Here is a 114,480-nt window from a genome sequence, read left to right on the forward strand (position 1 = left end):
TGGCGTCCCCTAGGGGATTCGAACCCCTGTACTCACCGTGAAAGGGTGATGTCCTAGGCCTCTAGACGAAGGGGACATGATCTTTTCAGATCTGTCTGACTTTCGCTATTCACTCATCATCAACAGCGAAGGCCGAAATTCTAACTGCTTTAAATCATTTTGTGAAGCATTTATTACTTACTACCGCTGCTTCGCAAATCAATTCGTTCTGCTCTGATGGTGGAGGTAAGCGGGATCGAACCGCTGACCTCTTGCATGCCATGCAAGCGCTCTCCCAGCTGAGCTATACCCCCTTGCAGAACAGAAATGAGATTATATGGACCGAATTTGAACTTGTAAATACCCTTTTTGCGATTCGAGCGAAATTTTTTGCGAAGCCGCCGTGACACCCTGCGCGAGCGGCTTCGCATCCGCTCAAACCTCAGGCCAGCGCGGCCTCGATACGCGACACCACGACGTCACGACCGAACAGCACGAGCACCGCGTCGATCGACGGCGTATGCGTCGTGCCCGCCACCAGCAGGCGCACCGGCATCGCGAGCTGCGGCATCTTCAGCTTGTGCGCGCCGAGCGTCGCCTTCAGCGCGGCGGACACCGCTTCCTTCGTCCAGTCGGCCGCCTTCAGCGCGGCGACGAGATCGGCCAGTGCCGGGCGCACCGCATCGGTCACGTGCTGCGCGAGCGCATCGGCATCCGGCGCCGGCACGCGGTAGAACATCGCGGCGCCTTCGGCGATCTCCTTGACCGTCGTCGCGCGGTCCTTCATCAGGCCGACCACCGCATCGAGCGCGGGGCCCGTCGCGATCGCCGCGTCGTCGATCCCGAGCGCGTCGAGGAACGGCTTCGCCAGCGCGGCGAGGCGCGCGTTGTCCGCTTCCTTGATGTAATGGGCGTTCAGCCAGCTCAGCTTGCTGTGGTCGTACTGCGCGGGCGACTTGCCGAGATGCTCGAGGTCGAACCATTCGACGAACTGCTCGCGCGAGAAGATCTCCGCGTCGCCGTGCGACCAGCCGAGGCGCGCCAGGTAGTTGACGACGGCCTCCGGCAGGAAGCCGGCGTCGCGGTACGCCATCACGCTCATCGCACCATGCCGCTTGCTCATCTTCTCGCCCTGCTCGTTCAGCACGGTCGGCAGGTGCGCGTAGACGGGCGGCTCGCCGCCGAGCGCGCGCAGGATGTTGATCTGGCGCGGCGTGTTGTTCACGTGGTCGTCGCCACGGATCACGTGCGTGATGTTCATGTCCATGTCGTCCACGACCACGCAGAAGTTGTAGATCGGCGTGCCGTCCGGACGCGCGATCACGAGGTCGTCGAGCTCCTCGTTCGAGATCTCGACCCGGCCCTTCACCGCGTCGTCCCACACGACCGTGCCGGTCAGCGGGTTGCGGAACCGCAGCACCGGCTTCACGCCGGCCGGCGGCTCGGGCAGCACCTTGCCCGGCTCCGGACGCCACGTGCCGTCGTAGCGCGGCTTGAGGCCGGCCTCGCGCTGGCGTTCGCGCAGCGCGTCGAGCTCCTCGGCCGACATGTAGCACGGGTACGCGAGGCCCTGCTCGAGCATCTGCGCGAGCACCGCGCGGTAGCGGTCCATCCGCTGCATCTGGTAGATCGGGCCTTCGTCGAAATCCAGGCCGAGCCACTGCATCCCCTCGAGGATCGCGTCGACGGCTTCCTGCGACGAACGCTCGACGTCGGTATCCTCGATACGCAGCACGAACGTGCCTTTCATCTTGCGCGCGAACGCCCACGGATAGAGCGCGGAGCGGATGTTGCCGAGGTGGATGAAGCCGGTGGGACTCGGCGCGAAGCGGGTACGGACAGGACGGGTCATAAACGGTAACTCGAACGCCTGGGGCGCATGAATGATTCGACGCGGGATCGACGGCGACAGCCCGGACAGCACTGGGGCCGGCCGCGCCCGGAACGGGAAAGAAGCCGGAATTATACTCGCGCCGCCCTTCGCGCCAAGCGCGCCGCTTGCTTTATGATGTGCGCGCCGCGGCCGCCAGCCGGCGCCGCGCCGGCCGCGCGGTTTGTGCCGCGCGGCCGCTCGGAACCTATCGCCGCCGCGGGCCGCACGGCCCGCCGCCAAGCCGCCGGAGAACCATTCGATGTCGTCCCCTCGCCTGTCGCGCCGTCACTTCACGATCGCTTGCGCATCCGCCAGCCTCGCCGCCTGCACGTCGTTCGGCGACAAGTCCCGCCCCGACAACGCCGCGAATCCCGCGCAGTCGCGCGAGAAACCCGTGAAGATCGGCATCGCGCTCGGCGGCGGCGCCGCCCGCGGCTTTTCGCACATCGGCGTGCTGAAGGCGCTCGAGGCGCGCGGCATCCCGGTCGAGATCGTCGCGGGCACGAGCGCGGGCTCGGTGGTCGGGGCGCTCTATGCCGCCGGGATGAGCGGGCTGCAGATCAACAAGATCGCACTCGACATGGATCAGGCGGCGATCAGCGACTGGGCGCTGCCGTTCCGCTCGCGCGGGCTGCTGCAGGGCGTGGCGCTGCAGAACTTCCTGAACAAGACGCTCAACAACCGGCCGATCGAAAAGATGGCGAAGCCGCTCGGCATCGTCGCGACGGACCTGCAGAACGGCCAGCCGATCCTGTTCCAGCAGGGCAATACGGGGCTCGCGGTGCGCGCGTCGTGCAGCGTGCCGTCGGTGTTCGAGCCCGTGAAGATCGGCAACCGCGAATATGTCGACGGCGGCCTCGTGAGCCCGGTGCCCGCGTCGTTCGCGCGCAAGATGGGCGCGAGCTTCGTGATCGCGGTCGACATCTCGTCGCGGCCGGACGGCGCGGCGACCAACAACCCGATCGAGATGCTGCTGCAGACCTTCACGATCATGGGCCAGACGATCAAGACCTACGAGCTCGACAAATACGCGGATGTCGTGATCCGCCCGAACCTCGCAGCGATGGGCGGCAGCGACTTCAACCAGCGCAACGCGGCGATCCTCGCGGGCGAGGAAGCCGTCGCGCGCGTCATGCCCGAGCTGCAGCGCAAGCTCGCGGCGGCCCGCGGCGTCGCGGCGGCATAAGCGGCGCATCGCGGCGCGCGGCGCACGACAGCGAGCGCGCCACCGACGATGGCACCGCCACCAGCCGCTTGCGCACGCCCCAAAACAAAAAACCCTGCCGCCTTCCAGTGACAGGGTTTTTTGGATCCGGCGGTTCGCCGGCGAGCGTCGGTCAGTTGCTGCCGTTCGCCGCGTCGTCGCCGATCGTGGCACGCACGCGCTGGCGCAGGTCGTCGGCCTTCATCGGGAACTCCGACTCGAGCCGGCGCGCACCGGTGAAACGCTTTTCCCAGTAGCCGCTATCGAGATCGTCGACGCGAATCGTGCTGCCCGTCGACGGCGAATGCACGAACTTGTTGTCGCCGATATAGATGCCGACGTGCGAGAACGTACGGCGCATCGTGTTGAAGAACACGAGGTCGCCCGGCTTCAGGTTGCTCATGCTGACCTTCTCGCCGACGCGGCTCATCTCTTCGGCGCGACGCGGCAGCGACATGCCGAGCGTGTCCTGGAACACGTAGCGCACGAACCCGCTGCAGTCGAGGCCGGAATCCGGCGAGTTGCCGCCCCAGCGGTAACGCACGCCGATCATGTTCAGCGCACCGACGACGACGTCGCCTGCCTTGCCCGCCATGCCGGCAAGAAACGACTTCGCGCCGCCGCTCGACGACTGGGCACTGGTCTGCTGGAGGGAGGAGCTCGACCCGATTTGAGTCGAATTCGTGACATTCTGGTTAAAACTGCTGACTTCGTCGGCGAACGCGCCGGGAGCTGCTGCGAACAGGGCGCCGATGAACAGCCCGGCGAGGGTACGCGCGCATGCCTGGGTCAGGGATCGATGCTGCATTGGTCGATGGAATGTGCTTAAAAATCAGCTGATTGGCGGAAAATTTCGGTCGATACTAGCCAGCGCGTAATCGTTTGTCAAAACAAATTAAAAAATACAATCGAGATAGTCAGACCATTGGACGCCTATCACGCTTTCCAGACCGCTTTCAACAGCTTTTGTGTGTAAGGATGTGACGGTTTCGTGAAGATATCGGCCACGTCGCCGGACTCGACGATCGCCCCGTCCTGCATCACCGCGACCCGGTGCGCCATCGCGCCGATCACCTCCAGGTCGTGGCTGATGAATACATAGCCGAGGTTGTATTTCTGTTGCAAATTCGCGAGCAGCTTCAGCACCTGCTGCTGGATCGACACGTCGAGCGCGGACGTCGGTTCGTCGAGGATCAGGATGCGCGGCTCCAGCACGAGCGCACGCGCGATCGCGATCCGCTGGCGCTGCCCGCCCGAGAATTCGTGCGGATAGCGATGCAGCACCGTGCGGTCGAGGCCGACTTCGCGCAGCACGGCCAGCGACTTCGCGCGCCGCGCGTCCGGTGTGAGTTCCGGGCGATGCAGTTCGAGCCCCTCGCCGACGATCCGCTCGATCGTGTGACGCGGCGACAGTGAACTGAAGGGATCCTGAAAGACGACCTGCATGTTCGAGCGCAGCGCGGTCTGTTCGCGGCCGCGATAGGTCGAGAGCGCACGCCCCTGGAATTCGATCTCGCCGTGGGCCGTCCTTTGCAGCCCGAGCAGCGCCATCGCGAGGGTCGACTTCCCGGAGCCGGATTCGCCGACGATCCCGAGCGTCTCGCCCTGCCGCACCGACACGGACACGTCCGCGACCGCCGTCACGGGCGTCGTGCCGAACCAGCCTGCGAAGCCCGGCCGCTTGCGCGCGAACTGCACGCTGACGTGGCGCGCATCGAGCACGACGGGCGCGATCGGCATCACCGGCGCGACCGCGCGCTGCGGCCGGCTGTTCAGCAGCCGCTGCGTATACGGATGCTCCGGCTCCGCGAAGATCCGCTCGACCGGCCCGCTTTCGACCAGCTTGCCGCGCTCCATCACCGCGACCCGCTCGGCGAAGTGCCGTACGAGGTTCAGGTCGTGCGTGATCAGCAGGATCGCCATCCCGCGCTTTTCCGCCTCCTCGCGCTGCAGCTCGAGCAGCAGGTCGACGATCTGCGCGCGGATCGTCACGTCGAGCGCCGTGGTCGGTTCGTCCGCGAGCAGGAGGCGCGGCCGGCAGGCGAGCGCCATCGCGATCATCGCGCGCTGCCGCTGGCCGCCCGACAACTGGTGCGGGTAACTGTCGACGCGCCGCTCCGGCTCCGCGATGCCGGTACGCGCAAGCAGCGCGATCGCGCGCTTGCGCGCCTCCACCGCCGTCACGCCGTCGTGCAGCACGATCGTCTCGCCGATCTGCGTGCCGATCGTGTACAGCGGGTTGAGCGCCGTCATCGGCTCCTGGAAGATCATCGCGATGTCCGAGCCGCGCAGCCCGCGCATCTCGCGTTCGCTCTTGCCGGCGAGGTCATGCCCGGCGAAGCGGATCGTGCCGCTCACGTCGGCGTCGCGCAGCAGCCGCAGGATCGACAGCGCGGTCACGCTCTTGCCCGATCCCGACTCCCCGACGAGCGCGACGCGCTCGCCGCGGCCGATCGCGAGCGTCACGTCGTCGACGGCCACCGTGTCGCCGAAGCGCACCTGCAGATGTTCGAGCGACAGCAGCGGCTCGCCCGCGTTCGATACGACCGTGCTGCTCATCGCTGGCCTCCTGCCGCGCGCACCGAGTCGGCGATCCGCGTGTCGAGCGCGTTGCGCAGCGCGTCGCCCATGAAGGTCAGCAGCAGCAGCGTCGCGACCAGCACGCCGAACGTCGACAGCGAGATCCACCATGCGTCGAGGTTGCCCTTGCCCTGCGCGAGCAGCTCGCCGAGGCTCGGCGTCGGCGGCGGCACGCCGAGCCCGAGGAAGTCGAGGCTCGTGAGCGCGAGGATCGCGCCGCTCATCCGGAACGGCAGGAACGTGATCACGGGCGTCATGCTGTTCGGCAGCACGTGGCGCCAGATGATCTGCCAGTTCGTGAGCCCCATCGCGCGGGCCGCGCGCACGTAGTCCTGCGTGCGGTTGCGCAGGAATTCGGCACGCACGTAGTCGGCCAGGCCGATCCAGCCGAACAGCGACAGCAGCACGATCAGCAGCAGGAAGCTCGGCTCGAAGATCGACGCGAAGATGATCAGCAGGTACAGCTCGGGCAGCGAACTCCAGATCTCGATCAGCCGCTGCCCGACGATGTCGATGCGCCCGCCGAAGAAGCCCTGCACGGCGCCCGCGGCGATCCCGAGCAGCGTGCCGATCGCGGTCAGGACCAGCCCGAACTCGACCGACACGCGGAACCCGTACACGAGCCGCGCGAGCAGGTCGCGCCCCTGCGCGTCGGTGCCGAGCCAGTTCGCACGCGACGGCGGCGCCGGGTTCGGCACGCTCGAGAAATAGTTCAGCGTGTCGTAGTAATAGCGGTTCGGCGGATACACGACGAAGTTGCCCGGCGCCTCGAGCCGCTTGCGGACGTACGGATCGAGATAGTCGGCCGGCGTCGGGAAGTCGCCGCCGAAGGTCGTCTCCGGATACGCATGGAACATCGGGAAATAGGTCTGGCCGTCGTAGCGCACGACGAGCGGCTTGTCGTTCGACCACAGCGGCGCCGCGAGGCTCGCGGCGAACGCGACGACGAAGATCACGAAGCTCCAGTAGCCGAGGCGCTGCTGGCGAAAGCGCTGCCAGACGCGGCGCGCGGGCGACGGCGACACGCGCGCACGGGCCGCGTCGATGCGGGACGACACGACGGCCCGGTTCATCGCGCACCTCGCCCGGCGAGCGCGGGCAGGCGGACAGGCGCGCCGGCGAGCGGCGTGCTGGCGGACGGTTTCATGTCAGCGCTCCAGGTTGTCGAATTGAATGCGCGGGTCGACCCACACATAGCAGAGGTCCGAGATCAGCTTGGTCGCGAGCCCGATCAGCGTGAACAGGTACAGCGTGCCGAGCACGACCGGATAGTCGCGCCGCACGACCGACTCGTACGACAAGAGCCCGAGGCCGTCGAGCGAGAACAGCGTCTCGATCAGCAGGCTGCCCGTGAAGAACGCGCCGATGAACGCGGCCGGAAACCCGACGATCAGCGGCAGCATCGCGTTGCGGAACACGTGCTTCCACAGCACGGTGCGCTCGGCGAGCCCTTTCGCGCGCGCGGTCAGCACGTATTGCTTGCGGATTTCGTCGAGGAACGCGTTCTTCGTGAGCATCGTGATGACCGCGAAGCTGCCGACGACCGACGCCGTGATCGGCAGCGCGATGTGCCACAGATAATCGAGCACCTTGCCGGCGAGCGACAGCTGGGAAAAGTTGTCCGACGTGAGCCCGCGCAGCGGGAACAGCTGCCAGAACGAGCCGCCGCCGAACAGCACGAGCAGCAGCACGCCGAGCACGAAGCCCGGAATCGCATAGCCGACCAGCACGACGAGGCTCGTCGCGACATCGAACGGCGAGCCGTTGCGCACGGCCTTCGCGATGCCGAGCGGCACGGAGATCAGGTAGGTGACGAAGAACGTCCACAGCCCGATGCTGATCGACACCGGCAGCTTCTGCACGACCAGCGACCACACGCTCTGGTGGCGGAAGTAGCTGTCGCCGAGATCGAAGCGCGCGAAACGCTTCAGCATCAGCCAGTAACGCTCGAGCGGCGGCTTGTCGAAGCCGTACAGCGCCTTGAGCTGTGCGAGCTGCTGTGCGTCGACGCCGGTGTGCGCGCGCATTCCGAACGGCGCCGCGCCCTGCTCCGTCGCGCCCTTGCGCAGTTCCTGCACGGCCTGTTCGACCGGGCCGCCCGGCACGAACTGGATCACCGCGAACGTGAGCGTGAGCACGCCGACGAGCGTCGGGATCATCAGCAGCAGGCGTTTGAGGATGTAGCTCCACATAGGGCGTCGACTCGCGATCGATAGGCTGGGTTGAACGAAGGGCCGGCAGGCTTCAGTGATCGGGCTTGGCCCACCAGGTCGATACGACCCAGCCCTCGGCCGAATAGTACAGCGGCAGCGTTTGCGGATAGCCGAGCGTGCGCTTGTATGCGATCCGGTGCGTGGTGCTGTACCACTGCGGAACGGCGTAATAGCCGTGCATCAGCACGCGGTCGAGCGCATGCGTCGCGTCGAGCAGGTCCTCGCGCGTCTGCGCGGCGCCGAGCGCATGCAGCAGCGCGTCGACGGCCGGCGACTTCAGGCCGATGATGTTGTCGGAGCCCGGCTCGTCCGCGAACTTGCTGCCGTAACGCGAGAACTGCTCGGCGCCCGGTACCTGCACACCCGGCAGGCGAACCGTCGTCATGTCGTAGTCGAACGCGTCGAGGCGCTTCTGCAGCAGCGCGTAATCGGCCGTGCGAAAACGCGCGTCGATGCCGAGCTTCGCGAGATTGCGCTGGTAGGCTGTCACGACGCCTTCCATCGCCGCGCCCGAATCGTCGAGGATCTCGAACGTGAACGGCTCGCCCTGCGCGTTGCGCAACGCGCCGTCGCGGTAGGTCCAGCCGGCCTGCGCGAGCAGCGCGCGCGCCTTCAGCAGGTTCGCGCGCAGCGAGCCCGGCGGGTTCGTGTTCGGCTGCGTGACCATCGGGCCGAACACGGCCGGGTCGAGTTGCGTGCGCAACGGCTCCAGCAGCTTCAGTTCGCCCGGGCCCGGCGTACCGGTCGCCTGCAGGTCGGTATCGGCGAAATAGCTGTCGAGGCGCGTGTACGCGCTATAGAACAACTGGCGGTTCAGCCATTCGAAGTCGAACGCGAGATCGAGCGCCTGGCGCACGCGCACGTCGCGAAACAGCGGCCGGCGCAGGTTCATGAAGAAGCCCTGCATGCCCGCGCCGTTGTGCTGGCGGAACTCGCGCTTGACGAGCTCGCCGCTGTCGAAGCGCTTGCCGACGTCGCGCCGCGTCCAGTTGCGCGCGATGTATTCGACCAGCACGTCGTACTCGCCGGCCTTGAACGCCTCGAGCCGCGCGACGCCGTCGCCATAGAGCTTGTAGACGATCCGCTCGAAGTTGTCGGTGCCGACCCGCACCGGCAGGTCGGCGCCCCAGTACGCGGGATTGCGCCGATAGGTAATCGTGCGGCCGTTGTCGTAGCGCTCGATCAGGTACGGGCCGCTGCCGATCGGCTGCTCGAACGCGAGTTGGTCGAACGGAATCCGCGAACCGTCCGCGCGCAGCCCCCACTTGCGCGAGAACACCGGCACGCCGCCGGCGATCAGCGGCAGCTCGCGGTTCGTGCTGCGGAACTCGAAACGCACGGTCGCGGGATCGACCACCACCGCCTTCGCGATCTCGGCGAAATACGCGCCGAACTGCGGTGCGGCCTGCTTGCTCTTCAGCGTGTCGAACGAAAACCTGACGTCGTCGGCCGTGACCGGATCGCCGTTCGAAAAGCGCGCGCGCGGGTTCAGGTGAAACGTGACCGAGCGGCGGTCCGGCGCGATCGCGATGTCGTCGGCGAGCAGCCCGTAGGCGGATGCCGGTTCGTCCATGCTGCCGGTCGCGAGGCTCTCGAACAGCAGGTCGATGCCCGGTGCGGGGTTGCCGCGCATCGTGAACGGATTGAACTTGTCGAACGACGTGAGCCGGCTCGGGTTCGCGAGCACGAGCGTGCCGCCCTTCGGCGCGTCGGGGTTCACATAGTCGAAATGCCTGAAGCCCGGCGGATATTTCGGCTCGCCGTACTGCGCGATTGCATAGGCCGCGTGCGCGGCGCTTGCAGCCAGTACCGCCTGTAGCGTCCATACTGCCGCCGTGCGGCCGGCGGCCCGTGCCGCATGCGCGGCGCCGAAGCGGATGCGGGTGGCGGCGGTCCGGGGCGAACCCTTCGTCATAGAGGCCCTGTCGGTCGATTGAGGGATGGAACGTGGGTCGATTCTACCCATTCAATTCGACGTCGAGCCAACTTGCGGGTTTTCGCGCATGGCACCGGCACGTTGCGGCTGCCGCGTGCGACTCGCACAGGCAAAGAAAAACCGCCCGGTGTTCAGTTCACACGGGCGGTTTTCCTTCGAGGGCGCGCACGCATCGCGCGTGCGCCGCAGATCGATCAGCGCCAGCCGTTGTGACGGCCGTTGTCCCAGTGACCGCGATCGCCGTGCCAGCCGCGGCCATGATGGCGATACCACTCGTCGCGGCCCCAGTAGCGGCGGCCGTCCCAGTAGCGATCGCCGTGCCAGCCGATCACGATCGCCGGGGCCGGCGCGTAGACGGGCGCCGGCGCATACACGGGCGCCGGCTGGTAGACGACCGGCGGAGGCGGCGGCGCATACACGGGCGCGGGTGCGACGTAGACCGGAGCCGGCACGCCGACGTTGATCCCGACATTGACTCCCGCCATTGCTGCGCCCGACACGAGCAAGGCCGTCATACCGGTCAAGAGCGAGGCAATACGCAAAGTCTTCATGGATTCCTCTTCGAGTTGTTTCATGTGTGATTCGACTATAACGGCACGCACAGTCTCCGCATATTTCAAGTTTGTAAGAACTGATGCGCTGCATCGCACGTGGAGGCGTCCGCTAACGTCTTGTAACAATTGACGCGCTGCCGCGATGTCCGTTCCGCCGTTTCCTGAAACATCTTTCATCCTGGCCCGCGTCCGCGCCGAGCGACGCCACGCACACCGCGCGGCCACAATGACAAAGGCGGCACTCGCGTGCCGCCTTTGATGCATGAATGCGCATGGAGATCGTCCGCTGCGCCGCGATGCCGCTCAGCCGCTCTGGGCTCAGCGCGACATCATGTTCATGCTGACGTTGTGCATCACCCACAGCGTGCCGACGATCAGGATCGCCGCCGTCAGCACGGTGTAGCTGAACGCCATCACGTTCCAGCGTTGGCCGGACGAACCGTTCATGTGCAGGAAGTACACGAGGTGCACGACGATCTGCACGAATGCGAGCACGGCGAGCGCGATCAGCGATGCGTGCGGCGACAGCACGCCGCCCATCACGAGGCCGAACGACGCGGCCGTGAGCAGCACCGACAGGATGAAACCGGCGACATAGCCGCCGACGCTGCCGTGCCCTTCTTCGAGTTGCGACGAATGCGAATGGGCCATTTAGATCACGCTCGCGAGATAGACAAAGGAAAACACGCAGATCCACACGATGTCGAGGAAATGCCAGAAGAGGCTCAGGCACGTCAGACGCCGCAGGTCGCGATCGGTCAGGTCGCCGCCGCGCAGCACGACCTGCCCGGCGAGCACGATCATCCACACGAGGCCGGCCGTCACGTGCAGCCCGTGCGTGCCGACCAGCGTGAAGAACGCCGACAGGAACGCGCTGCGCTGCGGGCCCGCGCCTTCCGCGATCAGGTGCGAGAACTCGCGCAGCTCCATCGCGAGGAACGCCGCGCCGAGCACGAATGTCACCGCGAGCCACGCGAGCAGCGCGCCGCGCCGCTGCTTGTACGCGGCCAGCATCGCGAAGCCGTAGGTGATGCTCGACAGCAGCAGCGCGGCGGTTTCCACCGCGACGCCCGGAATGTCGAACAGGTCCTTCGCGGTCGGACCGCCCGCGTACTGGTTGCCGAGCACCGCGAACGTCGCGAACAGCGCCGCGAAGATCACGCAGTCGGTCATCAGGTACAGCCAGAAGCCGAACACCGAGTGCGACGGCGGATGGTCGTCGTGCTCGAGCAGGGTTGCGCTCAGGGTTTTCTGCAACATCAGTTGGCCTCCAGTTCCACGTCGTCGACACGCGTGGCCACGCGCGCCGCCGGTTGCTTCTCTTCGATCCTGCGCACCTTCGACGCCGGGATGTAGTAGCCGTCGTTGTCACGCGAGCTGTAGACCACGAGCGTCGCGACGATGCCGACCAGGCCGCCGATCGCCATCCACCAGATGTGCCACACCAGCGCGAAGCCCAGCACCAGGCTGAAGACCGCGACCACGAGACCCGCGCACGTATTCGACGGCATGTGGATGTCGCGGATCGCCGCCGGGTTCGGCCGGCCGTCGCCGCGTGCCTTCATGTCGGCGTACGCGTCGAGCGTGCGCACCTGCGGGATCACCGCGAAGTTGTACTCGGCCGGCGGCGACGAGGTCGCCCATTCCAGCGTGCGGCCGCCCCACGGGTCGCCCGTGGTGTCGCGATATGCCGGCAGGTTGCGGTTGCGGATGCTGACCACCAGTTGCAGCAGCTGGCACGCGATGCCGATCGCGATCAGCACGGCGCCGAACGCGGCGACCAGCAGCCACGGATGCCACGCCGGATTGTCGTAGTGGTTCAGGCGCCGCGTCATGCCCATGAAGCCGAGCACGTAGAGCGGCACGAACGCGACGTAGAAGCCGACCTGCCAGAACCAGAACGCAGCCTTGCCGAGCTTCTCGTTCAGCTTGAAGCCGAACGCCTTCGGGAACCAGTAGTTGAAGCCCGCGAGATAGCCGAACAGCACGCCGCCGATGATCACGTTGTGGAAGTGCGCGATCAGGAACAGGCTGTTGTGCAGCACGAAGTCCGCGCCCGGGATCGCCATCATCACGCCGGTCATGCCGCCGAGCGTGAACGTGACCATGAAGCCGATCGTCCACAGCACCGGCGTCGTGAATTCGATCCGGCCGCGGTACATCGTAAACAGCCAGTTGAACACCTTCACGCCGGTCGGGATCGCGATGATCATCGTCATGATGCCGAAGAACGCGTTCACGTTCGCACCGGAGCCCATCGTGAAGAAGTGATGCAGCCACACGAGGAACGACAGCACCATGATCGCGCAGGTCGCATACACCATCGTCTTGTAGCCGAACAGCGGCTTCTTCGAGAACGTCGCGATGACTTCCGAGAAGATGCCGAACGCCGGCAGGATCAGGATGTACACCTCCGGATGGCCCCACGCCCAGATCAGGTTCAGGTACAGCATCGCGTTGCCGCCGGCTTCGTTCGTGAAGAAGTGCATGCCGAGGTAGCGGTCGAGGCCGAGCAGCGCGAGCGTCGCGGTCAGGATCGGGAACGACGCCATGATCAGCACGTTCGTGCAGAGGGCCGTCCACGTGAACACCGGCATCTTCATCAGCGTCATGCCCGGCGCGCGCATCTTGATGATCGTCACGAAGAAGTTCACGCCGGTCAGCAGCGTGCCGACACCCGAAATCTGCAGCGCCCACAGGTAATAGTCGACCCCTACCCCCGGGCTGAACTGCAGCTCCGACAGCGGCGGATACGCGAGCCAGCCGGTCTGCGCGAACTCGCCGATCACGAGCGAGATGTTGATCAGGATCGCGCTGACCGCCGTCATCCAGAACGAGAGCGAGTTGATGAACGGGAACGCGACGTCGCGCGCGCCGATCTGCAGCGGCACGACGAGGTTCATCAGGCCGACCATGAACACCATCGCCATGAAGAAGATCATGATCACGCCGTGTGCCGTGAAGATCTGGTCATAGTGGTGCGGCGGCAAGTAGCCGGGCGCGTTGTACGCGAGCGCAAGCTGCATGCGCATCATGATCGCGTCGGCGAAGCCGCGCAGCAGCATGATCAGCGCGACGATGATGTACATCACGCCGAGTTTCTTGTGGTCGACCGTCGTCAGCCATTCCGTCCACAGCCACTTCCAGCGGCCGGTGATCGTCAGTGCGGCGAGAATGCCCAGCACGACCAGCCCCATGAAGGCGCCTGCCACCATGATGATGGGCTGATCGAACGGGATCGCCGCCAGTGTGAGTTTGCCGAACATGCGTTACCCCTTCGTGCCGCAGGCGGCGTCCTTCAGATCGAGGACGTGGCCATCGTTGTATTTCGCGATGATGTTGTGGAAGAGCCGCGGATCGACCGACGAGAAGTAGCGCACGGGCGCCTTCTCGCTCGGCTGCGCGACGGTGCCGTACACGGTCGCATCGAGCCGGTCGGGCGAGGCCTTGACCTTCTGCACCCACGCGTCGAACTGTTCGCGCGGCTCGGCGAGCGTGCGGAACTTCATGTCGGAGAAGCCGCGGCCGCTGAAGTTGGCGGACGTGCCCGCGTAGTCGCCGGCTTCATCGGCGATCAGGTGCAGGCGCGTCTGCATGCCGGCCATCGCATAGACCTGGCCGCCGAGCTGCGGAATGAAGAACGAGTTCATCACCGAATCCGACGTGATGCGGAAATTCACCGGCGTGCCGACCGGAATCGCGAGCTGGTTCACCGACGCGATGCCGAGTTCCGGATAGATGAACAGCCACTTCCAGTCGAGCGCGACGACCTCGACGTCGATCGGCTTCACCGACGACTCGAGCGGCTTGTACGGATCGAGCTCGTGCGTGGTTTTCCACGTGAGCACGCCGAGGAACAGGATGATCAGCGTCGGCACCGTCCAGATCACGACCTCGATCGCGGTCGAGTGCGACCAGTTCGGCGCATAGGCGGCGTTGCGGTTCGATGCGCGGTAACGCCACGCGAACCACAGCGTGAGCAGGATCACCGGCACGACGACGATCAGCATCGCCCATGTCGAGGTCGCGATCAGCGCCTTTTCGGCGGCCCCGACGCTTCCTTTCGGATTTAGTACATCTAAATTACAGCCTGACAGGCTCAGCGCCGCGCCGATCGATATCAGCGCCGTCCAGCCTTTTGAAGCTCTTCTTTTCATCACACAGCCCGAGGGTCATTGAATCCGTTGCGTTTGCCCGATGCGCATTCGATCCACGAAAGTGGCCGAATCATACGTCGCGCGGGCGCGGCGAAAAACCGGTGGGTGCGACAAATCATCATTGCAGAATCCGCAGTGAGACAGATTGTCGCGGGGCAATTTCACGCAGCCGGGAGGCGGCCGCGGGCCTCGGGTCTCACGCCGAGGGCCTTGAGACGGCCGAAATCGGCGAAAAACCGCGGGCTCGTGTCCGCCCTGCCCCGATGAATGCGCGCGCAACGATGTCCGCATCGGCACGCGATGCGGACATCGTGCGCGGCGTCACGCGCTCAGCCGTGCGCCGCGGCCATGTACGCCGGCTGCGCCGGTGCGCCGCCGTCCCCGGCCGGCAGCTTCGAACGGCTCGCTTCCTCGATCAGCCGTGCGACGGTCGGATCGATCGCGTCGGTGAACGGCTTCGGATCGACGCCCACCATCAACACGATCAGCGCGAGCGACGCGAACATCACGATCTCGCGACGACTCAGGTCGGCGAGCTTCGCGATACGCGGACCCGCGATCTTGCCGAACACGACGCGCTTGACCATCCACAGCGTGTACGACGCGCTGAGGATCAGCGTGAGTGCCGCGATCGCGCCGATCCAGAAGTTGACGCGGATCGCGCCCATGATGACCATGAACTCGCCGACGAAGCCCGACGTGCCCGGCAGGCCGACGTTGGCCATCGCGAACAGCAGCGCGAACGTCGCGAAGCGCGGCATCACGCCCGCCACGCCGCCGTACGCGGCGATCTCGCGCTGCTTCGTGCGATCGACCAGCACGCTCACGCACAGCAGCATCGCGCCCGCGACGAAGCCGTACGACACGAGCTGCACGATCGCGCCTTCGACGCCGATCTGGTTGAACAGGAACAGCCCGAGCGTGACGATCCCCATGTGCGCAACCGTCGAATACGCGAGCAGCTTGCCGAGATCGGTCTGGGCGAGCGCGATCAGGCTCGCGTAGACGATCGCGAACAGCGACAGCGCGATCACGGCCGGCGCGAAGAAGTGGCTCGCGTCCGGCGTGATCGGCAGCGCGAAGCGCAGGAAGCCGTAGCCGCCGAGCTTGAGCATCGCGAGCATCAGCGCGGCACCCGTCGGGCCGTCGGTGTAGACGTCGCGCAGCCACGTATGAACCGGCCACATCGGCACCTTGACCGCGAACGCGGCGAAGAAACCGAGGAACACCAGGAGCTGCGGCGCGAAGCCGAGCTGCAGCGTGCGCCATGCGTTCATGTCGAACGTATGCGACTTCGCGTACAGGTACAGCATCGCCATCAACAGCAGCAGCGAACCCGCGAACGAGATGAAGAAGAACTTCACGGCCGCGTAGACGCGATGCTCCCTGCCCCACGTGCCGATCAGCAGGTACAGCGGAATCAGCGTCGCCTCGAAGAAGATGAAGAACAGCAGCCCGTCCTGCGCGACGAACACGCCGACCATCAGCCCCGACAGGATCAGGAACGACGCGTAGTACTGCGCGACCCGCACCGTCACCGCTTCCCACGACGCGATCACGACGACGAGCGTCGTGAAGGCGGTCAGCACGACGAGCCACAGCGACGCGCCGTCGATCCCGACACGCCAGCCGGCGTTGAAAGCCGCCAGCCAGTTGCGGGTTTCGGCGAACTGCATCGCGGCCGAGTGCGAATCGAAACCGGTGACGAGCGGCACGACGGCGGCCAGCCCCGCGAGTGCGCCGACCAGCGCGATCAGCCTCGTGCGATGCGGATGACGGTCGGAACCGGCGCGCAGCAGGCACGCGCCGAACAGGATCGGAACCCAGATCGCCAGGCTCAGAAAGGGGAAATCATGCATGTCAACAGGCCTTGAGAGGGTCGCGCGCTGCATCGGAAACAGGCGTGACGAAGGAAACGAAATCAAATCGACAGATAGATTTCGCGGACCGCCAATGTTGGCAAAATGTAAAGCGGAATCAGGGCAAAGCTTGACGCCGCTCAAGCGCAATCGGGTTAACCAGCATAAGGCGAATGATTATTTTTTGCATCGCAGCAGAGGAGCTTTTCACGACGCCCGGATAGATCGCTGATTTTTATGTGTAATTTTTCGTATTGTGATGCGACGCCGATCGCACGAATCGGTGCGATGCCGCATTTTTGGCCGGAAGACCGATTCTTCGGGGCGCAAGCGTGGAATGCGGGGAAGGATGAATGAGAGCGATTCAAACCTTACACGGATACTTTCATTTTTATTTCACCGGCCGCCGATCGCCGCGATCCGGAACACCGGAAATCGCGGCGCATTCCGTCAGCGCTGATGGCTCAGCCTGTCCCATACGCGCATCGTCACCGCGCGATAGTGGTTGTGTTGCGCGGGGAAATGGACGAAGCGGCTGTCGCGCGTCGCATAGACCGGCGATGACGCGAGCGACATCGCATCGACGATGTAGCGCGCGTCGATCATGCCCGCCTCCAGCAGTTCGACATAGATCGCCTGCTGGTCGCCGCCGCTCGCATAGACCGACGACCGATCGCCGATGCGCTCGATCCGCGCACATATGCGTTCGACCAGTTCGCGCATTGGCGCGACGTTACGCACGCCGATCATGCACGAGTTGATCGCCCAGGCCGTGTGGTCGGTGCCGATCACGAAATCGCGGCCGTCGACCACGCCGTCGACCGTCTGGCGCTGGTCGATCGCGAGGATGTCGGCGTCGACCCAGAACACGAACGCGTGATCCGGCAGATGTTCGCGAATCAGGTGCAGCTTCGCCCAGTTCGCATCGACGCCGGCCGGCAGGAGCGCGGGCGGTTCGCGATACGCGTGGTACGCATAGCCGTGTCGCGTGCAGTAGCGAACGAAGTTCTCTTCGTGAAGATCGCCGTAACCGGCGATGTGCGACGTGTGCAGGCTCACGAACGCAATGCTTGCATGCGGGTTCAGGTGTCGCGCCGGTTCGCGCGGGCGTTGCTGCGCGGTGCGCCAGTCGTCCATCGCGCTCGGCTGCTCGCCCCGCTGGACACGCGCCGCGTCGTCGACGAGCGCGAGCACGTAGCGAAAGTCGTAGTCGGGCGTCGGCGCCCATACGCCATCGATCTGCTGCCATTCGGGCGCCTGGTGCGCCACGAGCGGATGCGCGCCGACGACCGCGTCGATCGCTAGCCCGTCGCGCCATACCGTCTGGGCCGACGCGAAATGGCCGGTCGCGAGCGGCTGATCGAACGGCAGCGGCGGGAAGTGCTCGGCAAGCAGCGTCGCCTCGCATGCGTGTTGCCGCTCGGGCAGGCGCATCGCCCACTTGCCGAGCTCGACCACCAGCTTGCGCAAGCACTCGCGCACGTCGGGCACGTTGCGAAAGATCATGCCGCTCGCGGCGGGCAACGACGACTTCGAGGTCTGCGTCGTGACGATCGCGTCATAACCGTCCGCGACGGCCGGCAACGCATGCTGGCCGAACACGACCGAGAACGAATCGAGCACGAGCAGCAACGCGCCCTGCTCCATCGCGACGAGCTGCGCGATGATCGCGTGGTACTTGTGCAGCACCTGCTGGCGCTCGCCGTACACGTGCGTGCCGTCGACGATCGCGTGCCGGTAGCCGTGGGCCCGCGCGTAACGTTCGTGATTGTCGACGAGCCCGTCGACGGGACGGTGCGAAAGGATGGTCAGTACGGAATGCATGCGTGCCGGAACTCCCGATTGAGCCGCGCGAGGCGATACGCCTATTTAGCGCATGAGCGCCGCTCGAGTCGAGCATTGATTGGCTGTCCGGACGAAGCGTGGCGCCGGGCGGTGCGTGCGGAAACGACGCCGGAAAAGAAAAAGCCCCGCAAGTCCGAGAACTTGCGGGGCTTTGTCACCGCTTTTGGCGGAGACGGAGGGATTCGAACCCTCGATCCAGGTTTTGGCCCAGATGCTCCCTTAGCAGGGGAGTGCCTTCGACCTCTCGGCCACGTCTCCCAAACTTTCGCTCGCACCAGGGAGGCAGTGCGACGAGAACGAGATAATATAGGGTTTCGAACCGTGCGTCAATTTCCGTGATGCATTTTCTTCAATGCATCACGAAAAAATTCACGCGGCCTGGTCGAGTTCGAATGCCTTGTGCAGCGCGCGGACGGCCAGCTCCATGTATTTCTCGTCGATCAGCACCGAAATCTTGATTTCGGACGTCGAGATCATCTGGATGTTGATGCCCTCTTCCGACAGCGTGCGGAACATCTTGCTCGCGACGCCCACGTGCGAACGCATGCCGACGCCGACGACCGACACCTTCGACACCTTCGGGTCGCCCTGCACGCGCTCGGCGCTCACATGGCCCTGCACCTGGTTGGTGAGGATGTCCATCGCCTTCTGGTAGTCGCCGCGGCCGACCGTGAACGTGAAGTCCGTCTTCCCTTCGACGCTCTGGTTCTGGATGATCATGTCGACGTCGACGTTCGCGTCGGCGACCGGGCCGAGGATCTGATACGCGATGCCCGGCTTGTCGGGCACGCCCATCACCGCAATGCGTGCTTCGTCGCGCTGGAACGCGATGCCGGAAATGACTGCCTTTTCCATGGTCTCGTCTTCTTCAAAAGTAATCAGGGTGCCCGAGCGCATTTCTTCGTCGAGCGCAATCAGCGGATCGGTCAGGCTCGACAGCACGCGCGTCTTCACCTGGTATTTGCCGGCGAATTCGACCGAGCGGATCTGCAGGACCTTCGAGCCGAGGCTGGCCATTTCCAGCATTTCCTCGAACGTCACGCGATCGAGGCGTCGCGCCTCTTCGACCACGCGCGGGTCGGTCGTGTAGACGCCGTCGACGTCCGTATAGATCAGGCACTCTTCGGCATCCAGCGCGGCCGCGACCGCCACCGCCGACGTGTCCGAGCCGCCGCGGCCCAGCGTCGTGATGTGGCCGTCCGGATCGACGCCCTGGAAGCCCGTGATGATCACGACCTTGCCGGCGTTCAGATCGGCCTTCACGCGCTCGTCGTCGATCGAGTGGATGCGCGCCTTCGTGAACGCGCTGTCCGTCTTGATCGGCACTTGCCAGCCGGCATAGCTCACGGCCTCGACGCCGATTTCCTGCAGCGCGATCGACAGCAGGCCGACGCTGACCTGCTCGCCGGTCGACGCGATCATGTCGAGCTCACGCGGGCTCGGCTGGCTCGAAATCTCTTTCGCGAGACCGAGCAGACGGTTGGTTTCGCCGGACATCGCGGACGGCACGACCACCATCTGGTGCCCGGCCTGATGCCATTTTGCGACGCGTTTCGCGACGTTCTTGATGCGCTCGACCGAGCCCATCGAAGTGCCGCCGTATTTGTGTACGATGAGTGCCATTGTCGTTCTGAACTGGAGGAGAAGCCGCACGGGCGCGCTGGGCAGGCCGCGTTGCCGTTCGGTCACGCGGCTTGTGGCTGTGGACGGACGACGAGGGGGACGGCTGGGACGCAACACGCAAGCGTGACGGATTTTGCCCGGAAGGCCGATCAGGCCGCGCAAACCGGGTACGTCACGCGGAAAACCTGCACAAATCGCTCAAAAATCGAGCCGAGCAAACGACCGAGCGTACCCGATAGAGGCCCGCTTGACAAGCCGCTCGCCGGTTCGGCAAGCGTTCCGGCGCTGTTTACCAAATGGTGAAAACCGGCGCGCGATCGCGCGGCGGCAAGCGTGTCGCCGCTATGCGATCAGCAGGTCGGGACGCCATTCGATCCGGCGCCACGCGCCGGCATCGGCCAGCCCGTCGCCGTGATTCACGCCGAGCCGCGGCACGTAGACGAGCCGCTCGCCCGCAAACAACAGCGGCACGTCGCGCTGCCAGGCCGGCACGCCGCGCTCCTGGAACAGATTCTTCAGCGTGCGGCCCGGGCCGCCGGGCGACGTACGCAGCCGCTCGCCGCCCGCGCGGGCGCGCGCGGCGAGCGTCGCGCCGCGCAGCAGCGCCTCCGGCACCGCGCCGTCGCTGCCGGCCTCGGCCGGCGCGAACACGAACGTGCCGCGCCATGCCGGCACGCGCCAGACTTCCTGGCCGTCCCACGCGAGCGAGGATTCGGGATGCGGCGTTCCGGTGCCGTCGTCGGCCGGCTCGGCGCTGTCGCCCGCCTCCCAGTACACGGTGTCGCGATAGAGCCGCAGGCACTGCCCCGCGTGATCGACCCGCAGCGCATGCGCGTCGTGCGCGGCGCGCAGCTGCCGCATCATGTTCGCCAGCCGCCCCGCCGACGCACCGGGCAGCCCGAGCCGGCGCATCCAGAAACGCAGCAGGTTGGCGCCGCGCGTATCGTCGAACGCGACCAGCGCATCGCGCGACAGCGCGCGGCCGTCGTCGCGCGCGGCGCCGGCGAAATCCAGTTCAGCGAGATCGTCGAGCAGCCGCTGCGCGGCGGCCGCATGCTGGGCCGCGCGGCCCAGCGCATCGCGAAAACCCGGGAAATGCACGGCGAGCGCCGGCAGCACGTCGATGCGCAGCGCATTGCGCGCGTAGCGCGTGTCGCCGTTCGATTCGTCGTCGATCCACGTCAGCGCGCGCTGCGCCGCATAGCGCTCCAGTTGCGCGCGCAACAATCGCAACAGCGGCCGCACGCGCTCGACGCTTGCGCCGTCAGGCCGATAACGCGGTGCCATCGCGGCCAGGCCCGCGATCCCCGCGCCGCGCAACAGCTGAAGCAGCACGGTCTCCGCCTGGTCGTCCGCATGCTGCGCGACCCAGAGCGCGGCCACGCCGTGGCGCTCGCACATCGCGTCGAGCGCCGCATAGCGGCGCTCGCGCGCGGTCGCCTCGATGCCGAGGCCGCTGTCGCGCGGCACATCGACACGCTCCGACTCGAACGCGACGCCAAGTTGCCCGGCCGTCGCCTGCGCATGCGCGACCCATGCGTCAGCGTTCGCGCTAAGGCCGTGGTGCACGTGCAGCGCGACGCAACGCGCGGCGCCCGCCACACGCACGGCCGCGTCGAGCAGCACCGTCGAGTCGAGGCCGCCGCTGTACGCGATCGCGATGCGCGCATCGGCCGGCAGATCGGCAAGCGCAACGCCGACCGCGTCGAGGACGACACGGTCGGCGGAGAATTCGGTCGGGGGGATCACGAGCGAGACGCGCGCCGGACGGCGCGCGATGCGAACACGCCGGTCATGCGCCGGGCGTGGTTTCCTTGAACTTGCCGTAGGCCATCAGGCGCTCGAAGCGGCGCTCGCGCAGCGCATCGATGCTCATGCCCTGGAACTGGCGCAGCGAATCGGCGAGCGCACGGCGCAGCAACGCTGCCATGCCCTTCGGATCGCGGTGCGCGCCGCCGAGCGGCTCGTTGATGATCTTGTCGATCAGGCCCAGCGCCTTCAGGCGATGCGCGGTCAGGCCCAGCGCTTCCGCGGCCTCGGGCGCCTTCGCGGCGCTCTTCCACAGGATCGACGCGCAGCCTTCCGGCGAGATCACCGAGTAGGTCGAGAACTGCAGCATCATCACGGTGTCGGCCACGGCGATCGCGAGCGCACCGCCCGAACCGCCCTCGCCGATCACGGTCGTGATGATCGGCGTCTTCAGTTCGGCCATCACGTACAGGTTGCGGCCGATCGCCTCCGACTGGCCGCGCTCTTCCGCGCCGATGCCCGGGTATGCGCCCGGCGTGTCGACGAACGTGAAGATCGGCAGCCCGAATTTCTCGGCGAGACGCATCAGCCGTTCGGCCTTGCGATAGCCTTCCGGACGCGGCATCCCGAAGTTGCGCGCGGCGCGCTCCTTCGTGTCGCGGCCCTTCTGATGGCCGATCACCATGCACGGATGGCCGCCGAAGCGCGCGAGGCCGCCGACGATCGACAGGTCGTCCGCGAACGCGCGGTCGCCATGCAGTTCGTGAAAATCGGTAAACAGTTCCGCAACGTAATCGAGCGTGTACGGACGCTGCGGATGCCGCGCGATCTGCGAGACCTGCCACGGCGACAGGTTCGCGTAGAGGTCCTTCGTCAGTTGCTGGCTTTTCTTCGACAGCCGCTCGATTTCTTCCGAAATATCGACAGCCGAGTCGTCCTGCACGAATCGCAGCTCTTCGATCTTGGCCTCGAGTTCGGCGATCGGCTGTTCGAAATCCAGAAACGTGGTCTTCATGTGTTCGAATCCTTGGGTCTTGCGGCAGCGCGTATTCTACCCGCGCGGGCGACGTGCAAAACCGGCTCTCAACTATTGATGTTTAAAACCCGATAGCCGTCAATCGGCGTCGGCGTCCGGTGCGTCGAGGCTGCGCCACATGTACCAGGTCGCGACGGTACGCCACGGCTCCCAGTTGGCGGCCACTTCACGCGCCTCGCTGCGCGTTACGGGCTCCCCGCTGAAGTAATTGACGCTGATCGCGCGGATCAGACCCGGATCGTCGAGCGGCAGCACGTCCGGCCGCGACAGGTTGAAGATCAGGAACATCTCGGCCGTCCAGCGGCTGATGCCGCGGATCTGCGTGAGTTCCGCGATCACGTCCTCGTCGTCCATCGACGTCCATTTGTCGACGTGCAGCGCGCCCGACACGAAGTGTTGCGCGAGATCGAGAATATATTCCGTCTTGCGCTTCGACAGCCCGCACGCGATCAGCTTGTCCGCGCCGAGCCGGATGACCGGCTGCGGTGCGAGTTTCGGACACGCATCCTCGATGCGCGCCCACAGCGCCTGCGCGGACGGAACCGAGATCTGCTGGCCGACGACCGAACGCGCGAGCGTGACGAACGGGTCGCCGCGCTTCACGAGATGCGCGGGGCCGAACTTCGGGATCAGCTTCTTCAGGATGCGGTCGCGCTTGACGAGATCGGCGCTCGCTTTATCCCAGTACGCGGGACGCACGACGCCATCGGCGCCGTCGACTGCCGCATCGGCTGCCCGCACCTTGCGGGCCGCGTCGGCGGCCGCCATCGCGACCTCCGGCTGCGCCGCGTCCACGCCCTTCGCGCGCGCGGGCTTTGCATGACCGTTGAGCGCGCCGTTCGGCACGGCGCGCGTCGCGTCCGCCTTCGCCGCTGGCGCGCGCTTGGCTGCCGGACGCGCGGCGAGCGGAGTCGCACGCCTGACCGGCGCTTTTCTGGCCGTTGCCATCCTGCCTCCTACCTGACGGATCGGTCAGTGGAACGCATCGCGCTCATACGCGACGCCATTCGGTCGATCCGCCCGGTTTGTCTTCAAGTGCGATACCGGCGTCGAGCAGTTCCGCCCGAATCCGGTCCGCTTCGGCATAGTCCTTCGCTTGCTTCGCCGCGACACGCGCGGCGATCTTCGCTTCGATTTCGTCGGCTGCGAGCCCGCCCGCCTGCGCGGCACCGGTGCCCTGCTGCAGGAACGCGCGCGGTTCGCGGCCGAGCAGGCCCAGGAGGCCCGCCAGTTGTTTCAGTTGCCGCGCGAGCGATGCATCGCGCGTGCGATTGACTTCACCCGCCAGTTCGAACAGCGTCGCCACCGCGACCGGCGTGTTGATGTCGTCGTTCATCGCAGCCGCGAAACGCTGCGCGTGCGGCTCGTTCCAGTCGAGCGCGAGCGTGTCGGGCTCGACATCCTTCAGCGCCGTGTACAGGCGCGTGAGCGACGCGCGCGCGTCGTCGAGATGCACGTCGCTGTAGTTGAGCGGCGACCGGTAGTGCGTGCGCACGATGAAGAAGCGCATGACCTCGGCGTCGTACCGTTCGAGCACTTCGCGGATCGTGAAGAAGTTGCCGAGCGATTTCGACATCTTCTCGTTGTCGACCTGCACGAAGCCGTTGTGCATCCAGTAGTTGACGAACGTCTGGCCGGTCGCGCCTTCGCTCTGCGCGATCTCGTTCTCGTGGTGCGGGAATTGCAGATCCTGCCCGCCGCCGTGGATGTCGAAATGCTCGCCGAGCAGCGTGCAGCCCATCGCCGAGCATTCGATGTGCCAGCCCGGCCGGCCCATCCCGTACTTCGATGCCCACGACGCACCGTCGGGCTCGTCCTCCTTCGCGCGCTTCCACAGCACGAAGTCGAGCGGATCCTGCTTCGCATCGTTTGCGGCAACGCGCTCGCCCGCGCGCAGGTCGTCGAGCGACTTGCCCGACAGCTTCCCGTAGTTCGCGAACTTGCGCACCGAATAGTTGACGTCGCCGTCGCTCGCCTGGTACGCGTAGCCGTTCGCCTCGAGCTTCTCGATCATCCCGAGCATCTGCGGAATGAACTGCGTCGCGCGCGGCTCGATGTCCGGACGCTGGATGCCGAGCGCCGCCTCATCCTCGTGCATCGCGCCGATGAACCGGTCGGTCAGCGACTTGATCGTCTCGCCGTTCTCGACCGCGCGGCGGATGATCTTGTCCTCGATGTCGGTGATGTTGCGCACGTACGTGACCCGATAGCCGATCGCACGCAGCCAGCGCTGGACGAGGTCGAATACGACCAGCATGCGCGCGTGGCCCACGTGACAATAGTCGTAGACGGTAATCCCGCATACGTACATCCGCACTTCGCCTGACTGGCGCGGCACGAAAACTTGCTTGTCACGCGCGAGCGTGTTGTAGATGCGCAGTGATTCCATAGAGATGAACCGTGAGCCGAAGGAAACCGCCCTGGCGAAGCTCGCCCAGCATGCGAAACGGACGGACCACCTGCTGCGGCTCGCCGCCGCGCGTCCTCGATATCACATGGGGCGGTCAGGCTGCAAGCACAGCGGTGACGGCCACGAGAGGCAAAGAAAGACTGTCTGCCGCTCGCCGGAACGCGCAGACGTTTTGTTAGAATGGCTCGGAGTATAACATTCCGATTTACGCCTATGAAACCTCATCGCGGCCGCGCGCCGAGCGCTGCGACCCTCGTTGCGACCGCCGTCATGGGCGTCGCACTGACGCTGTTCGCGGCCCCCGCGGCGCATGCGCAGAAGGCCCCGGCCACCGCCGACGGCACGCCCGAAATCGACGCGTCGATCTCCGGCAAGCAATGGAAACAGGCGCTCGCGCAACTCGACGCGCGCATCGCGGCGAATCCGCACGACGTGCAGGCGCAGTTCAAGCGCGGCACCGTGCTCGCCCGCCTGAACCGCGACGACGACGCGATCCAGCAGTTCGTCGCGATCACGCAGGCCTACCCCGAACTGCCCGAACCGTACAACAACCTCGCGGCGCTCTACGCGAAGCACGGCCGCTACGACGAAGCGCGCAGCGCGCTCGTCACCGCGACGCAATCGAACCCGAGCTACTCGCTCGCGTACGAGAACCTCGGCGACCTCTATCTGCGCCTCGCAGCCGAATCGTACAAGCGCGCGCAAGCGCTCGGCCGCACGAGCGGCGCGACCGCACAGCGCCTCGCCGACCTGCAGAAGATCGTGTCGCCGCCGAAGCCGGCCGCCAACGCGCGCGGCGTCACGCCGGCCACGCGCGCATACACCGATCGCGCCGCCGCAAACGTGAGCACCACCACGCTGCCGATGTCGCCGACGTTCCAGTTCAACGGTCCGTCCGGTGCGCTGGCAGCGCCGTACGTCGCGCCGTCGCAGTAAGCGGCGCAACCTCCCCTCCCTCCCAACCTGAGGATCGCAATGAAACGTCTGTTGCTGGCGCTTGGCGGCGCCGCCCTTCTCGCGACCGCGCCCGCGTTCGCGCAATCGGCCACCGCGCACCCCGTCGTGCAGCTGAAGACCTCCCAGGGCGACATCCGTGTCGAGCTCTACCCGGAGAAGGCGCCGAAGACGGTCGCCAACTTCCTCGACTACGTGAAGGCCGGCCAGTACAACGGCACGATCTTCCATCGCGTGATCAAGGGCTTCATGATCCAGGGCGGCGGCTACAAGACCAACTTCGAGGAGAAGCCGACCCGCGCGCCGATCCCGCTGGAAAGCCGCAATGGTCTGAAGAACCTGACGGGCACGATCGCGATGGCGCGTACCAGCGATCCGAACTCGGCCACCGCGCAGTTCTTCATCAACACGGTCGACAACAGCGGCCTCGACTACCCGAACCCGGACGGCAACGGCTATGCGGTGTTCGGCAAGGTCGTGTCGGGCCTCGACGTCGTGAAGAAGATCGAAGGCGTGGCGACGACCTCGCGCGGCCCGATGCAGGACGTGCCGGCCCAGCCGGTCCTGATCGAATCGGCCAGCATCGTTTCGAAATAAGCACCTGCCGGCACGTCCGGCGCCACACGCGGCCGCGTCGCACGACCGGCCGCGTGCCATTTAAACCGCCTCACCGAAGGAATTCATCATGGTTGAACTGCACACGAACCACGGCGTGATCAAGCTCGAGCTGGACGCCGCGAAGGCACCGAAGACGGTCGAGAACTTCCTCAACTACGTGAAGAAGGGCCACTATGACGGCACGGTGTTCCACCGTGTGATCAACGGCTTCATGATTCAAGGCGGCGGCTTCGAGCCGGGCCTGAAGCAGAAGCCGACCGACGCGCCGATCGACAACGAAGCGAACAACGGCCTGAAGAACGACAACTACACGATCGCGATGGCGCGCACGAACGATCCGCACTCGGCGACCGCCCAGTTCTTCATCAACGTGAACGACAACGATTTCCTGAACCACTCGTCGCCGACGCCGCAGGGCTGGGGTTACGCTGTGTTCGGCAAGGTTGTCGAAGGCCAGGATGTGGTCGACAAGATCAAGGGCGTCAAGACGGGCAACGCGGGCTTCCACCAGGACGTCCCGACCGACGACGTCGTGATCGAAAAGGCCGTGGTGGTCTGACCCACAGCCGTTACGGAGGCACTTCGATGTTGCAGGAGAGTCCGCCGCGAAGCGTCTCCGCGGGCGTGCCGGGCGAGCGCGAATACGCGCAAGCCGCACGCCCGTTCCTGTTTCTCTCCGATCTGCACCTGAGCGAGGCGATTCCGAAGACGGTCGCCGCGTTCGAGCATTTCGTGAAATACACGGCCGACAGCGCCGACTCGGTGTTCATCCTCGGCGACCTGTTCGAATACTGGATCGGCGACGACGTGCTCGACCACGATCCGTTCGCGGCACGCATGGCCGCGCTGATGCATACGTTCTCGGAGCGCGGGATCGCGCTTTACGTGATGCACGGCAATCGCGATTTCCTGCTCGGCCGGCGCTTCATGAAGGCGGCCGGCGCGATGCTGCTGCGCGACCCGGCGCTGATCACGTCGTTCGGCCAGCGCATCGTGCTCACCCACGGCGACGCGCAATGCACGGCCGATCGCGGCTATCAGATATTTCGGCGGTTTGCCCGCAATGGCGTCGCGCAGGCGCTGTTTCTCGCGTGGCCGTTCCGCTGGCGCCGCGCGCTCGCGCAACGGATGCGTTCGAACAGCGAAGCGGGCCGGATGCGCCCCGCTTCGGCGATCTACGATGTCACGCGTGAAGGCATCGCCGCGCTGTTCCGGAAGAGCCGTGCGAGCGTGATCATTCACGGCCACACGCATCGCCCCGCGCGCCACCTCGAACCGGGCGGGATTCGCTGGGTACTGCCCGACTGGGATCTCGACCACGGCATGCCGCGCGGCGGCTATCTGCGCGTCGACGCCGAAGGCATCCACGCGATGCCGCTCGACTGACGCGAGCGACACGGCCGCAGCTGCCGGCGGCCGCCGGCACGCGCCGCGTTACGCCTGGCGCTCGACCGCCTTGCCTTCCAGCACCGCCGACAGCCTGCGCAGATCGAGACGCGCCGCGTCCGCGCCCTGCAGCGTTTCCAGATGCGTGCCGAGCTGCTCGAGCGCCGCGACGATTTCGTCGACGCGCCGGCTTTCCTTCGCCGCGTGGTCGATCAGGCCGTGAATCGCGAGCGACATCGGGTCGTCCGCGTTCGGCGTGATCCCGTACGCGCAGAACGCGGCGCGCTCGGGCTGCGGCTTCGGTTGCGCCGGCATCACGATGCGCGCCGGATTGCCGACCGCGGTGCCGCCTGCCGGCACCGGCTTCACGACGACCGCGTTCGAACCGATCTTCGCGCCCGCGCCGACGGTGAAACCGCCGAGCACTTTCGCGCCCGCACCGACGATCACGCCGGCCTCGAGCGTCGGATGGCGCTTCGCGCCGCGCGTGAGCGACGTGCCGCCGAGCGTCACGCCCTGATAGATCGTGCAGTCGTCGCCGACGATCGCGGTTTCGCCGATCACGACACCCATCCCGTGATCGATGAACACGCGCCGGCCGATCGTCGCGCCCGGGTGGATCTCGATACCCGTCAGGAAACGCCCGGCCTGCGACGCGAAGCGTGCGAGCCAGTAGCGCTTCGCGCGCCAGCACGCATGCGCGAAGCGATGCAGCACGAGCGCGTGCAGCCCCGGATAACAGGTCAGCACTTCCCAGGCACTGCGAGCGGCGGGATCCCGCTCGCGAATCGTCGCAACGTCTTCGCGCAGTCTGGTGAACATGATCGGGTCTGGGCTGGGGAAAAGGCCGGCACGCCCGCCGGCAACGGCCGGTCGTTATCGCGCCGGGTAATTTGCTTATGATGTCCGGCGATTGTAGGGCCACTCGCCCGCGGCCGCACAGCGTCGCGCGTTCACCCCGTCAGCGGCGCGGGTATTCGCGCGGGACGCCCATCGTGGCCAGGTAACGCGGTTATGCGCGTCATGCGGTCATCCGGTGGCCGGGCACGGACCGGGCACCCCCGTCGCGGCGGCCGATGCGACACGCCGGCTGCAGGCGGAGCGCATCCGCCGAACGCATGAGCGCCCGGCCGCGGCGTACTTCGGCCGCTTACGCGTCGCCTTCGGGCGTGCCGGACTTCAGCAGGATGTGCTTCGCGATGCCGCGCAGGATGTTGACCTCCTCGCGCTCGAGGCCGGTGCGCGCGAACAGGCGCCGCAGCCGCGGCATCAGCTTCTTCGGGTTGCGCGGGTCGAGAAAATCGAGCGCGACCAGCGCATTCTCGAGGTGCGCGTACATCCGCTCGATCTCGTCGCTCTGCGCGAGCGTGCCGACCTCGGGCTGCGCGTCGCGCGGCGACTCGCTCCCCTGCTCCAGGAACGCGACACGCAGTTCATACGCGAGCACCTGCACGGCCTGCGCGAGGTTCAGCGAACTGTAGGCCGGATTCGCCGGGATATGCGCGAGCGCGCTGCACTGCTCGACGTGCTCGTTCGCGAGGCCCGTGCGTTCGTTGCCGAACACGAGCGCGATGTCGCCGGTGCCGACCTGCGTGTGCGCCTGTTCGGCGGCCGCGCGCGGCGCAAGGCGCGGCGGTCCGTATTCGCGCGTGCGCGCGGTCAGCGCGATCGACCAGTGGACGCCGGACAGCGCGTCGCCGAGCGTGGGCACGACGTGCGCGGACGCGAGGACGTCGTCCGCGCCGCTCGCCATCGCGATCGCCTCGGGGTCGCTCTGCACGTGCGGCACGCGCGGCGCGACCAGGACGAGCCTGGAGAAACCCATCGTTTTCAGCGCGCGGGCGGCCGCCCCGACATTGCCGGGATGGCTCGGCTCGACGAGCACGAAACGGGTGGAAGTGAAGCCGCCGGACAGCGGCGGGGACGAAGCCGCGCCCGATTCGGACGGCACGGCGGGGTTCTGCGGGGTTTCCACTACATACGACTCGGTTCGTCAGAATGGCAGTATGGTATCGCCATCGCCCCGGCAAACCCACTCGTCCGGACGGCCAGTGGGGTTTCCCCGCATCCCGGTCACCTGAAACTCCCGAAAATCGGCTAAAATCATGCGTTTACGCGCCGCGCCCCGTGCGACGCGGGTCGTACCCTGCTCTTTGTCAATTCGCGTCTCATCTCGCCCGGCACGTTTTGCGCCGTTCCGGGCGGTGTGTTCCACTTCGTGGCGGCCCGTGCCGCCGGCTACAGGATCCAGGCTCATGCATCCCATGCTCAACATCGCTGTCAAGGCTGCGCGCCGCGCCGGACAGATCATCAACCGTGCCTCCCTCGACCTCGACCTGATCGAGATCCGCAAGAAGCAGCAGAACGACTTCGTCACCGAAGTGGACAAGGCCGCCGAAGAGGCGATCATCGAGACGCTGAAGACCGCCTACCCCGACCACGCGATCCTCGCGGAAGAATCGGGCGAATCGGAGAACGAATCCGAATTCAAGTGGATCATCGATCCGCTCGACGGCACGACCAACTTCATCCACGGCTTCCCTTATTACTGCGTATCGATTGCGCTCGAGCACAAGGGCGTCGTCACGCAGGCCGTCGTCTACGATCCGAACAAGAACGACCTGTTCACGGCCACCCGCGGCCGCGGCGCGTACCTGAACGACCGCCGCATCCGCGTCGGCCGCCGCGACCGCCTGGCGGACGCGCTGGTCGGCACGGGCTTCCCGTTCCGCGAGAAGGACGGCCTCGACGCCTACGCGCGCCTGTTCACCGAAATGACGCAGGCCTGCACGGGGCTGCGCCGCCCGGGCGCGGCCGCACTCGATCTCGCGAACGTCGCGGCCGGCCGTCTCGACGCGTTCTTCGAGCAAGGCATCAACGTGTGGGACATGGCGGCGGGCAGCCTGCTGATCACCGAAGCCGGCGGCCTCGTCGGCAACTACACGGGCGACGCCGATTTCCTGCATCGTCATGAGATCGTCGCGGCGAATCCGAAGATCTACGCGCAGATGATCCCGATCCTGAACCGCTACAGCTACATGCATCCGGCAGCGGAGTAAATCCGCGCCGCGCCCGCGCCCGTCTCAACACCGCCACGACTTCGTGGCGACCGTATCCGAATATTCATGTTACGGCTAAGCGAACTTAAACTCCCGCTCGACCACCCCGAGAGCGCCCTCGAAGCCGCGATTCGCGCGCGCCTCGCGGAGCTTGGCGTGGCGGCAGACGGGCTCCTCCGTTACACGGTGTTCCGCCGTGCGCACGATGCGCGCAAGCGCTCCGACATCAAGCTCACGTACATCGTCGATGTCGAGGTCAAGGACGAAGCGGCCGTGCTTCCGCGACTCGCCGGCACGCCGCATTGCGGCGTGACGCCCGACATGGCGTACCACTTCGTCACGAAGGCGCCCGAGCACGGCAACTTCCTGCGCCCGGTCGTCATCGGCATGGGGCCGTGCGGCCTGTTTGCGGGGCTGATCCTCGCGCAGATGGGTTTCCGCCCCATCATCCTCGAACGCGGCAAGGCCGTGCGCGAGCGCACCAAGGACACCTTCGGCCTGTGGCGCAAGAGCGTCCTCAATCCCGAGTCCAACGTGCAGTTCGGCGAAGGCGGGGCCGGGACGTTTTCCGACGGCAAGCTGTACAGCCAGATCAAGGATCCCCATCACTACGGCCGCAAGGTGCTCGACGAATTCGTCAAGGCCGGCGCGCCGGAGGACATCCTCTATCTGAGCCGGCCGCACATCGGCACGTTCCGCCTCGTCAGCATGGTGGAAAAGATGCGCGCGACCATCCACGAACTGGGCGGTGAAGTGCGCTTCGAAACCCGGGTCGAGGACATCGAGATCGATCAGGGCAAGGTGCGCTCGCTGACGCTGTCGAACGGCGAAACGCTCCGGTGCGATCACGTGGTGCTGGCCGTGGGCCACAGCGCACGCGACACGTTCCAGATGCTGCACGATCGCGGTGTGTATGTCGAAGCGAAGCCGTTCTCGCTGGGTTTCCGGATCGAACATCCGCAGGGGCTGATCGATCGCAGCCGCTTCGGCAAGTTCGCGGGCCACAAGCAGCTCGGCGCGGCCGACTACAAGGTGGTTCATCACTGCAGCAACGGACGCGCGGTCTACAGCTTCTGCATGTGCCCCGGCGGCACGGTGGTCGCGGCGACCTCCGAGCCGGGCCGCGTGGTCACCAACGGCATGAGCCAGTATTCGCGCGCCGAGCGCAACGCGAACGCGGGCATCGTCGTCGGCATCACGCCGGAGGACTATCCGGGCGGCCCGCTCGCGGGCATCGCGTTCCAGCGCAAGTGGGAAGAACGCGCGTTCGAACTCGGCGGCGGCGATTACAGCGCGCCGGGCCAGCTGGTCGGCGATTTCATCGCAGGACGGCCGTCGACGTCGCTCGGTTCCGTGGTGCCGTCGTACAAGCCGGGCGTGCGCCCGACCGACCTCAGCACCGCGCTGCCCGACTACGTGATCGAAGCCATTCGTGAAGCGCTGCCGCAGATCGACAAGAAGATCGCCGGCTTCGCGATGCACGACGCGGTGCTCACCGGCGTGGAAACGCGCACGTCGTCGCCGATCCGGATCCGGCGCAAGGACAATTACCAGAGCGTGAACGTCGAAGGGTTGTATCCGGCCGGTGAAGGCGCCGGGTATGCCGGCGGCATCTATTCGGCAGCCATCGACGGTATCGAGGTCGCGCAGGCGGTGGCGCTCGATCTGATGTCGGCGCACGCGTCCTGATATTGCCCGTCAGGCCCGGCGCACGAAGGTCCGTGCGCCGGGTGATCCAGCAGTATCTGCGCCCTGCCTGACAAGGTTCGCCACGCGAAGCTACCCCCTCTTTGCGATGCGCCGCGGCCATTAGTGGTCAATGTGCCGAACACGGCCGATGCCAGGCCAAATTTCGCTTTGGTATACTCCGCGGCCGAATTCTCCACGTTTCCACGAATCCATGACCGCCGCACAGTCGGACAACGTGTCATCTGATTTCATGCCGGCCGACCTCAGGCAAAGCGTGGTCACGCAGACGCTGCCGCACGCCCAGGTCGGCATCAGCCGACTGCAGACATCTCGTAGAAATATTGGCCGAACCGCGCCATACGAACTTGAAGACGCCGATCTCATCGTGTTGCAATTGCGCGCGTTCGGCGAACAGGAATTGTGGCTTGACGGACGTGTTGCTTGTTTCGTCCCCTATGACGCAGGGACCGTCACGATTCACGACCTCGATCGCAGCTGGGTTTCCGACCTGAAGGGGGCGTTCGACTGCATCCATTTTCACCTCCCGCGCCGAACGCTGGAGGAGACAGTCGATGAAATCGGTGGCAGGCAGCGGCCCCAGCTTTACTTGCCGCCGCATTTGAGTGCGACGGATCCGGTCATCCATCGCCTGGGCCAAGCCCTGCTCCCCGCCCTGGCGCGGCCCGAGCACGCATCCCAGCTGTTCGTCGACCACGTCGCGCTCGCCTTCCAGACGCATGTCGCGCGTCTGTACGGCGGCATCGGCGAGCGGCGGGAGAAGTCGACCGGCAAACTCACGGCGTGGCAGGAGCGCGTGGCGAAAGGCTTTCTGCTCGAACACCTTACCGGCAACATCTCGATCGCCGATGTGGCGAAAGCGTGCGGCCTGTCTCGTGGCCACTTCGTCAAGGCCTTTCATCAGACCACCGGGTTACCGCCCCATCGCTGGCTGATCAATCAGCGCATCGAACGCGCAATGATGTACATGCGCACATCGTCGATGCCGCTGCAAATGATCTCGGATGCATGCGGCTTCGCCGACCAGAGCCACTTCACGAGAACATTCACGCGCGTGACCGGTATTACGCCGCGTCGTTGGCGCATGGACAACGTTTGAGGAGGGTGGCCGACGCGGCTCTTGCGAGTCACATGAGCATCCGACCGACGGCCGCACCTGCAAAGTGACGGCAGTCAGCTGCACCGCACGAGATCGAATGACCGATATCGGCCATCAATCCGGTCGGTGCATGGACGACCGACGTCCCGCTTACGGTCAACGGCCCCGTATTGAGATGATCCACAATCTCGATGCCGACGCCGAGAAGCGGAAATTGCCTGCGCGGAACTACCCCCCTCGTCGCCGGCAACTAGCCGAACGGCGAACTTCGCGCGTGCACATGGAAGCGACTGGTAAACTCGGGCAACCAAAGCAACAACTTCCTGCCTGACCTATGACCACGCTGTCGCCCGAAGCCTTCGCCGGCCATACTCCGATGATGCAGCAGTACCTGCGCATCAAGGCCGATCACCCCGACACGCTCGTCTTCTACCGGATGGGCGACTTCTACGAGCTGTTCTTCGAGGATGCGGAGAAAGCCGCGCGCCTGCTCGACCTGACCCTCACGCAACGCGGCGCCTCGGCCGGGACGCCGATCAAGATGGCCGGCGTCCCGCATCACGCGGTCGAACAGTATCTGGCGAAGCTCGTGAAGATGGGCGAATCGGTCGCAATCTGCGAGCAGATCGGCGACCCCGCCACGTCGAAGGGGCCAGTCGAGCGCAAGGTCGTGCGCGTCGTCACGCCCGGCACGCTGACCGACGCGGCACTGCTGTCCGACAAGAACGACGTCTACCTGCTCGCGATGTGCACGGGCCACAACAAGCGCGGCGTCGCGGTCAACATCGGCCTCGCGTGGCTGAACCTCGCGAGCGGCGCACTGCGGCTCGCCGAGATCGAACCCGACCAGCTCGGCGCCGCGCTCGAACGCATCCGGCCAGCCGAAATCCTGACGGCGGACGGCGCGACCGACGCCGTGCCCGCGGGCGCCGGCGCGATCAAACGCGTGCCGGCATGGCACTTCGATATCGCATCGGGCACGCAGCGCCTGTGCGACCAGCTCGACGTCGCGGGCCTCGACGGCTTCGGCGCGCATTCGCTGACGAGCGCATGCGGAGCCGCCGGCGCACTGCTGCTGTACGCGGCCGCCACACAGGGTCAGCAATTGCGTCACGTGCGCAGCCTGAAGGTCGAGAACGAAACCGAATACATCGGGCTCGATCCGGCGACGCGCCGCAACCTCGAGTTGACCGAAACGCTGCGCGGCACCGAATCGCCGACGCTGTACTCGCTGCTGGACACCTGCTGCACGACGATGGGCAGCCGCCTGCTGCGTCACTGGCTGCATCATCCGCCGCGCGCGTCGGTCGCCGCGCAATCGCGCCAGCAAGCGATCGGCGCACTGCTCGACGCACCGGCGAACGCGAGCCTCGACGCACTGCGCAGCGCGCTGCGCCAGATCGCCGACGTCGAACGGATCACCGGGCGGCTCGCGCTGCTGTCCGCGCGGCCGCGCGACCTGTCGAGCCTGCGCGACACGTTCGCCGCGCTGCCCGCGCTGCGCGAGCGCATCAGCGCGATCGTCGCGAACGCGGATGCGCTTGCCCGCGTCGACGCGGCGCTCGCGCCGCCCGCCGAATGCCTCGACCTGCTGACCAGCGCGATCGCCCCCGAGCCGGCCGCGATGGTGCGCGACGGCGGCGTGATCGCGCGCGGCTACGACGCGGAGCTCGACGAACTGCGCGACATCTCCGAGAACTGCGGGCAGTTCCTGATCGATCTCGAGGCGCGCGAGCGCACCCGCACGGGCATCGCGAACCTTCGCGTCGAATACAACAAGGTGCACGGCTTCTACATCGAGGTCACGCGCGGCCAGACTGACAAGGTGCCCGACGACTATCGCCGCCGCCAGACGCTGAAGAACGCCGAGCGCTACATCACACCCGAACTGAAGACCTTCGAGGACAAGGCGCTGTCCGCGCAGGAACGCGCGCTGGCCCGCGAGCGCGCGCTGTACGACGGCGTGCTGCAGGCGCTGCTGCCGTTCATTCCGGAGTGCCAGCGCGTCGCGTCGGCGCTCGCGGAGCTCGACGTGCTCGCCGCGTTCGCCGAGCGCGCCCGCACGCTCGACTGGGTCGCGCCTGCCTTCACCGACGAAATCGGCATCGAGATCGAACAGGGTCGCCACCCGGTCGTGGAAGCGCAGGTCGAGCAGTTCATCGCGAACGACTGCCGGTTCGGCGCCGAGCGCAAGCTGCTGCTGATCACCGGCCCGAACATGGGCGGTAAGTCGACCTTCATGCGGCAGACGGCGCTGATTGCGCTGATGGCGTACGTCGGCAGCTACGTGCCCGCGAAATCGGCCTGCTTCGGCCCGATCGACCGGATCTTCACACGGATCGGCGCGGCCGACGATCTCGCCGGCGGACGCTCCACCTTCATGGTCGAGATGACCGAAGCCGCGGCGATCCTGAACGACGCGACACCGCAGAGCCTCGTGCTGATGGACGAAATCGGCCGCGGCACGTCGACGTTCGACGGCCTCGCGCTCGCATGGGCCATCGCGCGTCACCTGCTCGCGCAAAACGGCTGCTACACGCTGTTCGCGACGCACTACTTCGAGCTGACGCAGCTGCCGGCCGAATTCCCGCAAGCGGCCAACGTCCATCTGTCGGCCGTCGAGCACGGCCACGGCATCGTGTTCCTGCACGCGGTCAACGAAGGCCCGGCGAACCAGAGCTACGGGCTGCAGGTCGCGCAACTCGCGGGCGTACCGGCGCCGGTGATCCGCGCCGCGCGCAAGCATCTCGCGTATCTCGAACAGCAGTCGGCCGCCCAGCACACGCCGCAGCTCGACCTGTTCAGCGCGCCGCCCGCCGCGGCCGAGGAGCTCGCGTGCGCGGATGCGCCGGCGCCGGCCGACGCCCCGCATCCGGCACTCGAAAAGCTGCGCGACATCGATCCCGACGACCTCAAGCCGCGCGAGGCGCTCGACCTGCTGTACGAACTGCGCACGCTCGTCCGCTCGCACGATGTCGACGGGCACGCGTAAACGCCTCCCGTCGGGCCGGCCGGCCCGCGCCGCCGCAGCCGCACTGATCGCGGCGACGCTCGCGCTCGTGCAGGTGAGCACGCTCGCGGCGCCGCCCAAGCGTGCCGCCGCCCCCTACTCGTTCGCGATCGTGTCGGGCGTCATCAACGCGCCGGCCGACGAGCCGGCCGCGCAGCGGCTGTTCGAATCGATCGCGCGCGAGCGCAATCTGGCCTTCGTCGTCTATGCGGGCGACCTCAAGGGTGCGAAGGAAGCGTGCCGCGACACGCTGTACACGCAGCGCGGCGCGATCCTGGACGCATCGCGCGTGCCGCTCGTGTTCATTCCCGGCCACGACGACTGGGCAACGTGCAACACGGCGGCCGGCGGCAGCTACGATCCGGTCGAACGCCTGGACTTCCTGCGCCAGACGCTGCTGGCGGACGCCGCGCTGCCCGACGCCGGCGCGCTGCAGATCACCCGCGAAAGTGAAGTCGCGCGGTTCCGGCCGTATCGCGAAAACGCGCGCTGGATGCATGACGACGTCGTCTACGTCGCGCTGAACGCACCGGCGCCGAACAACCACTATCTGACGGCCGGCGGCCGCAACGGCGAATTCGAGGACCGCATCGTCGCGAACGGCTTCTGGATCGACCACGCGGCCGAATACGCGAAGCGGCGCGAAGCGCGCGCCATGGTGGTGATGTTCGAAGGCGATCCGCAGTTCGATCGCTACGAGCGGACCGAACGCTTTGCGTGGTTGCGTTTCAACCGGCCGCGCGTGCGCGACGGCTTCCGTGAACTGAAACGAACGCTGGTGAAGGCGGCGGCGACATTCCGCGGCCCGATTCTGGTGATGCACGCGAGCAGCGAGCCGCTTGCGAATGGTTTCCTGATCGATCGCCCGCTGCATGCGGACGACGGTGTGCTGGTGGGAAATGTGACGCGTGTCGCGATCGGACCGCGTCAGCCGGCGAATCAGTGGGTGAAGGTCAACGTGTCGCCGGCACGGCAGACGATCTTCAACGTGAGCCTGCAGGACGTGCCGAAGAATCTGCCAACCCCGCCCGCGCTGCCGGTCGTGCCGCGCGACGAGGTCCCGCTGCCGCAGATGCCGGAGATCCCGGCCTTGCCGGCCCTGCCCGACTCGTCGTCGGTCGCGCCGCCGCTGCAGGGCGACGGCACGACGCCGGGCGGCGCCTCGTGGCCCGCGCCGCCCCCTGCCTCGGGGCCGGCGCCCGGCCTGCCCGCCAGTTCAGTGCAGGGTGCGCCCTGACGGTGCGTCGCCGTCCTCGTCTTCGTCCTCGTCGACGATTTCGAGGCCTTCCGCGCCGTGCGCGTGCTCATGCTCGATCTCGTCCTCGGTCGCTTCGCGAACGTCCTTGACCGTGAGCGCGAAACGCAGCGCCATGCCCGCGAGCGGGTGGTTGCCGTCGAGCACGACCTTGTCTTCGGCGATGTCGGTGACCGTGTAGATCAGCGAATCCACTTCCTCGTCGCCGTCTTCCGGCGTGCCTTCGAACTGCATGCCCACTTCGATCGGCTCGGGAAAACGATCGCGCGGCTCGATCTTCACGAGTTCGGGATCGTAGTCGCCGAACGCGTCCTGCGGCTCGAGCTGAACCTGCGCCTGGTAACCGGGCTCCTGGCCGTCGAGCTGTTCCTCGATCTTGGGGAACGTGCCATCATAGCCGCCGTGCAGATAAACCATCGGCTCGTCGCTTTCCTCGATCAGATTGCCTTGCGCATCCGACAGCTTGTAAGCGACCGACACGACGGTGTTTTTTGCGATTTTCATCCAATTCTCCCAAATACAAGTCTCATTATACGATGCGCAACCGGTCTCAAGCCGAACCGCGGGATGCCGCTGACGCCCCGCTCGGCGCGCCGCCTTCCGATCTTCCCACGCCGCTGCTCGGCGGCCTCTCGCCGGCGCAATTCATGCGCCGCTACTGGCAGAAAAAGCCGCTGCTGATCCGCCAGGCGATCCCCGGCGTGAAGCCGCCGGTCACGCGCGACGCATTGTTCGAGCTGGCAGCCGACTATGACGCCGAATCGCGGCTGATCACCCATTTTCGTAACAAGTGGCAACTTGCGCACGGCCCGTTCGAGCCGGGCGCGCTGCCGGCCATCTCGCGCAAATCCTGGTCCCTGCTCGTGCAGGGGCTCGACCTGCACGTCGACGCGGCGCGCGCGCTGCTCGACCGCTTCCGCTTCATCCCGGACGCGCGTCTCGACGACCTGATGATTTCGTACGCGACGGACGGCGGCGGCGTCGGCCCGCACTTCGACTCGTACGACGTATTCCTGCTGCAGGTCGAAGGCCGGCGCCGCTGGCGCATCGGTGCGCAGAAGGACCTGTCGCTGCAGCCGGACGTGCCGCTGAAGATCCTCGAGCATTTCGAGCCGAGCGACGAATGGGTGCTCGAGCCGGGCGACATGCTGTACCTGCCGCCGCACATCGCGCACGACGGCGTAGCGGAGGGCGAATGCATGACCTGCTCGATCGGCTTTCGGGCGCCGTCCGCCGGGGAGCTGGGCGCGCAATTCCTGTACTACCTCGCGGAACGCGGCGGCCTGCGCGACGAGCGCGGCGACGCGCTCTACCGCGACCCCAAGCAGCCGGCCGTCGACACCCCCGCGCAACTGCCGCCGGCGATGGTCGAGCGCGTCGCCGAGATCGTCGAGGCAATCCGCTGGCGCAAGCGCGACGTCGCCGAATTCCTCGGCTGCTACCTGAGCGAGCCCAAATCGAACGTCGTATTCGAGCCGCCGGCGCGGCCGCTGTCCGAGGCCGCGTTCGTCGCGCAGGCATCGCGCCGGGGCGTGCATCTCGACAGACGCGCCGCATTGATGTATAACGCGCGATCGTACTTCATTAATGGCGAGGAACAACCGCTCGAGCAAGCCGGCGAATGGCTGCCCGAACTGGCCAATCTCCGCCACATGGAGGCGAAACGGTTTGTAACACTATCCCGGGCTCCCTCGATGACAGCCTTGCTGCACGAATGGTATTGTGCGGGCTGGCTGCGGGTCGGATACCGGATTTAGTGGGCCGCCCCGTATGCCCGTGCAGATCAAATTCTGTATGGGAAAGACAACGTATTGACCCCGCATTTGTCGACGGTCGATAGGAAAGTGCATATAATTTCCGCCCAAGCCGTAGGGAAGATTCACGCTCTAGAAGTGCGTCTCCACCAGCGGCCCAGGTCGGTGTTGGAGCACATTACCGGTATTGTTTCGCGCTGTTGCTTACCTTTAACCATAAAAGGACGTGATCATGAAGAAATCCCTCCTCGTAGCTTCCCTGTTGGCTGCTGTTGCACTGGCTGCTTGCAACAAGAGCGCTGATCAAGCTGCTTCGTCGGCTGCTAGCGACGCATCGGCTGCTGCTTCGTCGGCTGCTTCGGCAGTTGCTGGTGCTGCGAGCGACGCTTCGGCTGCTGCTTCGTCGGCAACGGCTGCTGCGAGCGACGCAGCTGCTGCTGTGGCGTCGGCTGCTTCGGCAGCGACGGCTGCTCCGGCTTCGGGCGCAAGCCAGTAAGCCTCAGCATCAGCTGAAAAAAAACCGGCCCTTCGGGCCGGTTTTTTTACGTCTGTCGGTTTCGCGCATCGCACCCGGCAGGCAAGCAGGCCAAGCCGCCGCCCGCCCCTTCCCGCGCCGCTCTGCGCCCGCTCAACCGAGCGTCAGCCAGTCGAAGCCCGCGTCCTGCGTGGCCACGACCACGTCCTCCCCGTCCGTTCCCAGCACGCCGGCAAACGCCTGGCGGGCCAGCTCGGGCCGGTTGTTCTGCTGGCTCAGGTGCGCCGCGACCAGATGCTGGAGGCGACTGCGTTCGAGCGATGCGAGGATGCCGGCGGCGGCGTCGTTGCTCAGGTGACCATGATTGCCGCCGATCCGCGCCTTCAGCGACTGCGGATAGCGGCTCCCGGCGAGCATCGCGGTATCGTGGTTGGATTCGAGCACCAGCGCGTCACAGCCGCTCAGGACGGTCGTGATGTGCGGCGTGGCCATGCCGACGTCGGTCAGCACGCCGAGCCGGCGACAGCCATCCATGAAGACGAACTGGAGCGGTTCCCGCGCGTCGTGGGGCACCGTATAGGGCATCACGGCCAGATCGCGTATCGCGGCCGTCTCGTCGCCCCACAACACGTGGAGATCGACATCGGCCTCGTCCGCGCCTACTGCGCGCGCCGTGCCCCAGCTCATGTAGAGCGGCAGCGACCCGCGCCGCGCGAGCGTCAGCGCGCTGCCGACGTGGTCGCTGTGTTCGTGGGTGATGAGGATCGCATCGAGATCGTCGATGCCGAGATTCAGGCGGCCGAGGCGGCGCTCGACCTCCTTCGCAGAAAAACCGCAGTCGAGCAGCACGCGGGTGGTCGTCGTGCCGCTCGACACCTCGACGACCAGCGCGTTGCCTTCGCTGCCGCTACCAAGGCTGGCGAAGCGCACGCGGTCAGTTCAGCTGGGCCTGCAGCAGCGAAATGAGCCGCTGCGCATCCGACGAGTTGTCGACCTGGCCGTTCGCGTCGACCACCGCGACCTGCGTGCCGCCATTGCCCTGCGCGCGCACGTTGACCAGGTATTCCTTGCCCGGCTTGGCCGCCGACGGGCCGCCGTAGAACAGCTTGCCGAACAGCCCGTCGCGCTTCAGCTCTTCCATCGTGTTCGCGTAGCGGACGGTGTACAGGCCCTTCTCGCGGTCGCGATTGTCGACCGCGAAGTTGGTACGGTCGAGCGCGAGACCGACGCGCAGCCACGCGCGGTCGAACGATTCCGCCAGCTGCAGCGTCGCGGCGCCGCCGCTCGTGTCAGCGACCTTCGCCGGCGCCGTCGCGGGACGTGCATCGGTCAGCAGCTGCTTCGCCTGCGCGTCGCTCAGGCCGAACTTCTGCATCAGCTTCGACAGGAACACGGCCTCGAGCACCGGGTTGCGCGGACGCTCTTCCCAGCGCGACGACGTGCCGCCCTGCGGACCGACCATCATTTCTTCCATCGCGCTGTGCGTGATCGAGATGTCGGTGTTGCCGTCCGGCGTGCGGTTCACGAGCGTGCGGAAACGGTCGCGCGTGCCCGACGAATACGCGAAGTCGATGACCTTGCCGATCGTGCGGCGGAACCAGTCGTCAGGAATGTTCGCGCGGTTCTCGGCCCAGTCGGTGGCCATGATGCCGGTCGACGGCGCGTCGGTCTTCAGCGAGAAGCCGTTTTCCTGCCAGAACTCCTTCAGGATCGGCCACAGCTGCTCGGGCGTGCGCCCGTCCACGACGAGCCAGCGGCGATCGCCGTCGCGCTCGATATGCATGCCGAGCGGATCCTGCGCGCTCGGGACACCGTCGGTCGCGTTGCCGGAGGCCGTGGTCGCCCGCGGCGGCAGCGTGCCGAGACCGGCATTGCTCGGCGGCGCGACGAACTGCTGGGTCGTCGGCACCGGCTTCAGGTCGCTCGGCACCGCGAGCGGCGGCGCCGAACCCGTGTTCTTGTAGTTGACCCGGTCAGGAGCCAGATAATCGTTCAGCGTATCGCAGCCGGCGAGCGCGCCCAGCGCCAGCGCCACCACCGAAACCTGGATGGCGCGAGAGGAAAAGGCGAAACGTTTCATGAAATCCTTCGTCTTGCTAGAACGCTCGTCAGGAGCGGCGCCGGACGGAGCCGGCCGGTGCGGGTTGATGAGGGGTCGAGCCGGCGGCCGCAGGACGCGGCCGCCTGAGCCTCAGGCGAGGACGCCGGCCTCGACGAGGGCCGAACGTACGACATCGTGGCAGCGCTCGTCGAGCGGCGTAAGCGGCAGGCGGATGCCGCCCTGCATCTTGCCCATCGCCTGCAGCGCCCACTTCACCGGAATCGGGTTTGCCTCGATGAACAGGTTCTTGTGCAGCGACAGCAGCTTCATGTGCAGCTCGCGCGCCGTTGCGACGTCGCCAGCCAGCGCCGCACGGCACAGGTCGCTCATCGCGCGCGGCGCGACGTTCGCCGTCACCGAGATGTTGCCGTGGCCGCCGAGCAGCATCAGCGCGATCGCGGTCGGATCGTCGCCGCTGTAGATCGCGAAATGCTTCGGCGCGGCCTTGATCAGGTGCGCGGCGCGATCGATGTTGCCGGTCGCTTCCTTCACGCCGATGATGCCCGGCACCTGCGCGAGGCGCAGCGTCGTCTCGTGCGCCATGTCCGCGACGGTGCGGCCCGGCACGTTGTACAGGATCACCGGCAGGTCGACCGCTTCGGCGATCGCCTTGAAGTGCCGGTACATCCCTTCCTGCGTGGGCTTGTTGTAGTACGGCACGACCTGCAGCGTCGCGTCGGCGCCGACGGCCTTCGCGTGCTTCGTCAGTTCGATCGCCTCGGCGGTCGAATTGCCGCCTGCGCCCGCGATGATCGGGATGCGCTTCGCCGCATGCTCGACCGCCGTGCGGATCATCAGGATGTGCTCTTCGACGTTGAGCGTTGCCGACTCGCCGCTCGTGCCGACCACGACGAGTGCGTCGGTGCCTTCCGCGATGTGCCAGTCGATCAGTTTGCGAAACGCCGGCAGGTCGAGACTGCCGTCTTCGAGCATCGGGGTGACGATCGCGGGGATGCTGCCGCGGATTTGAATGCCGTCTTGGGTGCCGTTAGCCATGAAACGCGATTGATTGATGTACCGGTAAACGTTGAGATTGTAGCGGATTAGCCGGGCAGTTCGTAACGTGGAATTCCCGCCCCCGCCGTCGGGGTCGCGCCCTCGCGTACCGCGCAGATGCGCTGCACGAACGCCTCGCGCGGCGCGGCGACGAATCCGTCCTCGTACGCGACCACCCGCAGGCGGCCGCGCACCGCGTCCAGCAGCTCGCCCGGGGCGAGCAGGAACGCGGGATTGGACGGTTTGCCGACCGTTTCGTTTCCTTGCGCGAAGGTTTCGTAGATCAGCACGCCGCCCGGCGCCACCGCATCAAGCAGATGGGGCCAGAGCGGACGATGCAAATAATGGGTGACGATCACCGCCGCGAACGACGCGCCGGCCGGCAGCGGCCAGGGCGCGCCCTCGAGATCGGCGTCGCGCGCGTCGACGCCGGGAATCGCGCGCAATGCGGCCAGCGCGGCCGGATCGCGGTCGAGCGCGACGACCGGATGCCCGTGCGACGCAAACCAGCGCGCATGGCGGCCGCCGCCCGCGGCGACATCGAGCACCGCGCCGCCCGCCGGGACGAGCCGCGACCACCGGCTGACCCAGCGCGACGGCTCGGTCTGGGCGACGTGGCCGCCCGCGGCGGCAATGACGGGTTCGCGCATGCCGTCAGGTCAGGTGTACGACAGGCCCATCGCCTCGCGCACGTCGCGCATCGTCTCGACCGCGTGCTTGCGCGCCTTGTCGCAGCCGTCCGCGACGATCGCGCGCAGCAGCGACGGATCGTCCATGTACTTCTGTGCGCGCTCGAGCATCGGCTGCTGTTCGCGCAGGATCCCTTCGACGACCGGCTGCTTGCAGTCGAGGCAGCCGATACCCGCCGAGCGGCAGCCGCTCTGCACCCACTGGTGCGTCGCTTCGTCCGTATAGACCTGATGCAGCTGCCACACCGGGCACTTGTCGGGATCACCCGGATCGGTGCGGCGCACGCGCGCCGGATCGGTCGGCATCGTGCGGACCTTCTTCGTGATCGTCTCCGCGTCCTCGCGCAGGCCGATCGTGTTGCCGTACGACTTCGACATCTTCTGGCCGTCGAGGCCCGGCATCCGCGACGCTTCGGTCAAAAGCGCCTGCGGCTCGACCAGGATGATCTTGCGCGCGCCTTCGAGATAGCCGAACAGGCGCTCGCGGTCGCTCATCGACAGGCTTTGCGACTCCTGCAGCATCGCACGCGCCTGTTCGAGCGCCTCGTCGTCGCCCTCCTGCTGGTACGCGTTGCGCAGTTCGTGATAGAGCTTCGCGCGCTTGCCGCCGAGCTTCTTCGCGGCCTCGAGCGCCTTCTCCTCGAAGCCCGGCTCGCGGCCGTACAGGTAGTTGAAGCGGCGCGCGATCTCGCGCGTCATCTCGACGTGCGGCACCTGGTCTTCACCGACCGGCACGAGCGAGCCGCGATACAGCAGGATATCGGCCGCCATCAGCACCGGGTAGCCGAGGAAGCCGTAGGTCGACAGGTCCTTGTCCTTCAGCTTCTCCATCTGCTCCTTGTAGGTCGGCACGCGTTCGAGCCAGCCGAGCGGCGTGCTCATGCCGAGCAGCAGCGCGAGCTCCGCATGCTCGGGCACCTTGCTCTGGATGAACAGCGTCGCCTGCGCCGGATCGATGCCGGACGCGAGCCAGTCGATCAGCACGTCCCACACGTTCTTCTCGATGACCTCGGGCGTTTCGTAGTGCGTCGTCAGCGCATGCCAGTCGACCACGCAGAAGAAGCACGGGTACTCGGACTGCAGCTTCACCCAGTTTTTCAGCACGCCGTGGTAGTGGCCGAGGTGCAGCGACCCGGTGGGTCGCATGCCGGAGAAAATACGATCTGGGAACATGATTGTCGTTAGAAAAGCGAGGCGAAGGGAGACAGGATGGCGCTCAGCACGCCGGCCGCGGCGTTCACGAGCGGGCGCAGCCAGAAATTCGTCAGCACGCCCGTCGTGACCAGCACGAGGACGATGATGAAACCGTACGGCTCGATGCGCGACAGCGCGATCGATTGCTTCGGCGGCAGCAGTGCCGCAAGGATACGGCCGCCGTCAAGCGGCGGCAGCGGAAACAGGTTCAGCACGCCGAGCACCAGGTTCGCGCTGACGCCCGCATAGGCCATCCGCGTGAAGAACGGCTCGTCGATGCCGGCCGCGGGCAGCACGATGGTCAGCACGCCCCAGACCAGCGCCTGCACGAAGTTGCAGGCCGGACCCGCGAGCGCAACCCACAGGCTGCCCCAGCGCGGATCGCGCAGGTTGCCGAACGATACCGGTACCGGCTTCGCATAGCCGAACAGGAAAGCGCCGCCGGTCAGGAAATACATCACGAGCGGAATCGCGATCGTGCCGAGCGGATCGATGTGGCGCATCGGGTTGAACGACACGCGCCCCATCATGTAGGCGGTGTTGTCGCCGAGCAGGCGCGCGGCATAGCCGTGCGCAGCCTCGTGCAGCGTGATCGCGAAGATCACGGGCAGCGCGTAGACGGCGATGGTCTGAATCAGGGAAGCGTCCATATCGCGTTATTGTAACAAGCGCACTCGCGCAAAAATGAATGGCGCTTACGCGGCCGACAGCCCGAACGGTTCGAGCGCGCCGCGCCCCGCGCGCACGAGCTGCGGCGCGTCGCCCGTCAGGTCGATCACCGTCGACGGCTCGCGCGGACACGCGCCGCCGTCGATCACGAGATCGACCTGCTTCTCGAGCCGCGCGCGGATGTCGTCGGGATCGTTCAGCGGCTCGTCGTCCGGCGGCAGGATCAGCGTCGTGCCGAGCAGCGGCTGGCCCAGCGACTCGAGCAGCGCGAGCGTGATCGCGTGATCGGGCACGCGCAGCCCGATCGTCTTGCGCGACGGATGCGACAGCCGGCGCGGCACTTCCTTGGTTGCCTGCAGGATGAACACGTACGGGCCCGGCGTCACCGACTTGATCTGCCGGTACTGACGGTTGTCCACCATCGCGAAGTTGGCCAGTTCCGACAGGTCGCGCACGAGCAGCGACAGGTGCTGCTTCTCGTCGAGGCCGCGGATGCGGCGCACGCGCTCGACCGCGTCCTTGTCGTCGAGGTGGCACGCGAGCGCGTAGCTCGAATCGGTCGGCATTGCGATCACGCCGCCCTTGCTGACGATGTCCGCGGCCTGCTTGATCAGGCGCGGCTGCGGATTATCCGGATGAATCCTGAAGAACTGGGACATGGGGACACGTAAAGAGGGAGAAGTCGGATGCGCGCCTCGCCGGCAGCGCGAACGGCGAACGGCAAGCGGCCGCGACGCGTCAGAGCCAGCGCTCCCAGACCGGTTTCAGGTCGGGCGGCAACGGCGGCAGGCTGCCGAGTTCGACGCGGCCCTCGCCCGGCGCATGGAAATCCGAACCGCGCGACACCTCGAAGCCGAAGCGGCGCGCGACGTCCGCGTATTCGCGGTATTGGTCGGGCGTGTGGCTGCCCGTGATGACCTCGATCGCCCGGCCGCCGAGATCGATGAATTCGCCGAAGAATGCGTCGAATTCGACCGGCGTATAGCGGTAGCGGCCCGGGTGTGCGACCACGGCCTCCCCGCCCGCCGCGCGAATCCATGCGACGGCGTCGGACAGCGTCGCCCAGCGGTGCGGAACGAACCCCGGCTTGCCGTCGCCGAGCAGGCGGTCGAACACGTCGGACGTCGATGCGGCATGGCCGTTCTCGACCAGGAAACGCGCGAAGTGGGTGCGCGAGATCAGGTCGGGATTCGACACGTACTTCAGCGCGCCTTCGTACGCGCCGGGGATGCCGAGCGTCTCGAGCTGCGCGGCGATCGCCCGCGCACGGGCCGCACGGCCGTGGCGCGTGCGGTACAGGCCGTCGACGAGCGCCGGGTTCGACGGATCGATGTGCAGCCCGACGATGTGCACGGTGCGCGACGCCCACGTGACCGAAATCTCGACGCCGCTCAGGTAGCGCATGCCGAGCGCTTCCGCCTCGCTGCGCGCCGCCGCCTGGCCGCCGATCTCGTCGTGGTCGGTCAGCGCCCACAGGGTCACGCCGCCGGCATGGGCGCGGCGCGCGACGTCGGCAGGCGACAGCAACCCGTCGGAAACATTCGAATGGCAGTGGAGATCAGCGTTCATTGTCGGTATGGCAGGTGAAGCTTCATTCTACTGCAATGCGGCAAATGCGCCGCCCGCCTGCCCCGCCGCTGCCGCCGCCGGCCTATGCGCAGAACGCCTCGATCAGCGCCGCGACCTGCTCCGGCTGGTCGTGATGGACCATGTGGCCGGCATCCTCGACGAGCTTTTCGCGCCAGTCGGGGAACGCGCCGAAGCGCGCCTTGAACTCGGGCAGCGGGATGTCGCCCGCGATGTAGGCGAGCGTCGGCGAATTGATGGCCTCGACGTGCAGCACCTTCGCGCGCACCTGCTTCCAGACGGCCATCACCTCGTCGAGCCGGTACAACTGCGGGCCCGCCATCTTGTGCGCGGGGTCCGCCAGCAGGTGATACAGGCCGTCGTCGTCGCGCTTCGACCAGTGCGCGGCGAGGAACGCCGCGCGGCGCGGATCGAGCCGCGGATTGGTCTTGGTCAGCCGGGCCGCCACGTCGTCGAGCGACGCGTACGGGCGCAGCGCCGGGGGCTCGCGCAGCTCGTCGAGCCAGCCGCGCAGCCGGCGCGGCGCCTGCTCGGCCCGTGCGGGGGCGAGCCCGAACCCTTCGAGGTCGACCACGCGCCGCACGCGCTCCGGCCGCGCGCCCGCGTACAGGCACACGACGTTCGCCCCCATGCTGTGCCCGACCAGGTTGACTTCGCCGGTCGGCGCATAGTGATCGACCAGCGCGTCGAGATCGCCCAGGTACTCGTGGAACCAGTAATGACCGCCGCCCTGCCGCGCGACCGGCCAGTCGGACAGGCCGAAGCCGCGCGCATCCGGCGCGATCACCTGCCAGTCGCCCGCGAGCGCGTCGACGACGAACTGGAACGATGCCGCGACGTCCATCCAGCCGTGCAGCATGAACAGCGTCGGCGCATCGGGCCGGCCCCAGCGCCGCACATGCAGCTTGACGCCGCGGACGGTGACGAAATCGGAAACAGAACTCGAGGCATTCATTGCAGTCGCCAAAAAAAGAATGGTCGTTCGATTATAGCGATGGCACTTCCGTTCCGGCGCCCGGCAGTCGAGGCTGCGCTCTAGCGACGGTGAGCCGACGGTACGTGTCCGGCGCATCGGCTGCCACGGAAATGCCGCCGAGCGGCCCGTGTGGCCAGCCGGCGGCAGCGTTCGCCCGCCCGTCTGGAGCCGGCGGCGCCCGCTCGCCCTAACCCGCCGCCGGGCCGTCCGGCACGTCCTGCGCGGCGAGTTCGTCCAGCTCCGCCTGCTCGAATCCCGCGGTGCGGCGCGCGTCGAAATTGAACGGGCCGCGCAGCCGCGGCGCATGGTACTGCTCGGCAAGCTCGCGGTAGGTGGGAACCGGATCGCGGCCGGCGGCGTCGCACAAGTGCCGGAACCAGCGGTTCCCGATCGCGACATGGCCGATCTCGTCGCGCAGGATCACGTCGAGGATCGCCGCGGACGCGTCGTCGCCCGCCTGCACGAGCCGCGCACGGATCGGCGGCGACGCGTCGAGCCCGCGCGCCTCGAGGGTGCGCGGCACGAGCGCCATCCGCGCGAGCACATCGGCCTTGGTCCGCTCGCACATCTCCCACAGCCCGTTGTGCGCGGGGAAATCGCCGTACGCATGCCCGAACCCGGCCAGCCGGTCGGACAGCAGCGTGAAGTGATAGGCCTCCTCGGCCGCGACCTTCAGCCAGTCCGCGTAGAACGCGTCGGGCATGCCGGCGAAGCGCCACACGGCGTCGAGTGCGAGGTTGATCGCGTTGAATTCGATATGCGCGAGCGCGTGCAGCAACACCGCGCGCCCCGCGGGCGAGCGCATGCTGCGGCGCTCGAGCTGGCGCGGCTCGACGAGCGGCGGGCGCGCCGGACGGCCGGGCAGGTCGGCCGGCTCGTCCAGGCCGAGCGCCGGCGCGATCGCGGCCCGTCCGGCCAGCAGCGCGTCATACAGCGCACGGACCTGCGAGGCCTTCGCGGCCGGCTCGGAGATCCGCAGCGCGTCGAGTGCGGCGCGGCGCACGCAACGCGGCGCCGCGGTAAGGGAAGAAGGCTGCATGCTCATCAAACGGGGGCACCATCCGCGCGCATCGCGGGAGCGCAGGCACGCGACGGTTTACAATAAGCGTTTGTGCCGTCACGCAACGCGCCCGGCACGCCAGACGCGCCATTCTACCGGCGCCCATCATCGAAGAGACCAGGAGACTCCGTGACGATCTACAAACTGGGCGAGACGGCCCCGACGATCCACGAAAGCGTATTCGTCGCCGATACGGCGGCCATCATCGGCAAGGTCGTGCTGGAGGAAAACGCGAGCGTCTGGTTCGGCGCGACGATTCGCGGCGACAACGAGACGATCACGGTCGGCACCGGCAGCAATGTCCAGGAAGGCGCGGTCCTGCATACGGACCCCGGCTTTCCGCTGACGATTGCCGAAAACGTGACGATCGGGCACCAGGCGATGCTGCACGGGTGCACGATCGGCGAGGGTTCGCTGATCGGGATTCAGGCGGTGGTCTTGAATGGAGCGGTGATCGGCCGCAACTGTCTGGTCGGTGCCGGCGCGGTCGTGACGGAAGGCAAGACGTTCCCGGACAATTCGCTGATTCTCGGCGCCCCGGCGAAAGTCGTGCGCGAGCTGTCGGCAGACGACATCGCGCGGCTGCGCGCAAATGCGAAGACGTACGTCGAGCGGCGTGCGCATTTCAAGGAGCAACTCGTGCGGATCGGCTGATTCGCGCGGATTTCAAGGAAGAAGAGTGAGCGACCAGTTACAGAAATTCATGTTCAATTCGGCACCCGTGCGCGGCGAGATCGTGTCGCTGCGCAACACGTGGCAAGAGGTGCTTTCCCGCCGTGACTACCCTGCCCCGGTGCGCACGGTGCTCGGCGAGATGATGGCCGCGTGTGCGCTGCTGTCGGCGAACCTGAAATTTCACGGCACCCTGATCATGCAGATCTTCGGCGACGGGCCGGTCCAGATGCTGGTCGTCCAGTGCGGCTCGGACCTGTCGATGCGCGCCACGGCCAAGTTCGCCGGCGACGCGGCGCAGACGATCGGCGACGACATGCACTTCGCGTCGCTCGTCAACGCCAGCGGTCACGGCCGCTGCGTGATCACGCTCGACCCGGCCGAGAAGCTGCCGGGCCAGCAGCCGTACCAGGGCATCGTGCCGCTGAACGGCGTCGACGGCCCGCTCGAATCGGTGTCGCAGGTGCTCGAGCACTACATGCACCACTCGGAGCAGCTCGACACGCGGCTGTGGCTCGCGGCCGATCGCGACCGCGCGGTCGGCATGCTGCTGCAGAAGCTGCCGGGCGACGGCGGCATCGTGCCGCGCAACGCCGAGACCGACGCCGACACCTGGGAGCGCGTCTGCACGCTCGGCGGCACGCTGTCCGCCAAGGAGTTGCTCGAGGTCGAACCGGAAGTCGTGTTCCGCCGGCTGTTCTGGCAGGAAAACGTGCAGCACTTCGACCCGGCCGGGACGCGTTTCCAGTGCTCGTGCTCGCGCGAGAAGGTCGGCGCGATGCTGCGCATGCTCGGCCGCGACGAAGTCGACAGCGTGATCGTCGAGCGCGGTCACGTCGAGATCCACTGCGAGTTCTGCAACCAGCGCTACGAATTCGATCCCGTCGACGTCGCGCAGTTGTTCGCCGCGCCGGAACTCGCGACCGGCATCACGCCCGCGACCGACCAGCGTCACTGAGCGAGCCGCGCGTCCGTGCCCGCGATGCGGGCGCGGGCGCATAATGACGCACGAGCGTCGCCCGTACGGCTCACGCGCCGCAGGTTCCGCCTTCGGCGCAAGCCGCTTTGCACTGCGGCGCGCTGCTGGAGAAACTCATGAATCGCCCGTTCCGCACTCTCGTCCTGGCCAGTGTCGCAGCCGGCACGCTGGCCCTCGCCGGCTGCGCGGTGCAGCCGCCTACGTCGACGATCCTGAGCCGCCTGCCCGAGCCAGGCGCGTCGGGCGGCCGGCCGCCCGCCCTGTCGAGCGCGGAGCGCAAACGCTACGACGAGATCGACCGGCAGGTGCTGCGCGAGCAGAACGACGCGATGGCGGCCGAGGCCGCCGCGCGCGCGTGGTCCTATTACTCGCCGCCACCCGTGACCGTCTACGGCGGCTATTACGGCGGTGGTTGGGGCAACCGGTGGGGCACCGGCATCGGCTATGGCTACGGTTACCCGGGCTGGTGGTGGTGACGCGACATCGCGTCGACCGACCCGATTGACGACTGACAGGAAATAAAAAAGCGCGGCATTTCCCGCGCTTTTTCAATGGTTCGGACTCCCGCGCTCAGTGATGCGCGGCCTTGCCCTTCTCGCCGCCGTGATGCCGCGACGGTTTCGCGATCGACTGCGGGTTCGGCACGACACGCACGGGTGCCGCGGACACGGTACCGCGCGTCGACGTGCTCGACGGCGTGTTGTTCAGCGGGCTGGCCGGCGCGTTCGGCGATACGAACTGCACGAACACTTCGCCATCCTTCACCATGCCCATCTCGTAGCGCGCGCGCTCCTCGATGGCCGCAGTACCGCCCTGCAGATCCTGCACTTCGCCCGCGATCCGTTCATTGCGCAGCTTCTCGTCCGCGTTCTTCTGCAGCTGATCGCCGAGCTGCTGGCGCAATTCGTGCACCCGCAACCAGCCGCCGTGTCCCCACCATAGGGGGTACTGAATGAGCGCCAGCAAGGCAATCAGGACGACAGTGACAAGCCGCATGTAAGAGACGCAGATATAAGAAGCGCCGCTCCGCGCGACATGCACAGAGCGGCGTCGAGATGACGAACCCGATAGTAGCGCGTTAGCGCAGGTTATAGAAAGCCGATTTGCCCGGGTAGCTCGCGATGTCGCCGAGATCTTCCTCGATGCGCAGCAGCTGGTTGTACTTCGAGATGCGGTCGCTGCGCGACAGCGAACCCGTCTTGATCTGACCGGCGTTCAGGCCGACCGCGATGTCCGCGATCGTCGAATCTTCCGTTTCGCCCGAGCGGTGCGAGATCACGGCCGTGTAGCCCGCGCGCTTCGCCATTTCGATTGCCGCGAACGTTTCGGTCAGCGTACCGATCTGGTTGATCTTGATGAGGATCGAGTTCGCGATGCCCTTCTCGATGCCTTCCTTCAGGATGCGCGTGTTCGTGACGAACAGGTCGTCGCCGACGAGCTGCACCTTCTTGCCGAGGCGCTCGGTCAGCAGCTTCCAGCCGTCCCAGTCGCCTTCGTGCATGCCGTCTTCGATCGACACGATCGGGAACTTGTCGGCGAGCGTCGCGAGGTAGTCGGTGAATTCGGCCGACGACAGTTGCAGGCCTTCGCCCGCGAGCTGGTACTTGCCGTCGTGGTAGAACTCGGAGGCCGCGCAGTCGAGCGCGAGCAGCACGTCTTCGCCCGCACGGTAGCCGGCCTTCTCGATCGCCTGCAGGATCGTCGACAGGCACTCGTCGTTGCTGCCGAAGTTCGGCGCGAAGCCGCCTTCGTCGCCGACTGCCGTGCTCATGCCGCGGTCGCTCAGGATCTTCTTCAGTGCGTGGAACACTTCCGCGCCGCAACGCAGGGCTTCACGGAACGTCGGCTGGCTCACCGGGACGATCATGAATTCCTGGATGTCGAGGCTGTTGTTCGCGTGCGCGCCGCCGTTGACGATGTTCATCATCGGGACCGGCAGCTGCATCGCACCCGAGCCGCCGAAGTAGCGGTACAGCGGCAGGCCGGCTTCTTCAGCCGCTGCCTTCGCGACGGCCATCGACACGGCCAGCATCGCGTTCGCGCCGAGGCGCGACTTGTTGTCGGTGCCGTCCAGCTCGAGCAGCGTCTTGTCGAGGAACGCCTGTTCCGACGCGTCGAGGCCCATGATGGCTTCGGAGATTTCGGTGTTGATGTGCTCGACCGCTTTCAGCACGCCCTTGCCGTTGTAGCGGCCGGCTTCGCCGTCGCGCAGTTCGATCGCTTCACGCGAGCCGGTGGACGCGCCCGACGGCACCGCCGCGCGGCCCATCGTGCCCGATTCGAGCAGCACGTCGCATTCGACGGTGGGGTTGCCGCGCGAATCCAGAATCTCGCGGCCGATGATATCTACGATTGCACTCATGGGTTTCCTCTGAGAATGACGATGGATTCTTCAAACTGCGACGGCATGCGCGCCGACATTGCTTACGCTACTGACGCGCGAAGCCGTCGCATGGTTCATTCGATCTTTAGTTGAAATCGTTTTCCAGGAACGGATTGCGCTTCACCGCCTGGTCGAGCGTGACGAGGGTCTCCAGCAGCGCGCCCATCCGGTTCAGCGGCACCGCGTTCGGGCCGTCCGACTTCGCTTCGGCCGGATTCGGATGCGTTTCCATGAAGAGGCCCGCGACACCCGTCGCGACCGCCGCACGCGCGAGCACCGGAACGAATTCGCGCTGGCCGCCCGAGCTCGTGCCCTGCCCGCCCGGCAGCTGCACCGAGTGGGTCGCATCGAACACGACCGGCGCGTGCGTCTCGCGCATGATCGCGAGCGAGCGCATGTCCGACACGAGGTTGTTGTAGCCGAACGAGACGCCGCGCTCGCACGCCATGAAGCGGTCTTCCGACAGCCCCGCTTCACGCGCCGCGTCGCGCGCCTTGTCGATCACGTTCTTCATGTCGTGCGGCGCGAGGAACTGGCCCTTCTTGATGTTGACGGGCTTGCCCGAGCGTGCGCACGCGTGGATGAAGTCGGTCTGGCGGCACAGGAACGCGGGCGTCTGCAGCACGTCGACGACCGACGCGACCTGCTCGATCTCCTCGATCGAATGCACGTCGGTCAGCACCGGCAGGCTGAGCTGGCGCTTCACCTCGCCGAGGATCCGCAGGCCCTCGTCCATTCCGAGGCCGCGAAACGACTTGCCCGAGCTGCGATTCGCCTTGTCGTAGGACGACTTGTAGATGAACGGGACGTTCAGCTTCTCGCAGATCTCCTTCAGGCGGCCCGCCGTGTCGATCGTCATCTGCTCCGATTCGACGACGCAGGTACCCGCGATCAGGAAGAAAGGCTGGTCGAGACCGACCTCGAAATCGCACAGCTTCATGCTTTACACTCCGCGCGCTTGCTTGTTGGCGAGCGCGGCTTCGACGAACGACTTGAAGAGGGGATGACCGTCACGCGGCGTGGACGTGAATTCCGGGTGGAACTGGACGCCGACGAACCACGGGTGCATCGAGCGCGGCAGCTCCATCATTTCCGGCAGATCCTCGCTCGGGGTACGGGCGCTGATGATAAGGCCGCCGGCTTCGAGCTGGGGCACGAAGCGGTTATTGACTTCATAACGGTGGCGATGGCGCTCGTTCACGTCCTTGCCATAGATCTCTTCGGCCATCGTGCCGGGCTTGATCGGGCAGCGTTGCGAGCCGAGGCGCATCGTGCCGCCGAGATCGGATTCCTCGGTGCGCGTCTCGACCTTGCCTTCGCGGTCGTGCCACTCGGTGATCAGCGCGACCACGCGTTCCGGCGTTTCCGGATCGAATTCCGTGCTGTTCGCCTGCTTCAGGCCGACGACGTCGCGCGCGAATTCGATCACCGCGAGCTGCATGCCGAGACAGATGCCGAGGTACGGCACCTTTGCCTCGCGCGCATAGCGGATCGCCGCGATCTTGCCTTCCGTGCCGCGACGGCCGAAACCGCCCGGCACCAGCACGGCGTCGAGATGCTTCAGGCTGTCGACACCGTTCGTCTCGATCTCTTCCGAGTCGATGTACTCGATGTTGACCTTGGTCGACGTGTGCAGCGATGCGTGGCGCAGCGCCTCGATCAGCGACTTGTACGACTCGGTCAGATCGACGTACTTGCCGACCATGCCGATCGTCACTTCGTGTTTCGGGTTTTCCAGCTTCTCGACGAGTTCCGACCACATGCTCAGGTCGGCGTCCTTCGGCGACAGCTTCAGCTCTTCGCAGATGATCCGGTCGAGGCCCTGGTCGTGCAGCATCTGCGGAATCTTGTAGATGCTGTCGGCGTCCCACACCGAGATCACGGCGTCTTCCGGCACGTTCGAGAACATCGAGATCTTCTTCGATTCGTCGTCCGGGATGCGGCGGTCCGCACGGCACAGCAGCACGTGCGGCAGGATGCCGATCTCGCGCAGCTTCTGCACGCTGTGCTGGGTCGGCTTCGTCTTCAGTTCGCCGGCCGTCGCGACGTACGGCACGAGCGTCAGGTGCACGAAGCACGCGCTATTGCGGCCGAGGCGCAGGCTCATCTGGCGCGCGGCCTCGAGGAACGGCAGCGACTCGATGTCGCCGACCGTGCCGCCGATCTCGACGATCGCGACGTCCGGTTCGCCGCAGGTGGCCGATGCCGCCCCGCGCTCGATGAACGCCTGGATTTCGTTCGTGATGTGCGGAATCACCTGCACGGTCTTGCCGAGATAGTCGCCGCGGCGTTCCTTGCGGATCACCGATTCGTAGATCTGGCCGGTCGTGAAGTTGTTGGCCTTGCGCATCTTCGTGCTGATGAAGCGCTCGTAGTGGCCGAGGTCGAGGTCGGTCTCCGCTCCGTCTTCCGTCACGAACACTTCGCCGTGCTGGAACGGGCTCATCGTGCCGGGGTCGACGTTGATGTAGGGATCGAGTTTGAGGAGGGTGACTTTCAGACCGCGCGATTCGAGGATCGCGGCGAGAGAGGCGGCGGCAATACCCTTGCCGAGGGAAGAAACTACGCCGCCGGTGACGAAAACATATTTGGTCATCGCTGGATGCTCGCGGGAAAAACGGATTATACCGTAAAGCCCGCCCTTCTCTCAGCAATTGACGCGATGATCCCGCCCTTTCGTGCTGTGCCGCGCCAGCCGTGCGCGCCGGGGCGAACCGGCCGGCCGGACGGTGCAACCGCGCACGCCGGACGCGGAGCACCGGACCAAGGCGTCAGGCGCTGTTCGCGAGCGCTGCGCTGTCGCGCGGCACGCCGCCCTCCGCCGTTTTCAGCGAATTCAGCATCCGCTGCAATGCGCGGGCCGTCTCGATCGGCCGCTCCATCGGGAACAGGTGGCTGCCCTCGATCCATTCGATGCGCCCGCGCGTGGCGCGGCGCGTCGCCTCGAGCCCGACCTGCCGCACCTCGCGCGAGCGCGTGCCGGCGAGAAAGCCGAGCGGCACCGGCGCGCCGTGCGCGAGCCGCGGGCCGAGCGTGTGCGGCAGCGTCCGGTAGATCAGGTATTCGACCTGCCGGTCGAATGCGAGCGCGCGTTCGCCGTCGGCGCCCGCCTGCGGGATGCCGTGGTCGATGTAGTCCGACAGCATCCGCTCGTCCCAGCGCGCGAACGCGGGTTTCTCGTGAAAGTGCCGCCAGGCTTCGTCGCGGCTCGCCCAGCGCGTGCGCCGGTTGCGCGTCGCGGCCGCCGGCGACAGCCGCTCGTCGAGCCCGGCCCACTGGCTCGCCCGCAGCGCGCCGGCGCGCCATCCCGCGATGATCGGTGAATCGATCATCACCACGCCGCGCACCCAGTGCGGTTTTTTCAGCGCGGCCATCAGCGACAGGTAGCCGCCGAGCGAATGGCCGACGAGCCAGACCGGGCGCTCGTAGCGGCTGCCGATGTCGTCGAGCAGCTGCTCGACGAGATGCGGCCAGTCGCGTGTCACCGGGTAGCGGCGGTCGTGGCCGATGCGCTCGATGTAACGCAGGTCGTAGTCGTCTGCCAGCTCGGCGAAGATCGTCCGGTACGTCGAGGCCGGAAAACCGTTCGCGTGCGAGAAGTGGAGGATGTCCTTCAAACGCCAATGTCTCCTTTGTCGACGGGAGTTGGCGCTTTAGCGCTTACTCCCGTCCCATGCTTCGCGGTCGACGGGAGTTGGCGCTTCAGCGCCTACTCCTGTCCCATGCTTCGCGGTCGACCGGAGCTGGCGCTTCAGCGCCTACTCCCGTCCCATGCTTCGCGGTCGACCGGAGTTGGTGCTTTAGCACTTACTCCCGCCCCATGCTTCGCGATCGGCGGGCTCCGCTGCTCCAGCACGTGTCCGGTCTCTTCGTTCCTGCTGCGCGCCATCACACCAACTCACCGGTCCATCCAGTACCGTCGCTGCGCATCGCGATAACGCTCGAACGCAAAACCGCCGTCCGCCGGCGCGACGTCGAACCGCACGGCCCCGTCGCGATCGGTGCGTGGCAGCGGAATCCCGCGCGCCTCGTAGCGCGCGAGGACCGTCCGGTGCGGATGCCCGAAGCGATTGCGATAGCCTACAGGAAATACCGCGACGCGCGGCCCGACCGAATCGAGGAAAGGCTCGACCGACGACGTGCGGCTGCCATGGTGCGGCACGACGAGGATCTGTGCGGCCAGCGCGTCGCGCGCATCGGCCACCAGGCGGCGCTCGGCGCGCGCCTCGATGTCGCCCGTCAGCAGGGCCGACGTGCCCACCGCGTCGATGCGCAGCACGCACGATTGTTCGTTCGACGGACCGGCCCCCTCCATGCGCGGCGGCCACAGCATCGTGAACACGACACCGTCCCAGCTCCACCGCTGCCCGGCCGCGCAAGGCAACCGATCGGTCACGCCGGCCGCCTGCGCGTCGCGCCACAGCCGGTGCCGCGGCGCGATGCCGGCAAGCAGCTGACGCACCTCGACCGCCGCATAGACGGCCGCCGCGCCGCCCGCGTGATCGGCGTCCGCATGACTGAGCACGAGCGTATCGACGGTCCGGATTCCGCGCGAGCGCAACGACGGCGCAACGATCCGCTGGCCGGCATGGGTCGACTCCGGCCCCGGCCCCGCATCGAACAGCAAGGTCCGGCGCGCGGTCTCGACCAGCACCGACGCGCCCTGCCCGACGTCGAGCACGGTCAGCCGGAAGCCGCCCGGCGGCGGTTTATCCGGCGCCGGCACAAGCAGCGGCAGCCACGTGATCGGCGCGGCCCAGCGCAGCGGCCAGCCGCGCGGCATCAACACCCATGCGACGCCGATGCACGCCAGCATCAACACCGGCCAGTCGGGCATGCGCAGCCAGAATACGCCGGCCGGCCAGTCGGCGAGATGCCCCAGCAGCGCCATCATCGGTTCGAGCGCCGCATGCGCGAGCCGGAACGCATAGCCGTCCAACGGCGCGGGCAACCCGATACCGGCGAGCACGACCGGCGTCACGACGGCACTGACCCACGGGATCGCGAACGCATTGCCGAACGGGCCGGATACCGAGATCTGCGCGAACCACGCTGCCGTCAGCGGCGCGAGGCCGATCGTCACCGCGTACTGCACGCGCGTGGCCTCCGCGATTCGGCGCCCGGTACGCGCGCACCCTGCTCGCAGCCACCTCCAGCGGTCGACCGCGGCGGTGCCATCCCCCGCACCGTCGCCGCTGTCGCGCCTGTCGCCCCCGTCGAATTCGCGCACCGCGCGCCAGCCCGCGACCGCCATCAGGATCACCGCGACCGCGCCGAACGACAGCCAGAACCCGGCGGACAACACGGCCCACGGATCGGCGAGCAGCACGCCGCCGAGCGCCGCGCACAGCACCGTGGACGTCGGCACGCTGCGTCCGGCCAGATAGGCGGCCGCACCGGCCGCGATCATCCACCATGCGCGCTGCGCCGGCACGTTGAAGCCGGCGAGCGCCGCATAGCCGGCGGCTGCCGTCAGCGCGGCAACCGAAGCCACGTAAGGCGCGGGAATCATCAGCGCCGCCGCACGTCCTCGCCAGCGCAGACGCCGCCAGACGATCGATGCGATCCCGCCGGCGAGCGCGCCGACGAGCCCGACGTGCAGCCCGGAGATCGCGACCAGATGACTCGTGCCCGTATTGCGCAGCACGCGCCACGCGTCGTCGCCGATGCCGGATTGATCGCCGACCGCGAGCGCGGTCACGATGCCGTGATGGCGCGCGCCGCTGCCGAGCGCATCGCCGATACGGGCACGCAGCGCGTCGCGCAGCCGATCGATCGACGCGCGCCATCCCGACGCACGCGCGTCGAGCAGTTCCGCCCGCTCGGGCGCGACCACATAGCCGATCGCGCGAATGCCCGCGGCGAGCCATGCCGCCTCGCTGTCTCGCACGCCGGGATTCGCCTCGGCATGCGGACGCTTCAGGCGCACGACGAGGCGCCAGCGCTGCGCGGCGCGCAAATCGGGCATCGCGTCGCGTGCTCCGGGCGCGCCGTACGTGCGCCACGACAACCGGATCACGGGAGGAAACCGGGCCAGCGCCGCATCGTTCGATTCGACGGCAAACAGCAGTCGCGCACCGGTGTCGTCGATCACCGGCAACCCGCGGATCACGCCCGTGACGACGATGTTGCGCCCTTCCCGCTCGACGGGCAGGCTGTCACGCAGCCGCCATTCGGCGCGCGCGGCCGCATAGCCGAATCCGATCGCACCGGCGGCGTACCCGCACAGCACCCACCGGAGCGCGACGATCGCGCGGGTTCGACGGCGCCGCGCACACCATGCGAGCAGCGCGCCGCAACCGGCCAGCACCGCCGCCCCGCCTGCCCAGCCGCCCGCGCCCGGCAACGCCGCCTGCCGCTGCAGCACGACGACGCCGAGCGCGAACGCGATCCACCACACGCGCATCGCGCCTCCTCGTCGACCTGGCGCTGCCGCTGTCGAGACGGCGCCTTCCGGCAACGATTATGCGGACGAAAGGGCGAGTCGCGGCAGCGCGGCGAGCGCGTTAGCCGTTGTGGATAGGGACAGCGCGTGCGCGTCGATCCCGCGTAGCTCGGCGAGCACGGCACCGATGCGCGGCACCTGGTCGGGCGCATTGCGGGACTTGTACGCCCATTCGGGCGCGATGTCGGGCGCGTCGGTCTCGACGACGATCGCGTCGAGCGGCAACTGCGCGGCGAGCCGGCGGATCTGCAACGCGCGTCCGAACGTCACGTTGCCGCCGAAACCGAGATGCAGCCCCTGTGCGAGATACGCGTCGGCCTGCTGGAAACTGCCGTTGAACGCATGCGCGATGCCGCGCCGCACGCCGAAGCGGCGCAGCCCGGCGAGCACGCGGTCCTGCGACTTGCGCACGTGGCACAGCACCGGCAGGTCGAATTCCCGCGCGAGCTTGAGCTGCCCTTGGTAGAAGAATTGCTGCCGCGCTTCGTCGAGCCCCGGCACGAAGTAGTCGAGCCCGATCTCGCCGATCGCGACGAAGCGCGGATCGTCGAGGCTCGCCTCGATCTCCATGCGCAGCCGGTCGAGATCCTCGTCGCGTGCGTGCGGCGTATACATCGGGTGGATGCCGAGCGCATAGACCGCGCCCGGCGTGCGCTGCGCCAGTTCGCGCACGGTCGTGAAGTTGTCGCGCCCGATGCTCGGAATCACGATGCGCGACACGCCGGCCGCACGCGCCGCCTGCGTGACCGCGTCGCGGTCGGCGTCGAATTCGGCGGCATCGAGATGGCAATGCGTATCGATCCACATGGCGGCTTTCCTGCGCCCCGCCGCAACGCCGGGACTCGTCCGGCGGCACGGCGGAGGCGTTCGTTCACACCGGCAGCGCCGGCTCCTCGTGCAGCACGCCGTCGCGCAGGCGCATGATGCGGTCGCAGCGCGCGGCGAGCTCGGGATCGTGCGTGACGATCACGAAGCTCGTTTCGAGCGTCTCGGACAATTCGAGCATCAGGTTGAACACGGTATCGGCCGTCGTGCCGTCGAGGTTGCCGGTCGGCTCGTCGGCGAGCACGCAGGCCGGCTTCGTCACCAGCGCGCGCGCGATCGCGACGCGCTGCCGCTCGCCGCCCGACAGCTCGCCCGGCCGGTGCTTCGCACGCGGGCCGAGACCGACACGTTCGAGCATCGCCTGTGCCTGCGCGCGCGCGTCCTCGGTCGTCATCCGGCGGATGCGCAGCGGCATCGCGACGTTGTCGAGCGCGGTGAATTCCGGCAGCAGGTGATGGAACTGGTAGACGAAGCCGAGCGCGCGGTTGCGCAGCTCGTTGCGCTCGCGCTCGGCGAGCTGCGTAAACGGCTTGCCGAGCAGCGACACTTCGCCCGCGCTCGGTTCGTCGAGGCCGCCCAGCACGTGCAGCAGCGTGCTCTTGCCGGAGCCCGACGCGCCGACGACCGCCAGCTTCTCGCCGCGCCGCACCGTCAGCTCGGTGTTGTTGAGCACCTGCACGTTGAAGCCGCCCTGCACGAACGCCTTCGTGATCCCGCGCGCCTGAAGCACGTATTCCTGCATACCTGCCGAGTCCTGTCTGATGGGTTGTCGTGAATCCGCGAATGCGGTCGCGCGATCATTCATAGCGCAGCGCCTCCGCCGGCTTCACCTTCGCGCCGCGCCAGCTCGGATAGAGCGTCGCGACGGCCGACAGCACGAACGCGATCAGGCCGATCTTGATGACGTCGCCCGCGACGAGCTCGGACGGCAGCTCGCTGATGAAGTACACCGACGGCGGCAGGAACTGCACGCCGAACAGGTGCTCGATCATCGGGATCAGCCACGGAATGCTCCACGCGATCAGGCAGCCGAGCGCGACGCCCGATGCGGTGCCGACGAAGCCGATCGTCACGCCCTGCACGACGAAGATCTTCATGATCGAGCCCGGCTGCGCGCCGAGCGTGCGCAGGATCGCGATGTCGGCCTGCTTGTTGGTCACCGTCATCACGAGCGACGACACGAGGTTGAACGCTGCCACCGCGATGATCAGCGTGAGGATGATGAACATCATCCGCTTCTCGATCTGCACGGCCGAGAACCAGGTCTTGTTCTGCTGGGTCCAGTCGCGGATGTACAGGCTGCCCGACAGCGTATGCGACAGCTCGACCGCGACCTGCGGCGCCTTCTGCATGTCGGTGAGCCGCAGCCGCACGCCGGTCGGCGCGGCCATCCGGAACAGCGCCTCCGCGTCGCGGATGTTGATCATCGCGAGCGTGCTGTCGTATTCGTAGTGGCCCGACTCGAACACGCCGACGACCGTGAACTGCTTGAGCCGCGGCATCATCCCGGCCGGCGTGATCGTGCCTTCGGGAGCGACGAGCGTGACCTTGTCGCCGACCGTCACGCCGAGGTTGCCGGCGAGCGCGTCGCCGAGCACGATGCCGAACTGGCCGGGCACGAGCGCGGCGAGCTGGCCCGCCTTCATGTCCTTGCCGATGTCCGACACCTGCGGTTCGAGCGACGGCTCGACGCCGCGCAGCATCACGCCGCTCACCGCGTCCTGGCGCGTGAGCAGCGCCTGCGCGTCGACGTACGGCGCCGCGCCCGTCACCGACGGATTGCGGCGCGCTTCCTGCGCGGTCAGTTGCCAGTCGGGCATCGAGCCGGTCGGCGAGAACACCTCGACGTGCGCGAGCACCGACAGCATGCGGTCGCGCACTTCCTTCTGGAAGCCGTTCATCACGGACAGCACGACGATCAGCGCCGCGACGCCGAGCGCGATCCCGAGCATCGACACGAGCGCGATGAAGGAAATGAAGCCGTTGCCGGTCGTGCGTTTGCCGGCGCGCGTGTAGCGCCAGCCGATCTGCCATTCGTACGGAAGTTTCAAGCGAATCCTTTCTGCTGGTTACGGCGGGGATGGCGGCCCGAGGCCGGAGCGCCGCCCGGGGCGCGGTCGAAAAAAGCGGTCGCCGGACGCAATCGGGCCCAATCGGACCGTCAGCCGGCCCGATCACGCGCGCAGTTTGCCATACAATGCGCACCATCATGCACGACCGACGCCTCCATTTTCTCGTTCCGTTCGCGCTGCCGTCGGCGGCCGATGCGGCCTCGTCCCTGCACACGCTGGACAGCCCCGCGCTCGAAAAGTTGCTCGCCCGCGCGAGCCTCGTCGAGCGCGTGGCCGGCGAGGACTTCCAGCGCACGCTGCCGCACGAGCGCTGGCTGGCCCGCCGGTTCGGCGCGACCCAGGGCAACGCCGCCGACGAGGCACCGCTCGCGCCCTACATGCTGCTGGCGGACGGCGGCGACCCGGGCACCCAGGCCTGGGCATGCGTCGAGCCGGTTCACGTCGAAATCGCGCACGATCACCTCGTGCTCGTCGACCCGGCGAGCCTCGCGCTCGACGACGGCGACGCCGCCGCGTTGCTGGCGGTCGCGCGCCCGCTGATCGAGGAGCTCGGCGTGCGACTGGAAGCGCCGCATCCGGCGCGCTGGTACCTGTCCAGCGAGCAGCTCGCCCGCCTCGCCGGCGCCGCGCCGCTGCGCGCCAGCGGCCGCAACATCGAGATCTGGTTGCCGCACGAGGCGCACACCGGCGAACGCTCGCGGATGTGGATGAAGCTGCAGAACGAAGTGCAGATGGCGTGGTTCCAGCATCCGGTCAACGAAGCGCGCGAAGCGCGCGGGTTGCCCGCCGTCAATTCGATCTGGTTCCACGCGCAGGGCACGCTGAAGCCGGTCGGCAAGCCGTTCGCGCGCGTGCTGTCCGTGTCGCCCGCCGCGCTCGGCCTCGCGCGCGCGGCGCAGGCCGAGGCCGGCGCCGTGCCGGCCGCATTCGGCGCACTACCCGCCGCCGCCGGCGCGACGCTCGTCGAGCTGCCCACGCTGTCCGCCCCGTTCATCGAACAGGACTGGGCACGCTGGCACGACGCGCTCGCCGCGCTCGAGCGCGACTGGTTCGCGCCCGCCCTCGCCGCGCTGCAGAACGGCGAGCTGGCCGGCGTCGACTTCACGCTGTGCGGCGACACCAGCTCCGTGACGCTGCAAGCGACGCGCGGCGACCTGCGCAAGTTCTGGCGCCGCCGCGCGCTGGCATCCCTGTTCGAATAACCCGACCTGTATGACCCGGATCGTTACCCGCCCCGTCGCGCCCGCCGACGCCGAAGCGCTCGCGCGCCACGGCCTGCATCCCGTCCTCGCGCGCCTGTACGCGTCGCGCGGCGTGCAGTCCCCGACCGACATCGAGACGGCGCTCGCGCGCCTCGTGCCGCCCACCGAACTGAAAGGCTGCGCGGACGCCGCGGCGCTGCTCGCCGACGCGATCGCCGACCAGCGGCGCCTGCTGGTCGTCGCCGACTACGACTGCGACGGCGCGACCGCCAGCGCGGTCGCGGTGCGCGGCCTGCGGATGTTCGGCGCGCAAATCGACTACCTGGTGCCGAACCGCTTCGAATACGGCTACGGGCTCACGCCCGAGATCGTCGAACTCGCGGCCGCGCGCAAGCCCGACCTGCTGATCACCGTCGACAACGGGATCGCGAGCGTCGCGGGCGTCGAGGCCGCGAACGCACGCGGCATCGACGTGCTCGTGACCGACCACCACCTGCCCGGCGACGCGCTGCCCGCCGCACGCGCGATCGTCAACCCGAACCAGCCCGGCTGCGCGTTCCCGAGCAAGCACATCGCCGGCGTCGGCGTGATGTTCTACGTGCTGCTCGCGCTGCGCGCCGAGCTGCGCCGCCGCGGCGCATTCGCGAGCAAGGAGACCGAACCGCGTCTCGACGGGCTGCTCGACCTCGTCGCGCTTGGCACCGTCGCCGACGTGGTGCGGCTCGACGGCAACAACCGCGTGCTCGTCGCACAGGGGCTGCAGCGCATCCGCAACGGCCGCATGCAGCCGGGTATCGCCGCGCTGTTCCGCGCCGCCGGCCGCGAGGCGCGCACCGCATCGGGCTTCGACCTCGGCTTCGGCCTCGGCCCGCGCCTGAACGCTGCGGGGCGGCTCTCGGACATGTCGCTCGGCATCGAGTGCCTGATCACCGACGACATCGGCCGCGCGTGGGACCTCGCGCAGCAGCTCGACGTGATGAACCGCGAGCGCCGCGAGATCGAGGCCGGCATGCAGCAGCAGGCGCTCGCCGATCTCGCCGACGTCGATCCGGCCGACGCATGCACGATCACGCTGTTCAATCCCGAGTGGCACCAGGGCGTGATCGGCATCGTCGCCGGACGGCTCAAGGAGAAATTCCACCGCCCGTCGTTCACGTTCGCGCATGCGGACGAGGCCGGCACGCGGGTCAAGGGTTCGGGCCGCTCGATTCCCGGCTTCCACCTGCGCGATGCGCTCGACCTCGTGTCGAAGCGCGAGCCCGACCTGATCGTCGCGTTCGGCGGCCACGCGATGGCGGCCGGTCTCACGCTCGACACCGACAACGTGCCGCGCTTCGCGGCCGCGTTCGAGGCCGTCGCGCGCGAATGGCTGTCCGACGACGCGCTGGCGCGCGTGATCGAGACCGACGGCGAACTCGAGGAAGCGTATTTCACGCCGCAGTTCGTCGGGTTGCTCGACGAAGCCGTCTGGGGCCAGGGCTTTCCGGCCCCGCTTTTCTCCGGCGAATTCGACGTCGTGTCGCAGTCGCTCGTGAAGGAAAAGCACCTGAAGCTGCAACTGGCGCGCGGCCGCCAGCGCTTCAACGCGATCTGGTTCAACCACACCGAGCCGCTGCCGGCGAGCGCGCTGATCGCGTACCGCCTCGTGGCCGACACGTGGAACGGCGTGACGCGCGTCCAGCTGATCGTCGAACACGCGGCCGGCTGAGCGCCGACCGGCCGGCCACCCGGCCCGCGGCGCCCGCGGGCCATGTGCGAACCATGCGGACCACATGCGCGCCGCGCCGGACGGGGCCGCGGCGCGCGCGCAAGCACACTCCGCGTCACCGGGAAACCCTGCCGATCGGCTATAATTCCGCTTTTTTACGAAGCAAGAACAGCGAACGATCATGGAAGCGGAACGTCTCAACGCGATCGAAAGCTCCCTGCTCGACCTGCGCAACCGCGCGGGCGAGCTTCGGGGGTATCTTTGACTACGACGCCAAAGCTGCGCGTCTGACCGAAGTCAACAAGGAACTCGAGGACCCGAACGTCTGGAACGATTCGAAGAACGCCCAGGCGCTCGGCCGCGAGAAAAAGCTGCTCGAAGGCGTCGTCACGACGCTGACGGCGCTCGATAGCGACCTGCGCGATGCGCTCGACCTGTTCGAGCTCGCACGCGAGGAAGGCGACGAAGACACCCTCGTCGCATCGGAAGACGACGCGAAGAAGCTCGAAGCACGCGTCGGCGACATCGAGTTCCGCCGGATGTTCTCGAACCCGGCCGACCCGAACAACTGCTTCATCGACATCCAGGCCGGCGCCGGCGGCACCGAGGCGTGCGACTGGGCATCGATGCTGCTGCGCCAGTACCTGCGCTACTGCGAACGCAAGGGCTTCAAGGCCGAGGTGCTCGAAGAGTCCGACGGCGACGTCGCCGGCATCAAGAACGCGACGGTCAAGGTCACGGGCGAATACGCATACGGCTTCCTGCGCACCGAAACGGGCATCCATCGCCTCGTGCGCAAGTCGCCGTTCGACTCGTCGGGCGGCCGTCACACGTCGTTCTCGTCGGTGTTCGTCTATCCGGAAATCGACGATTCGATCGAAGTCGAGATCAACCCGGCCGACCTGCGCATCGACACGTACCGCGCATCGGGCGCGGGCGGCCAGCACATCAACAAGACCGACTCCGCGGTGCGGATCACGCACATGCCGACCGGTATCGTCGTGCAGTGCCAGAACGACCGCTCGCAGCACCGCAACCGCGCCGAAGCAATGGCGATGCTGAAATCGCGCCTGTACGAAGTCGAAATGCGCAAGCGCCAGGCCGAACAGGACAAGCTCGAATCGAGCAAGACCGATGTGGGCTGGGGCCACCAGATCCGTTCGTACGTGCTCGACCAGAGCCGCGTGAAGGACCTGCGCACGAACGTCGAAATGAGCAACACGAGAGCCGTCCTCGACGGCGATCTCGACGACTTCATCAGCGCGAGCCTCAAACAGGGCGTGTAAGCGCCGCGGCGCGGCCCCTCCGGTCGCGCCGCCCTTCCCGTTGCGTTGCCGCACCCACTCCGAATTCCGACCATCATGACCGAACCGACCCAAACGCAGCCCGCCGTCGCGGCGGACGAAAACCAGATCATCGCCGAGCGCCGCGAGAAGCTGCGCGCACTGCGCGAGCAAGGCGTCGCCTATCCGAACGATTTCCGGCCGACGCATCACGCCGCCGATCTCCAGGTGAAATTCGCCGACTCGGACAAGGCCGCGCTCGAAGCGAACCCGGTCGAGGTGTCGGTCGCCGGCCGCATGATGCTCAAGCGCGTGATGGGCAAGGCGAGCTTCGCGACGGTGCAGGACGGTTCGGGCCAGATCCAGTTCTTCGTGACGCCGAACGACGTCGGCGCGGAAACCTACGACGCATTCAAGAAGTGGGACCTGGGCGACATCGTCGCCGCACGCGGCGTGCTGTTCCGCACCAACAAGGGCGAGCTGTCGGTCCAGTGCAAGGAACTGCGCCTGCTGTCGAAGGCGCTGCGTCCGCTGCCGGACAAGTTCCACGGCCTCGCCGACCAGGAAATGCGCTATCGCCAGCGCTATGTCGACCTGATCGTCACGCCGGAAACGCGCGACACGTTCCGCGCGCGCACCAAGACCATCGCGTCGATCCGCAAGTTCATGGACAACGCCGACTTCATGGAAGTCGAGACGCCGATGCTGCACCCGATCCCGGGCGGCGCCGCGGCCAAGCCGTTCGTCACGCACCACAACGCGCTCGACATGCAGATGTTCTTGCGCATCGCGCCGGAGCTGTACCTGAAGCGCCTGATCGTCGGCGGTTTCGAACGCGTGTTCGAGATCAACCGCAACTTCCGGAATGAAGGCGTGTCGCCGCGCCACAACCCGGAATTCACGATGATGGAGTTCTACGCCGCGTACACCGACTACCGCTGGCTGATGGACTTCACCGAGCAGCTGATCCGCCAGGCGGCGATCGATGCGCTCGGCACCGCGACGATCCAGTACCAGGGCCGCGAGCTCGATCTCGCGAAGCCGTTCCACCGCCTGACGATCACGCAGGCGATCCAAAAGTACGCGCCGCAGTACACCGACGGCCAGCTGTCGGACGACGCGTTCCTGCGTTCCGAACTGAAGCGCCTCGGCGTCGACGTGTCGCAGCCGGCCTTCCTGAACGCCGGCATCGGCGCGCTGCAGCTCGCGCTGTTCGAGGAAACCGCCGAATCGCAGCTGTGGGAGCCGACCTACATCATCGACTACCCGGTCGAAGTGTCGCCGCTCGCACGCGCGTCGGACACGGTGCCGGGCATCACCGAGCGTTTCGAGCTGTTCATGACCGGCCGCGAGATCGCGAACGGCTTCTCGGAGCTGAACGATCCGGAAGACCAGGCCGCGCGCTTCAAGAAGCAGGTCGAGCAGAAGGATGCCGGCGACGAGGAAGCGATGTTCTTCGACGCCGACTACATCCGCGCGCTCGAACACGGGATGCCGCCGACGGGCGGTTGCGGGATCGGCATCGACCGTCTCGTGATGCTGCTGACCGACAGCCCGACGATCCGCGACGTGCTGCTGTTCCCGCACCTGCGCCGCGAAGACTGACGGCGTGCCAGCGTGTGCGCCGCGCCCTGCGGCGCGCACGCGTCAGCTTTGTAACCACGCGTAAATCCCGCCTGCCGGCGTTCACCGGTTTTCGATCCTCCCCCGTTTTATTCCCTCGTCGCGACGGCCTTCTCCGGGTTTTCCCTGTAGCAAACGCCGATCCCGCGCTGCAATTCGTTACACCTTGATACGGTGCGCCGCTCGCTCGTGGACGACACTCCTGTTGCGTCACCACGCATGACCACGGGACCAGAACGAGGCGCCGGAACGCCAAGTCTGCTCGCTCCCGAGCGTGGGATCCGGCCAGCGCCAACGTGCGAAACCGGGTCGACACCGGAGAAGAAAATGGACAACCAGAATCAAACCACGCCGCAAAAGCAACGCCTGCACCCGCTCATCGCGACCGCCGCAGGCGCCGTCATCGTCGCCAGCCTCGCCGCCACTGCCGCGATCACGGGCATCTTCCCGAAGGCCAGCAGCAACAACGCGCAGAACGGCCAGACCCAGGCCGCGCTGATCGCGTCGCAGCCGGCCGTCGATACGGCCGCGGCAGCCAGCGCCGCGCTCGCCGCGCAAGCGCAGCAGCAGGCAGCCGAACAGGCCGCGCAGAAGGCTGCGGCCGAGAAAGCCGCTGCTGAGAAAGCAGCTGCGGCACAAGCCGAGCCGCGGCCCGCGCCGCGCCCGGCAGCCACGCACCACCGCCATACGCCGGCACCGCAACCGCCGCAATACGCGCAACAGCCGTCCGCACCCGCGCAGCCGGCCTATTGCCAGACCTGCGGCACGGTCGTCGCGATCACGCAGACGCGCACGCCGGGCCAGAGCTCGGGGATCGGCGCGGTCGGCGGCGCAGCGGCCGGCGGCCTGCTCGGCAACCAGTTCGGTCACGGCAACGGCCGCACCGCGATGACGATCATCGGCGCGCTCGGCGGCGGTCTCGCCGGCAACCAGGTCGAGAAGCAGGTGCGCGCGGAAACCGACTACCAGGTGCAGGTCCAGATGGAAAGCGGCGCGACGCGCACGTTCACGTACCACAACCCGCCGCCGTTCGGCCAGGGCCAGCGCGTGCGGATCGAGAACGGCACGCTGGTCGGCTCGTAATGCATGACGAATCGCCGCGCGGCTCTTGCGCCGCGCGGAAATGAAAAAGGCTCGTGACGCGTCACGAGCCTTTTCCTTTTGCGGGAGCGTTGCCGGCGCCACGCGGTGCGGGCGTCGGCGCGAACCTCAGTCTTCGTCGTCGAAGTCCGATTCGTCGATCCAGTGGGCCTGGATCGCTTCGAGGATCTTCTCGCCCGAGTGCGCCGGGTCGTCGGTGAAGCCGTCCAGCTCGATGACCCATTGGCGCAGGTCGACGAAATTGACCCGCTGCGGATCGACGTCCGGATGCTTCTCTGCCAGCGCGATGGCGATTTCGCGCGAATCGGTCCATTTCATGGCCTGCTCTCCCGTATACGTGGCGAGTCCGCCCCGCCGATCCGTCAGTGATTTTCCTTCGCGTGGTTGATCGAGTACTTCGGGATCTCGACCACCAGGTCCGAATCTTCCTTCACGATCGCCTGGCACGACAGGCGTGATGTCGGCTCGAGGCCCCATGCCTTGTCGAGCAGGTCGTCTTCGTCCTCCTCGGACGGCTCGAGATCGTTGAAGCCCTCGCGGATCACCACGTGGCAGGTCGTGCACGCGCACGACTTCTCGCACGCATGCTCGATCTCGATCCCGTGGTCGAGCAGGTTGTCGCAAATACTCTTGCCGGGCGTCGCGTCGATCACTGCGCCGTCCGGGCACAGTTCGACGTGAGGCAGCACCACCAGTTGAGGCATGTCCGTTCCGTCAGTCAGGGTGCGGCGGCTGGCGCCGCACGGTTCAATATCGTGCGGGCCGTCGCCGGCCCGCATGCAGTTCGTTCGTTCAGATCTCGTCGAGGCGGCGGCCCGACAGTGCGCGCTTGATGCTCTTGTCCATCCGGCGCGCCGCGAATTCGTCGGTGCCGTCGGCCAGCGTCTTGGTCGCGGTCTCGATCGCGTCCGTGTCGTCGCCCTGCGCGATCGTGCGCAGCGCCGCGACGAGCGCGTCGACCTGCGTGCGTTCGGCGTCGTCGAGCAATTCGCCGTCGGCCGCCAGCGCCGCCTGCGTCGCCTCGATCATCCGCTCGGCCTCGACCTGCGCTTCGCGCAGCGCGCGTGCCCGCATGTCGATCTCGGCGGTCTTGAAGCTGTCCTCGAGCATCTTCGCGATGTCGTCGTCGGCGAGGCCGTACGACGGCTTCACGACGACCGACGCCTCGACGCCCGAATGCTGCTCGCGCGCAAACACCGACAGCAGCCCGTCCGCATCGACCTGGTAGGTCACGCGGATGCGCGCCGCACCGGCCGTCATCGGCGGGATGCCGCGCAGCTCGAAGCGCGCGAGCGAGCGGCAGTCGGCGACGAGCTCGCGCTCGCCCTGCACGACGTGGATTGCCATCGCGGTCTGGCCGTCCTTGAAGGTCGTGAATTCCTGCGCACGCGCGATCGGAATCGTCGAATTGCGCGGAATGATCTTCTCGACGAGACCGCCCATCGTCTCGACGCCGAGCGACAGCGGGATCACGTCGAGCAGCAGCCAGTCGTCGCCGCTGCCGCGATTGCCGGCGAGCAGGTCGGCCTGGATCGCCGCGCCGAGCGCGACGACCTGGTCCGGATCGAGGTTGACGAGCGGCGGCTGGCCGAAATACTTCGCGACCGCCTCGCGGATCACCGGCATGCGCGTCGCGCCGCCGACCAGCACGACGCCCTTGATGTCGGCCGGGCTCACCTGCGCATCGCGCAGGGCCTTGCGGGTCGGCGTCAGCGTACGCTGCACGAGCGGCTCGACGAGCGCGGCGAACGTGTCGTGCGAGATCGTCTGCACGAGGTGTGCACCGGTCGACAGCGTCACGTCGAGCGACGCCTGCGGCGCGGACGACAGCGCTTCCTTCAGCACGCGCACGCGATCGAGCAGCAGGCGCACGTCCTCGGGCGCGAGCGCCTTCGGGTCGATGCCGGCCTGCGCAAGTACGTGACCGAACAGCGCGTGGTCGAAATCGTCGCCGCCGAGTGCGGAATCGCCGCCCGCGGCCAGCACTTCGAATACGCCCTTCGTCAGCTTCAGGATCGACAGGTCGAACGTGCCGCCGCCGAGGTCGTACACCGCGTAGAGGCCTTCGGCCGCGTTGTCGAGACCGTAGGCGATCGCAGCCGCGGTCGGTTCGTTCAACAGGCGCAGCACGTTGAGGCCCGCGAGGCGCGCGGCGTCCTTCGTCGCCTGGCGCTGCGCGTCGTCGAAGTACGCGGGCACCGTGATCACCGCGCCGACCAGGTCGTCGCCGAGCGTGTCTTCCGCACGGTAACGCAGCGTCGCGAGAATCTCGGCCGACACTTCGACCGGGCTCTTCACGCCGTCGATCGTGCGGATCTGCACCATGCCGGGTGCATCGACGAATTCGTACGGCGCGTTCGCCGCGCCTTCGACCTCGGCCTTGCCGCGGCCCATGAAGCGCTTGACCGACACGATCGTGTTGCGCGGATCGGTCGCGGCCTGCTCCTTCGCTTCGTGACCGATGCGGCGGCCGCCCTTCTCCAGATAACGGACCACCGACGGCAGCAGCGCGCGGCCCGCTTCGTCCGGCAGCACTTCGGGCACGCTGTTGCGCACGGCCGCGACGAGCGAGTTCGTCGTGCCGAGATCGATCCCGACAGCGAGTCGCCGCTGGTGCGGCGCCGGCGCCATGCCCGGTTCGGAAATTTGCAGTAAAGCCATCTTGGTTCGTTCGGGCGCTCGGCCCGTTTGCTGCGCGTGCCGCGAGGCACGCGGTTAAGTTTCGAGGCGCTCGATCTGCGCGCCCACTTCCGACGCGACCCGTTCGATGAACATCAGCTGGCGCACGGCCTCGGCGGCGGCCTGGTCGGCCGCGCTGTCGAGCAGCGTGCCGAGGCGCTCGAGGCGCACGCGCTTTTCGTCGCGCAGCTCGGCGAGCAGCGCATCGAGCGCGTCGACGTTGCGGGCAGCCGCGGCATCCTCGATGCCTTCGCGCCACTCCATCTGCTGCATCAGGAACGCGGGCTCCATCGCGGTGTTGTTTTCGGCACCGATGTCGACGCCGCGCAGCGACAGCAGATAGGTCGCGCGCTTCAGCGGATCGCGCAGCGTGCGGTAGGCTTCGTTCGCACGGGTCGCCCATTGCATCGCGATGCGCTTTTGCGCGTCGCCGGCCGCCGCGAAGCGGTCCGGGTGCACCTGCGTCTGCACCGTGCGATAGGCGCTGTCGAGCGCCGTCTCGTCGAGCGCGAATTGCGCCGGCAGGTGAAACAGATCGAAGTGGCTGTCTTTCAGCGAAACCATCGTCGCGTTCAATTCCGGTTCGTCGCGCGGCAAACGCCGCACATTAAAAAGGCGGCCCGTGCCGCCTCTTGCCCGCATCGCGCGGAAACCCGCGTCACACGCGGAACGATTCGCCGCAGCCGCACTCGTCCTTCACGTTCGGGTTGTTGAACTTGAACCCCTCGTTCAGGCCTTCGCGTGCGAAGTCGAGCTCGGTGCCGTCGATGTACGCGAGGCTCTTCGGGTCGACGACGACCTTCACGCCATGGCTCTCGAACACCTGATCCTCGGGAGCCAGCTCGTCGACATACTCGAGCTTGTACGCGAGCCCCGAGCACCCGGTCGTGCGAACGCCAAGCCGCAGGCCCACACCCTTGCCGCGACGGACGAGGTATTTCTGGACGTGCTGTGCTGCTTTTTCGGTCAGTGTAATTGCCATGATGTCCTTGCCGCGGCGCGCCACCCGGGCCCGCCGCGATCCTTCACAAGCCGCTCGATGCCGCTCAGGCTGCTGCCTGATCGCCTTCCTTGGTGTCGTGGCGCTTCTTGTAGTCGGCCACGGCTGCCTTGATCGCGTCTTCCGCGAGAATCGAGCAGTGAATCTTCACCGGCGGCAGGGCCAGCTCTTCGGCGATCTGCGTGTTCTTGATCGACAGTGCCTCGTCGAGGGTCTTGCCCTTCACCCACTCGGTCACGAGCGAGCTCGACGCGATGGCCGAGCCGCAACCGTACGTCTTGAACTTCGCGTCTTCGATCACGCCGTCCGCGCCGACGCGGATCTGCAGCTTCATCACGTCGCCGCAGGCCGGCGCGCCGACCATGCCCGTGCCGACCGCGTCGTCGTCTTTCGCGAACGAACCGACGTTACGCGGGTTTTCGTAGTGATCCAGAACCTTGTTGCTGTATGACATGACTCAAACTCCTTGACTCGTTACGTCTGCGTGCGCAAATCCGCCCGCGAATGTATTCAATGCGGTGTTCAGTGTGCGGCCCATTCGATCGTCGACAGATCGATGCCTTCCTGGTGCATTTCCCAGAGCGGCGACAGTTCGCGCAGCTTCGCGATCTTGCTGTTCAGCAGGTTGATCACGAAGTCGACGTCCTGCTCCGTCGTGAAGCGGCCGACCGTGAAGCGGATCGAGCTGTGCGCGAGTTCGTCGTTGCGGCCGAGTGCACGCAGCACGTACGACGGCTCCAGCGACGCCGACGTGCAAGCCGAGCCCGACGACACCGCGACGTCCTTGATCGCCATGATCAGCGACTCGCCTTCGACGAAGTTGAAGCTGATGTTCAGGTTGTGCGGGACACGGTGCTCCATGTCGCCGTTCACGTACGTTTCCTCGATCTGCGACAGGCCGCGCAGCAGCTTGTCGCGCAGCATGCGGATGCGCTCGTTCTCGGTCGCCATTTCTTCACGCGCGATGCGGAACGCTTCGCCCATGCCGACGATCTGGTGCGTCGCCAGCGTGCCAGAACGCATGCCGCGCTCGTGGCCGCCGCCGTGCATCTGCGCTTCGATGCGCACGCGCGGCTTGCGACGCACGTACAGCGCGCCGATGCCCTTCGGGCCGTAGGTCTTGTGCGCCGAGAACGACATCAGGTCGACCTTCAGCTTCGCGAGGTCGATCTCGACCTTGCCGGTCGACTGTGCGGCGTCCACGTGGAACACGATGCCCTTCTCGCGGCAGATCTCGCCGATCGTCTCGATGTCCTGGATCACGCCGATCTCGTTGTTCACGTGCATCACGGATACGAGGATCGTGTCCGGGCGCAGCGCGGCCTTGAACACGTCGAGGTCGATCAGGCCGTCTTCCTTCACGTCGAGATAGGTGACTTCGAAGCCGTCGCGCTCGAGCTCGCGGCAGGTGTCGAGCACGGCCTTGTGCTCGGTCTTCACCGTGACGATGTGCTTGCCCTTGCCCTTGTAGAAGTTCGCGGCACCCTTGATCGCAAGGTTGTCCGATTCCGTTGCGCCGGACGTCCAGATGATCTCGCGCGGATCCGCGTTCACGAGCGCAGCCACCTGTTCGCGCGCTTCCTCGACCGCGCGCTCGGCATCCCAGCCGTACGCGTGGCTGCGCGATGCCGGGTTGCCGAACTGCTCGCGCAGGTACGGCACCATCTTGTCGACCACGCGCGGGTCGACCGGCGTCGTCGCGCTGTAATCCATGTAGATGGGCAGGTGGAGAGTCTCTTGGGTCATCTGTCGCTCCGGGTATTCTGTGCAGGGACTATGTGCGTTATGGGGTGTGCGGCGCGTTCGCGCTCACGAACTCGCGATGTTGAACACCGAATTGGGACCGAGCGGCATCGTGCGCACCGGTTCGGCCGGCGCCGCGGCGGGCTCCGGCGCGCGCCGGTCGCGCAGCACCGCGGGCGCACCCTCGCGTGCGCGCTGCTGATCGACGAGATCCTGCAGCGATACCGAATCGAGGTATTCGACCATTTTCTGGTTCAGGGTCGACCACAGCTCGTGCGTCATGCAATGGCCGTCGGGCTGCTTCGAGCCGTCGCACGTGCCTTTGCCGCCGCACTGCGTGGCGTCGAGCGGTTCATCGACCGCGATGATGATGTCGGCGACGGTGACGTCCTGCGCGCGACGCGCGAGGTTGTAGCCGCCGCCCGGGCCGCGCACGGATTCGACGATTTCATGCCTGCGCAGCTTGCCGAACAGCTGTTCGAGATACGAGAGCGAAATCCGCTGGCGCTGGCTGATGCCTGCAAGCGTCACCGGGCCCTGCTCCTGGCGCAGTGCCAAGTCAATCATCGCCGTGACGGCGAAACGGCCTTTGGTGGTGAGTCTCATGGTGTCTAGGGGACTGCAATCTTGACGATTTTGGTCAAGTATAAATATTTGACGTTTTTAGTCAAGTATCCATGTCTTCGACAGGGTATTCGCAGACCGCTGAATACCCCACGATCAGCGTGCGGTACCGCTCCGGAGGGTGTCCAGCAGGCCCGCGCACGCGCGCTCGACCTGGTCGAGCACCTGTTCGAAGCCCTGCGCGCCGCCGAAATAAGGATCGTCCACTTCGGTCCCGGCCGCGCCCGGCGCGAATTCCATCAGGAGGCGCACCTTGTCGCGATGCCCGGGCGGGCAGCGCCGCCGCAATTCCGCGAGATTGGCTTCGTCCATCGCCAGCAGCAGGTCGAACCGCTCGAAATCCGCCGCGCTCACCTGCCGCGCCCGCAGCGCCGACAGGTCGTAGCCGCGGGTGCGGGCCGCCGCCTGCGCGCGCGTGTCGGGCGGCTCGCCGACGTGCCAGTCGCCGGTACCGGCCGAATCGACCTCGATCCGGTCGGCCAGCCCGGCCGCGTCCACCTGGTGGCGCATCACGCCTTCTGCAGTGGGCGAACGGCAGATATTGCCGAGACAGACGAAACAGATCGCAACGCGGGTCATCGCACTATCGGAAAGCCGCGGCGAGCCGCGCGGGAGAACAACGCGCCATTATACAAAGGCGCCCGGAATCGCGCCGCCGCGCAAAGCGACGGCGGCGTGCCTTACAGCGCCTTGGGTGCGGCGAGCACGACGTCGCCGGATGCGGCCGGCAACGGTGTCGCCGCGTCGTCGACCAGACCGAACGACACCGCGCGCGCGAGCTCGGCCGATGCCTGGTGAACGGCGATCGGTCCACTCGCCGGCGCGTCGGCCATCGCGTGCAGATAAGCGGCCGCGGCGAGCGGAACGACGATTGCCAGCGGCCAGTACATCGATATTGTCTTTTTCATGATGCGGCTCCTTGACCTCATGCCCCGAAACCCGATTCCGGGGACTACAGGCAGGATTCTATAGACCGCACCTATCAAGATAAATACATGAATAGCGAACGCACTGTTGCCACCCGATGAACAGTCGTCAGCCCAGGTGGCTTTGCGAGGCCGCGTACAGTTCGCGGAACGTCCGGCCGGTCGGCGTCGGCATGTCGCGCGTGTCCATCCAGCCACCCATCATCGGCAGGCGCCGCAGCGTGCCGCCGTTGCCGCCCAGCCGCTCGAGGATCCGTACCGCGAGCTTGGTCGTCAGCGCGTAAAGGAGCGGCCGGCGCGCGACAAAGCCCCACGCGGCGAGCGCGGCGCGCTCGCGCCACGGCCGCAGGTGCCGCTCGACCTGTTTCTCGCGCAGCGTGCGCAGCAGGTGCGACAGCGGGATTCCGGCCGGGCACACGCTGTCGCATTCGCCGCACAGCGTCGCGGCCTGCGGCAGGTCGAGCGCACGGTCGATCCCGACGTAGCTCGGCGTCAATACCGACCCCATCGGGCCCGGATAGACCCATCCGTACGCGTGCCCGCCGACCTTCTGGTACACCGGGCAATGGTTCATGCACGCGCCGCAGCGGATGCAGCGCAGCATCTCCTGGAATTCGCCGCCGATCAGGCCCGTGCGGCCGCCGTCGACGAGCACCACGTAGTTGTGTTCCGGGCCGTCCTCGTCGCCGGGGCCGCGCGGCCCGGTCAGCACCGAGAAGTAGTTCGAGGTCTTCTGGCCGGTCGCCGAACGCGGCAGCAGACGCATCGCGGTCGCGAGATCCTCGAGCGTCGGCAGCACCTTCTCGATGCCCGTCACCGCGACATGCACGCGCGGCATCACCGTGCACATCCCTTCGTTGCCTTCGTTCGTGACGAGCGCAACCGACCCCGTCTCGGCGATCACGAAGTTGCCGCCCGTCACGCCCATGTCGGCCGACAGGAAATGCGGGCGCAGCACCTCGCGCGCCTCGCGCGTCATGTCCGGAATCTCGGTCAGCCGCTCGCGGTGGTGCGTGCGCGCGAACAGGTCGGCGATCTCGTCCTTGTCCTTGTGCACGACGGGCGCGATGATGTGGCTCGGCGGCTCGTTGTCGTTGATCTGCAGGATGTATTCACCGAGGTCCGTCTCGATCGACTGCACGCCCATCTCGGCAAGCACCGCGTTCAGGCGCATTTCCTCGGACACCATCGACTTCGTCTTGATGACCTTCTTCACGTCGTGGCGCCGCGCGATGTCGGCGACGAGCCGCGCGGCGTCCGCGGTCGTTTCCGCGAACAGCACCGTCGTGCCGCGCCGCGTCGCTTCGCGCTCGAACGCCTCGAGCCACACGTCGAGGTTCTCCAGCGCACGGTTGCGGCGCGCCTTCAGCGCGGCGCGCGTCGCCTGGAAGTCGATCGCGGTCATCGCATCGGCGCGCGCGGACACGAACTTCGTCGACAGCTTCTTCAGGTTCTGCTGCAGGCGCTGGTCGGCCAGCTTCTGGCCGGCGCGCGCCTTGAAATGCATCGATTGAACTTGCATCGCGGTATCGAGGAAAAGTAAGCGGGAACCGGGCGTCAGACGTCGCCCGCCAGCACCTGCGCGACGTGCAGCACGCGGGTGTCGCGGTCGCCCGTGCGGCGCAACCGCCCTTCGATGTTCAGCATGCAGCCGAGATCGCCGAGCACGACGGCGCCCGCACCGGACGCGCGCACGTTCGCGCACTTTTCGTCCGCGATGGCCGCCGAAATGTCGCCGTACTTGACCGCGAACGTGCCGCCGAAGCCGCAGCAGTGCTCGCAGTCCTTCATCTCGGTGACGGCCACGCCGCGCTGCGCGAGCAGCGCGCGCGGCTGCGCCTTCACGCCGAGCTCGCGCAGGCCCGAGCATGAGTCGTGATAGGTGACGGGCCCCGTGAATTCGCCGGGGGCGAGCGTCACCTTCGCGACGTTCGCGAGGAAATCGGTCAGTTCGTAGACTTTCTGCTGGAATCGCGCATAGCGCCCCATCAGTTCGGGGTCGTCGCGGAACAGGTCGCCGTAGTGCGCGCGGATCATGCCGCCACACGAGCCCGACGGCGCGACGACGTAATCGAACTGCTCGAACTCGCGCAGCGTCTTTTCGGCGAGATCCCGTGCGAGCGCGCGGTCGCCCGAGTTGTAGGCCGGCTGGCCGCAGCAGGTTTGCGCGGGCGGCACGAACACCTCGTAGCCGGCTTCGCGAATCAGTTTCAGCGCGGAAAAGCCGATTTCCGGACGCATCAGGTCGACCAGGCAGGTCACGAACAAACCGACTCGCATACGCGCTCCTTCGAGAAAACGGCTCTCATTATCCGCCGTTTGGCCGGCAAGACCAACGCCGGCGCGCGCGCAAGTGCGCGATGCCGGAAACGAGGACTTCCTCGAACGGCGTTCGCTTTTTTCACGATACGAGATACAATCGACGCAACACCGCTTGACGCGTCAACCGATTCTCCCCCGACATGAGCCAACCCACCCCGGATTCCAAAACGTCGATCCAGGTGATCGAACGCATGATGCGGCTGCTGGACGCGCTCGCCGCGCACAGCGACCCCGTCAGCCTGAAAGAGCTTGCGCAGCGCACGGAGCTGCATCCGTCGACCGCACACCGCATCCTCAACGACATGGTGACCTGCCGCCTCGTCGACCGCTCCGATCCCGGCACCTACCGGCTCGGCATGCGGCTGCTCGAACTCGGCAACCTCGTGAAGGCGCGCCTGTCGGTACGCGACGCTGCGCTGATGCCGATGCGCGAATTGCATCGCCTGACCGGCCAGACCGTGAACCTGTCGGTGCGTCAGGGCGACGAAATCGTCTATATCGAGCGCGCGTATTCCGAGCGCTCGGGGATGCAGGTCGTCCGCGCAATCGGCGGCCGCGCGCCGCTGCATCTGACGTCGGTCGGCAAGCTGTTTCTCGCGGTCGACGAAACCTCGCGCGTGCGCGCCTATGCGACGCGCACCGGGCTGTCCGGCCATACGCAGAACAGCATCACCGACATCGCGAAGCTCGAGCGCGAGCTGACACTCGTGCGCCAGCAATCGTGCGCGCGGGACAACGAGGAACTGGAGCTGGGCGTGCGCTGCATCGCGGCCGGCATCTACGACGACTCGGGCAAGCTCGTCGCGGGCCTGTCGCTGTCGGCCCCGGCGGACCGCCTGCAGGACGCGTGGCTCGGCCAGCTGAGCCGCACCGCGCTGACCATCTCGGAATCGCTCGGCTACCGGCCCGCGCCCACGAAGGATGCCGAAGGGCTGCAACGGCACGCGTGAGCCGCGCCGCCCGCCGCATGGCGCCAGATGAAAAAAAGCCCCGCATCGCGGGGCTTTTTCTTTGCGGCGATCGGCACGGCGCGAACCGCCGTGACACGCTCAGGTGCCGCCGTTCGCCGTATTGGCGGCCGTCAGGCGCTCGCCGCCGCCGGCGTCGAGCCAGTTGCGCAGGCGTGCCGCGTCGGCGAAGCGCGAATACTTGCCGAACGAATCCAGCAGCACCATCACCATCGGCCGGCCATGGATCGTCGCCTGCATCACGAGGCATTCGCCCGCCTCGTTGATGAAACCCGTCTTCTGCAGACCGATGTCCCACGAGCCGTTGCCGCGGATCAGCGCGTTCGTGCTGTTGTAGACCAGGTTGCGCTTGCCCGTATTGACGTCGTACGTGCGGTCGGTCGAGAACTGTCGGATCATCGGGTACTGGTACGCCGCGTTGACCATCTTCACGAGGTCGCGTGCGCTCGACACATTCGAGCTCGACAGGCCCGTCGAATTCTCGAAGTGGGTGTCGTTCATGCCCAGCGACTTCGCCTTCGCGTTCATCGCGGCGATGAACGCCGGACGGCCGCCCGGGTAGTAGCGCGACAGCGCGGCGGCCGCGCGGTTTTCCGACGCCATCAGCGCGATGTGCAGCATGTCCTCGCGCGACAGCACCGAGCCGACCGACAGGCGCGAACCCGTGCCCTTCTCGTAGTCGCGGTCTTCGTCGGTGACTTCGATCTGGTCGGTCATCGGTGACTTCGAGTCGAGCACGACCATCGCCGTCATCAGCTTCGAGATCGATGCGATCGGCACGACGGCGAGCGAATTCTTGTCGAACAGCGGCTCGCCGGTGTTCTGGTCGACGACGTACGCGACGCTCGAGCGCAGCGCGAGCGCGTCCGGCGTGTCGTGCAGGCCGAATGCCTGGCCGACCGTCGGGCGACGCGGCTGGAACGCGACCTTGCGCACCGCGCCGCGATGGCCGTGCACGTTCGACGCGAGCGTCGCGCGCTTGCGCGATGCCTTCGGCGCATCGGCCGACGCGACGTTGGCGGATTTCGCGGAGGCGGCCTTCACCGTCCGCTTCTTTTCCGAAGAAGTGGAAGCGGCTTTCTTGGCGGCCTGGTGGGTCTTCGCAGTGGCGGCAAAGGCGTCAGCGGGCGCGACGGACGCGGCGGTCGCCAGCAAGGCGACGGCGACCGACACAGCCGTGCCGAGCGTCATGCTCTGCAACAATCTGCGCGGTGAAAACGATTCGGCTTTCATTGGGGTCTGGACAAAGCGGGCGGGGTTTCCGCAAGTGTAGTTAAAGCTGAAAAAAAGAGCAATATTAGGCACTTACCGATCGTCGTTAAACCGGAATGTAAGGGTCGACCAACGATGACTCGATCAACCCTCGCGCTCCCATCGAAAAAATTCATGGGATGCGCCGCCCGACAGTACCCGTCTCCCGAATTACCACGCGGTTAATTGAGATAACGTCACTTTGGCGACGAATTAAAGCGGGGAAAGTACGTATCCGGCGTTCGGTGTACCAGGCACCGGTCTTGACCGCGGCGGCGGCACATCGCCACGGCATGCGCATCGCGAAACGGCGCGCTTTTCGACAGGAACAGAAGCATAACGTTCCACATGCCTGTCAGGTTTACCTGTGCATGATCACGGTGCGGCGCGCCTGCCCCGGCCAAGTGCGCACCATGTGGGAACACGTCTGAAACCGATTCCGAACCGGCCGCGATAACCCGTTGTTTTATCGATAATTTGTCGTGATTGTGCAATGCACAAAAAGTGCTTGACAAGACTTTTCTCTGCCCTAAAATATGACTCATTGCTGCGTTGCACAAAGCACGCGGCGCCGAGGTTCCCCATCGTAGTGCCCTTTATCCCTGCGATCGACGTGATCGCTTTTCAGGAGCTTGACATGTCCTTGCTGACCCCCGAGCAAATCGCCGCCGCACAGAAAGCCAACCTCGAAAGCCTGTTCGGTCTGACGACCAAGGCGTTCGAAGGCGTCGAAAAGCTGATCGAACTCAACCTGCAGGTCGTGAAGTCGACGCTGACCGAAAGCCAGGAAAACGCGCAGCGCCTGCTGTCGGTGAAGGACGCACAGGAACTGATCGCGCTGCAAGCGAGCCTGTCGCAGCCGGTCGCGGAAAAGGTGCTGTCGTACAGCCGTCACCTGTATGAAATCGCGTCGTCGACGCAAGCCGAGTTCGCGAAGGTTGCCGAAGCGCAATTCGAAGAGCAGAACAAGAAGGTCCAGGCACTCGTCGACAACGTCGCGAAGAACGCTCCGGCCGGTTCGGAAACGGCTGTCGCCGCACTGAAGTCGGCACTGAACGCTGCGAACACGACGTACGAAACGGTCCAGAAGGCTGCCAAGCAAGCCGTCGAGATCGCCGAAACGAACTTCAACGCGGCTGCCGCTGTCGCGACGAAGGCTGCGAGCGCTGCTGCATCGCGCCGTTCGAGCAAGCCGGCCGCGTAAGCGTCCCCTGCTCCTGACAAAGCCGCGCACTGCGCGGCTTTTTTGTTTCCAGCGACGGAACATCCGGGCATCCCGGTGGCGCTGGTGCGATGGCGCAGCACGGACCGGGCACTGCCGTCGGCCGCGGGCAAAAGAAAACGCCGCCGTCCGGGTATCCCGGGCGGCGGCGTTTTTCGTGGCCGGCGCGAGGCCGGCCGAGCCGATCGCGTTACTTCTTGCGTTGCGGCGGCAGGTCCGTACAGACGCCTTCGTACAGTTCCGCGGCCATGCCGACCGATTCGCCGAGCGTCGGGTGCGGATGGATCGTCTTGCCGATATCTTCCGCGTCCGCGCCCATCTCGACGGCGAGACACACTTCGCTGATCAGGTCGCCCGCGTTCAGGCCGACGATCCCGCCGCCGATCACGCGATGGGTTTCCTCGTCGAAGATCAGTTTCGTGAAGCCTTCGTCGCGGCCGTTCGCGATCGCGCGGCCCGATGCGGCCCACGGGAACACGGCCTTGCCGTACTTGATGCCTTCGGCCTTGCACTGGTCTTCCGTCTTGCCGGCCCACGCCACTTCCGGATCGGTGTACGCCACCGACGGGATCTGCAGCGCGTCGAAGTACGCCTTTTCGCCGTGCGCGGCTTCCGCTGCGACGTGGCCTTCATGCACGGCCTTGTGCGCGAGCATCGGCTGGCCAACGATGTCGCCGATCGCGAAGATGTGCGGGACGTTCGTGCGCATCTGCTTGTCGACGTCGATGAAGCCGCGGTCGGTGACCGCGACGCCTGCCTTGTCGGCACCGATCTTCTTGCCGTTCGGGCTGCGGCCCACCGCCACCAGCACGAGGTCGTAGCGCTGCGCTTCCGCCGGCGCCTTCTCGCCCTCGAACTTCACGTAGATGCCGTCTTCCTTCGCTTCCGCGCCGACCGTCTTGGTCTTCAGCATCACGTTGCCGAAGCGCTTCGCGTTGTACTTTTCCCAGACCTTCACGAGATCGCGGTCCGCGCCCATCATCAGGCCGTCCATCATTTCGACGACGTCGATCTCGGCGCCGAGCGTCGCATACACCGTCGCCATTTCGAGGCCGATGATGCCGCCGCCGATCACGAGCATGCGCTTGGGCAGCTGGCGCAGTTCGAGGGCGCCCGTCGAATCGACGACGCGCGGGTCTTCCGGCATGAACGGCAGCTTCACGGCCTGCGAGCCGGCGGCGATGATTGCCTGCTTGAACTTGACGACCTTCTTGCCGTTCTCGCCCTGCACTTCCATGTGATACGGATCGACGAACGCGCCGACGCCGGTGACCACTTCGACCTTGCGCGCCTTCGCCATGCCGGCGAGGCCCGTCGTCAGCTTCTTGACGACGCCGCCCTTGAAGTCGCGCAGCTTGTCGAGATCGACTTCCGGCTTGCCGAACGAGATGCCGTGCGACGCGAGCGCCGCGGCTTCGTCGATGACGAGCGCCGTGTGCAGCAGCGCCTTCGACGGGATGCAGCCGACGTTCAGGCAGACGCCGCCGAGCGTCGAGTAACGTTCGACGAGCACCGTCTTCATGCCGAGGTCGGCTGCGCGGAATGCGGCCGAGTAGCCGCCGGGGCCGGCACCGAGCACGAGCATGTCGCATTCGATGTCGGCGGAGCCGCTGTAGCTGCCGGCTTGCGGAGCGACGGCCGGGGCGGCGGCGGGCGCGGCGGCCGGAGCCGGTGCTGCGGCCTTTGCGGGTTCGGCTGCTTTCGCGGGCGCGGCTGCGCCTGCCGCTGCTTCGACGATGGCGATCACGGTGCCTTGCGAGACTTTCTCGCCGGCCTTGACCTTGACTTCCTTGACCGTGCCGGCGACGTCGCTGGGCACTTCCATGGAGGCTTTGTCCGATTCGAGCGTGATGAGCGTCTGCTCTTTTTCGATCACGTCGCCCGGCTTCACGTTGACTTCGATGACATCGACGCCGCTGAAATCGCCGATATCCGGAACCTTGACTTCGATGAGACTCATTACTGTCCCCTTCTTGATTAGCTGCAGACAGAGGGGGAGAAACCCGCAAGAACCGACTACGGCCTGACAAAAGAACGCGAACCTGGGCAGGACCACCTTTGCCGTCCGCCCAAGGACGCGCCTTTCTTTTGGTTACTTTTCTTTGGAAGACGACCCGAAGGTAGTCCCTGTGGGACAAAGAAAAGTGACCGCCGCCCCGCGCAGGGGCGACGCTAGCAGACCATTAGCGAAACAGGTTCAACGACAGGGCGAGGATCACAGACATCAACCCCACGCCCCCGCGAGCCACTCCCACGCTCATCAAAGAATGATGCGACGGAAATCGGCCAGCAACGCGCCGAGATACGCATTGAACCGCGCGGCTTCCGCGCCATCGATGACGCGATGGTCATACGACAGCGACAGCGGCAGCGTGAGCCGAGGCACGAACTGCTTGCCGTCCCACACCGGCTTCATCTGCCCGCGCGACAACCCGAGGATCGCGACTTCCGGGGCGTTGATGATCGGCGTGAAGTTGGTGCCGCCGATCCCGCCGAGCGACGAGATCGAGAAGCAGCCGCCCTGCATCTGGTCCGGCTTCAGCTTGCCGTCGCGCGCGGCCTTCGACAGCTCGGCCATTTCCTTCGCGATGTCGACGAGGCCCTTCTTGTCCGCGTCGCGGATCACCGGCACGACGAGGCCGTTCGGCGTGTCAGCGGCAAAACCGACGTGGTAGTACTGCTTGAACACCAGGTTGTCGCCGTCGAGGCTCGCGTTGAAGGTCGGGAACTTCTTCAGCGCGGCGACGACCGCCTTGATCACGAACGCGAGCATCGTGAACTTCACGCCCGCCTTCTCGTGCTCCTTGTTCAGCTGCACGCGCAGCGCTTCGAGCTCGGTGATGTCCGCTTCGTCGTTGTTCGTGACGTGCGGGATCATCACCCAGTTGCGATGCAGGTTCGCGCCCGAGATCTTCTTGATGCGCGACAGCGGCTTCGCCTCGAACGGGCCGAACTTCGAGAAGTCGACCTTCGGCCACGGCAGCAGGTTCAGCTCGCCGCCGCCTGCCGGCGCGGCTGCCGCGGCCGGTGCCGCGCGCTGGCCCGTCATCACGCCCTTCACGAAGCCGGTGATGTCGTCCTTAGTGATGCGGCCCTTCGGACCGGTACCCTGAACGCGTGCGACTTCCACGCCGAGCTCGCGCGCGAACTTGCGCACGGACGGCGATGCGTGGCTCGCGCGGTACTCGCCCGACGTTGCGGCGGCCGGCGCGGCAGCAGCCGGAGCCGGTGCAGCCTTCGCGGGTGCCGGTGCGGCGGCGGGTGCCGGCGCGGCAGCGGCCGGAGCCGGCGCGCTCGCCTGCGGCGCGGCGGCAGGCGCGCCGCCAGCGGCGTCGAGCAGCACGATCAGCGTGCCTTCGGACACCGAATCGCCCACCTTGACCTTGATTTCCTTCACGACGCCTGCGGCCGGGCTCGGCACGTCCATCGTCGCCTTGTCGGACTCGAGCGTGACGAGCGATTGCTCCTTCTCGACCGTGTCGCCGACCTTCACGCCGATCTCGATCACCGGGACGTCCTTGTAGTCGCCGATGTCCGGCACCTTCACCTCGAGCGTGCCGCCCGACGTGGCCGGCGCGGCAGCCGGCGCTGCCGCAGCCGGCGCGGGTGCGGGCGCTGCCGCCGGAGCCGGTGCGGCTGCCGGCGCGGCCGCACCGTTCACCTGCGCCGCGGCGCCGCCTTCGAGCAGGACGATCAGCGAGCCTTCCGACACGGAATCGCCCACCTTGATCTTCACTTCCTTGACCGTGCCGGCTGCCGGGCTCGGGACGTCCATCGTCGCCTTGTCCGACTCGAGCGTGACGAGCGACTGCTCGGGCTCGACCGTGTCGCCCACCTTCACGAGCACCTCGATGACGGGCACGTCCTTGTAATCGCCGATATCCGGCACCTTCACTTCGATCGCTTGACTCATCTTTTTGTGTCTCCATGGCCGCGCGCGCCCCTCCCGGAAGCGGCGCGCGGCATCACACGGCGCGTGTGCGTTAAACGGTCATCGGGTTGGGCTTGGACGGATCGAGGTTGTACTTGGCAATCGCGTCCGCGACCACCTTGCGCTCGATCGTGCCTTCGTCGGCCAGCGCGTTCAGCGCGGCGACGGTGACCCAGTGACGGTCGACTTCGAAGAAGTGACGCAGCTTCTCGCGGGTGTCCGAACGACCGAAGCCGTCCGTGCCCAGCACGACGAAGCGGCGGTCGATCTGGCCGCGGATCTGGTCGACCAGCGCGCGCACGTAGTCGGTCGACGCGATGACCGGACCCTGCGTGTCCTTCAGGCACTTCTGCACGTGCGACAGGCGACGCTCCTCGGTCGGATGGAGCAGGTTCCAGCGCTCGATCTCGTGGCCTTCACGCGCGAGTTCGGTGAAGCTCGGCACGCTCCACAGGTCGGCCGCGACGCCCCAGTCGTTCTTCAGCAGGTCGGCGGCAGCGATCACTTCGTTGAAGATCGTGCCCGCGCCGAGCAATTGCACGCGCGGCGCCTTCGCGTCCGCGTCGGCCTTCTTGAACGCGTACATGCCCTTGATGATGTCGGCCGCTACGTGCTCGCCCTGCGGAATCGCCGGGTGCTCGTAGTTCTCGTTCATCACCGTGATGTAGTAGTACACGTCTTCCTGCTCCTGCACCATGCGGCGCAGGCCGTCCTGGACGATCACCGCGAGTTCGTAGCCGAACGTCGGGTCGTAGCTGATGCAGTTCGGCACCGATGCGGCCCACAGGAGCGAGTGACCGTCTTCGTGCTGCAGGCCTTCGCCGTTCAGCGTCGTGCGGCCCGCGGTACCGCCGAGCAGGAAGCCGCGCGAGCGCATGTCGCCCGCCGCCCATGCCAGGTCGCCGATCCGCTGGAAGCCGAACATCGAATAGAAGATGTAGAACGGCACCATGATCTCGCCGTGCGTCGAATACGACGTCGCTGCCGCGATCCAGTCGCACATGCCGCCCGCTTCGTTGATGCCTTCCTGCAGGATCTGGCCGGTTTCCGATTCCTTGTAGAACATCAGCTGGTCGGAATCTTCCGGCACGTACTTCTGGCCTTCCTGGTTCCAGATACCGATCTGGCGGAACAGGCCTTCCATGCCGAACGTACGCGATTCGTCCGGGACGATCGGCACGACGCGCTTGCCGAGCGCCTTGTCCTTCAGCAGGATGTTCAGGATCCGCACGAACGCCATCGTCGTCGAGATCTCGCGGCCTTCGCCCGTGCCCTTCAGCAGCGGCTCGAATGCGTCGAGCGCCGGCACCGGCAGCGACGTCGCCTTCTCGCGGCGATGCGGCAGGTAGCCGCCGAGGTCCATGCGCTTCTGGCGCATGTATTCGAGCTCCTTCGAGCCTTCCTCGAACTTCAGGTACGGCACGTCGGCGATCTGCTCGTCGGTGATCGGCAGGCGGAACTGGTCACGGAACTTCTTCAGTTGCTCGACCGGCAGCTTCTTCTGCTGGTGCGTGATGTTCATCGCCTGGCCCGACTCGCCCATCCCGTAGCCCTTGATGGTCTTCGCGAGGATGACGGTCGGCGCGCCCTTCGTGTTGGTCGCTTCGTGGAACGCCGCGTAGATCTTGTGCGGATCGTGGCCGCCGCGGTTCAGCGCCCAGATGTCGTCGTCCGACCAGTCGGCGACGAGCGCCTTCAGTTCAGGCGTGTTGAAGAAGTGTTCGCGTACGAACGCGCCCGACTCCGACTTGTACGTCTGGTATTCGCCGTCGACGACTTCCATCATGCGGCGCATCAGCGCGCCCGTCTTGTCGCGGGCGAACAGCGCATCCCAGCGGCTGCCCCAGATGACCTTGATCACGTTCCAGCCGGCGCCGCGGAATTCCGATTCCAGTTCCTGGATGATCTTGCCGTTGCCGCGCACCGGGCCGTCGAGACGCTGCAGGTTGCAGTTGATCACGAACACGAGGTTGTCGAGCTTCTCGCGGCTCGCCATGCCGATCGCGCCGAGCGATTCCGGCTCGTCCGTCTCGCCGTCGCCGAGGAACGCCCAGACCTTGCGGCCGGCGGTCTTCGCGATGCCGCGCGATTCCAGGTACTTCATGAAGCGTGCCTGGTAGATCGCCATGATCGGGCCGAGACCCATCGACACCGTCGGGAACTGCCAGAAGTCCGGCATCAGCCACGGGTGCGGGTACGACGAGATGCCCTTGCCGTCGACTTCCTGGCGGAAGTTGTCGAGCTGCTCTTCCGACAGGCGGCCGAGCAGGAACGCGCGCGAGTACACGCCCGGCGACGAGTGGCCCTGCACGAACACGAGATCGCCGCCGTGCTGGTCGGACGCCGCGTGCCAGAAGTGGTTGTAGCCGACGTCGTAGAGCGTCGCGGCCGATGCGAACGACGCGATGTGGCCGCCGACGTTCGTGTCCTTGCCGGCGCGCAGCACCATCGCCAGCGCGTTCCAGCGCGTGTACGAACGGATGCGGTGCTCGAGGTCCTGGTCGCCCGGAATCTTCGCCTGGGCTTCGACCGGGATCGTGTTGATGTACGGGGTGTTGGCGGAGAACGGCAGGTGTTCGCCGTGCATGCGGGCGAACTCGATCTGCTTTTCGATCAGGTAATGCGCGCGGCCGGTGCCCACCGACGAGATCACGCCGTCGAGCGACTCGAGCCATTCAACGGTTTCTTGCGGGTCGTCGTCACGTTCGGCGGCGACATATTTCATCACTTCGTTCGGTACAGCGGACATTCTCGTCTCCTGGGTCCTGGAATGTGAGGATCGCTCTCGTGCAGACGACGCGGCGCGGCCTGCGGGCAAGCTCCGACGGATTGTAATGAGCGTCGCCGGCCCCGCGCAACAGAATTTTCGAATTATGAGATCTTTTCTCGTAATGCGGAATATTGCTGCGCTGCACCCTTGCGGCGGGCCTCTGCGGCACGCGCCGCGGGCATAAATCCGTTTCCGTTCAACATATCCGGTATAGGTTTTCCATGTATTGCGCTGCGCTACAATCCTGCCATGTTGACCGATCGGCTTTTCGCACGCTCGGCGCGACCGTCGGGCCCGCCGGCGGAGTCGCAGCCGTCCCGCTGGCACCACGGACCGTGGTGGTCCAATTCCTATTTGCTGACGCCGCTGCTGTCGATCCTCGTGTTCCTCGTGGTGATGAGCCTCATTCTATGGAGCCTCAATCGCCGCGAACAGCAGCAGCAGGAAGACACCCTGTTCCGTAACGTCGCGTGGGCGCAGCAGCAGATCCGCCTGTCGATGACGGGCGCGCAGGAGCAACTGCAGGCGCTGTCGCGCGATCTCGCGTCCGGCCGCCTCGACCAGAACGCATTCCAGATGGCCGTCGCGGACGTGATGCAGACGCATCCGGAAATCCTCTATCTGAACTGGTACACCGCGCCCGGCGTGCAGCGCTGGCCGACCGTGCATCCTCCGCTGCTCGGCCAGCGGCTCGCGAAACCCGGCGACGCGCAGATGCAGGACGCCGTGCGCGGCGCGTACGACGAAGCGCGCAGCACGCGCCGCCAGGCCTATTCGCCGCTGATCTACGACGACTTCGGCAACGGCTTCATCACGCTGCAGACGCCCGTGATGCGCGGCGACCGCGAATATCTCGGCTCGCTCGCCGCGGTGTTCTCGGTCGAAGGGATCCTGAAGCACGACATCCCGCAGGAGCTGTCGTCGAAGTACAAGATCTCGATCACCGACTCGAACAACCGCGAGCTGTCGTCCACGTCGACGCGCCCGCGCCTGCCGCGCGACTCCCACTACGACCTGCCGCTCGACCCGCCCGGCCAGGGGCTGACCGTGCGCGTGTACGCGTTCCCGCAGCTCACGAACCTGACCAACAACACGCTCGTGTGGCTCGTGGCCGGCCTGTCGTGCTTCGTGCTGTGGAGCCTCTGGAGCCTGTGGAAGCACACGCGCCAACGCTTCGAGGCACAGCAGGCGCTGTACGCTGAGGCGTTCTTCCGCCGCGCGATGGAGAATTCGGTGCTGATCGGCATGCGCGTGCTCGACATGCACGGCCGCATCACGCACGTGAACCCCGCGTTCTGCCGGATGACGGGCTGGGACGAAACCGACCTCGTCGGCAAGGTCGCACCGTTCCCCTACTGGCCGCGCGACTCGTATCCCGAAATGCAGCGCCAGCTCGACATGACGCTGCGCGGCAAAGCACCGAGCTCGGGCTTCGAACTGCGCGTGCGGCGCAAGAACGGCACGCTGTTCCATGCGCGCCTCTACGTTTCGCCGCTGATCGACAGCTCGGGCCGCCAGACCGGCTGGATGTCGTCGATGACCGACATCACCGAGCCGAAGCGCGCGCGCGAGGAACTCGCGGCCGCGCACGAGCGCTTCACGACGGTGCTCGAAAGCCTCGACGCCGCGGTATCGGTGCTGGCCGCCGACGAAGCCGAGCTGCTGTTCGCGAACCGCTACTACCGCCACCTGTTCGGGATCCGCCCGGACGGCCACCTCGAGCTGTCGGGCGGCGGCTTCGACCGCGCGCAGGCGTCGTCCGACTCGATCGACATGGTCGATGCGTTCGCCGGCCTGCCGGCCGCCGCGCTGACGAGCAGCACGGCAGACGCGCAGGAGGTGTACGTCGAGAGCATCCAGAAGTGGTTCGAGGTGCGCCGCCAGTACATCCAGTGGGTGGACGGCCACCTCGCGCAGATGCAGATCGCGACCGACATCACGACCCGCAAGAAGGCGCAGGAACTCGCGCACCAGCAGGAAGAGAAGCTGCAGTTCACGAGCCGATTGATGACGATGGGTGAAATGGCGTCGTCGATTGCGCACGAATTGAATCAGCCGCTTGCCGCGATCAACAACTATTGCTCGGGCACGCTCGCGCTCGTGAAAAGCGGCCGCGGCACGCCCGAGACGCTGCAGCCCGCGCTGGAAAAGACCGCGCAGCAGGCGCTGCGCGCGGGGATGATCGTCAAGCGGATCCGCGAATTCGTGAAGCGCAGCGAGCCGAAGCGCCAGCCGGCGCGGGTCGCGGACATCGTCGCCGACGCAGTCGGGCTCGCCGAAATCGAGGCCAGGAAGCGCAGGATCCGGATCGTCACGGAAATCCTCGCAAGAATGCCTATTATTTATGTCGACCCCGTGCTGATCGAGCAGGTGCTCGTGAACCTGATGAAGAACGCGGCCGAGGCGATGGCCGACGTGAAGCCGGCGTCGGCGGACGGCGTGATCCGCGTCGTCGCCGACATCGACGCGGGTTTCGTCGACGTCCGCGTGATCGACCAGGGTCCGGGCGTCGACGAAGCGACCGCCGAACGCCTGTTCGAACCGTTTTACAGCACCAAGTCCGACGGCATGGGCATGGGGCTGAACATCTGCCGTTCGATCATCGAATCGCATCGGGGGCGTCTGTGGGTGGTCAACAATGTCGAACCGGACGGCCGCATTTCCGGCGCGACATTCCACTGCAGCCTGCCCATTGGGGAACCCGCTGATCTCGGCCAAGGGGGGCGCGAGGCATCGGCATCACATACCGTTACGGGAGAACTATGAATAGCCCTGTCACCACCACTCAGGAAACTGTCTTCGTCGTCGACGACGACGAGGCCGTACGGGACTCGCTGCGCTGGCTGCTGGAGGCGAACGGCTATCGCGTGCAATGTTTCTCGAGCGCCGAGCAGTTCCTCGATGCGTACCAGCCGGCGCAGCAGGCCGGCCAGATCGCCTGCCTGATCCTCGACGTGCGGATGTCAGGCATGAGCGGCCTCGAGCTGCAGGAGCGCCTGATCGCCGACAACGCCGCGCTGCCGATCATCTTCGTCACGGGCCACGGCGACGTGCCGATGGCCGTGTCGACGATGAAAAAGGGTGCGATGGACTTTATCGAGAAACCGTTCGACGAGGCCGAGCTGCGCAAGCTCGTCGAGCGGATGCTCGACAAGGCCCGAAGCGAAAGCAAGAGCGTCCAGGAACAGCGCGCCGCGAGCGAGCGCCTGTCGAAGCTGACCGCGCGCGAGCAGCAGGTGCTCGAGCGGATCATCGCCGGCCGCCTGAACAAGCAGATCGCCGACGATCTCGGGATCAGCATCAAGACGGTCGAAGCGCACCGCGCGAACATCATGGAAAAGCTCAACGTCAACACGGTCGCCGATCTGCTGCGCCTCGCGCTGTCGAAGAAGCAGGCCTGAACGTTGCGCGCGGCCGCCGGGCGCCTGCCCGGCCGGCCGCACCGCCGCGCCGCGCGATGCGGCCCACTCGCGCGGCACGGCACGGCGCCGCCTCCCGGGGCGCCGGCACCGCCGCCATGACGCTTTCCTTGTATTCGCTGTCGGACGACGGCAGGCGACCGGTATAATTCCGTGTTTTGCTGCGGCGTTTCGCGCGCCGTACGCCCGCATTCCAACTTCCCGGCAGGACCACCACCATGACAGCCCTCCTCATCGACGGCAACGCCCTCTCGAAGACCTTGCGCGCGCAGGCCGCCGAACGCGCCGCCGCCCTGACCGCACGCGGCCACCAGCCCGGCCTCGCGGTGATCCTCGTCGGCGCCAACCCGGCGAGCGAAGTCTACGTGCGCAACAAGATCAAGGCGTGCGAGGACAACGGCTTCTTCTCGCTGAAGGATGCGTACCCCGACACGCTGTCGGAAGCCGACCTGCTCGCGCGCATCGACGAACTGAACCGCGACCCGAAGATCCACGGCATCCTGGTCCAGCTGCCGCTGCCCGCGCACATCGATAGCCACAAGGTGATCGAGGCGATCGCGCCGGAGAAGGACGTCGACGGTTTCCACGTCGCGAACGCCGGCGCACTGATGACGGGCAAGCCGCTGTTCCGCCCGTGCACGCCGTACGGCGTGATGAAGATGTTCGAAGCGCACGGCATCCCGCTGCAAGGCGCCAACGCCGTCGTGATCGGCCGCTCGAACATCGTCGGCAAGCCGATGGCGATGCTGCTGCTCGAAGCCGGCGCGACCGTGACGATCTGCCACAGCAAGACGCGCGACCTCGCCGCGCACACGCGCCAGGCCGACGTCGTGGTCGCCGCGGTCGGCAAGCGCAACATCCTGACGGCCGACATGGTCAAGCCGGGTGCGACGGTGATCGACGTCGGCATGAACCGCGACGACGCGGGCAAGCTGTGCGGCGACGTCGACTTCGCCGGCGTGAAGGAAGTCGCCGGCCACATCACGCCGGTGCCGGGCGGCGTCGGCCCGATGACCATCACGATGCTGCTGATCAACACGATCGAAGCCGCCGAGCGCGCCGCCGCGGCCGCCTGAGCGCCTTCGACCCTCTCGCCCGTCCAGCCGGCGCGCATGCGTGCGCCGGCGTCCCGCCGGCCGCCCGCCGCGGCCGCGTCAGCGCCCTGCCACACTGCCGCGCTCCGCTTCATTCCGCCCCTTTCGACCCTTTCCGGCTCCGCGTCGCGCTCCGTCAATCGCCTCGTTAGAAACTAACGATTGGAAAGCGCGCGTTGCGCCCCAATAATGTCGATATCGGGCGCCGCCGCATCGCGCCTCACCCTTTTCACCCCGGTTCATCCGGCAACAGACAGGGAGTCTTAATGTCCGCCAGCGCCAATACCAATCCGCTCCTCGATTTCTCCGGCCTGCCCCGCTTCGGCGAGATTCGTCCGGAACACGTGACGCCCGCGCTCGACACGCTGCTCGATGCCGCCAACCGCGCGGTCGACACGGCGAGCGCACCCGCGACGCCGGCGACCTGGGCCGCGATCGTCGAGACGGTCGAGCAGGCGACGGAGCCGCTCGGGCGCGCATGGGGCGTCGTCGGCCACCTGAACGCGGTCGCCGATACGCCGGAGCTGCGCGCCGCGTACGGCGAAAACCTGCCGCGCGTGACCGAATTCTGGTCGAGCGTCGGCCAGAACCTCGCGCTGTACGAGAAGTACAAGGCGATCGCCGCGAGCGCCGAATACGCGACGCTGTCCGCCGAGCGCAAGAAGATCCTCGACAACGCCCTGCGCGATTTCCGCCTGTCGGGCGCCGAGCTGCCCGAGGATCAGAAGCCGCGTTTCGCGGAATTGCAGGAGCAGCAGGCCGCGCTGTCGAAGGCATTCTCCGACCACGTGCTCGACGCGACCAACGCGTATGCGTATTTCGCGCAGGACGAGGCCGAGCTGGCCGGCCTGCCGGGCGATGCGATCGAAGCGGCCCGCGAGGCCGCGCAGAAGGAAGGCAAGGAAGGCTGGAAGTTCACGCTGCACTTTCCGTCCTACTTCCCGGTGCTGCAGTACGCCGAGAACCGTGCGATGCGCGAGACGCTGTACCGCGCGTATGCGACGCGCGCGTCCGAACTCGGGCCGCAATACGGCGGCGGCAAGGCCGAGTGGGACAACACGGCGATCGTCGCGGACGAGCTTAAGCTGCGCCGCGAAGAGGCGCAGATGCTCGGCTACCGCAACTTCGCCGAAGTATCGCTCGCGCCGAAGATGGCCGAATCGCCGCAACAGGTGATCGCGTTCCTCGAGGATCTCGCGACGCGCGCGCGTCCGCACGCGGACAAGGACTGGGACGAACTGCGCGCGTTCGCCGCGAAGGAACTCGGCCTGACCGAGCTCGCTCCGTGGGACGTCGCGTTCGCGGCCGAGCGGCTGCGTCAGCAGCGCTACGCGTTCTCGGAAAACGAGGTCAAGCAGTACTTCCCGGAACCGGCCGTGCTGAAGGGCCTGTTCAACGTCACCGAAACGCTGTTCGGCGTGCGGATCAAGCCGGACGACGCACCGGTGTGGCACAAGGACGTGCGCTTCTTCCGCGTGGAGAACCGCGACGGCTCGCTCGTCGCGCAGTTCTATCTCGACCTGTACGCACGCGAAGGCAAGCGCGGCGGCGCGTGGATGGACGATGCGCGTGCGCGCGCCAAGCGCGGCGACACCGTGCAGACGCCGGTCGCGTACCTGACCTGCAACTTCTCGGCACCCGTCGGCGGCAAGCCCGCCTGCTTCACGCATGACGAGGTCATCACGCTGTTCCATGAATTCGGCCACGGGCTGCATCACATGCTCACGCGCGTCGACGAGCTCGGCGTGTCGGGCATCAACGGCGTCGAATGGGATGCGGTCGAGCTGCCGTCGCAGTTCATGGAAAACTTCTGCTGGGAATGGGACGTGCTGTCGTCGATGTCGTCGCACGTCGATACGGGCGCCGCGCTGCCGCGCGAGCTGTTCGACAAGATGATCGCCGCGAAGAACTTCCAGAGCGGCCTCGGCACGCTGCGCCAGATCGTGTTCTCGATGTTCGACATGCTGCTGCACGTCGACTTCGACCCGTCCGGCACGACCGGCGTGAATGCGTTCGCGCGCGAGATCAACGAGCGCTACCACGTGATCCCGCAGGCCGCGTTCTCGCGCTGGCCGAACACGTTCAGCCACATCTTCGCGGGCGGCTATGCGGCCGGCTACTACAGCTACAAGTGGGCCGAGGTGCTGTCGGCCGACGCGTACGCGGCGTTCGAGGAAGCGGCCGCCGCCAGCGGCAGCGTGCTCGACGCGGCGACCGGCACGCGCTATCGCCGCGAAATCCTCGAAGTCGGCGGCAGCCGGCCGGCGATGGATTCGTTCAAGGCGTTCCGCGGCCGCGAGCCGGAAATCGACGCGCTGCTGCGTCACAACGGGATGGCCTCGCCCGCGCACTGAGCGCGCGCTGTCCGGCTTGTCCGGCTGCGTCGAAAGGCACCGCTGCGGCGGTGCCTTTTTTCATGGCGCGGAGGTTTTGTCGTTGGCGGCGTTGTCGGCGTTCGCCTCGTTCGGGTCGTTCGGGTCGTTCGGGTCGTTCGGGTCGATTGCGTCGGTTTCCGCGTTGGCGTTGGCGTTGGCGTTGGCGTTGGCGTTGGCGTTGGCGTTGGCGTTGGCAGCGGCAGCGGCAGCGGCAGCGGCAGCGGCAGCGGCAGCGGCAGCGGCAGCGGCAGCGGCAGCGGCAGCGCCGTCAGTATCAGCCCCCTCGTCCGCATCGTCATCGAACAGCGAAAACTGCCCGTGACGCTCGGCCGTGTCCTCGTCGATGCGCACGCCCACGCCGAGCAACCGCACGGCCTGCGCGCGCCGTTGCAGCCCCTTCGCGAGCAGCGTGACGGCCGTCTGCGCGTTCGTCGCGTCGGCCACGCACTCGACCGTCGTACGCTGGAAATCGGCGAAGCGGATCTTTACGTACAGCTTGCGGATCGTGCGGGCCGCGCCCGCGCGTGCGATGCGCGCGTCGAGCTGCACGACGAGGCGGCGGATCTCGTCCGCGCATTGCTCGAGCGTCGTCAGGTCGGTCACGTAGGTCGTCTCGACGCTGACCGACTTGCGCTCCTGGTCGGCCCGCACCGGCCGCTCGTCGATGCCGCGCGCCAGCTGGTACAGCCGCCGGCCGAACGCACCGAACTCGCGATGCAGGTCGATCAGCGACCAGCCGCGCAACTGCGCGCAGGTCTGGATGCCCAGCCGGTCGAGCCGCGCGGCCGTCACCTGGCCGACGCCGTGCAGCTTGCGCACCGGTAGCGCCGCGACGAACGCATCGACCTCGTGCGGCCGCACGACGAACAGACCGTCGGGCTTGTTCCAGTCGGACGCGATCTTCGCGATGAACTTGTTCGGCGCGACACCCGCCGACACCGTCACGCCGACCGTGTCGTACACGCGCTGGCGAATCTCCCGCGCAATCAGCGTAGCGCTGCCCTGGCACAGCTGCGAACCGCTGACGTCGAGGTACGCCTCGTCGAGCGACAGCGGCTCGACGTCGTGCGTGTAGTCGCGATAGATCGCCATGATCTGCCGCGACGCCGCACGGTATTTGTCCATCGCGGACGGCAGGATCAGCAGGTCCGGACACTTGCGCATCGCGAGCGCCGACGACATCGCGGAATGCACGCCGTAGCGCCGCGCCTCGTAGTTGCAGGTCGCGATCACGCCGCGCTGGTCGGGCCGGCCGCCGACGGCGAGCGGCCGGTTGCGCAGCGACGGGTCGTCGCGCATCTCGACCGACGCGTAAAAGCAGTCGCAGTCGCAGTGGATGATCTTGCGCACGCGCGACGGCGCGTCGCCGGGCGGCGACCCGCGCGGATCGGCAGGCGGGATGATGGTCGGATTCACGGTGCCGATACTGTACAAAAACACAGTGGCCGTTTCAACTGTCGCGTGCTGCCGCGTTCGGCCGACGGCCGACGCCCGGCGCAGCCGGAACGCCTCGGATCGCCTCCACCCGCTCGCCGGCCACCCCCGACCGGCAATGCCGTACCGGTCCGCTTCGCGCGGATCGTACCGCCGCGCGCCCGGGCCGCCCCCTATACTCGTCTGCCACGACATATGAAACGCACAGGTGACGGATGAAAACGATCGGACTCATCGGCGGAATGAGCTGGGAATCGTCGGCCGAGTACTACCGGATGATCAATCGCCATTCGAAGGCGCTGCACGGCGGCCATCACAACGCGAAGAGCGTGCTGGTCACGGTGGATTTCGCGGAGATCGAAGCGCTGCAGCGCGCGCAGGACTGGGCCGCGCTCGGCGAACGGATGGCCGATGCCGCGCGTCGGCTCGAAGCGGCCGGCGCCGATCTCGTCGTGCTGACGACCAACACGATGCACCGCGTGCACGGCGCGATCGAGGCTGCCGTATCGCTGCCGTTCCTGCACATCGCCGATCCGACCGGCACCGCGCTGCGCGCCGCCGGCGTCGAGCGCGTCGCGCTGCTCGGCACGCGCTACACGATGGAGCTGCCGTTCTATGCGGAGCGCCTGCGCGACAAGTTCGGCCTCGACGTGCTGGTGCCGGACGAATCCGCACGCAACGACGTGCACCGGATCATCTACGACGAGCTGTGTCACGGCGTGATCGATGCCGGGTCGCGTGCGACCTACGTGTCGATCATCGGGGAACTGGCGAAACGCGGCGCACAGGCTGTGATACTCGGCTGTACGGAAATCACGCTGCTGATCGGCGCGGACGACGCGCCGCTGCCGGTGTTCGATACGACCGCGCTGCATGCAAAGGCGGCGGTCGAGTGGGCGGCGGGCTGAAAACAAAAAACCCGGCACGGGGCCGGGTTCCTGTCGACGAAGCGCGCATCGGTCACTTGCGCTGCACATCGCCTGGTGTGCTTGGTTGCGGGGGTAGGATTTGAACCTACGACCTTCGGGTTATGAGCCCGACGAGCTGCCAGACTGCTCCACCCCGCGTCAGAGAAATAAATTATAGGGTGATGAAGCACTCACGTCAATACTTTTGTCACAAATTCTTCGCAGGCCGTCGATATCGACACGCACGGCACCGGCTTCACGTCGTGTGTCGCGCGCGTTCGCGCCCCGTGCTCGCGGTAAGATGGCGTCCTTCGCATTCACCCCCGCACGCATTCCCGTTCATGAAAATCGCCACCTGGAACGTCAACTCGCTCAACGTCCGCAAGCAGCACGTGCTCGACTGGCTCGCGCAAAGCGGAGCCGACGTGCTGTGCCTGCAGGAACTGAAGCTGCCGGACGAGAAATATCCGCGCGCCGATCTCGAAGCGATCGGCTACCGCAGCTGGTTCGCGGGCCAGAAGACCTACAACGGCGTCGCGATCCTCGCGCGCGACACGCTCGCCGTCGACGAATCGGACGTCGTGCGCAACATCCCCGGCTTCGACGACGCACAGCAGCGCGTGATCGCCGTGACGGTCGAAGGCGTGCGCATCGTGTCTGCGTATTTCCCGAACGGCCAGGCACCCGACTCCGACAAGTTCGTCTACAAGATGCAGTGGCTCGACGCGCTGCAGGCGTGGCTGGGCACCGAGATGCAGCGCTACCCGAAGCTCGCGCTGCTCGGCGACTACAACATCGCGCCGGAAGATCGCGACGTGCACGACCCGGCGAAATGGGAAGGCCAGAACCTCGTGTCGCCGCAGGAGCGCGCGCATTTCGCGAAACTGATCGAACTCGGCTTCGTCGATGCGTTCCGCCGCTTCGAGCAGCCCGAGAAGACCTTCACGTGGTGGGACTACCGGATGTTCGCGTTCCGCCGCAACGCGGGGCTGCGCATCGACCACATCCTGCTGTCGCCGGCACTCGCCGAAACCTGCACGTCGTGCGAGGTCGATCGCGTGCCGCGCACGTGGGAACAGCCGTCCGACCACACGCCCGTGATCGCGGTCGTCAGTTGAACGCCCTGCCCGCTCGCGCCTGCGCTCAAGCGCGCGCGGGCGCGGGCCCGAGATGCGCCCACAGGAAGCCGAATTCCGCCGCATCGGATTCGGCACGCTCCAGATCGTCGGCGCTGCCGTGGCCGCCGTCGGTGTTCTCCCAGTACCACACCCGTTCGTGTCCGAGCGCATGCATGCGCGCGGCCATCTTGCGCGCATGCGCGGGATGCACGCGGTCGTCGCGGGTCGACGTCGTCAGCAGCAGCGGCGGATACGCAACGCCTTCGCGCACGCGGTGATACGGCGAGTAGGCGGCGAGCGCCGCGCCCTCGCGCGCATCGTCCGGATCGCCGTACTCGTCGAGCCATGCGGCGCCCGCGTGCAGCTTCGGATAGCGCCGCATGTCGAGCAACGGCACGCGGCACAGCACCGCGCCGAACAGTTCCGGGCGCTGCACCATGCATGCGCCGACCAGCAGCCCGCCGTTGCTGCCACCCTCGATGCCGAGTTGCGCGGCCGTCGTCACGCCGGTGCGGATCAGGTCCTCGGCCACCGCGATGAAGTCGTCGAACGAGCGCTGCCGATGCTCGCGTTGCGCGTCGACGTGCCAGCCCGGTCCGAATTCGCCGCCGCCGCGGATGTGCGCAAACGCCGCGACGCCGCCGCGTTCGAGCCATGCGATGCCGAGTGCATCGCTGTAGCCCGGCAGGTTCGGAATCGCGAAGCCGCCATAGCCTGACAGCAGGCACGGCCGCGCGACGCGGGCGCTGCCGTCGGGATGCGCCAGGCCATCGAGCGCATCACGCGGCCCGATCAGCGTGTACGGCACGGCCGTGCCGTCGCGCGAGCGGGCATTCGCGCGACGCACGACGAGCCCGGCCGCATCGAATCGCACCGGCGGCCGGTCGAGCAGCACGCGACGCGACGGCGCATCGACCGCGCGGTCGGCCAGATCGGCGAGCCAGCATTCGGGCGGATCGAGATAGGTGTCGACGTCCACGTACACGTCGTCGTTCAGCGTCGACTCGACCGGCTCGACGTCGATCTGCGCGTCGCCCGGCCATTCGAACGGCCGCGCGTGCCACGTCCACGCGCCGTCCTCACCCTGGCGCGGCTGCCACAGCATCGTGCGGTTGTGCACGTCGTCGAGCCAGCTCGCGATCAGCATCGTGCTCGTGTGCGTCCACGTGCACGCGGACGTCGTCGGTCGCGGCTCGAACAGCGTCGTGAGTTCGTGCGACCCGGCGAGGAACGCCTGCTCGCGGATCGCGAGCAGCGAGCCGCCCGCGTGACGCACGCCGCCGCAGTCCCAGTCGAGCCGCGGCTCCAGCATCAGCCAACCTTCCCAGAAACCGACCTCGACGTGCGTCGGCACGTCGTAGCGCGCCCACTCGCCCGCGTCGGTCAGCCGGTATGCATGCGCGTCGAAGAAATCGACGCTGCGCCACGCGACGTGGCGGCCGTCGATCGGATCGAACCCCGCGCCCGCGCTGATGTCGTCGGGTTCGCCGCGGAACACCACCGGCGCATCGGCGAGCGGCGTGCCGCGTACCCAGCGGCGCGCTTCGTACGGATAGCCGGCGGCGGTCGCATGCGCCTCGCCGCGATCCCAGCTCACGTAGACGGTATCGCGGTCGATCCAGCCTATCGTGTGATTCCCGGGCACGTCGATCGTGAAGCCGCCGTCGACGAAACGGCGCTGCACGAGGTCGAATTCGCGCACGACGACCGCGTCGGCGCCGCCCGGCGACAACGACAGCAGCGCGCGGTCGCCGTCCGGGTACAGGATCGCGTCCTGCTCGAACACCCACGACTCGCCCTCTTGCGCGCCGAGCGCGTCGACGTCGAGCAGCGTTTCCCACTCGGGCCGGCCCGCGCGCCAGTCGTCCCAGCGCGCGCGGCGCCACAGTCCCTTCGGATGGAGATCGTCCTGCCACAGGTCGTACGCCCAGTCGCGCCAGCGGGTCGGAATCACCGGGCGTTCGCGCGGCAGATACGCCTGCGCGAGCCGCGCGGTCAACGCGCGATACGCATCGTCGTCGCGCAGCGCGACCCGTGTGCGCGCGTTCTGCTCGTCGACCCACGCACGGGCACGCTTGCTGTCGAGCGCTTCGAGAAAACGGAAGGGATCGGCCCCGGTGGGCCAGCGGAAGGAATCGGACATGACGGGAGCGCACGTGACGGCAAACCGCGATTATGTCCGATCGCGGCATGCGCGACGCACGCGCATGCCGCGACAGAGGCTTTACGGCTCCAGATGCAGTTCCTGGATCTTGCGCGTGATCGTGTTGCGGCCGATGCCGAGCCGCTCTGCCGCCTCGACCTTGCGGCCGCGCGTGAAATCGAGCGCCTCGCGGATCACGGCCGCCTCGAAGCGGCGCGCGAGCTCGTCCATCACGTCGGCCGAATTCTCGCGCAACAGCCGCGCGACTTCCGTGCGCAGCCCGCTTTCCCACATCGGATAGCCGGCCGGTGCGCCATTCGGCGCGGCCGCGACGGGGGCTGCCGTCAACGGCGCTCCCGCCGCCGGCTGCACGCGCGCGATGTCGCCACCGCCCATGCCGGTGCCGGCGTGCGCATCCACGCCGTCGGCCGTCGCCGTCACCGGCGCGCCTGCCGGCACGAGGTCGGGCGGCAGGTCCTTGATCTCGACCGTCTGCGCGGGCGCCATCACGGTCAGCCAGTTCGCGAGATTCTCGAGCTGACGCACGTTGCCCGGAAACGTGAGCGACGTCAGATACGCGAGCGCTTCGTCGGACACGCGCTTCGGCTCGACGCCGAGATCGCGCGCGCTCTTCTGCAGGAAGTGGCGCGTGAGCAGCGCGATGTCCTCGCTGCGTTCGCGCAGCGGCGGCAGCCGCAGCCGGATCACGTTGAGCCGGTGGTAAAGGTCCTCGCGGAACAGCCCCTGCCGCACGCGCGACTCGAGATTCTGGTGCGTCGCGGCGATCACGCGCACGTTCGCGCGCAGCGGGTTGTGGCCGCCGACCCGATAGAACTGGCCGTCCGACAGCACGCGCAACAGGCGCGTCTGCAGGTCGAACGGCATGTCGCCGATTTCGTCGAGGAACAGCGTGCCGTTCTCGGCCTGCTCGAAGCGGCCCTGGCGCGTCGTCTGCGCGCCGGTGAACGCGCCGCGCTCGTGGCCGAACAGTTCGGATTCGAGCAGGTCCTTCGGAATCGCCGCGGTGTTCAGTGCGATGAACGGCCCGTTGGCCCGCGGGCTGTGACGGTGCAGCGCCCGCGCGACGAGCTCCTTGCCGGTGCCAGACTCGCCGGTGATCAGCACGGTCGCGGCCGAGTGCGACAGGCGGCCGATCGCGCGGAACATGTCCTGCATCGCGGGCGCCTGGCCGAGCATCTCGGGCGCTTCGGCCACACGCTCGTCCTGCGGCGCGCCGCCGCGCAGGCTCTCCTCGACCGCGCGGCGAATCAGCTCGACCGCCTTGTCGACGTCGAACGGCTTCGCGAGATATTCGAACGCGCCGCCCTGAAACGCCGCGACGGCGCTGTCGAGATCGGAGAACGCCGTCATGATGATGACGGGCAGGCCCGGCAGGCGCTCGTGCATCGCCTGCAACAGCTCGAGGCCGGAGCCGCCCGGCATCCGGATGTCGGACACGAGCACCTGCGGCGTCTCGTGGTCGAGCGCGGCCAGCGCGTCGCGCACGTTCGCGAAGCTCTTCGTCGCGAAGCTGTCCCGGGCGAGTGCCTTTTCGAGCACCCAGCGGATCGATTGATCGTCGTCTACTATCCAGATCGGCTTCATAGGTCGGTCAGGTATGGGTGAATCCGGTGAATCGCCATGCCGCCGCTCAATGATCGAGCGGCAGCAGGATCTGAAATTCGGTACGACCGGGCCGGCTCTCGACCTCGATCATCCCGTCGTGCTGCTGCACGAACGTCTGCGCGAGCGTGAGGCCGAGGCCGCTGCCGTCGTCGCGCCCGGACACGAGCGGGTAGAAGATCCGGTCGCGGATCTCCTCCGGAATGCCGGGCCCGTTGTCGACCACGTGCAAGTCCAGTGCCAGCCTGTACAGGCGCTTCGCGATCGTCACCTTGCGTGCGATACGCGTGCGCAGCTCGATCTTCGCGTCGCCCTGCGCGATCCGCTCGCGCAGCGCCTGCGCCGCGTTGCGCACGATGTTCAGCAGCGCCTGGATCAGCTGCTCCTTGTCGCCGCGCAAGTCCGGCACGCTCACGTCGTAGTCGCGCTCGATGGTGAGCCCGCGCGGAAATTCCGCGAGCATCACCGCGCGCACGCGTTCGCATACTTCATGAATGTTCACGTCGCCGACGATGTGCGGATGCCGATGCGGCTCCAGCAACCGGTCGACGAGCGTCTGCAGGCGGTCGGACTCCTTGATGATCACCTGCGTGTATTCGCGCAACTCGCCGCGCTCGCGCCCGCTCAGTTCGAATTCGAGCAGCTGGGCTGCACCGCGAATGCCGCCGAGCGGGTTCTTGATCTCGTGCGCGAGGTTGCGGATCAGTTGCTTGTTGACCGCGGTCAGGTCGTGGATGCGCTCCTCGCGATCGGTGCGCGACTGCCGTTCGTTCTCGAACAGCTCGACGAGCACGAAATCGGGCACGGTCTCGAGGAAGCCGACGATCGCATGCACGTGCAGCGGCTCGCGGCCGGGCCGGTCGAGCACGGTATCGAGATGCGTCGCGTGAAAGCGCTCCTGGCCGATCGCGGTGATCGTCGACGCGAGTTCGTTCGCATTGGGGAAAATCTCGCCCCACGGCCGCTGCGCGAGCTGCCGGCGCGAGATGTCGAGCATCGCCTCCGCGGACGGGTTCGCGAACGCGACCCGCAGCGTCTTGCGGTCGAGCACGATCACGGCCGTCGGCAGCGCTTCCAGCCCCGCAAGCAGGCCCGAGCGCGCGAGCCGCTCGTCTTCCGTCAGTCGCTCGGGCTGCCCCGTCTTCGCCTTGATGAGATTCTTCAGAGCCATCGTGCGTGTCGTCGCGCGTTACCGGGTCGGAAATTGGAAATTTTCGGAACAAAAAAGGGACGGCTGGACGCCGTCCCCCTTCAGACTCCGCGGTTCCCGCCGCAGGCCACGCGACGGGAACGAACCGGCATGACGGCGCTGAATCGAAGCGCCATCGCCGATTACAGCGAGTAGTACATCTCGAACTCGATCGGATGCGTCGTCATGCGGAACTTCGCCAGCTCCTGCTCCTTCAGCGCGAGGTACGCATCGATCATGCCGTCGGTGAACACGCCACCGCGCGTCAGGAACTCGCGATCCTTGTCGAGCGCTTCCAGTGCCTGGTCGAGGCCTGCGCAGACGGTCGGGATCTTTGCGTCCTCTTCCGGCGGCAGGTCGTACAGGTTCTTGTCGGCGGCTTCGCCCGGATGGATCTTGTTCTGGATCCCGTCGAGGCCGGCCATCATCAGCGCCGTGAAGCACAGGTACGGGTTCGCCATCGGATCCGGGAAGCGCGTTTCGATACGGCGACCCTTCGGGTTCGACACGTGCGGAATGCGGATCGATGCCGAACGGTTGCGCGCCGAGTACGCGAGCTTGACCGGTGCTTCGAAGTGCGGGACCAGACGCTTGTACGAGTTCGTCGTCGGGTTCGTGATCGCGTTCAGCGCACGGGCGTGCTTGATGATGCCGCCGATGTAGAACAGCGCCAGTTCCGACAGGCCCGCGTAGCCGTTACCCGCGAACAGGTTCTGGCCGTCCTTCCAGATCGACTGGTGAACGTGCATGCCCGAACCGTTGTCGCCGACGACCGGCTTCGGCATGAACGTCGCCGTCTTGCCGTACGAGTGCGCGACGTTGTGGATGATGTACTTCGACCATTGCGTCCAGTCGGCGCGCTGAACCAGCGTCGAGAACTTCGTGCCGATTTCGTTCTGGCCCTGGCCCGCCACTTCGTGGTGGTGCACTTCGACCGGGATGCCGAGCTGTTCGAGCAGCAGGCACATTTCCGAACGCATGTCCTGGAACGTGTCGACCGGCGCGACCGGGAAGTAGCCGCCCTTCGTGCCCGGACGGTGGCCCGTGTTGCCGCCTTCGAATTCCTTGGCCGACGACCACGGTGCTTCTTCCGAGTTGATCTTCACGAAGCAGCCCGACATGTCCGTGTTCCACTGGACCGAGTCGAAAATGAAGAATTCCGGTTCCGGACCGAAGTAGGCGGTGTCGCCGATGCCCGTGCTCTTCAGGTACGCTTCGCCGCGCTTCGCGAGCGAACGCGGGTCGCGCTCGTAGCCCTTGCCGTCGGCCGGCTCGACCACGTCGCAGGTCAGCACGAGGGTCGACTCTTCATAGAACGGGTCGACGAATGCGGCGCTCGGGTCCGGCATGAGCAGCATGTCCGACGCCTCGATGCCCTTCCAGCCGGCGATCGACGAGCCGTCGAATGCATGGCCGCTTTCGAACTTGTCTTCGTCAAACGCCGAAACCGGCACCGACACGTGCTGTTCCTTGCCGCGCGTATCCGTGAAGCGGAAATCGACAAACTTGACGTCCTCGTCCTTCACGAGCTGCATGACGTCGGCGACGGTTTTACTCATAACCTCTTCTCCTGATTGAACAATTCCGGCGGACTGGGAACCGCCTCGTTTATCGAGCTGCCCGGAGTCTGGCTTTGGCGCAGCGTGCCCCGGGTCGACCGAATTCTATATAGCAGCTTCCGTGCCAACCATCGCAAAACCGACGCGAATCACGCCGACCCGCGCCGTAGCGGGGCCCGGCTGCGCGATTCCGGGGCCGGGCCCCGCACCGGCGGCGGCGCCCCCGCACCGCAACGGTGCAATCCCGGGGAGGCGACGGCGTCGACGAATCTTTTTGGTGCATTCGTGCCATTCTGCACTCTTTTGGTGAGCGCGTGGGCGGTGCATGCGCCACCGGGCACGCGGACATCGGCGCGGCGGCGCCGCGCTAGAATGTTCGTTTGACCGATACGGAGACCTCCTGCCATGAGTACGCTCGACCAGCTTTACGCGAAGGCCGAAGAACGCCGCGCCCAAGGCGCGCTCAACTATGCCGGCGCCCTGCTGCCGGCCGAGGCATTCGAACTGCTGCAGCTCGACCCGTCGGCACGCCTCGTCGACGTGCGCACCCGCGCCGAGCTCGACTGGATCGGCCGCCCGCTCGTCGGCGACGGCCAGTACCTGCACCTCGAATGGACGCGCTATCCGGGCGGCGTGCCGAACGCCGAATTCATCGATCAACTGAAAGCGGCCCTCCCGGCCGATACGCCGATCCTGTTCCTGTGCCGCAGCGCCGCGCGTTCGAAGCTCGCCGCGGTCGCGTCGACGCAGGCCGGCTTCACGAAGGCCTTCGACCTGCTCGAAGGCTTCGAGGGCGGCAAGGATGCCGAAGGCCACCGCAAGACGGTCGACGGCTGGTGCTTCCGGAAACTGCCGTGGATCGGCGCCTGACGGCGCATCCGCCCAGGCACGCCCGACTGCCACATCGTCGAGCCGGGCGATGACATCCCGATGACGGGCCGCGTTGCGCGGCCCGTGGTTTTTGCGGGGCCGTGCCACGGCCCGCATGCGCGATCGCCGCGCGCGGCCTTCAGGCCTTCAGGCGCGCGGCGCCTCCGGTTCGACCACGTCGCCGCCGAGCAGGTGCACGCCTTCGCGCAGCTTCACGAACGCGGCCGCGACCGCCTCCGGCTCGCCCTTCACGCCGAGGTCGATATGCCGGCGCGCATAGATCCCGCCGCGCTCGGCATCGCCGACGCTCGGCAGGCTGAACACGCGCACGCTCGGGAAATCGCGCTCGATCTTCTCCATCAGCGGCGTGAGCGTCGACTCCGGCAGTTCGAACACGTACAGCGAGCGCTCCGCGTGCGGCGTCGCGTGATGGAGATGCCGGTACTTCGTGTCGAGCACCCATTCGATCATCGGCCACGCCATCACCGGGAAGCCCGGCACAAAATGGAGATCGCCGACCGAGAAACCGGGAATCCGGTTATAGCCGTTCGGGATGATCGTCGCGCCCGCCGGGAACACGCCCATGTTGAAGCGATGCTGGTTTTCCGGCGATTCGAAGTCGACCGGCGTGGCCGCATCGGTGTGCGTCTCGCGAATGCGCTCCGAGATCAGCGCCTTCGCTTCCGGATGCAGCACGAGCGGCACGCCGAGCGCGGCGGCCGCGCACTGGCGCGTGTGGTCGTCCGGCGTCGCGCCGATCCCGCCCGTGGAGAACACGATGTCGCCCGACGCGATCGCGCGCGCGAGCGTCGCGGTGATCCGCGCCGGATCGTCGCCGACGTATTCGGCCCAGTCGAGCGCGAGGCCGCGCGCGCCGAGCAGTTCGATGACCTTCGCCAGATGCTTGTCCTGCCGGCGGCCCGAAAGGATTTCGTCGCCGATGATGATGATGCCGATGCTCATGCCTGCCCCATGTCGATTGCGGTGGCGCGCGAACTCGCACGCAGGTCGTCCAGCGCGCGCAGGCAATAGTGCCCGAACCACAGCGCCGAGAAGACGAGGATGAAAGCGTAAACCCAGATCATGGCCGCCGCCACGAACGGAAACAGCACCATCATCCAGACCGACGACACCCACACGAAGGTCGGCACGGTGCCGAGCAGCCCGGTCGCGACGCCGATGCCGATCAGCGGCCAGCGATGCTGGCGCACGAGCGCGCGGCGTTCGTCGCGGCTCGCGTGCTGCGCGAGCGCGTCGTAGGTCATCACGCGGTACGTGAGCCAGCCCCAGATCACCGGCGGCAACAACGCGAAGAACGGCGGGATCAGCCACAGCGGAATCGTGACGACGAGCAGCACGACGCCCACGATCGCCGCGCCGAGCGAATTGAACACGCTGCCGAAGAACGTGCCGCCCCGCTTCGCCTCCAGCGCGGCGAACTGCCGGTTGGACAGGTGCCTGATCACGACCGGCATCGAGATCGTCGCGATCAGCAGCAGCACGGTCAGCACGATCAGCGGAATCGCGAGCGACACGACGACGAACGGCGCGACGACCGCATGCAGCTGCGACATCCCGAGCGCGTCGAACGCGCGGTACAGCGCCGCGGTCAGCACGAAGCCGTCGAGCGCGCCGCGCGCGGCGTCGATCAGCGTCTGCCACGAGAACCACAGCACGACGCCCCACAGCAGCGCGGAGACGACGAACGGCATCAGGGTGAGCCACAGCATGCGCGGGTGCAGCGCGCTGGCGAACGCCCGGACGAAGGAGCGCAGCAAGTCGTTCATGCGAACCTGTATCGACGATGAAAAACGGGAAAAGGATAAACCACACGGCCCGCAGGCGCCAAAGCGCATGCGGGCCGTGCGGGAAAGCCGTTCAACGGGAAAGTGACGCGCTCAGGCCGACGCCGCGCCGCGCTTCGCGGGAAAGAGGCGCCGGAAGATCCGCACGAACGCGAGGCCGTGCTGCGCCCAGAAGCCTTCGCCGTAGGACACGCCTTCGACCTGCTCGCGGATGCCGGTCGGCTCGACCGTGCGGTTCCACGACGCGGTGCCGAACATCATGTCCCACCACGGGAACAGCACGCCGAAGTTGCAGCCGTACTTGGTGCCTTCGTGACCGTAGCCGACCGCGTGGTGGCGCCGGTGGAAGGTCGGGCTCACGAGCAGGCGCTCGCCGAGCCAGCCGAACGACAGCCGCGCATTCGTATGCTGGATGCTCTGCACGAAGTTCGTGACCGCGGTCAGCACGACGAACTGCGACGGCGTCACGCCGATCACGAGCGCGATCGCCGCGAAGAAACACGATTGCAGCACGTTGTCGAGCAGGTGGTTGCGGTCGTCGCACCACAACGACATCTGCCGCTGGCTGTGATGCACCGCGTGCAGCTCCCACCAGATGCCGAACTTGTGCTGCCAGCGGTGATACCAGTAGCCGGCGAAGTCGAGCACGACGAGGTAGATCGCGAACGCGACGATCGGCCGCGAGGTCACGCCCGGCCACAGATAATCGAGGTTGACGTTCGCAACGCCGTGCAGGCGCAGCCACGCCTGGAGGCGGTCGAACACCGGCTGCAGCGCGAAGAAGAAGAATAGCGTGTAGATGCCGAGCTTCGAGATCGCGGTATAGATCACGTCGACCCGCACCGCGCGGCGGTTCTTCCAGCGCTCGACGGGCGCGAGCGCCTCGAGCGGGCGCAGCAGCGCGAACATCAGCACCATCTGGAGCGCGCCGATGATCACCCAGTACAGCGCGTCGTAGGTGTCCTCGTCATAGTCCATCAGGTTGAACTTGAAGAGGAGCGGCTGCACGACGTCGACGTACAGCCAGGTCTGGATGTCCGACACGAACGCATCGATCAGGTGCAGCATCGTCCGCCTCCGCCCGTCACGCGCCGTTCGCAGCCTTCCACGGCGCGCGGTCGTAGAAGTAGATGCCGTGCGGCGAACGGCCGACGGAGATCGTCTGCACCAGCTTGCGCGAGGCCAGGTCGATGATCCCGACCTTCTTCGCGAAGCGGAACGTCACCCACAGCGTCTTCTTGTCGGCGGACAGCTCCATGTCGTCCGGGCCCGGCAGCAGGCCGGTGATGTCGCCGACCTTGGTGAGCGTGTTCTCGTCGATGATGCTGATCGTGTTCGCGACCCGGTTCGTGATCGCGACGTGCGTGCCGTCCGCGAGCGAGCGGAAGTTGTGCGCGCCCTTGCCGGTCTGGATGGTCTTCACGACCTTCTGATTGCGCCAGTCGACGACCGCGACGTAATCGGCGCCCGTCATGCCGACCAGCAGGTACTTGTCGTCCGGCGTCATCCACAGGCCCGCCGGCACGTTGCCGACCGGCATCTTCCACTTGACCGTCTGCGTCGCGAGGTCGACCGCCGCGATCTCGCCGGACACCTGCAGCGACACGAGCACGGTCTTGCTGTCCTTCGTGAACGCGATGTGACTCGGCATCACCGCGAGCGGCAAGCGCTTCACGAGATGCAGGTCGCGGCCGTCGTAGCTGTAGATGTCGAGCCGGTCGAGGCGCAGCCCGGTCGACACGAACCACTTGTTGTCGGGCGAGAAGCCGAGCTGGTACGGATCCTCGATGCCTTCGACCGTGCGCTGCAGCTTGCCCGTCTTCGGATCGACGAACATCAGGCTGTTCGAGACCGAATTCGCGACGATCAGCGACGAATTGTCCGGCGTCGCCATCAGGTGGTGCGGCTCCTTGCCGGTCGGCATCGTGCCGACGACCTGGCGGGTCTGCTGGTCGATCAGGGAAAGCGTCGCTTCGGCCGAATTGAGGATGATCACGTTATTCGCGTGCGCGGCAGGCGCCAGCACGGCGGCGGCCAGCGCAAGCGTGCGGCCGAAGGAAAGGAAAGTGCGCATGAAGACTCACGTCGTGGAACAGCAGTGATTGTAAAACGCTCGACCGGCCCTGCCGGTTGACGGAAGTCGGCCCTGCGCCACTTCGACGCACGCCGCGGCCGCCGTGCGGCCCGCCGCGGCAGGCGCCGCGCGGCCTGCCGGGCCGGCCGCCGGCGCGGACCCGGACAACCGCCGTTGCGCTAGCGCTGCATCGACTCCCAGACCTTGTGCAGACGCTTGACAGAGACAGGCATCGGCGTGCGCAGTTCCTGCGCGAACAGCGAAATGCGCAGTTCCTCCAGCAGCCAGCGGAATTCCGCGAGCCGCGGGTCGGCGACGCCGCCGCGCTGCGACACCGCGCGCTGGTACTGCTGGACGAGCGGCAGCAGCTCGCCGGACTGCTTCGCGTCGCGCGCCGGGTCGGCCTTCAGCTTGTCGATCCGCAGCGCGATGCCTTTCAGGTAGCGCGGGAAGTGTGCAAGCTGCACGTAAGGCGTGTCGATCACGAAGCGCTTGCCGACCAGCGCGGCGAGCTGCTGCTGCAGATCCGCGTGGGCCTGTGCGAACGGCTTCGCCTGCGCGAGCTTCTTCGCGAGCCCCGCGTATTCGGCGAGGATCTGCCCGACGAGCCGCGCGATCTCCTGCGCGAGCAGGTTCAGGCGGCTGCGGCCTTCGTCGCGACGCGCGTGGAAGCTCGCGTCGTCGTCGGGCAGCGGATCCTGCAGGCACGCGCGGTCGAGCGCCGTGTCGATCAGCTGGTCGCGCAGCTCGTCCTGCGTGCCGAGCGACATGTACTGCATCGCCATCTCGCGCAGCCCCGGCAGGTTCTTCTCGAGGAACTTGATCGGCTCCTTCAGCTGCAGCGCGAACAGCCGCCGCAAGCCGGCCCGGTGGATCCGCGCGGCCTCCTCCGGCGAGTCGAACACCTCGACGTCGCAATGCGTGCCGCGATCGACGAGCGCCGGATAGCCGTACAGCGTCTGGCCGCGCCGGCGGATCTCCAGCAGCTCGGGGAGCTTGCCGAAGTTCCACGTCGTCAGGTTCTCGTACAGCGCGGTCGCGCCGGCTTCCGCCGGGGCGCCCGTGTGCGGTGCGACGCCCTTGCCCGGCTTGCCGCCCTTCGCCGTCGAAGCCGCGGAACCCGCCGTGGCCGCCGGCGCCGGCGTGGCGCCTGCGTCGTCCGCGCCGGCTTCGCCGCCGGGCGCGATCGTCGACGCCGCCGCGATCTTCTGGAACTGCTGCTGCGCCTGCGCGCCGAGTTCCTGGCGCAGTTGCGCGAGATTGCGCCCCATCGCGAGCTGGCGGCCGTGCTCGTCGATCACCTTGAAGTTCATGAACAGGTGAGCGGGCAGCGTCTCGAGCTTGAAGTCGGCCGTCTTCATCGCGACCTGCGTCTCGCCGCGCACGTCGGCGATCAGCGCCTCGACGAGGCCGCCCGCGCCGAAGCGCTCGCGGCCCGTGCGCTCGACGAAGCCGGCCGCGTACTCGGGCAGCGGCACGCAATGCCGGCGCAGCTTCTGCGGCAGCGACTTCAGCAGCAGCTGCACCTTTTCCTTCAGCATCCCCGGCACGAGCCATTCGCAGCGGCGCGCGTCGACCTGGTTCAGCGCGTACAGCGGCACCGCGAGCGTCACGCCGTCGCGCGGCGTGCCGGGTTCGAAGTGGTAGGTCAGCGCCATCTCGACGCCGGCCATCGTCGCGCGCTTCGGAAACAGCTCGGTCGTGACGCCCGCCGCCTCGTGGCGCATCAGGTCGTCGCGCGACAGGTACAGCAGGCGCTGCTTGTCCTCCGCCTGGCCGCCCTTCTTCACTTCATCCCGATACCAGCGCTCGAACGCGACGCCCGTGTGAATTCCTTCCGGAATCGCCTGGTCGTAGTACGCGTAGATCAGCTCGTCGTCGACCAGCACGTCCTGGCGGCGCGACTTGTGCTCGAGCTGCTCGATGTCGGCGAGCAGCTTGCGGTTGTGCGCGAAAAACGGCAGCTTCGTGTCGAATTCGCCTTCGACCAGCGCGCCGCGGATGAACAGCTCGCGCGCCCGCGCCGGGTCCTGCTTGCCGAACGCGACGCGCCGGCGGTGGTAGATCGGCAGCCCGTACAGCGTCGCGCGCTCGAACGCGCTGACCTGCGCGGGACGCTTTTCCCAATGCGGCTCCGACAGCGATTTCTTCAGCAGGTGCGCGCCGATCTTCTCGACCCACTCCGGCTCGATCTTCGCGAGGCAGCGCGCGTACAGCCGGCTCGTCTCGACGAGTTCGGCCGCCATCACCCAGCGGCCGGCCTTCTTCGCGAGCGCGGAGCCCGGCCACAGGTAGAACTTGATCCCGCGTGCGCCGAGGTAGTGCGGATCGTCGTCGGCCTTCATGCCGAGGTTGCCGAGCAGGCCCGTCAACAGGGCCAGATGCACCTGCTCGTAGGTCGCCTCGACCTCGTTGAGGCGCCAGCCGTGTTCGCGCACGACCGTCAGCAGCTGCGAATGGACGTCGCGCCATTCGCGCAGCCGCAGGTGCGACAGGAAATTCTGCCGGCACGCGTCGATCAGCTGGCGGTTCGACTTCTTGTGCGCGACGGCCTCTTCGAACCACGCCCAGATCTTCAGCCACTGCAGGAATTCGGAGCGCTCGTCGGCGAACCGGCGGTGCGCCTGGTCGGCCTGCTCCTGCGCTTCGATCGGCCGGTCGCGCGGGTCCTGCACGGACAGCGCGCTCGCGATGATCAGCACCTCGCGCAGCGACTGCTGGTCGCGCGCGGCGAGAATCATCCGGCCGACGCGCGGATCGAGCGGCAGCCGCGCGAGTTCGCGGCCGAGCGGCGTCAGTGCGTTGTCGTCGTCGACCGCGCCGAGTTCGTTGAGCAGCTGGTAGCCGTCCGCGATCGCGCGGCCGGGCGGCGGCTCGAGGAACGGGAACGATTCGATCGCCGTCAGGTGCAGCGATTTCATCCGCAGGATCACCGACGCGAGCGACGAGCGCAGGATTTCCGGATCGGTGAAGCGCGCGCGCGCCTGGTAGTCGCTTTCCTCGTACAAGCGGATGCAGACGCCGTCGGCCACCCGGCCGCAGCGGCCCGCGCGCTGGTTCGCGGCGGCCTGCGAGATCGACTCGACCTGGAGCTGCTCGACCTTGTTCCGGTACGAATAGCGCTTCACGCGCGCGAGGCCGGTGTCGACGACGTAGCGGATGCCCGGCACCGTCAGCGAGGTTTCGGCCACGTTGGTCGCGAGCACGATGCGGCGCGCGTTCGACGCCTTGAACACCTTGTCCTGATCGGCCGCCGACAGCCGCGCGAACAGCGGCAGGATCTCGGTGTGCGGCGGATGGTGCTTGCGCAGCGCCTCGGCCGCCTCGCGGATCTCGCGCTCGCCGGGCAGGAACACCAGCACGTCGCCGGGGCCTTCGCGGCACAGTTCGTCGACCGCGTCGACGATAGCGTCCATCAGGTCGCGCTCGGCCTCGCGCGCGGTCTTCACGCGGTCGCGCCCGCCGGTGCCTTCTGCGTTCTTTACCGCCGGGCGGTCCTCGGCCACCGGCCGGTAGCGCATCTCGACCGGGTA

97 protein-coding genes, 4 tRNA genes and 1 pseudogene (1 of these 102 only partly in view) are annotated in these 114,480 nt (G+C 66.9%); 30 read left to right on the top strand and 72 right to left on the bottom strand.

All coding sequences use genetic code 11. The features are described from left to right. From DIE17_RS26095 to gltX, 3 genes are all read right to left on the bottom strand, one after another. Positions 1-76, bottom strand: a tRNA-Glu gene (locus tag DIE17_RS26095). 141 nt (positions 77-217) lie between these two features. Beyond that, positions 218-293: transfer RNA gene (locus tag DIE17_RS26100), tRNA-Ala, on the bottom strand. Positions 294-421: 128 nt separating this feature from the next. Further along, positions 422-1,831 carry a glutamate--tRNA ligase gene (gene gltX / locus DIE17_RS26105; protein WP_124488272.1) on the bottom strand — a complete coding sequence of 470 codons (1,410 nt, stop codon included), beginning with the start codon at positions 1,829-1,831 and terminating at the stop codon, positions 422-424. Between the two features lie 280 nt (positions 1,832-2,111). Here gltX and DIE17_RS26110 point away from each other — a divergent pair, with 280 nt between their 5' ends. Then, positions 2,112-3,038: a patatin-like phospholipase family protein gene (locus DIE17_RS26110; protein WP_044847962.1), complete on the top strand. Its 927-nt coding sequence runs from the start codon at positions 2,112-2,114 to the stop codon at positions 3,036-3,038. Between the two features lie 151 nt (positions 3,039-3,189). Here the strand turns inward: DIE17_RS26110 and DIE17_RS26115 are convergent, their stop codons facing one another. From DIE17_RS26115 to DIE17_RS26190, 14 genes are all read right to left on the bottom strand, one after another. Further along, positions 3,190-3,864, bottom strand: coding sequence for a C40 family peptidase (locus tag DIE17_RS26115; protein WP_124522107.1), 675 nt, complete (start codon positions 3,862-3,864; stop codon positions 3,190-3,192). Positions 3,865-3,992: 128 nt separating this feature from the next. Beyond that, positions 3,993-5,615, bottom strand: a complete 1,623-nt coding sequence (locus DIE17_RS26120) for an ABC transporter ATP-binding protein (protein ID WP_124488273.1) — start codon at positions 5,613-5,615, stop codon at positions 3,993-3,995. Then, complete coding sequence (locus tag DIE17_RS26125) at positions 5,612-6,709, bottom strand: ABC transporter permease (RefSeq protein WP_124488274.1); 1,098 nt, start codon at positions 6,707-6,709, stop codon at positions 5,612-5,614. The genes DIE17_RS26120 and DIE17_RS26125 overlap by 4 nt, the downstream gene beginning before the upstream one ends. 75 nt (positions 6,710-6,784) lie before the next feature. Continuing rightward, positions 6,785-7,828 (bottom strand): microcin C ABC transporter permease YejB, encoded by a 1,044-nt coding sequence (locus DIE17_RS26130; RefSeq protein ID WP_124488275.1) that lies wholly within the window; start codon positions 7,826-7,828, stop codon positions 6,785-6,787. Positions 7,829-7,880: 52 nt separating this feature from the next. Then, complete coding sequence (locus DIE17_RS26135; RefSeq protein WP_124522109.1) at positions 7,881-9,764, bottom strand: extracellular solute-binding protein; 1,884 nt, start codon at positions 9,762-9,764, stop codon at positions 7,881-7,883. Between the two features lie 215 nt (positions 9,765-9,979). After that, complete coding sequence (locus DIE17_RS26140; protein WP_044848002.1) at positions 9,980-10,336, bottom strand: hypothetical protein; 357 nt, start codon at positions 10,334-10,336, stop codon at positions 9,980-9,982. 321 nt (positions 10,337-10,657) lie between these two features. Next, positions 10,658-10,990, bottom strand: a complete 333-nt coding sequence (gene cyoD, locus DIE17_RS26145) for a cytochrome o ubiquinol oxidase subunit IV (RefSeq protein WP_011352504.1) — start codon at positions 10,988-10,990, stop codon at positions 10,658-10,660. After that, complete coding sequence (gene cyoC / locus DIE17_RS26150; protein ID WP_124488277.1) at positions 10,991-11,599, bottom strand: cytochrome o ubiquinol oxidase subunit III; 609 nt, start codon at positions 11,597-11,599, stop codon at positions 10,991-10,993. It lies immediately after the preceding gene. Then, complete coding sequence (gene cyoB, locus DIE17_RS26155; RefSeq protein WP_044847969.1) at positions 11,599-13,605, bottom strand: cytochrome o ubiquinol oxidase subunit I; 2,007 nt, start codon at positions 13,603-13,605, stop codon at positions 11,599-11,601. Before cyoB ends, cyoC begins: the two co-directional genes overlap by 1 nt. A gap of 3 nt (positions 13,606-13,608) precedes the next feature. Continuing rightward, a complete protein-coding gene (gene cyoA / locus DIE17_RS26160) occupies positions 13,609-14,496 on the bottom strand; it encodes a ubiquinol oxidase subunit II (protein ID WP_044847970.1) in 888 nt (295 codons plus the stop codon). 329 nt (positions 14,497-14,825) lie between these two features. Further along, on the bottom strand, positions 14,826-16,355 hold the full coding sequence (locus tag DIE17_RS26170) for a NuoM family protein (protein ID WP_124488279.1): 1,530 nt from the start codon (positions 16,353-16,355) through the stop codon (positions 14,826-14,828). 450 nt (positions 16,356-16,805) lie between these two features. After that, positions 16,806-18,179, bottom strand: coding sequence for a hypothetical protein (locus DIE17_RS26180; protein WP_124522111.1), 1,374 nt, complete (start codon positions 18,177-18,179; stop codon positions 16,806-16,808). A gap of 185 nt (positions 18,180-18,364) precedes the next feature. Next, positions 18,365-18,458 (bottom strand) — tRNA-Ser (locus DIE17_RS26185). 111 nt (positions 18,459-18,569) lie between these two features. Next, positions 18,570-19,823, bottom strand: coding sequence for an aspartate kinase (locus tag DIE17_RS26190; protein WP_040144529.1), 1,254 nt, complete (start codon positions 19,821-19,823; stop codon positions 18,570-18,572). Here DIE17_RS26190 and DIE17_RS38440 point away from each other — a divergent pair. Further along, positions 19,806-20,043 (top strand): annotated as a pseudogene (locus DIE17_RS38440) (hypothetical protein); the annotation flags it as partial. The gene DIE17_RS26190 and the pseudogene DIE17_RS38440 sit on opposite strands and share 18 nt — an antisense overlap. Before the next feature lie 122 nt (positions 20,044-20,165). Here the strand turns inward: DIE17_RS38440 and tilS are convergent. From tilS to cysS, 4 genes are all read right to left on the bottom strand, one after another. After that, positions 20,166-21,572 (bottom strand): tRNA lysidine(34) synthetase TilS, encoded by a 1,407-nt coding sequence (tilS, locus tag DIE17_RS26195; RefSeq protein WP_124522113.1) that lies wholly within the window; start codon positions 21,570-21,572, stop codon positions 20,166-20,168. Between the two features lie 43 nt (positions 21,573-21,615). Then, positions 21,616-22,587: an acetyl-CoA carboxylase carboxyltransferase subunit alpha gene (locus DIE17_RS26200; protein WP_006478433.1), complete on the bottom strand. Its 972-nt coding sequence runs from the start codon at positions 22,585-22,587 to the stop codon at positions 21,616-21,618. A gap of 99 nt (positions 22,588-22,686) precedes the next feature. After that, positions 22,687-23,556: a DNA-3-methyladenine glycosylase family protein gene (locus DIE17_RS26205; protein WP_124488283.1), complete on the bottom strand. Its 870-nt coding sequence runs from the start codon at positions 23,554-23,556 to the stop codon at positions 22,687-22,689. Between the two features lie 43 nt (positions 23,557-23,599). Continuing rightward, positions 23,600-24,997: a cysteine--tRNA ligase gene (cysS, locus tag DIE17_RS26210; protein ID WP_044847975.1), complete on the bottom strand. Its 1,398-nt coding sequence runs from the start codon at positions 24,995-24,997 to the stop codon at positions 23,600-23,602. 234 nt (positions 24,998-25,231) lie between these two features. On the opposite strand from cysS, the gene DIE17_RS26220 reads away from it, so the two are divergent. The 4 genes from DIE17_RS26220 to DIE17_RS26235 all read left to right on the top strand — a co-directional run bounded on the left by DIE17_RS26220 (position 25,232) and on the right by DIE17_RS26235 (position 27,976). After that, positions 25,232-25,954 (top strand): tetratricopeptide repeat protein, encoded by a 723-nt coding sequence (locus tag DIE17_RS26220; protein ID WP_185500418.1) that lies wholly within the window; start codon positions 25,232-25,234, stop codon positions 25,952-25,954. A 39-nt stretch (positions 25,955-25,993) separates the two neighbouring features. After that, entirely contained in the window at positions 25,994-26,569 is a 576-nt protein-coding gene (locus DIE17_RS26225) for a peptidylprolyl isomerase (RefSeq protein WP_012364186.1), read from the top strand. Positions 26,570-26,657: 88 nt separating this feature from the next. Then, positions 26,658-27,149 (top strand): peptidylprolyl isomerase, encoded by a 492-nt coding sequence (locus DIE17_RS26230; RefSeq protein ID WP_006483987.1) that lies wholly within the window; start codon positions 26,658-26,660, stop codon positions 27,147-27,149. Positions 27,150-27,175: 26 nt separating this feature from the next. Continuing rightward, positions 27,176-27,976 carry a UDP-2,3-diacylglucosamine diphosphatase gene (locus tag DIE17_RS26235; RefSeq protein WP_044847977.1) on the top strand — a complete coding sequence of 267 codons (801 nt, stop codon included), beginning with the start codon at positions 27,176-27,178 and terminating at the stop codon, positions 27,974-27,976. Between the two features lie 48 nt (positions 27,977-28,024). Here the strand turns inward: DIE17_RS26235 and cysE are convergent, their stop codons facing one another. From cysE to DIE17_RS26250, 3 genes are all read right to left on the bottom strand, one after another. Further along, on the bottom strand, positions 28,025-28,798 hold the full coding sequence (gene cysE / locus DIE17_RS26240; RefSeq protein WP_044847978.1) for a serine O-acetyltransferase: 774 nt from the start codon (positions 28,796-28,798) through the stop codon (positions 28,025-28,027). Positions 28,799-29,126: 328 nt separating this feature from the next. After that, a complete protein-coding gene (locus tag DIE17_RS26245) occupies positions 29,127-29,951 on the bottom strand; it encodes an RNA methyltransferase (RefSeq protein ID WP_124522115.1) in 825 nt (274 codons plus the stop codon). Positions 29,952-29,969: 18 nt separating this feature from the next. Next, a complete protein-coding gene (locus DIE17_RS26250) occupies positions 29,970-30,233 on the bottom strand; it encodes a hypothetical protein (RefSeq protein ID WP_124522117.1) in 264 nt (87 codons plus the stop codon). Between DIE17_RS26250 and DIE17_RS26255 the strand changes: the two genes are divergently transcribed. The 5 genes from DIE17_RS26255 to DIE17_RS26275 all read left to right on the top strand — a co-directional run bounded on the left by DIE17_RS26255 (position 30,232) and on the right by DIE17_RS26275 (position 38,088). After that, complete coding sequence (locus DIE17_RS26255) at positions 30,232-31,035, top strand: inositol monophosphatase family protein (RefSeq protein ID WP_044847980.1); 804 nt, start codon at positions 30,232-30,234, stop codon at positions 31,033-31,035. The two genes, DIE17_RS26250 and DIE17_RS26255, sit on opposite strands and share 2 nt — an antisense overlap. A 66-nt stretch (positions 31,036-31,101) precedes the next feature. Further along, the gene (locus DIE17_RS26260) at positions 31,102-32,724 is read left to right on the top strand and encodes an NAD(P)/FAD-dependent oxidoreductase (protein ID WP_124522119.1); all 1,623 of its coding nucleotides are present in this window, start codon (positions 31,102-31,104) and stop codon (positions 32,722-32,724) included. Positions 32,725-32,935: 211 nt separating this feature from the next. Continuing rightward, entirely contained in the window at positions 32,936-33,841 is a 906-nt protein-coding gene (locus DIE17_RS26265; protein ID WP_124522121.1) for an AraC family transcriptional regulator, read from the top strand. 334 nt (positions 33,842-34,175) lie between these two features. After that, on the top strand, positions 34,176-36,833 hold the full coding sequence (gene mutS / locus DIE17_RS26270; protein ID WP_124522123.1) for a DNA mismatch repair protein MutS: 2,658 nt from the start codon (positions 34,176-34,178) through the stop codon (positions 36,831-36,833). Then, complete coding sequence (locus DIE17_RS26275; protein WP_124522125.1) at positions 36,814-38,088, top strand: hypothetical protein; 1,275 nt, start codon at positions 36,814-36,816, stop codon at positions 38,086-38,088. The genes mutS and DIE17_RS26275 overlap by 20 nt, the downstream gene beginning before the upstream one ends. Here the strand turns inward: DIE17_RS26275 and DIE17_RS26280 are convergent. Then, positions 38,068-38,610, bottom strand: coding sequence for a peptidylprolyl isomerase (locus DIE17_RS26280; RefSeq protein WP_044847987.1), 543 nt, complete (start codon positions 38,608-38,610; stop codon positions 38,068-38,070). The two genes, DIE17_RS26275 and DIE17_RS26280, sit on opposite strands and share 21 nt — an antisense overlap. Before the next feature lie 32 nt (positions 38,611-38,642). Between DIE17_RS26280 and DIE17_RS26285 the strand changes: the two genes are divergently transcribed. Together DIE17_RS26285 and DIE17_RS38445 are read left to right on the top strand one after the other, a co-directional pair. After that, the gene (locus DIE17_RS26285; RefSeq protein WP_124488292.1) at positions 38,643-39,863 is read left to right on the top strand and encodes a cupin domain-containing protein; all 1,221 of its coding nucleotides are present in this window, start codon (positions 38,643-38,645) and stop codon (positions 39,861-39,863) included. A gap of 54 nt (positions 39,864-39,917) precedes the next feature. Continuing rightward, the gene (locus DIE17_RS38445; RefSeq protein WP_011657350.1) at positions 39,918-40,163 is read left to right on the top strand and encodes a hypothetical protein; all 246 of its coding nucleotides are present in this window, start codon (positions 39,918-39,920) and stop codon (positions 40,161-40,163) included. 20 nt (positions 40,164-40,183) lie between these two features. On the opposite strand, the gene DIE17_RS37550 is transcribed toward DIE17_RS38445, so the two are convergent. From DIE17_RS37550 to DIE17_RS26345, 11 genes are all read right to left on the bottom strand, one after another. Next, a complete protein-coding gene (locus DIE17_RS37550; RefSeq protein WP_185500420.1) occupies positions 40,184-40,366 on the bottom strand; it encodes a hypothetical protein in 183 nt (60 codons plus the stop codon). Between the two features lie 122 nt (positions 40,367-40,488). Next, the gene (locus DIE17_RS26300) at positions 40,489-41,265 is read right to left on the bottom strand and encodes an MBL fold metallo-hydrolase (RefSeq protein ID WP_124488293.1); all 777 of its coding nucleotides are present in this window, start codon (positions 41,263-41,265) and stop codon (positions 40,489-40,491) included. Positions 41,266-41,269: 4 nt separating this feature from the next. Next, a complete protein-coding gene (bamC, locus tag DIE17_RS26305; protein ID WP_044847990.1) occupies positions 41,270-42,415 on the bottom strand; it encodes an outer membrane protein assembly factor BamC in 1,146 nt (381 codons plus the stop codon). Positions 42,416-42,526: 111 nt separating this feature from the next. Beyond that, positions 42,527-43,432 (bottom strand): 4-hydroxy-tetrahydrodipicolinate synthase, encoded by a 906-nt coding sequence (dapA, locus tag DIE17_RS26310; protein WP_044847991.1) that lies wholly within the window; start codon positions 43,430-43,432, stop codon positions 42,527-42,529. A 47-nt stretch (positions 43,433-43,479) separates the two neighbouring features. Then, the gene (locus DIE17_RS26315) at positions 43,480-44,082 is read right to left on the bottom strand and encodes a bifunctional 2-polyprenyl-6-hydroxyphenol methylase/3-demethylubiquinol 3-O-methyltransferase UbiG (RefSeq protein WP_124522129.1); all 603 of its coding nucleotides are present in this window, start codon (positions 44,080-44,082) and stop codon (positions 43,480-43,482) included. Between the two features lie 9 nt (positions 44,083-44,091). Next, positions 44,092-45,294, bottom strand: coding sequence for a tryptophan--tRNA ligase (locus tag DIE17_RS26320; RefSeq protein ID WP_044847993.1), 1,203 nt, complete (start codon positions 45,292-45,294; stop codon positions 44,092-44,094). 8 nt (positions 45,295-45,302) lie between these two features. Next, positions 45,303-45,965, bottom strand: a complete 663-nt coding sequence (locus tag DIE17_RS26325; protein ID WP_044847994.1) for a site-2 protease family protein — start codon at positions 45,963-45,965, stop codon at positions 45,303-45,305. Positions 45,966-46,010: 45 nt separating this feature from the next. Then, a complete protein-coding gene (locus DIE17_RS26330) occupies positions 46,011-46,643 on the bottom strand; it encodes an L-threonylcarbamoyladenylate synthase (RefSeq protein ID WP_124522131.1) in 633 nt (210 codons plus the stop codon). 79 nt (positions 46,644-46,722) lie between these two features. After that, the gene (locus DIE17_RS26335) at positions 46,723-47,553 is read right to left on the bottom strand and encodes a 3',5'-nucleoside bisphosphate phosphatase (protein WP_124488296.1); all 831 of its coding nucleotides are present in this window, start codon (positions 47,551-47,553) and stop codon (positions 46,723-46,725) included. A gap of 82 nt (positions 47,554-47,635) precedes the next feature. After that, the gene (locus tag DIE17_RS26340; protein WP_124522133.1) at positions 47,636-48,526 is read right to left on the bottom strand and encodes an alpha/beta fold hydrolase; all 891 of its coding nucleotides are present in this window, start codon (positions 48,524-48,526) and stop codon (positions 47,636-47,638) included. Positions 48,527-48,734: 208 nt separating this feature from the next. Beyond that, positions 48,735-49,592 carry a ferritin-like domain-containing protein gene (locus DIE17_RS26345; protein WP_124488298.1) on the bottom strand — a complete coding sequence of 286 codons (858 nt, stop codon included), beginning with the start codon at positions 49,590-49,592 and terminating at the stop codon, positions 48,735-48,737. Between the two features lie 144 nt (positions 49,593-49,736). Here DIE17_RS26345 and DIE17_RS26350 point away from each other — a divergent pair, with 144 nt between their 5' ends. The 3 genes from DIE17_RS26350 to DIE17_RS26360 all read left to right on the top strand — a co-directional run bounded on the left by DIE17_RS26350 (position 49,737) and on the right by DIE17_RS26360 (position 51,734). After that, positions 49,737-50,261: a gamma carbonic anhydrase family protein gene (locus DIE17_RS26350; protein ID WP_057925213.1), complete on the top strand. Its 525-nt coding sequence runs from the start codon at positions 49,737-49,739 to the stop codon at positions 50,259-50,261. Between the two features lie 25 nt (positions 50,262-50,286). Beyond that, positions 50,287-51,237, top strand: coding sequence for an Hsp33 family molecular chaperone HslO (gene hslO / locus DIE17_RS26355; protein ID WP_124488299.1), 951 nt, complete (start codon positions 50,287-50,289; stop codon positions 51,235-51,237). A 137-nt stretch (positions 51,238-51,374) separates the two neighbouring features. Further along, positions 51,375-51,734, top strand: a complete 360-nt coding sequence (locus tag DIE17_RS26360) for a hypothetical protein (protein WP_124522135.1) — start codon at positions 51,375-51,377, stop codon at positions 51,732-51,734. A 94-nt stretch (positions 51,735-51,828) separates the two neighbouring features. Here DIE17_RS26360 and ftsB read toward each other — a convergent pair whose 3' ends face one another. From ftsB to DIE17_RS26405, 9 genes are all read right to left on the bottom strand, one after another. Next, on the bottom strand, positions 51,829-52,254 hold the full coding sequence (gene ftsB, locus DIE17_RS26365) for a cell division protein FtsB (protein ID WP_044848176.1): 426 nt from the start codon (positions 52,252-52,254) through the stop codon (positions 51,829-51,831). Positions 52,255-52,336: 82 nt separating this feature from the next. Beyond that, a complete protein-coding gene (gene eno / locus DIE17_RS26370) occupies positions 52,337-53,620 on the bottom strand; it encodes a phosphopyruvate hydratase (RefSeq protein ID WP_011885396.1) in 1,284 nt (427 codons plus the stop codon). A 106-nt stretch (positions 53,621-53,726) separates the two neighbouring features. Next, on the bottom strand, positions 53,727-54,581 hold the full coding sequence (kdsA, locus tag DIE17_RS26375; RefSeq protein ID WP_124522137.1) for a 3-deoxy-8-phosphooctulonate synthase: 855 nt from the start codon (positions 54,579-54,581) through the stop codon (positions 53,727-53,729). Positions 54,582-54,584: 3 nt separating this feature from the next. Further along, positions 54,585-56,237, bottom strand: coding sequence for a CTP synthase (locus tag DIE17_RS26380; RefSeq protein WP_124488302.1), 1,653 nt, complete (start codon positions 56,235-56,237; stop codon positions 54,585-54,587). 175 nt (positions 56,238-56,412) lie between these two features. Continuing rightward, complete coding sequence (locus DIE17_RS26385; protein ID WP_124522139.1) at positions 56,413-57,258, bottom strand: alpha/beta fold hydrolase; 846 nt, start codon at positions 57,256-57,258, stop codon at positions 56,413-56,415. A 281-nt stretch (positions 57,259-57,539) separates the two neighbouring features. Then, the gene (locus tag DIE17_RS26390; protein ID WP_124522141.1) at positions 57,540-60,047 is read right to left on the bottom strand and encodes a DNA internalization-related competence protein ComEC/Rec2; all 2,508 of its coding nucleotides are present in this window, start codon (positions 60,045-60,047) and stop codon (positions 57,540-57,542) included. A gap of 57 nt (positions 60,048-60,104) precedes the next feature. Beyond that, positions 60,105-60,893 (bottom strand): TatD family hydrolase, encoded by a 789-nt coding sequence (locus tag DIE17_RS26395; RefSeq protein WP_044848181.1) that lies wholly within the window; start codon positions 60,891-60,893, stop codon positions 60,105-60,107. A 64-nt stretch (positions 60,894-60,957) separates the two neighbouring features. Beyond that, positions 60,958-61,716 (bottom strand): lipoprotein-releasing ABC transporter ATP-binding protein LolD, encoded by a 759-nt coding sequence (gene lolD, locus DIE17_RS26400; protein WP_081051465.1) that lies wholly within the window; start codon positions 61,714-61,716, stop codon positions 60,958-60,960. Further along, positions 61,709-62,962, bottom strand: coding sequence for a lipoprotein-releasing ABC transporter permease subunit (locus DIE17_RS26405; RefSeq protein WP_044848183.1), 1,254 nt, complete (start codon positions 62,960-62,962; stop codon positions 61,709-61,711). The genes lolD and DIE17_RS26405 overlap by 8 nt, the downstream gene beginning before the upstream one ends. A 146-nt stretch (positions 62,963-63,108) precedes the next feature. Here DIE17_RS26405 and DIE17_RS26410 point away from each other — a divergent pair, with 146 nt between their 5' ends. From DIE17_RS26410 to DIE17_RS26430, 5 genes are all read left to right on the top strand, one after another. Next, positions 63,109-64,185 carry a regulator gene (locus DIE17_RS26410; protein WP_185500419.1) on the top strand — a complete coding sequence of 359 codons (1,077 nt, stop codon included), beginning with the start codon at positions 63,109-63,111 and terminating at the stop codon, positions 64,183-64,185. Between the two features lie 10 nt (positions 64,186-64,195). After that, the gene (recJ, locus tag DIE17_RS26415; protein WP_124522147.1) at positions 64,196-65,893 is read left to right on the top strand and encodes a single-stranded-DNA-specific exonuclease RecJ; all 1,698 of its coding nucleotides are present in this window, start codon (positions 64,196-64,198) and stop codon (positions 65,891-65,893) included. A 181-nt stretch (positions 65,894-66,074) separates the two neighbouring features. Then, positions 66,075-67,179, top strand: a protein-coding gene (gene prfB, locus DIE17_RS26420) for a peptide chain release factor 2 (RefSeq protein ID WP_124488306.1) whose coding sequence is annotated in 2 segments (ribosomal slippage) — positions 66,075-66,155 and positions 66,157-67,179 — 1,104 coding nt in all. Because the reading frame shifts where the segments join, the coding sequence is not laid out codon by codon here. 75 nt (positions 67,180-67,254) lie between these two features. Next, positions 67,255-68,781: a lysine--tRNA ligase gene (gene lysS, locus DIE17_RS26425; RefSeq protein ID WP_124488307.1), complete on the top strand. Its 1,527-nt coding sequence runs from the start codon at positions 67,255-67,257 to the stop codon at positions 68,779-68,781. A 345-nt stretch (positions 68,782-69,126) separates the two neighbouring features. Continuing rightward, the gene (locus tag DIE17_RS26430; protein ID WP_124522148.1) at positions 69,127-69,882 is read left to right on the top strand and encodes a glycine zipper 2TM domain-containing protein; all 756 of its coding nucleotides are present in this window, start codon (positions 69,127-69,129) and stop codon (positions 69,880-69,882) included. 126 nt (positions 69,883-70,008) lie between these two features. On the opposite strand, the gene iscX is transcribed toward DIE17_RS26430, so the two are convergent. The 12 genes from iscX to DIE17_RS26490 all read right to left on the bottom strand — a co-directional run bounded on the left by iscX (position 70,009) and on the right by DIE17_RS26490 (position 79,152). Further along, on the bottom strand, positions 70,009-70,218 hold the full coding sequence (iscX, locus tag DIE17_RS26435) for a Fe-S cluster assembly protein IscX (protein ID WP_124522150.1): 210 nt from the start codon (positions 70,216-70,218) through the stop codon (positions 70,009-70,011). Between the two features lie 44 nt (positions 70,219-70,262). Then, positions 70,263-70,604, bottom strand: a complete 342-nt coding sequence (fdx, locus tag DIE17_RS26440; RefSeq protein ID WP_044848189.1) for an ISC system 2Fe-2S type ferredoxin — start codon at positions 70,602-70,604, stop codon at positions 70,263-70,265. 88 nt (positions 70,605-70,692) lie between these two features. After that, positions 70,693-72,561, bottom strand: a complete 1,869-nt coding sequence (gene hscA / locus DIE17_RS26445) for a Fe-S protein assembly chaperone HscA (RefSeq protein WP_124522152.1) — start codon at positions 72,559-72,561, stop codon at positions 70,693-70,695. A gap of 54 nt (positions 72,562-72,615) precedes the next feature. Further along, positions 72,616-73,143 carry a Fe-S protein assembly co-chaperone HscB gene (hscB, locus tag DIE17_RS26450; protein ID WP_044848201.1) on the bottom strand — a complete coding sequence of 176 codons (528 nt, stop codon included), beginning with the start codon at positions 73,141-73,143 and terminating at the stop codon, positions 72,616-72,618. 94 nt (positions 73,144-73,237) lie between these two features. Further along, positions 73,238-73,561 carry an iron-sulfur cluster assembly protein IscA gene (gene iscA, locus DIE17_RS26455; protein ID WP_011885413.1) on the bottom strand — a complete coding sequence of 108 codons (324 nt, stop codon included), beginning with the start codon at positions 73,559-73,561 and terminating at the stop codon, positions 73,238-73,240. Between the two features lie 64 nt (positions 73,562-73,625). Further along, positions 73,626-74,033: a Fe-S cluster assembly scaffold IscU gene (gene iscU / locus DIE17_RS26460; RefSeq protein WP_009691729.1), complete on the bottom strand. Its 408-nt coding sequence runs from the start codon at positions 74,031-74,033 to the stop codon at positions 73,626-73,628. Between the two features lie 68 nt (positions 74,034-74,101). Beyond that, the gene (locus DIE17_RS26465; RefSeq protein WP_044848191.1) at positions 74,102-75,325 is read right to left on the bottom strand and encodes an IscS subfamily cysteine desulfurase; all 1,224 of its coding nucleotides are present in this window, start codon (positions 75,323-75,325) and stop codon (positions 74,102-74,104) included. 63 nt (positions 75,326-75,388) lie between these two features. Next, positions 75,389-75,928: a Fe-S cluster assembly transcriptional regulator IscR gene (gene iscR, locus DIE17_RS26470; RefSeq protein WP_006760276.1), complete on the bottom strand. Its 540-nt coding sequence runs from the start codon at positions 75,926-75,928 to the stop codon at positions 75,389-75,391. Between the two features lie 114 nt (positions 75,929-76,042). Further along, entirely contained in the window at positions 76,043-76,525 is a 483-nt protein-coding gene (locus tag DIE17_RS26475) for a low molecular weight protein-tyrosine-phosphatase (RefSeq protein WP_124522154.1), read from the bottom strand. Positions 76,526-76,626: 101 nt separating this feature from the next. Continuing rightward, positions 76,627-76,854, bottom strand: coding sequence for a hypothetical protein (locus DIE17_RS26480; protein WP_124488312.1), 228 nt, complete (start codon positions 76,852-76,854; stop codon positions 76,627-76,629). A 127-nt stretch (positions 76,855-76,981) separates the two neighbouring features. Further along, complete coding sequence (locus tag DIE17_RS26485) at positions 76,982-78,394, bottom strand: lactate utilization protein B (RefSeq protein WP_044848194.1); 1,413 nt, start codon at positions 78,392-78,394, stop codon at positions 76,982-76,984. Between the two features lie 35 nt (positions 78,395-78,429). Further along, positions 78,430-79,152, bottom strand: a complete 723-nt coding sequence (locus DIE17_RS26490) for a (Fe-S)-binding protein (RefSeq protein ID WP_044848195.1) — start codon at positions 79,150-79,152, stop codon at positions 78,430-78,432. Positions 79,153-79,334: 182 nt separating this feature from the next. Here DIE17_RS26490 and DIE17_RS26495 point away from each other — a divergent pair, with 182 nt between their 5' ends. After that, the gene (locus tag DIE17_RS26495; protein WP_124488314.1) at positions 79,335-80,144 is read left to right on the top strand and encodes an IclR family transcriptional regulator; all 810 of its coding nucleotides are present in this window, start codon (positions 79,335-79,337) and stop codon (positions 80,142-80,144) included. A gap of 99 nt (positions 80,145-80,243) precedes the next feature. Here DIE17_RS26495 and pbpG read toward each other — a convergent pair whose 3' ends face one another. Beyond that, positions 80,244-81,395, bottom strand: coding sequence for a D-alanyl-D-alanine endopeptidase (gene pbpG, locus DIE17_RS26500; RefSeq protein WP_044848196.1), 1,152 nt, complete (start codon positions 81,393-81,395; stop codon positions 80,244-80,246). A 655-nt stretch (positions 81,396-82,050) separates the two neighbouring features. Here pbpG and DIE17_RS26505 point away from each other — a divergent pair. Beyond that, complete coding sequence (locus DIE17_RS26505) at positions 82,051-82,617, top strand: phasin family protein (protein WP_044848197.1); 567 nt, start codon at positions 82,051-82,053, stop codon at positions 82,615-82,617. 208 nt (positions 82,618-82,825) lie between these two features. Here DIE17_RS26505 and lpdA read toward each other — a convergent pair whose 3' ends face one another. The 3 genes from lpdA to aceE all read right to left on the bottom strand — a co-directional run bounded on the left by lpdA (position 82,826) and on the right by aceE (position 89,315). After that, positions 82,826-84,595 carry a dihydrolipoyl dehydrogenase gene (lpdA, locus tag DIE17_RS26510; protein ID WP_124488315.1) on the bottom strand — a complete coding sequence of 590 codons (1,770 nt, stop codon included), beginning with the start codon at positions 84,593-84,595 and terminating at the stop codon, positions 82,826-82,828. A gap of 300 nt (positions 84,596-84,895) precedes the next feature. Beyond that, positions 84,896-86,548, bottom strand: a complete 1,653-nt coding sequence (aceF, locus tag DIE17_RS26515; protein ID WP_124488316.1) for a dihydrolipoyllysine-residue acetyltransferase — start codon at positions 86,546-86,548, stop codon at positions 84,896-84,898. Positions 86,549-86,618: 70 nt separating this feature from the next. Then, a complete protein-coding gene (gene aceE, locus DIE17_RS26520; RefSeq protein ID WP_044849249.1) occupies positions 86,619-89,315 on the bottom strand; it encodes a pyruvate dehydrogenase (acetyl-transferring), homodimeric type in 2,697 nt (898 codons plus the stop codon). 270 nt (positions 89,316-89,585) lie between these two features. Between aceE and fixL the strand changes: the two genes are divergently transcribed. The 4 genes from fixL (at position 89,586) to DIE17_RS26540 (ending at position 96,203) form a co-directional block, all read left to right on the top strand. Then, a complete protein-coding gene (fixL, locus tag DIE17_RS26525) occupies positions 89,586-92,102 on the top strand; it encodes an oxygen sensor histidine kinase FixL (protein ID WP_124522156.1) in 2,517 nt (838 codons plus the stop codon). Further along, positions 92,099-92,737 carry an oxygen response regulator transcription factor FixJ gene (fixJ, locus tag DIE17_RS26530; protein WP_006493245.1) on the top strand — a complete coding sequence of 213 codons (639 nt, stop codon included), beginning with the start codon at positions 92,099-92,101 and terminating at the stop codon, positions 92,735-92,737. The genes fixL and fixJ overlap by 4 nt, the downstream gene beginning before the upstream one ends. A gap of 236 nt (positions 92,738-92,973) precedes the next feature. Continuing rightward, positions 92,974-93,831, top strand: coding sequence for a bifunctional methylenetetrahydrofolate dehydrogenase/methenyltetrahydrofolate cyclohydrolase FolD (folD, locus tag DIE17_RS26535; protein WP_124522157.1), 858 nt, complete (start codon positions 92,974-92,976; stop codon positions 93,829-93,831). Positions 93,832-94,115: 284 nt separating this feature from the next. Beyond that, a complete protein-coding gene (locus tag DIE17_RS26540; RefSeq protein WP_124522159.1) occupies positions 94,116-96,203 on the top strand; it encodes a M3 family metallopeptidase in 2,088 nt (695 codons plus the stop codon). Between the two features lie 60 nt (positions 96,204-96,263). Here DIE17_RS26540 and dinB read toward each other — a convergent pair whose 3' ends face one another. Continuing rightward, positions 96,264-97,664 carry a DNA polymerase IV gene (gene dinB, locus DIE17_RS26550; protein ID WP_260439264.1) on the bottom strand — a complete coding sequence of 467 codons (1,401 nt, stop codon included), beginning with the start codon at positions 97,662-97,664 and terminating at the stop codon, positions 96,264-96,266. 209 nt (positions 97,665-97,873) lie between these two features. Between dinB and DIE17_RS26555 the strand changes: the two genes are divergently transcribed. Then, positions 97,874-98,566 (top strand): aspartate/glutamate racemase family protein, encoded by a 693-nt coding sequence (locus DIE17_RS26555; protein WP_124488321.1) that lies wholly within the window; start codon positions 97,874-97,876, stop codon positions 98,564-98,566. A gap of 82 nt (positions 98,567-98,648) precedes the next feature. Here DIE17_RS26555 and DIE17_RS26560 read toward each other — a convergent pair. Continuing rightward, positions 98,649-98,725 (bottom strand) — tRNA-Met (locus DIE17_RS26560). Positions 98,726-98,907: 182 nt separating this feature from the next. Between DIE17_RS26560 and xth the strand changes: the two genes are divergently transcribed. Then, positions 98,908-99,684 carry an exodeoxyribonuclease III gene (gene xth, locus DIE17_RS26565; RefSeq protein WP_124522161.1) on the top strand — a complete coding sequence of 259 codons (777 nt, stop codon included), beginning with the start codon at positions 98,908-98,910 and terminating at the stop codon, positions 99,682-99,684. Positions 99,685-99,709: 25 nt separating this feature from the next. Here the strand turns inward: xth and DIE17_RS26570 are convergent, their stop codons facing one another. The 4 genes from DIE17_RS26570 to glnA form a co-directional block, all read right to left on the bottom strand. Then, positions 99,710-101,827 carry a prolyl oligopeptidase family protein gene (locus DIE17_RS26570; RefSeq protein ID WP_124522163.1) on the bottom strand — a complete coding sequence of 706 codons (2,118 nt, stop codon included), beginning with the start codon at positions 101,825-101,827 and terminating at the stop codon, positions 99,710-99,712. 81 nt (positions 101,828-101,908) lie between these two features. Beyond that, positions 101,909-103,432, bottom strand: a complete 1,524-nt coding sequence (gene ntrC / locus DIE17_RS26575) for a nitrogen regulation protein NR(I) (protein ID WP_124488324.1) — start codon at positions 103,430-103,432, stop codon at positions 101,909-101,911. A gap of 46 nt (positions 103,433-103,478) precedes the next feature. Beyond that, positions 103,479-104,621 carry a nitrogen regulation protein NR(II) gene (gene glnL / locus DIE17_RS26580; RefSeq protein WP_044849106.1) on the bottom strand — a complete coding sequence of 381 codons (1,143 nt, stop codon included), beginning with the start codon at positions 104,619-104,621 and terminating at the stop codon, positions 103,479-103,481. A gap of 161 nt (positions 104,622-104,782) precedes the next feature. Continuing rightward, positions 104,783-106,198: a type I glutamate--ammonia ligase gene (glnA, locus tag DIE17_RS26585; protein WP_044849105.1), complete on the bottom strand. Its 1,416-nt coding sequence runs from the start codon at positions 106,196-106,198 to the stop codon at positions 104,783-104,785. A 405-nt stretch (positions 106,199-106,603) separates the two neighbouring features. Here glnA and DIE17_RS26590 point away from each other — a divergent pair, with 405 nt between their 5' ends. Continuing rightward, positions 106,604-107,068 carry a rhodanese-like domain-containing protein gene (locus DIE17_RS26590; RefSeq protein ID WP_044849104.1) on the top strand — a complete coding sequence of 155 codons (465 nt, stop codon included), beginning with the start codon at positions 106,604-106,606 and terminating at the stop codon, positions 107,066-107,068. Between the two features lie 147 nt (positions 107,069-107,215). On the opposite strand, the gene DIE17_RS26595 is transcribed toward DIE17_RS26590, so the two are convergent. The 5 genes from DIE17_RS26595 to hrpA form a co-directional block, all read right to left on the bottom strand. Beyond that, entirely contained in the window at positions 107,216-108,031 is an 816-nt protein-coding gene (locus DIE17_RS26595) for a molybdopterin-binding protein (protein WP_044849103.1), read from the bottom strand. Then, complete coding sequence (locus DIE17_RS26600; RefSeq protein WP_044849102.1) at positions 108,028-108,855, bottom strand: EI24 domain-containing protein; 828 nt, start codon at positions 108,853-108,855, stop codon at positions 108,028-108,030. The genes DIE17_RS26595 and DIE17_RS26600 overlap by 4 nt, the downstream gene beginning before the upstream one ends. Before the next feature lie 111 nt (positions 108,856-108,966). After that, positions 108,967-109,941, bottom strand: coding sequence for a sterol desaturase family protein (locus tag DIE17_RS26605; protein ID WP_124488325.1), 975 nt, complete (start codon positions 109,939-109,941; stop codon positions 108,967-108,969). A 16-nt stretch (positions 109,942-109,957) separates the two neighbouring features. Further along, positions 109,958-110,947, bottom strand: coding sequence for a beta-propeller fold lactonase family protein (locus DIE17_RS26610; protein WP_044847670.1), 990 nt, complete (start codon positions 110,945-110,947; stop codon positions 109,958-109,960). 179 nt (positions 110,948-111,126) lie between these two features. Further along, positions 111,127-114,480 carry the 3' portion of an ATP-dependent RNA helicase HrpA gene (gene hrpA, locus DIE17_RS26615; protein ID WP_124522164.1) on the bottom strand. 828 nt of this gene lie beyond the right edge of the window, so only the last 3,354 of its 4,182 coding nucleotides appear in the window; the start codon falls outside the window, past its right edge — the gene reads right to left on this strand; the stop codon is at positions 111,127-111,129.

The organism is Burkholderia sp. Bp9099 (assembly GCF_003857805.1).
Lineage (GTDB): Bacteria > Pseudomonadota > Gammaproteobacteria > Burkholderiales > Burkholderiaceae > Burkholderia.

What these genes read in the sequence shown, in the direction of transcription:
- DIE17_RS26110 (WP_044847962.1), top strand. Translation starts at nt 2,112, where the DNA reads ATGTCGTCCCCTCGCCTGTCGCGCCGTCACTTCACGATCGCTTGCGCA.
- hscA (WP_124522152.1), bottom strand. Translation starts at nt 72,561, where the DNA reads ATGGCTTTACTGCAAATTTCCGAACCGGGCATGGCGCCGGCGCCGCAC.
- DIE17_RS26275 (WP_124522125.1), top strand. Translation starts at nt 36,814, where the DNA reads ATGTCGACGGGCACGCGTAAACGCCTCCCGTCGGGCCGGCCGGCCCGC.
- DIE17_RS26595 (WP_044849103.1), bottom strand. Translation starts at nt 108,031, where the DNA reads ATGAGCATCGGCATCATCATCATCGGCGACGAAATCCTTTCGGGCCGC.
- DIE17_RS26360 (WP_124522135.1), top strand. Translation starts at nt 51,375, where the DNA reads ATGAATCGCCCGTTCCGCACTCTCGTCCTGGCCAGTGTCGCAGCCGGC.
- aceF (WP_124488316.1), bottom strand. Translation starts at nt 86,548, where the DNA reads ATGAGTCAAGCGATCGAAGTGAAGGTGCCGGATATCGGCGATTACAAG.
- lpdA (WP_124488315.1), bottom strand. Translation starts at nt 84,595, where the DNA reads ATGAGTCTCATCGAAGTCAAGGTTCCGGATATCGGCGATTTCAGCGGC.
- DIE17_RS26190 (WP_040144529.1), bottom strand. Translation starts at nt 19,823, where the DNA reads ATGGCACTCATCGTACACAAATACGGCGGCACTTCGATGGGCTCGGTC.
- DIE17_RS26570 (WP_124522163.1), bottom strand. Translation starts at nt 101,827, where the DNA reads ATGTCCGATTCCTTCCGCTGGCCCACCGGGGCCGATCCCTTCCGTTTT.
- cyoD (WP_011352504.1), bottom strand. Translation starts at nt 10,990, where the DNA reads ATGGCCCATTCGCATTCGTCGCAACTCGAAGAAGGGCACGGCAGCGTC.
- DIE17_RS26285 (WP_124488292.1), top strand. Translation starts at nt 38,643, where the DNA reads ATGCGCAACCGGTCTCAAGCCGAACCGCGGGATGCCGCTGACGCCCCG.
- DIE17_RS37550 (WP_185500420.1), bottom strand. Translation starts at nt 40,366, where the DNA reads ATGCTGAGGCTTACTGGCTTGCGCCCGAAGCCGGAGCAGCCGTCGCTG.
- DIE17_RS26200 (WP_006478433.1), bottom strand. Translation starts at nt 22,587, where the DNA reads ATGAAGACCACGTTTCTGGATTTCGAACAGCCGATCGCCGAACTCGAG.
- DIE17_RS26390 (WP_124522141.1), bottom strand. Translation starts at nt 60,047, where the DNA reads ATGCGCGTGTGGTGGATCGCGTTCGCGCTCGGCGTCGTCGTGCTGCAG.
- xth (WP_124522161.1), top strand. Translation starts at nt 98,908, where the DNA reads ATGAAAATCGCCACCTGGAACGTCAACTCGCTCAACGTCCGCAAGCAG.
- DIE17_RS26430 (WP_124522148.1), top strand. Translation starts at nt 69,127, where the DNA reads ATGGACAACCAGAATCAAACCACGCCGCAAAAGCAACGCCTGCACCCG.
- DIE17_RS26125 (WP_124488274.1), bottom strand. Translation starts at nt 6,709, where the DNA reads ATGAACCGGGCCGTCGTGTCGTCCCGCATCGACGCGGCCCGTGCGCGC.
- DIE17_RS26315 (WP_124522129.1), bottom strand. Translation starts at nt 44,082, where the DNA reads ATGCGCGAACCCGTCATTGCCGCCGCGGGCGGCCACGTCGCCCAGACC.
- DIE17_RS26590 (WP_044849104.1), top strand. Translation starts at nt 106,604, where the DNA reads ATGAGTACGCTCGACCAGCTTTACGCGAAGGCCGAAGAACGCCGCGCC.
- DIE17_RS26260 (WP_124522119.1), top strand. Translation starts at nt 31,102, where the DNA reads ATGTTACGGCTAAGCGAACTTAAACTCCCGCTCGACCACCCCGAGAGC.
- aceE (WP_044849249.1), bottom strand. Translation starts at nt 89,315, where the DNA reads ATGTCCGCTGTACCGAACGAAGTGATGAAATATGTCGCCGCCGAACGT.
- DIE17_RS26115 (WP_124522107.1), bottom strand. Translation starts at nt 3,864, where the DNA reads ATGCAGCATCGATCCCTGACCCAGGCATGCGCGCGTACCCTCGCCGGG.
- DIE17_RS26540 (WP_124522159.1), top strand. Translation starts at nt 94,116, where the DNA reads ATGTCCGCCAGCGCCAATACCAATCCGCTCCTCGATTTCTCCGGCCTG.
- lolD (WP_081051465.1), bottom strand. Translation starts at nt 61,716, where the DNA reads ATGAATGATCGCGCGACCGCATTCGCGGATTCACGACAACCCATCAGA.
- DIE17_RS26335 (WP_124488296.1), bottom strand. Translation starts at nt 47,553, where the DNA reads ATGAACGCTGATCTCCACTGCCATTCGAATGTTTCCGACGGGTTGCTG.
- DIE17_RS26120 (WP_124488273.1), bottom strand. Translation starts at nt 5,615, where the DNA reads ATGAGCAGCACGGTCGTATCGAACGCGGGCGAGCCGCTGCTGTCGCTC.
- DIE17_RS26555 (WP_124488321.1), top strand. Translation starts at nt 97,874, where the DNA reads ATGAAAACGATCGGACTCATCGGCGGAATGAGCTGGGAATCGTCGGCC.
- gltX (WP_124488272.1), bottom strand. Translation starts at nt 1,831, where the DNA reads ATGACCCGTCCTGTCCGTACCCGCTTCGCGCCGAGTCCCACCGGCTTC.
- DIE17_RS26345 (WP_124488298.1), bottom strand. Translation starts at nt 49,592, where the DNA reads ATGAGCATGCAGCCTTCTTCCCTTACCGCGGCGCCGCGTTGCGTGCGC.
- iscA (WP_011885413.1), bottom strand. Translation starts at nt 73,561, where the DNA reads ATGGCAATTACACTGACCGAAAAAGCAGCACAGCACGTCCAGAAATAC.
- DIE17_RS26140 (WP_044848002.1), bottom strand. Translation starts at nt 10,336, where the DNA reads ATGAAGACTTTGCGTATTGCCTCGCTCTTGACCGGTATGACGGCCTTG.
- DIE17_RS26330 (WP_124522131.1), bottom strand. Translation starts at nt 46,643, where the DNA reads ATGTCCCAGTTCTTCAGGATTCATCCGGATAATCCGCAGCCGCGCCTG.
- DIE17_RS26180 (WP_124522111.1), bottom strand. Translation starts at nt 18,179, where the DNA reads ATGCATTCCGTACTGACCATCCTTTCGCACCGTCCCGTCGACGGGCTC.
- DIE17_RS26235 (WP_044847977.1), top strand. Translation starts at nt 27,176, where the DNA reads ATGTTGCAGGAGAGTCCGCCGCGAAGCGTCTCCGCGGGCGTGCCGGGC.
- ftsB (WP_044848176.1), bottom strand. Translation starts at nt 52,254, where the DNA reads ATGCGGCTTGTCACTGTCGTCCTGATTGCCTTGCTGGCGCTCATTCAG.
- cysS (WP_044847975.1), bottom strand. Translation starts at nt 24,997, where the DNA reads ATGGAATCACTGCGCATCTACAACACGCTCGCGCGTGACAAGCAAGTT.
- DIE17_RS26605 (WP_124488325.1), bottom strand. Translation starts at nt 109,941, where the DNA reads ATGCTGCACCTGATCGATGCGTTCGTGTCGGACATCCAGACCTGGCTG.
- ntrC (WP_124488324.1), bottom strand. Translation starts at nt 103,432, where the DNA reads ATGAAGCCGATCTGGATAGTAGACGACGATCAATCGATCCGCTGGGTG.
- DIE17_RS26205 (WP_124488283.1), bottom strand. Translation starts at nt 23,556, where the DNA reads ATGGCAACGGCCAGAAAAGCGCCGGTCAGGCGTGCGACTCCGCTCGCC.
- eno (WP_011885396.1), bottom strand. Translation starts at nt 53,620, where the DNA reads ATGAGTGCAATCGTAGATATCATCGGCCGCGAGATTCTGGATTCGCGC.
- bamC (WP_044847990.1), bottom strand. Translation starts at nt 42,415, where the DNA reads ATGAAACGTTTCGCCTTTTCCTCTCGCGCCATCCAGGTTTCGGTGGTG.
- fixJ (WP_006493245.1), top strand. Translation starts at nt 92,099, where the DNA reads ATGAATAGCCCTGTCACCACCACTCAGGAAACTGTCTTCGTCGTCGAC.
- DIE17_RS26505 (WP_044848197.1), top strand. Translation starts at nt 82,051, where the DNA reads ATGTCCTTGCTGACCCCCGAGCAAATCGCCGCCGCACAGAAAGCCAAC.
- DIE17_RS26250 (WP_124522117.1), bottom strand. Translation starts at nt 30,233, where the DNA reads ATGAGCCTGGATCCTGTAGCCGGCGGCACGGGCCGCCACGAAGTGGAA.
- folD (WP_124522157.1), top strand. Translation starts at nt 92,974, where the DNA reads ATGACAGCCCTCCTCATCGACGGCAACGCCCTCTCGAAGACCTTGCGC.
- DIE17_RS26380 (WP_124488302.1), bottom strand. Translation starts at nt 56,237, where the DNA reads ATGACCAAATATGTTTTCGTCACCGGCGGCGTAGTTTCTTCCCTCGGC.
- hscB (WP_044848201.1), bottom strand. Translation starts at nt 73,143, where the DNA reads ATGGTTTCGCTGAAAGACAGCCACTTCGATCTGTTTCACCTGCCGGCG.
- DIE17_RS26230 (WP_006483987.1), top strand. Translation starts at nt 26,658, where the DNA reads ATGGTTGAACTGCACACGAACCACGGCGTGATCAAGCTCGAGCTGGAC.
- cyoB (WP_044847969.1), bottom strand. Translation starts at nt 13,605, where the DNA reads ATGTTCGGCAAACTCACACTGGCGGCGATCCCGTTCGATCAGCCCATC.
- DIE17_RS26265 (WP_124522121.1), top strand. Translation starts at nt 32,936, where the DNA reads ATGACCGCCGCACAGTCGGACAACGTGTCATCTGATTTCATGCCGGCC.
- DIE17_RS26495 (WP_124488314.1), top strand. Translation starts at nt 79,335, where the DNA reads ATGAGCCAACCCACCCCGGATTCCAAAACGTCGATCCAGGTGATCGAA.
- kdsA (WP_124522137.1), bottom strand. Translation starts at nt 54,581, where the DNA reads ATGAAGCTGTGCGATTTCGAGGTCGGTCTCGACCAGCCTTTCTTCCTG.
- DIE17_RS26610 (WP_044847670.1), bottom strand. Translation starts at nt 110,947, where the DNA reads ATGCGCACTTTCCTTTCCTTCGGCCGCACGCTTGCGCTGGCCGCCGCC.
- mutS (WP_124522123.1), top strand. Translation starts at nt 34,176, where the DNA reads ATGACCACGCTGTCGCCCGAAGCCTTCGCCGGCCATACTCCGATGATG.
- DIE17_RS26325 (WP_044847994.1), bottom strand. Translation starts at nt 45,965, where the DNA reads ATGGACGCTTCCCTGATTCAGACCATCGCCGTCTACGCGCTGCCCGTG.
- DIE17_RS26475 (WP_124522154.1), bottom strand. Translation starts at nt 76,525, where the DNA reads ATGACCCGCGTTGCGATCTGTTTCGTCTGTCTCGGCAATATCTGCCGT.
- DIE17_RS26255 (WP_044847980.1), top strand. Translation starts at nt 30,232, where the DNA reads ATGCATCCCATGCTCAACATCGCTGTCAAGGCTGCGCGCCGCGCCGGA.
- dapA (WP_044847991.1), bottom strand. Translation starts at nt 43,432, where the DNA reads ATGGCTAACGGCACCCAAGACGGCATTCAAATCCGCGGCAGCATCCCC.
- DIE17_RS26410 (WP_185500419.1), top strand. Translation starts at nt 63,109, where the DNA reads ATGCGCACCATCATGCACGACCGACGCCTCCATTTTCTCGTTCCGTTC.
- DIE17_RS26480 (WP_124488312.1), bottom strand. Translation starts at nt 76,854, where the DNA reads ATGAAAAAGACAATATCGATGTACTGGCCGCTGGCAATCGTCGTTCCG.
- lysS (WP_124488307.1), top strand. Translation starts at nt 67,255, where the DNA reads ATGACCGAACCGACCCAAACGCAGCCCGCCGTCGCGGCGGACGAAAAC.
- DIE17_RS26130 (WP_124488275.1), bottom strand. Translation starts at nt 7,828, where the DNA reads ATGTGGAGCTACATCCTCAAACGCCTGCTGCTGATGATCCCGACGCTC.
- glnL (WP_044849106.1), bottom strand. Translation starts at nt 104,621, where the DNA reads ATGGCTCTGAAGAATCTCATCAAGGCGAAGACGGGGCAGCCCGAGCGA.
- iscU (WP_009691729.1), bottom strand. Translation starts at nt 74,033, where the DNA reads ATGTCATACAGCAACAAGGTTCTGGATCACTACGAAAACCCGCGTAAC.
- DIE17_RS26280 (WP_044847987.1), bottom strand. Translation starts at nt 38,610, where the DNA reads ATGAAAATCGCAAAAAACACCGTCGTGTCGGTCGCTTACAAGCTGTCG.
- DIE17_RS26485 (WP_044848194.1), bottom strand. Translation starts at nt 78,394, where the DNA reads ATGCAAGTTCAATCGATGCATTTCAAGGCGCGCGCCGGCCAGAAGCTG.
- DIE17_RS26170 (WP_124488279.1), bottom strand. Translation starts at nt 16,355, where the DNA reads ATGCATGATTTCCCCTTTCTGAGCCTGGCGATCTGGGTTCCGATCCTG.
- DIE17_RS26395 (WP_044848181.1), bottom strand. Translation starts at nt 60,893, where the DNA reads ATGTGGATCGATACGCATTGCCATCTCGATGCCGCCGAATTCGACGCC.
- recJ (WP_124522147.1), top strand. Translation starts at nt 64,196, where the DNA reads ATGACCCGGATCGTTACCCGCCCCGTCGCGCCCGCCGACGCCGAAGCG.
- DIE17_RS26490 (WP_044848195.1), bottom strand. Translation starts at nt 79,152, where the DNA reads ATGCGAGTCGGTTTGTTCGTGACCTGCCTGGTCGACCTGATGCGTCCG.
- DIE17_RS26340 (WP_124522133.1), bottom strand. Translation starts at nt 48,526, where the DNA reads ATGAATGCCTCGAGTTCTGTTTCCGATTTCGTCACCGTCCGCGGCGTC.
- DIE17_RS26220 (WP_185500418.1), top strand. Translation starts at nt 25,232, where the DNA reads ATGAAACCTCATCGCGGCCGCGCGCCGAGCGCTGCGACCCTCGTTGCG.
- cyoA (WP_044847970.1), bottom strand. Translation starts at nt 14,496, where the DNA reads ATGAAAAGAAGAGCTTCAAAAGGCTGGACGGCGCTGATATCGATCGGC.
- DIE17_RS26225 (WP_012364186.1), top strand. Translation starts at nt 25,994, where the DNA reads ATGAAACGTCTGTTGCTGGCGCTTGGCGGCGCCGCCCTTCTCGCGACC.
- DIE17_RS26465 (WP_044848191.1), bottom strand. Translation starts at nt 75,325, where the DNA reads ATGACCCAAGAGACTCTCCACCTGCCCATCTACATGGATTACAGCGCG.
- DIE17_RS26600 (WP_044849102.1), bottom strand. Translation starts at nt 108,855, where the DNA reads ATGAACGACTTGCTGCGCTCCTTCGTCCGGGCGTTCGCCAGCGCGCTG.
- iscX (WP_124522150.1), bottom strand. Translation starts at nt 70,218, where the DNA reads ATGAAATGGACCGATTCGCGCGAAATCGCCATCGCGCTGGCAGAGAAG.
- cyoC (WP_124488277.1), bottom strand. Translation starts at nt 11,599, where the DNA reads ATGTTGCAGAAAACCCTGAGCGCAACCCTGCTCGAGCACGACGACCAT.
- DIE17_RS26320 (WP_044847993.1), bottom strand. Translation starts at nt 45,294, where the DNA reads ATGTTCCCAGATCGTATTTTCTCCGGCATGCGACCCACCGGGTCGCTG.
- DIE17_RS26135 (WP_124522109.1), bottom strand. Translation starts at nt 9,764, where the DNA reads ATGACGAAGGGTTCGCCCCGGACCGCCGCCACCCGCATCCGCTTCGGC.
- iscR (WP_006760276.1), bottom strand. Translation starts at nt 75,928, where the DNA reads ATGAGACTCACCACCAAAGGCCGTTTCGCCGTCACGGCGATGATTGAC.
- fdx (WP_044848189.1), bottom strand. Translation starts at nt 70,604, where the DNA reads ATGCCTCAACTGGTGGTGCTGCCTCACGTCGAACTGTGCCCGGACGGC.
- cysE (WP_044847978.1), bottom strand. Translation starts at nt 28,798, where the DNA reads ATGTTCACCAGACTGCGCGAAGACGTTGCGACGATTCGCGAGCGGGAT.
- glnA (WP_044849105.1), bottom strand. Translation starts at nt 106,198, where the DNA reads ATGAGTAAAACCGTCGCCGACGTCATGCAGCTCGTGAAGGACGAGGAC.
- pbpG (WP_044848196.1), bottom strand. Translation starts at nt 81,395, where the DNA reads ATGAAAGCCGAATCGTTTTCACCGCGCAGATTGTTGCAGAGCATGACG.
- fixL (WP_124522156.1), top strand. Translation starts at nt 89,586, where the DNA reads ATGTTGACCGATCGGCTTTTCGCACGCTCGGCGCGACCGTCGGGCCCG.